This is a genomic window from Paralteromonas sediminis (genome assembly GCF_003820355.1).
In the GTDB taxonomy this organism is placed as follows: domain Bacteria; phylum Pseudomonadota; class Gammaproteobacteria; order Enterobacterales; family Alteromonadaceae; genus Alteromonas_F; species Alteromonas_F sediminis.
Genome location: NZ_RPOK01000004.1, coordinates 402,038 through 517,380, shown reverse-complemented (window position 1 = coordinate 517,380; position 115,343 = coordinate 402,038). Strand labels below are relative to the sequence as shown.

Here is a 115,343-nt window from a genome sequence, read left to right as displayed (position 1 = left end):
TGGCACCAGAGACGGTCGTAATGCTGATCACGCCGCTAACCGCGCCGCTGCCCCAGAGTGCGCTTTGAGGGCCGCGCAAAAATTCAATTCGCGCAACATTGCTGCTGGTCAAATGCGCCAAATCTATCAGACCGCCTTGTGCTTCATCGTTGGCTACTACGCCATCAATAAGCACCAGCACATGGTTGGTTTCACTACCGCGAACACGAATTTCAGTTAACGCTCCTACGCCACCAGATTGTGCAACAGTAATACCCGGTAATCCACGCAGCAGGTCAGTAACAAGTACTGCCCCAGATTGTGTTATTTGAGCTTGATCAATTACAGTAACCTGCGCCGCTATTTTGTCAGCTGACACATTAAGGCGAGAGCCCGTGACCTTGATAGATTCGATTTCACTTAAGGATTGCGCGCTGGCAGAGCCAAACACTGACGTTATTGCCGCGCAGGCAAGTATAGTTTTATAGTTTTCCATTGTATTGTAATCCACGTAGCACTCCACCCGAGTGCTGATTGTAAGACTGTCTCACGCTCATCAATAAAGCGAGGTGAAACTCCTTACCAGGCCGGTATCCGGGCTCACCAACATGCTTATGGGCATGCATTCGGCCTTCCCGTTGTTAATAAACAACAGTGGCATACCGAGTCTTGCGTGGTTAACCGTTGCGGGGGCAGCGTTTGATTTTCACAAACTTCCCGTTTAACCCCGGTAAATGAGAGCCGGGGCACCTGATGCGGGGCGCACTATACGCGAGTGAGCGGGGGTTCGTCCAGTGCAGCTAATTGCTCTTTTAATGCAAGTATTTGACCTTCCCAGTATTTATCCTGAGCAAACCAAGGGAATGCTCGCGGAAAAGCAGGGTCCTGCCAACGCAGGGCTATCCAGGCCATGTGGTGAACCATGCGCATGGCGCGCAAAGGTTCAATCAACCTAATTTCCTTACTGTCAAAATGTTGAAATTCTTCATAGGCTTCTAACAAAACGTCTAACTGAAGGAGCCTGTTTGCGCGGTCCCCGCTGAGCATCATCCACAAATCCTGAATGGCCGGGCCGTTTCTGGCATCGTCTAGATCAACAAACGTAGGCCCATCTCGCCACAGTATATTTCCAGGATGACAGTCACCATGAAGTCGTAAAGATTGCCATTTTTGATCATTAAAACGCGCTTCTGTGGTTTGAATGACGGGATCCATTATGGCCCAGAATGCGGTTTGCAAATGGTGGGGAAGTAATTCACAGTTTTCTAAGACGGATTTGGAATGACTTAGATAATTCGCGGTACTGATAGTGGGGCGATGCTCGAATACTTTGACTTTCCCCACAGAGTGAATGCGACCGATAAACCGGCCCATCCATTCCAGTTGATCAAGATCATCATTCTCAAATTGCCTGCCGCCAACAGAAGGGAAAAGGGTAAACCTATATTGATTCCAATGATGCAAGGTGTTGTTGTGTATGGTTAAGGGCGCTGCAAGAGGAATGTCCTGCTCAATGAGTTCGGCAGAAAATGTATGCTCCTCTTCTATCGCTTGATTGCTCCATCTGCCTGGCCGATAAAACTTTACAACATAGCGTTTTCCGTCGTCAGCAATAAACTGATATACACGGTTTTCGTAACTGTTAAGCGCCAGCAAACCTGATGATGCGTAAACACCAATACTTTCCAGCGCATCCAAAATAACGTCGGGTGTTAACCCGGAAAAAGAAAAATCATCGTTCATCCGTTAACGATACAGGAAACGCGTCGGTTCTTTAACTGTGATTATTGTTTCGCTGTCTTTTGTTGTCACGGTAAAGTGTATCTCTGTTACCCGTTCTTCGAGGTTGTAAGGATCTGTTGCCAAAGAGAGGGGGACGGTGAGCACCTCTCCTGCTTTGACAAATACCTCTTGATCACCACTGAGTTCATACTCAGGCAGCCCTTGCACATCGATAGTGTAATGATAGTCCTGCTGTGATTTGTTCAGAACCTTCAACGTATAAACATTTTCGATCAGGCCGTCGTTAGTTTCCCGGTAGAGGGTTGTACGGTCGCGAATGATATCCAGTTCCAGTGGCACTCGAAGTACGATGTCGGCAACCAGCGCGCCTGTCATTATCATTAATACCACAAAATACCCAATCAGCTTGGGCCTGAATATCTTGGTTTCGCCACCTGCCAGTTCATGTTCAGAGGTAAAACTGATGAGCCCCTTGGGATACCCCATTTTTTCCATCACGCCATTGCACGCATCGACACAAGCGCCACAATTAATACACTCGTACTGTAGGCCATTGCGAATATCGATACCGGTAGGGCATACCTGTACGCATAGATTGCAGTCTATGCAGTCACCGAGACCTTTTGATTCGAGATCGGAATGGGCAAGTTTTCGCGAGCGTGGACCTCGCGTTTCACCCCGTTTAGTATCATAAGCGACAGTGAAAGTATCTTTGTCGAACATGGCTGACTGGAAGCGGGCATAAGGACACATATGTGTGCACATTATTTCACGCATCCAGCCTGCATTTCCGTAGGTACAAACGGTAAAAAATATAACAAAAAAGCCGGCCCAAAAAGTGACATTGAAGGTGAAGAAGTCGACAAACAACATATGTATGGGGGTGAAATAGCCCACAAAGGTTAATGCCGTGAGCAAAGATACGCCGACCCATGCCAAATGTTTAAGAGACTTTCTGATGAACTTGTCGGCATCCATTTGCCTGGCATCTAACTTCTTCCGTTTATTGCTACTCCCTTCTATCTTTTCTTCAAACCAGATAAAAATAAATGTCCAGGTAGTTTGCGGACACATAAAACCACACCAGACCCGCCCAGCAAACGTAGTAACAAAAAAGAGTGCAAAAGCACTGACAATCAAAATGTAGGCGAGTAAAGTTAAATCTTGTGGCCATAGGGTTAAGGCAAATATAGAAAAGCGTTGCTGGCCAATATCCAACAGAACGGCTTGAGTTCCGTTGTATTGTAGCCAAGGAATGATTGCAAAAATGCCAAGAAAAATAAGACCAAAAAAGCGTCTGAACGTTTCCAGCGTGCCTTCTACTTTGCGCACATAGATATGATTGCGGGACGACACCCCACTGTCTTGTTCGAGAGATTTGGGCTTGTGAACCTTGACGGGAGTCACATTCTTGACGGGGATTGGATCGTTCATAAATACCTTCAAACGGAACTGAATACCAAGTTTGCGTTCGGAAGTATAACAATGGTCGTCAAAAATTGTTTAATATAGATCAAATATAAAAGTGTAAACGCTGTGCAAACATTACACGGAGCAGAACAATAGCATGAAACGTTTTTTTTATTGGCTGGTAGTCGTTGCAGTATTGGTGGCTTTTTATCAGTCTGACCTAGCTGATGACCTGCTTAAGGGCAACGAAGTTGGTGTGGGTAACTGGTTCAACAAATTGTCTGATGCGGCGGAACAAAAAGTCCTGCGAGATTTTCGTGAGGAAGCTAAGCCGCTGCTGGCTGAATTAAGTGAGAACCAGCTGAAGTATACCGAGCACGTTATGAAAGATCGGGAAACGCTGGGCGTATTTTATCTGCGTTATTGTAAAGGCGACGATATTAACCCCTATATTTATGGCAATACCCGTGAAAAATTCTGTGAGCAGATTCAAGAAGCCGGTATTTTGCGTAATCACAGATAAGGACGAATTGTTCATGGCGTGTTCAGGTTCGGTTGTTACACTTTGATAAAGAGTAAAAAAGTACGTGTTAAGGGGAAGACCATGCGTAAATTACTGCTAGTCTCAGCATTGTCATTGAGTACGATGACAAGTGCCACTGCGATTGCCGACGAGAAAGATCAAACTGTCAAAAATGAGGAAGGCCGTGTGCTGATCACATGGCAGTCTCCTCAGGACTACTCAGATATCAGGCCTTCTCTACAAAGTCGCCGCTCATTTAGAAAGCAGGTCTTTCGAGAGTTGGACGAGGCTTTTGAAAAGCTTGCCGAAACCCTTCCAGAAGGGCAAACCTTGCATGTAACGGTTACTGATATCGATTTGGCGGGACAAGTTTGGCCAGCATCGTTTGTAGGCATAGGTTCGGGCGGTGAGGATGTACGCGTTGTTAAACGTATCCACATCCCAAGAATGACATTTAGCTATGTGCTAAAAGATGCATCTGGCAATGACATCAAGGCTGACGACGTTAAAATTAAAGACATGGGCTTTCTGGATGGATTGTCTGTTCGCTTCAGCGAACGTCCGTTTGCTTATGAGAAAAGAATGCTCAAGGACTGGTTTGGTGACACCTTCAGTGAACAGGTTGCAAAACTATAAAAAGAGAGCCAAGAGGCTCTCTTTTTTGATTGCAGACTGAAATAACTTCAATCGTTAAATGTAGTCAAATTCACTTCCTGAAACAGCCAGTACTGTGTCAGCACCGGTTTCTAGAGCCGCCAGGTGCATATCTTTGCGCGGCAACAGGCGTGCAATATAAAAATCACGGGTTTTTCCTTTTGCGCTGGCCAATGTCGTGTTTTCACTGCGAGTCGCCGTGTCTGCCATGCTGTACCAAAGCACACCAATCAGTGAGTACGCACAATAGGCTAAATAGTCACATGCTGCAGAGGCAACATCTTCAGCGCTTTTTCCAAGTTGTGATGTAGACACTGACTTCCATTCCTCTAGCAGGGCTGTCGCTTTTTCCTTAGCCCCTGTCTCTTCGATCATGCTCACTTTAGAAAGGAAAGCCTGATAGGTCGCATTCATCATTTCACCGCCATCTCTGGTTAGCTTTCTGCCAATTAGGTCAAGTGCTTGAATACCATTTGTGCCTTCATAAAGCTGGGCAATTCGTGTGTCGCGCACCAGTTGCTCCATTCCCCATTCACGAATATAGCCATGACCGCCAAATACCTGAACCCCGAGGTTACTGGCCTCAAGGCCCATATCTGTCATAAAGGCCTTACAGATTGGGGTAAGGTACTGAATAACCATGCCTGCCTGGTGTTTTTGTTCGCCGTCAGCATACTTCTCGATGTCCATCATTTGTGCATACATCATAGAAAGTGCTCTGCATCCTTCCACCAAGGCTTTTTGGGTAAGCAGCATGCGCGCGACATCAGGTTGAAAAACAATAGGATCAGCCTTTGAATCAGGTGATTGGACACCCTGTGGAGCACGGCTTTGCAGACGCTCCCTCGCGTAAGCTAGTGCGCCCTGGAAACTAGCCTCAGCGGTACCAAGCCCCTCAAGACCAACCTGAAAACGCGCATCATTCATCATAGTGAACATACAGGCGAGCCCTTGGTTCTCTTCACCAACCAACCAACCCGTCGCACCGTCGTAATTCATTACACAGGTAGGACTGGCTTTAATGCCCATTTTCTTCTCGATACTGCCCACAGACACTTTATTTTTCTGGCCAGGGTTGCCGTTTTCATCGAGCAAGAACTTGGGCACGAGGAACAAGCTGATCCCCTTAACGCCTGGGGGCGCATCAGGGAGACGAGCAAGGACAAGATGAATGATATTGTCGCTCCAGTCCTGGTCGCCTGCGGTAATAAAAATCTTATTGCCAGTGATTTCATAGCGGCCATCACCAACAGGTTCTGCTTTTGTTGAAAGCAAACTCAGGTCTGTACCCGCATGTGGCTCAGTGAGGTTCATGGTGCCTGTCCATTCACCACTAATCAGCTTGGCCAAGTACAAGGACTTGAGTTCCTCACTGGCGTGTTTGGTGATAGCAAGAATAGCACTCTCAGTGAGCATGGTGGTGAGGCGCCAGCTGAGGTTTGCTGAGTTAAGCATCTCATGCACAGGGACCGCCATGGAATAGGGAAGATCTTGACCATCATACTCAGCACTGCCAAGCATGGCATTCCAGCCATTGGCCACATAGTCTTTGTACGCTGCAGAAAATCCGTCAGGGGTAGATACTTGTCCATCTTCTAACTTGCAACCTTGCTCATCACCTTCTCGGTTTAGAGGGGCGATGACGTCTGCGGCAAATTTGCCGCCTTGCGCAATAATTTCGTTAGCGAGCTCTGCATCAAATTCTTCTACGCCAAGGCTTTTGTAGTGTTCATTAATGTCTAACCAGTCGTTGAGCAAAAACTGAAAGTCTGCAAGTGGGGCCTGATACTGTGGCATGTTCACTCCTGAATTCAAACGGTCGTTTTAATTTGTTTAGGAGTATACGTGTTTTTTCGGTTTACAGGTTAGTCTTCTTTGTGATTCTTATTGAAATGTGCCACGTAGGCTTCACGCAGAGGGATAAGCATCTCTGGATTTTTGAGATCGTTTCTTGTGAGCAAATACGGGTTCTTAGCAACCATATATTCATATTTATCCGAGGTTCGCCAAGCTGGCAGAGCTAACCCTCGTTCTGAAATGTGGATATCGTTGCTCAGTAAACAAGAAACAATGGTTAACTGAGGGGTCTGGAACAAAAGTTGGTTAACTTCAATGTTTATGCCAGTTTTTTCCCACGCATAGCGGTGTAGTTTGCACAACCCATCGGAGCCTTCTGCGGAAACACCTAAAGTAGTAGGCAAACCGTGTTTTTGTTGCACTAAAATAATGGCTTGCTGTTGAGGGATCATGCAAACCAGTTGACCTGAGTCGGGGACTTCGCTGGTTATATTGTTCCTGCAAATTGGGGAATCGAGTGGATCAGTACAACCAAAAAGCGCTGAAACCCCCAAAATTATTGATAAAAGAACCCTATAAATCATTACAGCCTGTAAACTATTTCGCCATTAATCTGCTATTAATCCTAATAGTTTGTTTGGCGTAATGGTACTGCAAAATTCCGCTGCCCCAACGTACAAATAAAAGTCTAGAAAAGGTAAAAAAATATGGGCTCAAGTGGCAAAGTTTCACCACTGTTAATTGGTATTGTTCTACTCGCTGCGTTCCTAGTGTTCATAAACTGGCCACAGCAACAGGAAGAGACTGTAAATGGGCCACGTAAAACGCCTGTTAAAGTGGCACAAGTGAAGCAACAGGCCTTTCCAATCGTCATCGAAGCGCTTGGCACAGCCCGGGCCAATGAGTCTGTAACGCTTACAGCACAAGAAACAGAATTGGTTGTTGATATAAAGTTTGATGATGGTCAATATGTCGAAGCAGGGCAGTTATTGGTGCAATTCGACGATAAGGAAGAGCGCGCTAGAGTCAATGAGCTAGAGGTGAACCTCAATGAAGCGAAACGACAATTAGCGCGCATCAGCAACCTCAAGAAAGAAAGTGCGGCATCAGAACAGCTGTTTGACGAACAACAGGCCAGAGTGAATGCCATGCAAGCGCAGTTGGAAGTCCTGAACGCTCAGTTAAATGAATTGCAAATACGAGCGCCCTTCAGTGGGCAGCTGGGCATAAGAGAAATCAGTGTGGGTTCTTTGGTTCGTCCGGCTGATGTGATCACGACCCTTGATGATGTGTCTGTGGTAAAAGTGAACTTCAGTGTCTCGGAAAGTCATCTTGCTAGTTTACGCACTGGTCTTAGTGTAGAGGCAAGTTCTGTGGCGTACCCTGGTGAGCGCTTTAACGGCACTATCAGTAGTATTGATTCACGCATCGACCCCGTCACCCGCTCTATTCTGGTGCGTGCAGCTATCGATAACAGCGAGAAAAAGCTTCGCCCAGGTATGCTATTGCAAATCACCTTGGAGAAGCGTGTCCTCGACGCTTTGGTCGTGCCAGAAAAAGCACTTGTCCCCAATGAAGATAAGCAACTGGTTTATGTACTCAATGGCGACTCAGTGACAGAAACTGAAGTAAAGATTGGCGAACGCAGACCTGGTTTTGTGCAAATCGTGAGTGGGCTTGAGGCTGGGCAGCGGGTGGTTGTCGATGGCACCCTGCGAGTGAGAGACCAGTCAAGCGTCAACGTGCTAAATGACGATGAGGAATAACCATGTTGCTGTCTGATATTTCAGTTAAACGTCCGGTTTTTGCGAGTGTTGTTAACCTCTTACTCATCATCTTCGGTGTCGTAGCCATCAGCTTGCTCTCGTTACGAGAGTACCCGGATATCGACCCACCGATTGTATCGATCGACACTGATTACCCCGGTGCATCGGCAAGTATTGTAGAGACCCGTATCACTCAGGTGATAGAAGATCGCATAAGTGGTATTGAGGGCATTAAAAACATTACTTCACGCAGCCGTAATGGTCGCTCCAACATATCAATCGAATTCAAGTTATCCCGCGACATAGACGCAGCATCTAACGATGTGCGTGAGCGAGTCAGTCGAGTATTGGACAATTTGCCTGATCAAGCCAATCCTCCTGAGGTGTCAAAGGCCAATTCCGATGAAAACGTGGTGGTATGGTACAACTTGCGCAGTACTAACCTAAATACGATGGAACTTACTGATTACGCTGAACGTTTTGTGGTAGACAGGCTGTCGATTGCAGAAGGCGTCGCTCGCGTGCAAATAGGGGGAGGACGACGGTATGCGATGAAGGTCTGGCTTGACAGAAATGCCATGGCTGCCAGAGGTGTGACCGTTGCAGATATTGAGCGTGTAATACGCTCAGAAAACGTTGAACTGCCTGCTGGGCAGGTTGAGTCAAACGACCGTGACTTTGAGGTTCGTGTTGCTCGTACCTTCCTAGATCCTGATGACTTCGCCAAGATCGCTGTCGCCACCGGTGCTGATGGTTACCTGGTCAGGCTAGGCGAGGTAGCAAATGTTGAACTTACGGCCGCTGACAATAAGACAGAGTTCCGCGGCGATGGCGTCAACATGATAGGTCTGGGAATTGTCAAACAATCTAAAGCCAATACGCTAGAGGTAGCTCGTTCTGCCAGAGAACAAATAGCGCGTATAGAGGCAACATTACCGGATAATATTTTTATCGTTCCCAGTTATGATTCTTCAGTCTTTATTGAAGAATCCATCAGCGAAGTATACAACACACTGGGTATTGCCATGTTCATGGTGATAGTTGTGATTTACCTGTTTCTAGGCAATATCAGGGCTACCTTAATCCCAGCGGTAACTGTGCCGGTGTCACTTATTGCTGCCTTTATTGTGATGTTCGCGCTGGGATTTTCTATCAACCTGCTAACCCTTTTAGCACTGGTGTTGGCTATCGGACTTGTTGTAGATGACTCTATTGTTGTGTTGGAAAATATTTACCGACGCATAGAGATGGGTGAGCCCCCCATTTTAGCCGCTTACAGAGGTGCCAGGGAAGTTGGCTTTGCCGTGATTGCCACAACACTGGTATTGATATCCGTGTTTGTTCCCTTAGTGTTCTTAGAAGGAAACATAGGCAGGTTATTTACTGAATTTGCATTGGCGATTGCCGCAGCGGTTGCCTTTTCTAGCTTTACTGCACTCACCTTATCTCCCATGATGGCCTCTAAAATTCTCAAGAAACGCAGCCGATCGGGCGGCTTTGGTCGTTGGGTCGATAAGGTCTTTAAATCTGTAGAAGCCCGCTATCACAGAACACTTGGCAAGACTTTACACCAACCTGTCATGATGACAGTGCTGCTGGTATTGTCTGTGGTCTCCGTTTACCAACTTTTTAAGCTGATTCCCGAAGAGTTTGTTCCGCGGGAAGACAGAGGAAACTTTTTTATCCTGATGCAGGCCCAAGAAGGGGCGAGCTTTGAAAGTAATGCGGAGAATTTAAAACAACTAGAAGCCATATTGTTGCCTTACCGCGAACGCGGAGAGCTTAGCAGGGTATTGGTGAGAACGCCTGGCTTTGGTGGCAGTGCGGGTATTGCTATTGTTGGTGGACCAGATTGGGATGAACGGGAACGGGATACCTTTGCGCTGATGAATGAAATCAATGCAAAAATCAGTCAAATTCCCGATGTAAGAGCATTTAGTATTATGCGCAGTGGCATTGCTGGAAGAGGGTTTGGTCGACCGGTGCAATTTGTCCTGCAAGGTGACACTTACGAAAACCTGGTTTCATGGCGTGATACTGTGATGGAAAAAGCGGCAGAAAACCCGAACTTGTTAAGGCTCGATACTGATTATAAAGAAACTTACCCTCAACTTCTGGTTAAAATCGATCGTGACAGGGCCGCAGATCTTGGTGTGTCTATCAGCGACATAGGTAGAACGCTTGAAACCATGTTGGGTCAACGCCGAGTATCAACCTTTCTGGATCGCGGTGAAGAGTACGATGTGATTTTGGAAGGTGTTGAGGCTGATTATCGAAGCCCTAACAGCATTGAAAACCTCTATGTACGTTCGCAACGAACCGGCGAACTTATTCCTATGGACAACTTGCTTTCCTTTACTGAACAGGCCACATCTGCTGAGCTAAATCGGTACAACCGCATGAGAGCCATTACCATCTCGGCTAACCTGGCCGACGGCTATACGGTGGGTCAGGCATTGGCGTTTCTGGAAGATATAGTGGCAACAGAGTTGCCTGATGCGGTTTCCATTGACTACAAAGGTGAGTCTCAGCTGTATCAGGAGTCGGGCAATTCGTTTATTTTCATTTTTGCTCTTGCTTTGGCAGTAACCTATCTGGTGTTGGCCGCGCAATTTGAGAGTTGGGTTCATCCTTGGGTGATCATGCTAACGGTGCCGTTGGCACTCCTTGGAGCCTTTGTTGGGCTCTATTTGGCCGGTATGAGCATCAATATTTACAGCCAAATCGGACTGGTTATGCTAATCGGTCTGGCGGCTAAAAACGGTATTTTGATTGTGGAATTTGCCAACCAGCTCAGAGATGCTGGTGAAGAGTTTGAGCAGGCCCTGAAACACGCGGCAGTGTTACGACTCAGGCCGATTGTGATGACCGGATTTACCACAGTGTTTAGCGCGCTGCCACTGGTACTTGCATCTGGTCCAGGTGCAGAAAGTCGCGCTGTAATTGGTATGGTGATTTTCTCGGGTGTGCTGATTTCGGCATTTATGACGCTGTTTGTCGTGCCGACCGCCTATGCCTGGTTGGCGCGAAATACAGGTTCTCCACAACGCAGAGCGAATACCATCAGTGAGTTGCAGGAGTCAGTTCCGTATAACAAAGGCGAGCTCAACTGAGAGACTCTTCGTTGAGCTTCGGCTGCTATACCTAAGTTGTCAGGGACCAGCCTGCCGATTTTTATGGTAAAGCTGTTATTTTCCAATACAGCGGCACGGCTGCTAAGCACGTAGTTCTCTACTTGATTGTCAGACATGCCGCTCTGCTGAAGTTGGTTGGCATATTGATGACTGGCACTGAGTTCCCGCAACTGTGTCAGGCCTTGTAAACGGGAAAGACGCTCTGATAAACGACTGTCCCGTTCAAAGTAGTCGAGCAACCGCTGCTGCCCTTTCGTAATGTTATCGGGCGTAGTGGCCTGCATTTGACCACTATCAAAACCAAAAGGTGGTAACTCGCTCACCCCAAACCGCTTGGCTAAACCCTCGACTTCAGACGATACCTGCTCATAGTAAAAAGCAAACATGTCATCAATAGCCTCTTGACTAAGGTTTGCCTTACCCGAGGTGATTTTGTCCACCATTTGCTCAATACTGTCAAAACTACGGGTGCTTTGTTCTATGTCGTTTACCTGTTGCCGGGTGTCGTTTCGGCTTTTGCTAACAATGGCATCGAGCCGGGAGGAATCTCCTGGCTGGTTGTTTTCCAGGTATTGAAACAAAGACGCCGATGCGAATTTACTTTGAATATCCATAGATGCTACTTATTTTGATACAATTCCCATTCATCGACTTCAATAAAATTGCCGTCGCCGTTGTTGGACTCAATCTCAAGTCTGAAGAAGCGCCCAGTCACCACACCACTAAAGGGGGTAACTGTAATTTCCTCTGCGCCGAGGACAAAAGATTCAAGATGAACAAAGTCCTCTCCATCATTGGAATACAAAATATTAACATTGCGAGGGCTCCTGCCCAGTTCGACGGATTTTGCATTTACAAATAGTCGTGTACCAATCAAAGAAACTTCTTTGCCGAAGTCGACTTGCAACCAAGGTTTGGTAAATTGCCTGTTTTCATATTCTCGTTTAACCAACCAGATCCCACGACCTATTTTTTCATCAGTATCTACGTTGGTTTTGACGTTATATACATAACCATCAAAGGCAGCTGCCGCTGCGTCTTGGCCATAGAAAGCACTGGCGGTATAACTGGCCTCACTCAGGCCATTAGTGCCAACAAGGGCAACGTTGCCATAGCTCCCTGTTTCTTTTAGTAATCCAGCACTAGGATCGCCACCCGGTGCTTGTCCATCTTCAAAGAGCTTGGGCAATGTTATTGCCGTGAGTGAGCAATGGTTGTTTTCATAACGCTTGTAATGAAAATCGACTAGGCTGTTGCCCGTTCGTGCGAGTATTAAAGTGTCATACCATTTTTCAGCAGTGTTACTGTCAAGAGAGAAGCTAAAATGAAAACCATTTTTATCACAAAGCAGCTCATCGTCTTCTTCCATCATCAAAACTGACAAATTTACGTCACCTGAAGCGTTTAGTTGAAGTTCATTGATGACTGACTTGTAAGAGGCGGTATCTGCGTTCAATAGCGGGCTGGCGAGAAGTGACGATATTAGTATCGCGTTTTTCATGTTGATTCCTTTCTTTCGTTGGAAATTTAAAGATTGAGGAAGCAACTAGAGTGCCATGATTCAGGAGACTGCTATTTTTACGGCCTACATGTAGACTAATTACACGTCGGTCACTCTGCATTGTTCAATGAAACACAAGCCGCTGAAAAATTGTACAGAAAAGACCAACAGACTCCAAAAATATGCTGGCCAGCCCAAAGGGCTGACCGAGTTATCTATTCGCCAGCAGACATTATCTCTACCTGCTTATTTTTGAATCGTCTTACGAAGTTAGACAAAGTCTTGTAGTTGCAGCTCACTGGTCCGTTAAAGTTGTGCTTAGCTCTAGCGGCTTCTTCACCCAAAGCAACAGCATCCAGGCACAGCTGAGAAGCGCTATCAGTTTTGGTTGCCACTAAACGTATGCGTTTATTTTGACTTGCATCCTCAAGAGTACTCTTCGCAGTCATTGCATATTGTCTGGAAAAAGCAGTCAGAGACTGGTTGTTACAGCTTACCGATGCCTTAAATGTATTGAAGTGAAGGCCTTGGTTTTGAACTAGCGCTTTAGCCGCTTCCAGACCTTCTGTGGCAGAAACAATACACGCTTGTGTTGCCAATCCATCGTTAAGTGCTTCAAACTTAACCTTGCTGGCAAAGGCCGTACTAGAGAATGCTAAGGCGCACATTGTCACCGTATAAGTTAATCGTTTCATCGTTACCCCATTTATGTAATTAAAGTACATCAATCATTTGTCTTTCTTCATTTTCGTTACAAAAGTACAAAGATCAAGCCTTTTAAGTAATAAAATTACATAAAAATCATTATTTAACAGTGCCTTAACTTAATATGTGTAATAAAGTTACAGGGTGGGGTTTGTTTTCTTTTTTGTAACATCGGGCAATTCTGCTATCTAACGTGGTGCTGTGCAGTCAATAATGAAATAAAGACAAAAAAAAGAGCCGCTATTTAGCGGCTCTTTATCATACTTATTGATGAGTACTATTCGTCTAAGAAGCTTCTAAGTTGCTCTGAGCGGCTTGGGTGACGCAGTTTGCGAAGCGCTTTTGCTTCAATCTGACGAATACGCTCACGGGTAACGTCAAATTGCTTGCCTACTTCTTCAAGGGTGTGGTCGGTATTCATATCGATACCAAAGCGCATGCGAAGTACCTTGGCTTCACGAGCCGTCAGTCCTGCAAGGACTTCCTGCGTGGCGTCTTTCAAGCTACCACCGGTCGCCGAGTCAAGAGGCTGTACAATAGTGGTGTCCTCAATAAAATCGCCAAGATGCGAATCTTCATCATCACCAATAGGCGTTTCCATTGAGATTGGCTCTTTAGCAATTTTGAGTACTTTCCGGATCTTGTCTTCAGGCATCAACATGCGCTCTGACAACTCTTCAGGTGTAGGCTCACGGCCCATTTCCTGAAGCATTTGACGAGAGATACGATTGAGCTTGTTGATCGTTTCAATCATGTGCACTGGAATACGGATAGTTCTCGCCTGGTCAGCAATTGAACGCGTGATGGCCTGACGAATCCACCAAGTGGCGTATGTTGAAAACTTATAACCGCGACGATATTCAAACTTGTCTACCGCTTTCATCAGACCGATGTTTCCTTCCTGAATCAGGTCCAGGAATTGTAAGCCTCGGTTGGTGTATTTCTTCGCAATTGAGATAACGAGTCGCAAGTTTGCCTCAACCATTTCTTTCTTGGCGCGGCGAGCCTTGGCTTCACCTATGGACATGCGACGGTTGATGTCTTTGATATCAGCAATGTCCAAACCGGTCTCTTGTTCGACCTGGTTCATTTTGCTGATACTGCGTTCAATTTCTTCTTTATGTACCAAAAGTTCAGGCACATAGTCTGCACCTGACGCAAGCGCTGCATTCAACCAATCTGTAGTGGTTTCATTACCTGCAAAGGCCTTGATGAAGTCTTTTTTGGGCATCTTAGCCTGAATGACACAGTGCTTCATGACCAAACGCTCCTGAATGCGGACGCGGTTCATCATGTCTCGCATGCTTTTAACCATGCGGTCAAATTGCTTCGGTACTAACCTGAACTCTTTGAAGACTTCACTTAATTCGTTTATCTGGGCACGTGCATCAGGGTGGGCTCTTCCTTTGGCTTCAATAGCACTACGGGCTTTTTCGTATTGGGTTCTCAGTGCTTCGAAGCGCTCGCGAGCGAGTTCAGGATCGATACCCGTATCTTCTTCTTCATCGTCATCGCCATCATCATCTTCGTCGTCGAGCTCCTCCTCAGACAGCTCTGAACCGACGTGTGTAGCGGTTGGTGCTAAATCCTGTTCGTCGTTAGGATCGACAAAACCTGAAATAATGTCGCTGAGACGAATTTCTTCCGCCTCGAATAAATCCCATTGGTCCAGCAATTCCGTGATTGCTTCTGGGTATTCTGCCACTGAGCACTGTACTTGATTGATACCGTCTTCAATTCGCTTGGCTATTTCAATTTCGCCTTCGCGGGTTAACAATTCGACCGTGCCCATTTCTCGCATATACATGCGAACTGGGTCGGTGGTACGACCGATTTCACTCTCTACGGTAGCGAGAGCCTGTGCAGCGGCTTCGGCCGCGTCTTCGTCGGCGGTTGCCTCTTGCATGAGAAGTTCATCGGCTTCAGGTGCAGATTCTGATACCTGAATACCCATGTCATTTATCATGCGGATGATGTCTTCGATTTGGTCGGAGTCAACAATATCCTGAGGAAGGTGGTCATTAACTTCTGCAAAAGTTAAATACCCTTGCTCTTTCCCTTTTGCTATTAGAAGCTTAATTTGTGACTGCTTGCTTTGTGCCATAAACCCTACACTATTTGAAATTCACACATTACTGCTCAGAGGTTGCCTGCTAACACAACAAAAGCACATGGATAATGTGCCTTTTCGTTCGATTTTCACCAATTTTCGGATTAGCGCAGCGAATTAGCCAGTATAGCAGGAAAACCCATTTTTTGACCAGTATTTGTCGAAAAAATATCACTACTGCTGTGATTTTATCAACAGCGCCAGTTCCTGCTTTTCCTCGTTGCTCAGGCCGCCCACACGCGAACGAGAAATCAAGGTCTCCATGCGACTTTTAACCATCCAATCAACTAACATGGCAAAGCTGTCTCTGTAAGCTTTTAACGGATCGTATTTCTCACTTACTGTTAAACTTTCCATTTGCAACAGCTTACCGATTTGCTTGATCTGGGGATGATCGCGAAAGTATTCAAGGAGGAGCGCACTACTGGCCTGTGGATGTTCGCGGCAATAAGTGTGTACATCCAGTAGTAGAGGTAGACCAGAAATGCCGCTATCCACGAGCACTTCAGGCTGTACAGACGTTTCCTGACTGGCCAAATAAGGGTATTCCACTAGCAGTTTAATCAAGGTACGAAGTGGCGTAGTTTTTGTTTTCTGTTGTTGCTCGAATTTAGCCTGTTGGTTGGGTTTCGCATGTTGATTGCGCGCCGATGCCATATCCCGAGCCAGCTGATATCGGTCGTATTCACCAGTATGTTTACTGAGGGCTTCCATCAACAACTGTTGTTGATTTTCACCGGGTACTGTCTCGATCATGGGTATAGCTTGCGCTTTCAATGCAGCTTTGCCTTCTGCTGAGCCGACATCATGTGTTTTAAGTAGATGATCAAAGAAAAATTGGGAAAGCGGCATTGCTTTGTGTAGGCGAGCCTGAAAGGCTTCAGTGCCTTCTTTACGCACCATGGTGTCGGGGTCTTCACCATCAGGCAAAAATAGAAATCGTAAAGTAATGCCGTCTTTCATAATGCTAAGTGCATTTTCAAGAGCACGCCAGGCAGCTTCTCTACCTGCCCGGTCGCCATCATAGCAGCATACAATGGTATCTGTGTTACGCATCAAAAGGTGGAGGTGCTCTGGCGTTGTCGCAGTGCCCAACGCGGCAACGGCATTATTTAAGCCATATTGGCTGAGTGCGACTACGTCCATGTAACCCTCAACGACGACAACATTGTCTAACTTACGATTATTTTGACGCGCCTGATAAAATCCGTATAACTCATGACCCTTGTGAAATAAACGCGTTTCTGGCGAGTTGAGATATTTGGGCCCCCCGTCACCCATAACACGGCCACCAAACCCCACAACTCGACCCCGTTTGTCGCGAATGGGAAACATGATGCGATCACGGAAAAAATCATAGCGTTTCCCTGCATCGTTTTGCGTGATCAACTTTAAGTCGAGAAGTTGTCTGACGGTAGCGTCATTTCTACCAAAAGTAGACAGGATTGCATCCCACGCATCGGGCGCATAGCCAATTTCCCATTGCTTAACAATTTCGCCGGAAAGTCCCCGTTGTTTCAGGTATTCAATTGCCTGAGACCCTTTCTCATGACGCTTAAGTTGATGTTGAAAAAACTTAGCGACCTGATCCATCAGTTGATAATCGGTATCACGCTGCGCTCTTTGCTGATCAGTCATAACCGGGCGGTTGGACGCTTCACGGGGCACCTCAAGGCCATGTGAGCGTGCTAATTCTTCCACCGCTTCAACAAATTCCAAACGGTCGTATTCCATTAAGAAAGACAACACATTGCCATGGGCGCCACAACCAAAGCAGTGATAGAACTGCTTGTCCTGACTCACGGTGAACGAAGGCGTTTTCTCATTGTGAAAAGGACAACAAGCTTGATAGTTCTTACCCGCTTTTTTAAGCTTCACGCGACTATCGATCACGTCCACCACATCACTGCGGGCGATTAAGTCATCAATAAATTCGCGGGGTATTCGGCCAGCCATGGTTACCTGAAAAAACGTAAAAAAGGGATGCTACTTTACTTGGTTTGGTTTGATTTGGGCAAGGTCAATCAAGCTATTTCTTTCTGAAGTCGTTAGTTACTAGGGAGAGGTGTTTGCTTTTCAGACACGCTGTAAACCCATCCATGGGCGCTCCGCCTCGGCATCCTTGCCTCGGAGGGTCTAAAAAGCAAACACCTCTCCCTAATAACCAACTCGATCCAGCGTGGTGACTAACATTATTGTTTTGAAAAGTTTGCTCAAAAAAAGCTCTTGCTTCGTGACTAATCAAAACATTTGAAGTTTGATTAAGACAGTTTCAGGAGGAGCAGGTTTATTTTTCAGACCTTTGAGGGCATGGATGCCCGAACAGAGCCCCCAGGGATGGGTTCACGGCGAGTCTGAAAAATAAACCTGCTCCTCCTGAAGATGGCTTACAACGGTCAATTCATAACTAGGACAAGCGAGCCTTAATCAGGCCGCTAACTTTGCCTATATCGGCGCGGCCTGATAGTTTGGGTTTTAGCATACCCATCACTTTGCCCATGTCCTGCATGCCAGATGCACCTGTTGCTGACATCGCTTCTTCGATAAGTGCGTTTATTTCGTCTTCGCTCAATGGTTGTGGCAAAAAGGATTCTATGACGGTGATCTCGGCCCGTTCATTGTCTGCAAGGTCGGCACGGTTAGCTGCGTCAAACTGATATGCCGCATCCTGACGTTGCTTAACCATTTTGGTTAGAATTGCCAAAATAGCCGCGTCATCCAGGGTGATTTTTTCATCGATTTCTTTTTGCTTAATCGCAGCTAGTGCCATGCGAATGGTGCCAAGACGCAACTTGTCTTTAGCGCGCATTGCATCTTTTTGTGCGTTTTTTAACTCATCAATCAAAGCCATTTGTTTTTCCTTTTAAGTTGGCGCCACAAACAAAAAAGCGCCGATAACAATCAGCGCCTTTGGATGCCCGAGTAGGTATTGCAGCTTAGTACAATTTTACGCGACGTGCGTTTTCACGAGCCAATTTCTTAAGATGGCGCTTCTTAGCAGCAGCTTTCTTACGCTTGCGTTCCCAAGTTGGTTTTTCGAAGAACTCACGACGACGCACTTCTGAAAGGATTCCAGCTTTTTCACATGAACGCTTGAAACGACGCAATGCAACGTCAAACGGCTCGTTATCTTTAACTTTAACGATGGGCATTAAATTCTCACCTCAAATACAATTTGTCTGTCGGGCTAACTGAGCGTATTCCAGCGCGCAAAGGATTCGGAGAACGCTGCCCGGGCTAAAAAATGGTGCGGAATACTAAACATTTCTGAGGCGCTTGTAAAGCCCTAAATAACACAAAAAATAATCAACCTTGCTTTTTCTATCACACATTTGATCGCGACATTACATATTCATGGGACGAGATTCATTACTGCAATTTGTGACACCTTAAACAATAGCAGCTAAATACTTCACTTTATCAACAGGGAACAATCCGCCTAGAGTGAGTTAACGGTGTGAACTATACTTTGTCAAAGAATGGTATTCTTTGTTGTAATAGCTAAGCACACATGCGTAACTACTCTGATGATAAAGAGCAGTAATGCCGCTTTGAGTTAATGGACAAATCCCAATGAGCAACAGTGTTTTTCAAACAGAGCTCTTGTTACCCTCAATGCCCCGCGGTTTTCACTTAATAACGGATAAGGTGCAATCGGCCGTCGCATCCTGTGAATTAACCGGCCTGATGAATGTATTTATTCAACACACCTCTGCGTCGCTTACCATTAACGAAAATGCCGATCCGACAGTGAGACAAGACTTTGAATCGCACTTTAATCAGATGGTGCCTGAGAATGCCGCTTATTATAAACACACCTATGAAGGTAGTGATGACATGCCTGCACATTTGAAAAGTAGCATTCTCGGTACTCAGGTTACCGTGCCCATAACGAATGGACATATCAATTTGGGCACATGGCAAGGTATTTATTTGTGTGAGCATAGAAACCAAGGGGGGAGGCGACGGTTGGTTCTAACAGTGATGGGCTGTCAACTCTAGCCTTTCAGCTTGGAACAAGCATTAAGCTCTTTCTAGTGCGAGTATCTTACCAAGATCGATTAAAAGCTTATGCTGTCTCATGATACAAATAACTGTTCCAACAGGTTTCCACAAGTCATCTAAGACGGTAAACTTCTTGCCCAAGATATAGGAGGCCATGTGCGCGTTTTAGGTATAGAAACATCGTGTGATGAAACAGGGGTAGCCGTTTACGACAGTGAAGAAGGCTTGTTGTCCCATGAACTGTATAGCCAGGTAAAACTGCATGCTGATTACGGCGGAGTGGTGCCGGAACTGGCCTCCCGTGATCACGTTAGAAAAATTATCCCATTAATAGAAAAAGCGCTTGATGATGCCAATAGCAGTAAAACAGACATTGATGGCATTGCATATACGCAAGGTCCAGGTCTGGTTGGCGCTTTATTAGTGGGCTCTTCTGTCGCTCGTGCATTGGCTTTTGCCTGGGACAAACCCACTATAGGCGTGCATCATATGGAAGGGCACCTGTTGGCCCCAATGCTGGAAGATCCTTGCCCTGAATTTCCCTTCGTTGCTTTGTTGGTTTCAGGAGGGCACTCAATGCTGGTCGATGTCAAAGGCATTGGTGAATATGAAGTCCTAGGTGAATCCATTGATGATGCTGCTGGTGAAGCGTTTGATAAAACGGCGAAATTGCTGGGTTTAGATTACCCTGGTGGTCCTCATTTAGCCAAGCTTGCTGACGAAGGGGAGGGTGGTCATTATGCGTTTCCTCGCCCTATGACAGACAGACCGGGTTTGGATTTCAGTTTTAGTGGTTTAAAGACGTTTGCAGCCAATACCATTCGAGCCAGTGATGGTCAGCGTCAGACCTATGCCAATATCGCTTATGCCTTTCAAGAGGCAGTGGTTGATACGCTGATGATAAAGTGCCGCAGAGCGCTCAAGCAAACGGGAAGAAAACGATTGGTGATTTCAGGAGGCGTAAGTGCAAATAAGCACTTGCGAGCAGCTATGAAGAAGATGCTCAATGACATGGGCGGTCAAGCGTTTTATCCAGCGTTAAACTTGTGCACCGACAATGGCGCTATGATTGCCTACGCCGGTTGTCAGCGCATGGCTGCCGGCCAAACATCCTCACTGTCTGAGGTGGCGAAACCGCGCTGGTCATTGGATTCGCTTACCCCGCTTTGACCATATGGGGGTTTCTTCGCCTTTTATCAGACGCGCAATGTTTTGATGATGCCGAAAGATGATAAAACCGCTTAACATGATGACAGGTATGGTATACAGCGGTTTGATAAACCAAGTAAAGACCGGCGCCAACGACACTGCTATTAACGCACCCAATGAGGAATAGCCGGTTACAAAAATGACACCGGCCCAAGTTAATATGAGCGCGCCGGCCAGCGCTGGACCTATGGGCAGCAAAGCACCAAAAGCGGTCGCTACTGACTTACCGCCTTTAAAACCAAAATATAAGGGGTAACTGTGGCCGAGGCATGCCGCCATGGCGATTAACCCTAAAGAGACAGGTGGCAAGCCAATCAAGTAACTGCCATAAACAGGCAGGCCGCCCTTGAGGATGTCAAATACCAGAACTAAAACGGCCGGAAACCGCCCGCCAATGCGATATACATTGGTTGCCCCTGGATTTTTTGAACCGACCAACCGCGGGTCCGGTAACCCAAACAAACGACATACGATAACTGCGCTGGACAACGAGCCCACAAGGTAAGCAACAGAAATCATTAGTATGGCGATTGCAATCATGGATTGTTGAGTTGATTAAGGTAAACTAGGGGAAATCTACTAGAAAAATCAAGCAGGTTCCAGTAAAGACCGGCATGACAGGCGACAATGCAAAAAATAGAGATTCAAAAGTTAACAGTGCCAACCTTGATAGGTGTGTATGATTGGGAAAGAGAGTCTCTGACAAACTTAGTGATGAGCTTTCAAATTTGGGCAAATCTGTCAAATGCGATGGCAAGCGACAATGTCCAAGATACCATAGATTATGCCGCAGTAGCCAACGAAGCAAAGGCATTCGCAGCGCAAACCTCATTTGAATTACTTGAAGCTTTGGGCAATGCCCTAGCCATGCATCTTATGCAGACATTCGAGATACACAAACTTATCCTATGTATCGAAAAGCCTGAAATTTTACCCGATGCACAGACAGTGAGTGTCTCAATGGGTTTCGATAAAAATGGGCCTGTGTGTTTGTGAACCATCAGATTTTCATTAGCATTGGCTCAAATATCGATAGAGCGGTCAATACACAAGCAGCAAAGACAGCGTTGGAGAAACACTTTTCTGACCTAGTGTGTTCTCAGGTATACGAAAGTGAAGCCATTGGTTTTAAAGGCGCGCCTTTCTATAATTGGGTTGCCAGCGCAACCACAAGCTATGCTGTGACAGAGGTGGTTAGTACGTTAAAGCGCATCGAAAGTGAAAATGGCCGTACGCGAGGATTAAAAAAGTTTGCCTCTCGTACGCTTGACTTGGATTTACTGTTGTACGACAACAAAGTGGCTAATGAACCCGTTGAATTACCACGAGGAGAGATCCTGTATAACGCCTTTGTGCTTCAACCTTTGGCAGAAATAGCACCAGATGCAATACACCCTGTTTGCCATAAATCATTTTCTCGATTGTGGCGCGACTTCGACAAGACTAAACAACGGCTTTGGCCGATTTCTTTTGCATGGAGCAACACAAAATGACGCTGTTAGAAATTATCATTTTGGCTATTATTCAGGGCATTACTGAGTTTCTGCCCATATCCAGTTCAGCGCATTTACTCCTGCCGGCAGAGCTGCTTGGTTGGGTAAGTCAGGGCTTGGCATTTGATGTTGCTGTGCACGTTGGCAGCTTGCTGGCAGTGATGATTTACCTCAGAAAAGACATCATAGAGATGACTCACGGTTTTTTTGTCCACGGTTTTAGTCGTAACCAAACAGAACAAAGCCGTTTGGCTTGGTCCGTGGTTATCGCTACTGTGCCAATTATTATAATCGGCTTTTTGCTCAAAGACTGGATCGAAGTCAACGCCAGAACAGCACTGGTAATGGCGGTAACCACCATAGGTTTTGGGCTACTATTATGGTACGCAGACGCGACAGCTAAACTCCAAACAAAATTACAGGGTATGCGGTTTAGCCATGCACTTATTATCGGGTGTGCGCAAATTCTGGCGTTAATACCCGGAACATCAAGAAGTGGTATCACTATGACTGCTAGCTTAATGCTAGGGTTTGACCGCGAGAGTGCTGCGCGTTTTTCATTTTTGCTTTCCATTCCTGCGATTCTAGGGGCCGGGTTACTGTCAACGGTTGATTTATTGCAGCAAGCGGAGCCTGTGGATTGGACGGCACTCTTTTATGGTGCGACGTTTTCTTTTGTGAGTGCTTATTTGTGTATTTACCTATTTTTAAGCTGGATATCTCGCATCGGCATGTTGCCATTTGTGATCTACCGTCTGTGCCTTGGCGCAATTTTGTTGTGGTTTGTGTTTGTTTAACACTGTGTGAATAAAGAGGGATAACTATGTCAGAAACCATTTTTACTAAAATAATCAATAAAGAAATTCCGGCTGATATTCTTTACGAAGACGAGCAATCTCTAGCCTTTAAGGATATTAATCCTCAGGCGCCAGTGCACTTTTTGGTTATCCCAAAAAAAGCGATAGCCACGATCAATGACATTACACCGGATGACAGAGAGGTGGTCGGGCATTTGAGTGTTGTTGCGGCTAAGGTGGCACAAAAATTGGGAATAGCTGATGAGGGCTACAGAACAGTAATGAATTGCAATGAATTTGGAGGCCAGACGGTGTATCACATTCACTTGCATGTTCTGGGCGGAAAACCTTTAGGCTGGCCGCCATATACGGCCAAAATGAAAGAACCTGAATAGATGCCATTAGCCCTCTTAGGTTCTGGCTTTGATAGTCACTAGGTAATACGTTATTCCCAAAGCCAGCACCACAATACCAATGCCATAAACATATTCCGGTGTTACCGTGGTAAAGTCCAACACGATGACTTTTCGCGCAATAGCCATTAATGCAGTGGCTACAACGAGTCGGATGTGGATCACATCATCGCGAAGGTACAGGGTGATATTGGCGAATATTTCTATAGCAATAAGTACTGCCAGAAACGAGGCAAATACTGCAAAAATGTCATTCAGTGAGAGCAGGTATTGCGGAGGCGCAGTGAGTTTTTCATAGATGACAAAGCCAACGTCAGCCACACACAGAACGATAACAACAACCATCATTACTGCCAATACACGGATAATTTGGCTAATTCCTTTGTTTAACATATTCATTAACCAGTCTCCATTCTGAGACAGGTGGTGGTCATCGTTGTGCATGATAAACTCCTGTTAAGGTTACTGCATAAAGGTTAGCTAGAATCACTGGTAAATCTTTGATTTAGAACAATAAAAAGAATCTTAATGGCTCGCTAAATGTTGATCTAATGCACGGCTTTTTTGATGTTTATCACAGTATCATTTACTGCTATAACGTCATTAACACGCCACTTGATATCCATACTATGCCAATTTCAGAATTTAACGAGCTGTTAAGAGCTAACCCGTTTTACGAATTTACTGTTTTGCTATCTATTGCGGCAGTGGCTGCGTTTATTGGGCAGTGGTTAAAGCAGCCTATTATCGTTGCATTTATTGCTGTCGGAATCCTAGTTGGGCCGTCAGGTCTGGATACAGTGCACTCCGATGACAGCATTGCGCTGTTGGCACAACTGGGTATTGCCATACTATTATTTCTGGTTGGGCTGAAACTGGATGTGAAGCTGATTCGAAAGCTCGGGTTTGTCGCGTTAGCAACGGGGCTGGGGCAGGTAATTTTTACCTCTGTTGTGGGCTTCTTTTTATGTCTCGCGCTCGGCTTTGATGCCATAACCTCACTCTATGTGAGTATTGCGCTTACCTTCTCAAGCACGATTATTATTGTCAAAATGCTGTCTGATAAAAGGGAAGTCGATTCGCTTCATGGCCGTATTGCGCTTGGGTTTCTGATCGTTCAGGATGTAGTGGTTGTGATTGCCTTGGTAGTGCTGTCTGCCATTGGTGTGGGGCAAGCGTCTGATAGTTCGCTCACACAACTATTTAGTCAGATCATACTGGGCGCTATTGTTATGTTAATGATAGTGTTTTTGTTTATTCGCTATATTGCTAACGTTATCACTAAAGCCGCAGCCCGTTCGTCGGAGCTCATGCTTGTCTTTGCGGTAGGACTGGCTTGTTTGTTTGCAACCCTCGGACACTTATTGGGGTTTAGTAAGGAGCTGGGTGGTCTCTTAGCCGGTGTGGCGTTGGCTTCAACACCCTATCGAGAATCGATAGTGACGAAGTTATCGTCACTACGAGACTTTTTATTGCTGTTTTTTTTCATTGCACTTGGAAGTCAGATTGATTTATCCGCACTCGGAGAACATCTATTTGCAGCTATAGTGCTTTCTGTTTTTGTGCTCATTGGAAACCCTATCATCGTCATGATTATCATGGGCATACTGGGCTACCGACGGCGAACAGGTTTTTTGGCCGGACTGACAGTGGCACAGATCAGTGAGTTTTCACTTATTTTTGTTGCAATGGGGATCGCGATAGGCCATTTACACAACAGTGCAATAGGTCTGGTAACCTTGGTGGGTTTGATCACAATTGCGCTTTCGGTTTACATGATTGCTAATTCCCACAGGTTGTATGACTTGCTTTCACCCTGGTTGCGAGTCTTCGAAAGAGAAAATACTTTTAGGGAATCAAATACCGGTGAAGAAACAGAAACGAACACAGATTTTGAGGTACTCGTATGTGGTGCAGGCCGATATGGTTCGAAAATCATTGATCAATTGAGCAATACCGGTTATGCACTCGGGGTCGTAGACTTCAATCCAGAAAAATACGAGTATTGGAGACAGCGTGAGATTCCCTGTTTCTATGGTGACCTGAGCGATGATGAATTCATATCAACGTTGCCATTAAAGCAACTGAAGTGGCTAGTGGTCACGTTGCCGAGAGACGGGCTAGGTTCGCGGTTTGAGGATCCGAGAAAAAGGTTACTATTGGCCCTTCAACTACATGGTTTTAAAGGAAAGTTGGCGATGGCGAGTGAACAAGAACAGGATGCAAATAGTCTTAGCCAGATGGGCGTGGATTTGGTCCTTTCTCCTTTTAGTCACGCTGCAAATGAGGCTGTACGATTGCTATTGCATGATGAGACCAATAAAGATAACCGGACGCAAGTAAAAGAAGCTAAACCATGAGTAATTTCGATTCAAAACAGGTGCTTTTAGTACTAAATAAAGCTGGCAAGCTGGATGAGAGTACCCTACTTAAAGCCGCAGATACTGCGCAAAGTCGCGATGAAAGGCTCACAATATTGTGCGTGTTGGCGGAGCCTGATTTCGCTATGCATCAGCATTTTTTACAGATGGATAGTGGTTACATTAAGCAAAAAATCAGTGAAGCGACCAAACAGACGATTCAGGCGACGGTAACAAAACATTGTCCCCAACTCTCTATTAATGTTGAAATCAGCTTCGGCAAGCTTTACCTGCAGGCCATACGGTACACGCTGAAGAATCCTGTTAGCATTGTTATCAAGTCTGCGGAAGATCCAACCTGGATGGACAGCATCTTCGACAGTGATGATATGCATCTCATGCGCAAGTGCCCAGTGCCTACATGGTTAATCAATACCGGTCGGCATCAAACTCCTGGACAAGTGGTTGTTGCTTTAGATTTTAAGGCACCTGAAGAGGAGGGAGCTATATCTGAATTCAACAGGCAGTTACTGGACCTGACGCTTACTTTTGTTGCTAAAACTGCCAGTAGCATCACTCTCATTCACGCCTGCGCAGACTCATTAGCTGATTTTGCGAGTATATGGGCGGATGACCCTGAAACAATGCAGCAGCAGATAACGCAACAGGAGAAAGTGACTAAACGAGCGGCCATGAAACAAGCGCATCAATATTTGCTCGATAAACAAATTTTGCCAACACCTGTGATTAAAACACGCTTAATCGACGGTCACCCAGAAGAGAGTGTGGCGGCATTCGTAAAAGCCAACAATACCGATATGTTAGTGCTGGGATCTTTGGGACGAACCGGCATTAAAGGCTTGTTTATGGGGAATACGGCTGAAAGTATTTTGCAACAAATACACTGTTCAGTGATCACTGCAAAACCTCAAGGGTTTGAGTCACCTATCGCATAAACTGCGCGCTTTTTTTTTCGGGAAATTGATTTAGATCGTCTAAACTCTAAAAGAGCACCTTGGATGCGTTTTCTGGTTACATTTTTTTACATAACGGTGATATATTGAAACTAGGAAGAAACAAAGCATCACTAGAGTAAAGTTGCTGTATTACTTAGCCGATAAATAGAAGGGCGAAACATGTCAACACAGAACGCATTATTGACGATACTGGTGGAGAAAATAAACAACGACACACTGGTATTACCCACCCTGCCAGCGATAGCGTTAAAAGTTAGAAAAGCTGCTGACGACCCCGATATTAATCTCCACAAAATGGGGGATGTTATCGCCCAAGATCCCTCACTGAGTGCGCGGATGATTAAGATCGCAAACAGTGCCTTTATGGGGAGAAGTGTAAAGGTAGAGTCTGTTACACAAGCTGTTACGCGAATTGGTTTGCGACAAATTAAAAATATTGCCACAGCATTGGCAATGGAGCAGCTCTTTGTATCGAAAAATGCGGTAGTCAGTCAGTATATGAAACGCGAGTGGGAGCATACCGTAGATGTAGTCGCTAATAGTATGGCGACACTTGAAAGTTACACTAAACGCACTAAAAAACGCGACATTAGTATTGATTCCATGACCCTAGCAGCATTGGTTCACAATATCGGCATATTGCCAATATTGACTGAGGCTGAGCGCCATGAAGATGTATTTGCAAATCCAACTTTCCTAGAAGATGCGATTGAGAAACTGTCTGGAAGAATTGGCGGTAGTATCATGAAGGAATGGGGGTTCGGTGATGTGTTTGTTAATATTGCTAAGAATTGGAGGGATCTCGCAGTCCTCCCAGACAATGTGTCCTACCTCGACTTTGTTAGAGTGGGAGCGGCGTTAAGTGGCCGTATAAACAGTCAAAAGGACGCCGTAATCAACTTAGCTATGCAAAGAAATGTAGTTGATAGTGTAGCCGATTTACATTCAGATGATTTTGCTGAGATGCGTGATAACGCCAAACTCATTTTCGCATAAAGGTATAGCACATAAAAAAGGGAGCACTGGCTCCCTTTTTTATTCTTCTAATTGCAACGTTTTGTCGATAAAAGTAACGAATTGGCTTAACTCTGCAGACATCAACGTAAACTCCGCGTCTAACCTTTGCAGGACATCGTCCTTGGGCACATCGTCAACTTCTTCAGTGATGCGGTCGAGAAACTTAATGCGTTTGATACTGCCGTCTTCGCAAAACATACCGGTTAAGGTTTCTTGGTACTCGAAGGCCACTTTTTGCGCTAGTTTACCTGCATCAATGTGATTTATTACTTCGTCGCTGTCTAGGGGCTGGTTCTTACAGCGAATAATACTGGCAACTTCATCATTTGATTTTAATTCGGCTTCCTCAAGCAGGGTGATGCCTTCAGGAGCGTTCCCGCTTATCCAGTGAGTCAGCTCACTTTGTAGGCTTCGTTTAGCTAGTGGTACAACAGGCAGAGAGCCCAGTGCTTTGCGCAGCATGGCGAGATACGCTTCTGCTTTACCATCAGAAGAGGAGTCAACTATAACCAGATCATCGTCAAGCGACAGGAAGCCATGTGTATAGGTGTTCTTAGTAAATGCTCGGGGCATAAGAGCGTGAATGATTTCTTGCTTCAGATCTTGCTGTTGCTTTTTTCCTACGGGACTACCTGTTTCTGTCTCTATAGCAACCACTTTTTCTGCCAGTTCTGCATTAACAACACTACTCGGTAACAAGCGCTCCTGTTTTTTTAGCGTTACCCATATACGGTTACCGCTTCGGTGAAATAGCATCGCTGAGGCCGGACTCTTAGGAGCAATTGAAAACGGTGAGCAAAAGCCCATGGTTGCCAGGTCCTGGTTACCGCAAGGGCGGAATGGAAATTCGAGTAACGCGCTTTGCAGGGCGTCATCATCAAGAGAAAGAGGCTGATTTAGCCTGTACGCCTTAATATTTTTGAACCACATAGTTAACCTGCGCTAATAAAAGGGCTGCGCAGATTAACAAGTTAAACGCGTTTAGGAAAGCGTATCTCGTAACGTAATCCTTTACCCGGTTCGCTAAAGGCTTCAATACGTCCCTTAAGAGCCTGAGTCACTAAGTTGTACATAATATGCGTCCCCAAACCAGTTCCACCCTCCTCGCGTCGAGTGGTAAAAAAAGCGTCAAAGAGTCGTTCAAGGTGTTTTTCGTCGAGTCCTTTACCGTCATCCTGATAGGTCATGAGAATATCCTGATCGTCTTCAACCACATTTAACGCAATATGACCTACTTGTCCCTCATCGAACGCATGTATCATCGAGTTCATCAATAAATTAGTGACAATCTGCGCAATGACCCCAGGTGCGCAATATACCTCCAGTGGAGAGGGGCACTGAATAGAAATTTCGTGAGGGCGTTGTTTAAAACTGGGTTTTAGAGACTGTAAAACTTCATTTAAATAACTGTTTAGTTCAAATCGCCGCTCTGCTTCACTGGTTTGGTCTGCTGCGACCTGTTTAAAACTAGCGATTAACTCTGACGCGCGATGCAAGTTATTAAGCAAAAGTTGGGTTGTTTGCTCAGCCTCCTGAATGAACAGGTTCATACTCTTGTTGGTTAGGGTTTTATCTTTGTAATCTTGTTGCAACGTTGACAATCTTTGCTCAAGAAAACTAGCGGCTGTCACACTGACACCTATCGGGGTATTAACGTCATGAGCGATACCAGCAACCAAGCCACCCAGCGAGGCCATACGCTCTGATTCCACGAGCTGGTCTCTCGCTTGGTTGAGGGTATCCATGGAATTGGCCAGTTCGGTATTCTTCTTCCTGAGTTCGGCTTCTATGTACTGCCTGTTCTCATTTTCCTGTCTCAGTTCTCGTTGGTTAATCAACAACTCGTCTTTTTGGCGTTCCAAATCCAACATTATTTGGCTCAGAGAGGCGGTTTTTTTCGCGACTTCTTGCTCCAGCAGTAGATTTTGGTCATCCAGTTTTTTATTGGCTAACTTCAAATCGTCCTGAGCACCTCTCAGTTTTCGTTGTGAATTGATCAGGTCTGAAATAACTTTGTTATATGATTCAGTCAGCTGACGAAGTTCATTATCGTCATCTATCTGCATGTCAATTTTTGAATCTTCCGGATGCTCTGGATCAAAATCAGACATTTGTCCGGTAATCGCGTGTAACGGCTCGGACAACATTCGCCTGAATGCAGTCATAAAAAGAAACACAAGGAAGGTGGTTTTAACGATGGCGTTGCCAATTAGAAAGAACACACCAATTTTAATGCGGCCAAAAATAATATCAAAACTTGAATATAGGGTGACATCACCCACTTCAGATGTTCGCCCAGAGAACTCAAAAATTAATGGAAAACTGTATCCAAACACACTACCCGAGTAGTCAACTAACTGGCCGGTAAGCGCTATTGACGTGGTTGGCATGAGTTCTTCGCCGATACCGAGGCGGGCAATCTCTTCGCCGTTTTCATCGCGAATATGCACGCCCTCGACGATGGGCAGTTCCATCAAGCCCTCTGCAATGGATGCCGCCTGGTCAAGGTTTAACTCCCAGATAGCACGGGTAAGGCTGGTGGAAAAGGTGTTTTTAAGTGTGCGAAGCTCACTTTCAATATGGCTTTTTGTGGCGAGGTATTCAGTAAATATCTGACCGACAGTAACAATCAGTGTCAACACGAAGTACACCGATAACACCCGGATGAGTAGCTTTCTCGAAAGTCCAGTTTTCACACGCGCCATGTTACAACCTATACATAAACTTATGAATCAAGAATATGCGTTAATGTGTGGATTCTCAAGGCAGTAATAGAGGATTTATTCAATAACCTTGACACTGGTCGGTGCAAGGTTTAATAAAAGTGTCACATAGTCAATAAATAATAGCGGCGTTTTTATTATGAACGGGAAAGTTACTATGTCACGGACTGTACTGGTGGTTGAAGATGAAGCCCCTATTCGTGAAATGCTTAAGTTTGTGCTTGAGCAATCTGGTTTCAATACCATTGAAGCTGAAGACTATGATATCGCACAAGAAAAAATTGCCGAGCCTTATCCGGACTTGATTCTGCTTGACTGGATGTTGCCAGGTGGAAGTGGCGTTCAGCTTGCGAAAAGCCTAAAGCAGCATGAGTTCACCCGTGATATTCCTGTGATTATGTTAACTGCCCGCGGTGAAGAGGAAGATAAAATACGTGGGTTAGATGCGGGTGCAGATGATTACATTACTAAGCCTTTTTCACCCAAGGAGCTGATAGCGAGGATCCGTGCAGTAATGCGCAGGGTAACGCCTATGGCGAGTGAGCAGCCCATTGAATTTAATGGTCTTAAGCTTGAGCCTATCTCTCATCGGGTGGTGGCCAACACAGATCCATTGGATATGGGACCAACAGAATTTAAACTGTTACACTTCTTTATGACGCACCCAGAACGTGTGTACAGCAGGGAGCTGTTGCTGGATAATGTATGGGGAACGAATGTTTACGTAGAAGACAGAACTGTTGACGTACACATTCGTCGTTTGCGCAAAGCCATTTCCTTGCATGGCCATGACGCAATGATTCAAACTGTTCGAGGTGCAGGTTACCGTTTTTCAACAAAACTTTAATCCAACCTCGCTCCCAGGACTAGGAGCTTATGTACTATCCATTTTCTTGGGTAAAGAGCTTATTTCGTATTGCCGTCTTTTTGGCGGCCTTCACTTTGATCGGTTTATTAATCGACCGAATGCTCCTAGCCTATGCGCTCGGGCTGACCGCATTGTTGATTATTAACTATTTTCAGCTTTATAAGCTCAACCGCTGGCTATGGCACAGTAGAAAGATGTCGCCGCCCACTGTGAATGGTTTGTGGGAACATATTTACGAAGGCATATACTACCTGCAACGCAGAAACCGAAATAAGCGCAAAGAACTTGGCGCTCTGGTCAAGCGGTTTCGCGAGGGGTCAGAGGCCCTCCCTGATGCCGCTGTGGTTGTGGATGAAGATGCACGCATCGTGTGGTGTAACCGTCTGGCGCGCATCGAAATGGGCTTGCGATGGCCACAAGACGCGGGGCGCAGGCTAGACAACTTGATCCGCCATCCCGAATTTATAGATTATTTCCACAAAGGGCGGTTTGACCATCCTATTGAAGTGCCCTCGCCATCAAATCCACAAAAAACCTTTGAATATCGCGTAATGCCGTATGGTGAAGAGCATTTGTTGTTAATTGCCAGAGACGTGACACGCGTGTCTCAACTTGAAGAAATGCGAAAAGATTTCGTAGCTAATGTTTCTCATGAACTGCGTACCCCGCTGACCGTGATCACCGGCTATTTAGAATTATTACCGCGGGATGAACAGGACAGTTTTGCAACCAAAGCAATGGATGAAATGTTTTCCCAGACTGCACGCATGCAAAACCTTATTGAAGACTTGCTGATACTTTCTCGGATTGAAGCAAGTGCAGAGCGCATTTTCGAAAAACAGGTAGATATGTATGCCATGCTTCAACAAATAGAAGCAGAAGCAAAAACGTTGAATAAAGATAAAAACCACAAAATCCGATTTGAGATGGACCCCGAGTTGAAGGTATTTGGGGTGGAAACTGAATTGCGAAGTGCTTGCTCGAATCTAATTTTTAATGCCATACACTATACACCAGCACCGGGTAAAATTGTCGTTAAATGGGAAGAAGATGAGCGAGGTGCACGCTTCTCGGTAAAAGACAATGGTGATGGAATAGAAGAGCGTCATCTCGCTAGGTTAACTGAACGCTTTTACCGTGTAGACAAAGCGCGTTCTCGAAAAACTGGCGGATCGGGATTAGGACTGTCTATCGTTAAACATGTGTTAAACCATCACAATTCGCATTTAGAAATCGAAAGTAAGCTGAACAAAGGAAGTGTCTTTTCCTTTCATCTTAACCAGCAGTTAATTGCAGAGCGGAGCTCAGCATAGTGCGTTTTTTACCACTGCTTATTGGCTTTTATCTGACTTCGTCTACATGTGCATCAATGCCTGATTACGAACGCCAACCCGGTGTGGCGGGCAAAATAGTGTCTGTGGGTTCTGACACTATGGCAAACATGATGGAGTTTTGGGCTAGCGAGTTTGAAACACTTTATCCGCAAACCAGTATTCAGGTGGATGCGACTGGCTCCTCAACTGCTCCTCCAGCTTTGACTGAGGGGGTAGCCAGTATCGGGGCGATGAGTCGGCCGATGAAAGACAGCGAGATCCGCGCATTTGAGAGAGAATTTGGTTACCGTCCAACCGTACTCCAGGTTGCATTGGATGCCATCGCTTTGTTTGTTGAGAGACAAAACCCCATTCCCGGTCTCACACTGGCACAGGTCGATGCGATTTTTTCGGCAACACGTTATTGCGGTCACGGCCAAGGCATCATGCGTTGGTCACAGCTCGGCTATAATGTTGACATGGATGACAACACCATAAAGGTTTTTGGGCGTAATTCCGTTTCAGGTACTTACGGCTCATTTAAAGTACTTGCGTTGTGTGACGGTGATTTTAGAAATACCGTACGCGAACAACCTAGCTCTGCTTCTGTGGTTATGTCAGTTTCTGCTAATAAGTCTGCTATAGGCTATGCCGCATTTGGTTATAAAACGGCAGGGGTAAAGGCCTTGCCTATAGGTCACACGGAACAAGAACTTGTGCCGCTAACGATTGAAAATGTGCGCGCTGAGCGCTATCCCTTTTCTCGATTCTTATACTTGATTGTTAACAAGCCACCCGGCCAAGAGCTACCTACTCTGGAACGAGAGTTCTTACTGTTTGTACTATCAAAACAGGGGCAAGCACTCGTCGAACGGGACGGGTATTTCGCCATTGGCGAAGATTTGCTGATTCGTCAGAGACGATTATTATCCAGCGCTCCTAAGTAACATTCCCCCTGAATAATTCAGCTTACGGTCTTAAGTAAGATTACTTATATCTCCTTTTATGAAAGTTTTGTGACACGTTGTGTGTGTAACAAATGTGTCATTTTGCTTAGGTAATCTCTCCCGAGTTTTAAATCAGAACACTCAATAGACCAATTTTGGAGATAACAATGGAACTCAAGACGTTATTCAAAGCTAGCGCAGTTTCTGTCGCTTTGATTCTTGCCGGCTGTGGCGGTGACATCAGCATTACGCCTACTGTGAATGACAACAGCAGCGTTGTTGATAACAGCACCAACAACTCAAACAACACCAGCGGTCAAACCCCAAGCGAAGACGTAAACTGTGCAAGTTATGAAGGCGCATCAGGCACAGTAGAAGGTGTGTTTGACGGTCTTGACTGTATCTATAACGACTCTTTTGCAAGCCGTAGTTTCTCAATCACGTCTAATATTACTTTTGAAGAGCTGCCTAACGGTGGTGTTCACTTTTTCGAAGATGCACTTCAAATTGGTGAAGATGGCGATACAACAGCTGGGTTCTCTATCCCTACAAATGGTCCAACAATGACAGTGCGCCCTGGTGCTACGCTTGCGTTCCAGTCAGGTGAAGCCATCATTCGCATCGCACGCGGTGCAAAAATTCAGGCTGTAGGCACTGCTTCTAAGCCGATTACTTTTACCTCTGCTAACGCGTTTGATCGTTTTGACAATGCAGGTGGCGGTGCGCTTTATGCTGACTGGGGCGGTATTATCATCAACGGTAACGCAATCACTGACCAGTGTTCTGATGCAGAGCGTGACGCTGGAACTTGTAACGTACCTTCAGAGGGTATTGTGAGCTACTACGGTGGAAACGACAATACAGACTCAAGCGGTAGCATCAAGTGGGCTCGCATCTGGTATGCCGGTTCAGGTCCTCGTGCTGGCGGTGAAGGTGACGATTTGAACTCGCTGACCCTTAACGGTGTGGGTTCTGGTTCTGAATTTGAATATCTGCATATCCATCAGGGCTTTGATGACGGTGTTGAAATCTTCGGTGGTGCAACAACACTTAAATACATTGTTGTTACAGACACGCAAGATGACTCTTTTGACTTCGATGCAAGCTGGCAGGGTGCAGCACAATTTTTGTACGTGAAACACGGTACAGTAACAAACCGCGAAGGCGCCGTAGTCAATATGGGTAACGGTGGTTTTGAGTCTGACGGCCGTAAAGGCGATGGTCCTTCTTCAAACCCAACTATTGCTAACGTGACGGTTGTGACAACTGACGAATTGTCCGTACGTGATGAAGACCCTTCACTAGCCTTCAAATTTGATGATCAGTTCAACGCGTCACTTTACAACGTGCTTATGGTGAAAACCGACGCTACACAAACGTGGTGTGTGAACTTCTCTGGTGATGGCGAGTTAGGTGCAGACCAAATCTCTTTCACTGGTTCAGTCATGGCGTGTGGTGAAGAATTCAATAACGATACGTTTGGTGGTGGTCCATTGGAAGGCACAGCACTGGCTACCTGGTTTGATAACGACGGTGCGAATGAGCGTATTGGGCCGGCAGCATCTGTATTTGCAGAAGACGGTTTCTCTACACTTACCAGCTCTTCTGATATTTCCGTTGCTGCAAGTGACTTGTCAGACCTTGACTCAAGCTTCTTCACACCTGCTGCTTACGTAGGTGCGGTATCTGACCAAGATACAAGTTCTGCCTGGTACCAGTGGGTTCAAGCTGCGCTTACCGCTGCGGATGCAGACTAATTAAGGTTGAAGTATCCAAAATAGGCGCCCGAGTTGCGCCTATTTTTTGGTCAAATGGCAGGAGTTGAAAATGAAATATCAACAAAGACTGAATAAAGTCAGCTACGCCGTCAGCCTGTGTTTATTAGTAAGTGCTACGCACGCACTAGCGCAAGAAGATGATGTAATCGATGAAGTTGTATCAACCGCGTCGCGTCTACAGGGAACGGCCGCAGCGGTCGTCGAAGAGCGTAAGAATCAAGCATTTGTTGCTGATATCTTGGGCGCAGAACAGCTTTCGCGAACAGGCGACAGTGACGCAGCATCTGCGTTAAGGCGTGTAACCGGGCTAACTTTAGTTGACGGTAAGTTTATTTATGTACGTGGTTTGGGTGAGCGTTACTCAAGTGCAAGACTCAACGGAGCCGCAATTCCCAGTCCTGATTTAACACGTAACGTTATTCCGCTGGATATTATCCCAGCGAGTATCATTGAGAGCCTGTCGGTTCAAAAAGCGTTTTCGCCATCAATGCCTGCGGCTTTTGGTGGCGGTAGCATTGATATTCGCACAACCTCGGTGCCCAGTGATTTTGTTGCCGGTGTTGAGATTGGCGCGGGGTATGACACGTCTGCAAGTGATGGTAATACGTTTAATGTTGATAAGGGTGGCATTCCATCAATACTTCAGGAAGCTATTCCAAGATATCGCGGTGACTTTAGCATCAACGGTATTGTTGACAGATTAAAATTGCAGAGCAATGAAAACGAAACGGCGGGTGAGCAAGCGCGCACTTTGAATCGCCAATTATTACTTCGTTTGCCGCGTGATTTTGGTGTTAAGAATGAATCGTTAGACCCGAATTATGGTGGTCAGGCTTACATCGGTAACAGTTTCGAAGAGGACCTGTTTGGTGGCACCATTGGGTTTTTGGCTTCTGTGTCCTACGACCAAGACAGTGACTTTGCTGAGCGCAGAACAGCTGTTTTATCTCAGGATGCCGCAGAAGACTGCTCAACCCAGCTTGTTACTGCAGAAGATGCGGCGTCGTCGTGTTACAACACAGTGACGGATTCAGAAATTACTACGATTAATGAACGTCTAAATGGCGTGTTTAATCTTGGCTATCGCTGGAATGCTCACGAACTGACGCTGAACAATCTTTATCTTGAAGATAACGAGGAAGAAAGTGATATTGGCTCGTTGCAAAGCCCAGCGGGCAGCACGGTCTTCAGTATTCCTGGCAGCGGAAGAGCTAATGCTACACAGCAATTTGTGTATGAAGAGCGTTCATTGCAGGTCACACAGTTTTTGGGCAAACATACCTTCCTTGAACTGGGCGGCATTGGGGTAGACTGGCAGTACACACGTTCTAAAGCGAAAACGGATATTCCCACTGACGCAACTTTCCGTTTTATCGACAGTTATGATCAACAAGGGAATTACATTGGTTCCTCTGTGTCGGGAGATAACAACCGAGCGATCTATTCCTACACTAACATGGATGATCGCTTGAATTCGTATGGCGGAAATATGTCGTTCCCATTCATGCTGAAAGGCATGGATATTGAGTTGAAAGCTGGGTTTGACGTATACGACCGAGCGCGTTATTACACCACATCGAGCTTTCAGGTGAGTAACCTCGGAAGTACACCGATTAATGCCAACGATGGCTCAAGCGATCCGCTGTTGAACAATACGTTCCTAACCGATGACCTCATTCTAAACAGCAATCTGACACTTTTGTTCAACGAGCCAGAAATCCCGGATGCCGACGACTACACTGCTGCGCAGAAAGTAGAAGCAGGCTACGGCGCATTTGATGTGTTCTTAAACAACAACTGGCGTCTGAGCGGTGGTTTGAGATGGGAGCAATTTAGTCAGGTCTCTATCGGTACATCAAGCCTAATCTTCACGCCAGAGGATCTCAATCTCATATACTCTGAACAGAGAATTGAGGAAGGCAGCGTTCAAGAAGACGATTTGTTTCCTTCATTGGCGTTAACCTTCTTGAGTGATGACAATTATCAAGTTCGTGCCAGTTACGGTGAGACCATAGTCCGTCCTGACCTGCGTGAAGTGGTACCTGTTACCTATTTTGACCCGTTAACGGATGTTCGTACCTTTGGTCGTGTGGGCTTGTTAAGCAGCCCGATAAAGAACTATGACCTGCGTTATGAATATTACGGCGCCAATGGTGACAACTATTCGATTGCGGCATTTTATAAAGACATAGACGCCCCTATTGAAACGGTATTACGTATTGGTGACGAGGACTATTCGGCGACTTTCATTAATGGAGAAACCGCAGAGGTTTATGGTGTTGAGGTGGAGTGGTTACACGACTTGACTTACCTTGCACAAGGTTTCTTTACCTCCGGAAACATTACGCTGAGTGATTCTGAAGCCGTGATTGACCCTGCACTTGCTGGTAACTTGACTAACCCCACTAAGCGCATGACGGGTCACTCACAGTACGTGGTTAACCTTCAATTGAGCTATGATTCCTCTAACGGGGAACATTCAGCTTCGTTGGTTTACAACGTATTCGGTGAGCGGATCTTGGCGGCGGGTCTAGGCGGTCGAGAGGATGCATTTGAACAACCTTTCCATTCGTTGGATGTGGTTTACAAATATTATCCTGACTTTAACTCAACCGTTTCGTTTAAAGTTCAAAACTTGTTAGACGAAAGTCAAGAAGTCACGCAGTCAGACATTGCAGTAAGAGACAGAGAAGAAGGGATGTCTTTCAGTGTCAGCTATCAATATGAATTCTAAAAAGAATTCGTAAACGCAAAATAAAAAGCCGGCAGTTTTGACTCCCGGCTTTTTTATTTTTCACAGGTAAACCAAGATCTTGGCGCAAAAAATATGACAGTTATGTAATAAAACTGTCACAGAAAATTACTACCCTGTGCGCAGATTTTAATGGGTCTAGTTGCCCCTTTTTTACAAATATTTCTAAGGTTAGGGTGTATGAAGCTGAGCAATAAGTTGCTGTTTGCAACCGCACTAATGGCGTCTTCGGCCTACGCACAGGAAAACGAAATTGTTGAGCCTGTTGTGGAAGCTGCGTCACAAATTAATGATTCTGCTGCGGCTTCGCAGCAAAAAATCAATGCTATTACGAATGAAATTGACAGCAAGCTCCAAACGTTCCGGGCCCTGACAAAAGAGATTGAAGGCCTAGGGGTCTACAACAATCAGCTGTCAAAGCAGATTGCCAATCAAGATGAAGAAATGGCTGCCTTAAATGCAGCGATTGACGAGGTATCTGTGATTGAACGTCAGATTACGCCACTTATGCTCAAAATGATTGATGGCTTAGAGCAATTTATTGCGCTGGATGTGCCCTTTTTGCCTGAGGAGCGTTCAGAGCGTATTGCCAGCCTAAAAAGCATGATGGATCGTGCAGATGTTGCGCCTTCAGAGAAATTTCGCCGCGTGATGGAAGCATTCCAGGTAGAAATGGACTACGGCAGAACATTAGAAGCTTACAGTGGCATTCACACCATAGACGGTCAGGAGCGCGACGTAGAGTTCTTGAGACTGGGTAGAACGGCGTTGGTTTATCAAACCCGCGATGCAAGTCGACAAGGCGTTTGGAATAAACAAACACGTCAGTGGGAAGAGCTGGATTCTAGTTATCGCACGCAAATTACCAAAGGCCTTCGTATTGCCAAGAAGCAATTGGCGCCTGACTTGTTAATGTTGCCTGTAGCAATCACCGATTAATAGGAAAGAAGCATGTTTAAACTAATCAAACTGATTGCAGCAAGTGCCGTAGTGGCTTCTGTGAGTTTCGGTGCTGTGGCCCAAACGGACCGTGCATTAGACCTAGATGCTCTATTAAAGCAGCTTGAAGAAGGCAAATTTGCGCAAGACAAGCAGAATACGCAGCGCGAGAAAGAGTTTATAAACAAGCGCGCAGAGCAGGATCAGATTTTGCGCGAGACAACACGTCAGCGCGATGCAGCGCTAGCAGAGTCTGAGCGTTTGGAAACCCAATTTGAAGAAAATGAATTTAAATTGGCCGATTTGCAGGGCGCGTTAGACAACCGTCTTGGCTCATTGAAAGAACTCTTTGGTGTACTCCAGCAAGTGGCCGGCGATACCAAGAATAAGTTTTACAACTCAATGATTTCAACGCAGTTCCCTGAAAGAGCGGCCTTTTTAGATGAGATGGCTCAGTCTATGGGGCAAAGTTCAAAACTGGCGTCAATTGAAGAGATCGAACGCGTATGGTTCGAAATTCAACGCGAAATGACAGAGTCAGGTAAAGTCACGCGTTTTACTACAGATGTTGTTGAAGCCGGTGGCGCGAAAGTCAGCAAAGAAGTGGTTCGGGTCGGTCCGTTTGCATTAATTTCAGATGGACAGTTTTTAGAGTTCAACGGTGTAACGGGCAGTGTTTCTGAACTTTTGCGTCAGCCTCCTGCGCGTTTTGGCGATTCAGCGGCAGCGCTACAAAATTCTAATGGTGAGCTGGTTAAATTGGGGGTAGACCCTACAGGCGGCTCTATTATGGGACTGTTGGTTCAGGCTCCGAACTTGCAAGAGCGCGTTGAGCAGGGTGGACCTGTTGGTTATATCATTCTTGTTGTTGGTGCAATTGGCTTGCTTCTGGCACTGGAGCGTCTAATTTCATTAACGCTTATTAAGCTTAAAGTGAATAATCAGCTTAAGTCGAAAACCGTGTCTGATAACAATCCGTTAGGCCGAGTGCTGAAAGTACGTGAACAATATCCAGACGCAGACACAGAAGCACTTGAGCTGCACTTAACAGAAGCCATTTTGGGTGAAGTACCGAAATTGGGACGTAATCTAACGATCATTAAGATCATTTCAGTAGTTGCACCGCTGATGGGTTTATTGGGAACCGTAACCGGTATGATCAATACCTTCCAGGCGATTACCCTGTTTGGTACTGGCGACCCTAAACTGATGGCGGGAGGGATTTCAACAGCCTTGGTGACTACGGTATTAGGCCTGGTGGTGGCCATTCCTATGACATTGCTATACGCGATGCTCAATACGCGCAGTAAAAACATCGTTTATATTCTGCAAGAGCAGGCATCAGGTGTCATCGCTGAGCGTGCTGAGCGAGGCTAAGTCATGATCGAGTTTCTCGAAGCAATACGCGATTTTACAGAAACAGGTGGCCAGGTTCTCCTGGTCATCGGGTTACTTATTTTCGTCATGTGGCTTTTGATCCTCGAGCGTGCCTTGTACTTGTTTGTGTGGCATAAAAAGGCGGCAAAAGACGCAGTGGAAGTCTGGAATGCAAGAACAGACCGCTCATCGTGGAATGCCGAGCAAGTACGCCAAAAAACCATATCAACACTAACTATACAACTCAATGGCAGTATCCCCATTATTCAGGCATTGGTTGCACTCTGTCCCCTGTTGGGATTGATGGGCACGGTTACCGGGATGATTGAGGTGTTTGATGTTATGGCAATTTCTGGCTCAGGCAATGCGCGTTCAATGGCATCAGGGGTATCAAAAGCGACCATTCCAACTATGGCCGGGATGGTGGGTGCGCTATCTGGGGTGTTTGCCTCTACCTGGCTAACCCGAACGGTAAAGACAGAACGAGCGCACTTGGAAGACTCAATTTTAATTGACCGTAATTAATCGTGCGGTCAACAAGGTAAAATTATGAAGCAGCATTTTCAAAATTTAGTGGAAGAAGAAGAAGCCAATATCGATATGACGCCCATGTTGGACGTGGTATTCATTATGTTGATCTTCTTTATCGTTACCGCCTCTTTTGTTAAAGAGGCTGGTATCGATGTAAACCGTCCTGAGGCCTCTACGGCAGTGCAAAAAGATCGCGCTAATATCTTGATTGCCATTTCTGAAAACAATGAAATCTGGATCAACAAGCGTCAGGTTGATGCACGTGCCGTTCAGGCAAACATTGAAAGGCTTCACGCGGAAAATCCACAAGGTACTGTGGTCATTCAGGCTGATAAAGAAGCGAAGACAGATACATTAATTAAAGTGATGGATGCATCACGCGCAGCCGGCGTGTTTGATGTATCAATTGCCGCACAAGACGAATAATACCAATGGTACGTTTTCTTATAGCAATTTTGGTCTCTGCAGCGATTACTTTGGGGTTGTTTTTCCTGATGCAATCGCTGATCAAAATGGGGGGCAGCGCGCTCACAGAGCCGCCCAGAGGGAGTGTGCTCGATTTTGTTCGGGTTAAGCCCGAAGAGCAGGTTGAAAAGAAAGACCGAAAGCCGCGAAAACCCCCTAAGCCGAAAGAGCCGCCGCCGCAAATGGCACAGCCTCAAATGGATTCTCCTTCGCCCGATGGCGACAGTGGAGGTATGGCATTTCAGGCTGATGTAAGCGCTGAAGGTGGACTTGAAGGCGGGCTCTCTTTGGATTCAAGCGATGGCGAATACTTGCCTCAGCTACGTGTCGCGGCTGTCTATCCACGTCGTGCTCAGCAACGCGGTATTGAGGGCTTTGTGGATGTTGAGTTTACCGTTACGGCTATTGGCGCCGTACGCGACCCCGTTGTTGTACAAGCCGAACCAGAGGGTATTTTCGAACAAGCGGCCTTGGACGCTGTGAGAAAATGGAAGTACAAGCCTCGCGTTGTGAATGGTGAACCTACAGAAGTGTCGGGCGTGCAAACCCGCGTTACCTTTGAAATAGATGGTTAAGAAGACAATGAGATTGACTACATTATCCGCTTTGTTCTTTTCTGTGTTGTTAACAACTTCGGCAAAGGTGTCTGTGTTAACCCTCGCTGTTGTGTTGCCGGTAGATGCAACCGCGCAAGAAGCTGAGCGTAAAACTCGCCGGGTGCCCACGCTGAGATCTCGTGTATACGAACAGTTTTCGCGCGCTCAGGCTGCCGCTGACGAGGACAACGTTGCTGGTGCATTACAGATACTGGACGAAGTGAAAGACAAGTCCAGTTCAATGAACAGTTATGAACTGGCAATGATGTATAACTTTTACGGCTTCATCTATTACGGCAACGAGCAGTTCGATAAAGCCATTGAGTCGTTTAAACTGGTGGTTGAACAAGCGCCTATACCAGAAACCTTTGAGCAAACCACCTTATTCAGTCTTGCACAGCTTTATATGATGCGCGGCGAGTTTAATCTGGCCGTTGAGGCGCTCGATCGCTGGGAAGCCTTGTCAACCGGCACGATCCCCCCGCGAAATCGCATTATTAAGGCACAAGCTTATTATCAGAATAAGCAGTACGAAGAAGCGATCAATTTGATAGAGGGGGCCATTGCCGATCATGAAGCGGAAGGTTATCAGGTTGATGAAAGCTGGCTTATTCTGCAGCGTGCTGTGTATTACGAACTCAAGCAGCCAGAAAAGGTAAAAGACGTTCTGGTTAAAATGGTTAAGATGTTCAACGAGCCTAAGTACTGGATCCAGCTTGCTGGAATGTATGGTGAGTTGGAAGAAGAACGCAAGCAACTTGCCATCATGGAAGCTGCTTATCAACAAGGCTTCATTGAAACCTCGTCTGATACCTTCAATTTGGCTCAGCTCTACTATTTTAACGAAGCGCCGTATAAAAGTGCTCGCCTTATGGAGCAGGCTATGGAAACGGGTTTGCTGGAGAGGAATCTTCGCAACCTTAAGTTTACCGCGCAAAGTTGGAATCTGGCGAAAGAAACCAAAAAAGCCATTCCCGTCATGCAGGAAGCGGCAGCATTGTCAGCCGATGGAGAGCTTGACGCACAGCTATCACAACTCTATATGAATAATGAGCAATGGGCACAAGCTATTGCTGCAGCAGACAAGGCCATCGAAAAAGGCGACCTGCGTAATCCAGGGATACCACACTTGGTTAAAGGCATGTCGTTATTTAATCAAAAACAGTACGCTTTAGCATTGAACGAGTTGGCTGAAGCCGAAAAATACGCGCAGAGTAAACGCATGGCACAACAGTGGGGCCAGTATTTCCAAAGTGAAATTCAACGTTTAGAAGCGAGTGGAAGTTAACACTAGATCGGGCATTCAAAAGACGGCGCATAGACGCCGTTTTTTGTTTGCGCTATTGTGTAGCCAATCGGCTACTAAAGGGTTGTTTTGCGTTGCTGAAAGCTGTTTTCATTTTCTTTTTCATGATGCCAATCTTGAGCCTGTATTCACAGTACAGTAAAGCTCAGGATGCGCCTGCCAATATTGTAAAGCCTGAAATTACGATAGGTGTGGTGGTGTTTCCGCCCTTTACGTTAGCGCATACCGATAAGCCAGGATGCTATGGCCCGTTTATAAACCAAGCGGTTGATGTTTTTTTGTCCAGTGGCATGGCGCTTAGTGTGGTGTGTGCGCCTGCTGCACGTATCTACCGTCTACTGCAGTCAGGTGAGATTGATATGACGATCAATGTGCACTCCACCGCCGGCATTGTGGGACATGTTAAATTCTTCAACCGCCCCTTTTCTTTTCTTGAGCTGAGTTTGGTCAGTTATGCTGATGCTACCGAAAAATCTGTCGCGGCTATTCGTGCATTTGACTACGGAGGGTATAGGGGTAAGCTCAGTGCACAGGGTTATAAATTTATAAATGTGCCCACAGCATTAGATGCAATAAACGTTTTTCTTCGCCGGCGCAGTGAAAGTTTAATTACCTACAAAGGGCCTTTTGACTACATGATGGCAACAAAGGCTGAGCCGGAAGGTGAGCCTATTGTGATGGAGCGTATTGCCAAAGTCCCCGTGTATTTTGCTGTGGCAAATAATTCTCCTAATGCTGATGCAGTGAATGCATGGCTGGCAAGTTACTCCCTCAAACTCCCTGTTAATAAGACCTTTATGGCCGAGCCGTACATGCCGGCCAAAATAGAATAATGTGTTCTTAATCCAATTAATGTTACAGCCCCAGAAGAAGCGTGAAAGATGAAACGTCGTTATTTTTTCTTGTTAGTGATGAGTGTGAGTTTTGGCTTGTATGCGGAAAGCATTCAAAACGTGCCCTTTAAACAAGTCTTAAGTGCGGAACATACCCCCCCTACGCAAACCTTGCTATATGGTGATAGTGACCAAAACATAATCGAAATGTGGCTCCCCCCGACACCCTCTAGTGCCACTGTGGTCTTCATCCATGGTGGATGCTGGATGAGTGAATATGACTTTGGGCACGCTAGGGCAGCAGCAAGTGCCTTGTCTGTGCAAGGGTATAGGGTTTTCTCCGTGGAATACCGGCGAACAGGGGCAACTGGAGGCGGCTGGCCGACGACCATGCAGGACATAGACGCGGCCATGACATTTTTGCAGGACCAAGGGCATATTAACGCTAAGCACAGCATTATTGCGGGACACTCTGCAGGAGGGCATCTTGCCCTACTGTATGCTCAGCGCAACCCTGAACGTATCGCCGGGGTTGTCGGCTTGGCACCCATTACCGACCTGGAACGCTATGCTGAGGGTGAAAGCGGGTGTCAGCGTGCTGCAGTAGCATTTATGCAAGGCACGCCGGCTGAACAAAAAAAAGCGTATCTGCAAGCCGACCCCAAAAACTATCCGCTTCATCCTAATACTTGGTTGTTGTTTGGAAAGAGCGATAAGATTGTAGGCGCTCAGCAGCAACAAACATTCAGTTCGTCAGCAAAGGCCCAGGTAGTCAGTGTTGATGGTGCCGGTCACTTTGATTTCATCTTCCCAGGTAGCCAGGCATGGTTTCATCTCTCTGAAGTGCTCGATAAGGTTAACAATCCGTGATTAAAACATCCGTTGCTTCGCTGGATAATAACGACCCGCTCAGGGAAGTAGCCAGCCAATTTCATAAACCTGAAGGTGTAATATATCTTGACGGCAATTCGCTGGGTTTGATGCCGCACTGTGTAGCTAAGAGAATCGAGACAGTCACCCGAGAGCAGTGGGGTAATGACCTTATTGCTAGCTGGAACAAACATCATTGGATCGACCTCTCCAGAAATGTGGGTGACAAGATAGCCAGTTTGTTGGGTGCGGATTACGGGCAGGTGGCATGCTGTGATTCTATTTCGATTAACCTTTTTAAGGTGTTGTGCGCGGCGCTTTCAATTAATTCGGAGCGAAAAAAAATACTCTCTACGGAAGATAACTTTCCCACTGACTTATATATGGTGCAAGGGCTGGAAGCCTTACTTGGTCACCATCGCTGTGAACTTGTCATGGTGGAAGAAGGGCAGCTTGCAGAAGCCGTTGACGAGGACACTGCTGCCGTTTTAGTTACAGAAGTTAATTTTAGAACAGGCAACATTGTTGATATTGCGGGCCTAACTCAGGTTGTACACAAACACGGCGCGTTAGTGATTGTTGATTTAGCCCACAGCGCTGGGGTATTGCCCATTGCATTGGATAAGCATCAAATAGATTTTGCCGTGGGATGTACGTACAAGTACCTCAATGCTGGGCCAGGCGCTCCGGGGTTTGTTTATGCGTCAAAGCGCCATCATGAAAAACTTGTGCAGCCGCTTTTTGGTTGGATGGGACATGCCAATGGGTTTGCGTTTTCACCCCTATATTCCCCTGCACAAGATATTAATCAAATGCTGGTGGGCACACCGCCGGTCATATCATTGAGTGCTGTAGATGCGGCATTAGATATCTATGACGGACTGTCGTTAGATACAATAAGAAATAAATCAAAACAGCTGACGAATGTGTTCTTGGAGCTTTTGAAAGCATCTAATGCTAGCAAAGAATTAACGTGTATATCACCGCTTGATGCTGAACGCAGAGGTAGCCAGCTTAGTTTTGAATTTGAACATGCTTATGCCCTGTGCCAGGCACTTATTGAGGTAGGTGTGATAGCCGATTTTAGGGCGCCCAATTTTATAAGGTTTGGCGTTTCGCCGCTGTATACCCACTTCCACGAACTGGCTGAAGCGGTAGAAAAAATCAATGATATTCTGGTTTACAAAACCTATTTGGCATCACGTTTTCAAACGCGAAATAAAGTGACTTAAAGAGAAAGTGGTGTGTTTGCGAAAATAAAAAAAGGGGTTGGCTAATCACCAACCCCTTTCTATTTTAGCTTTGTGTTACGCCTGCCTTCTGTTAACTCTCAGCCAGTATGTGGCATACATGAATCCGCAGCCTATAAGTAATGCAATCAAGTCAACTTTGGTGAATAAGGCTTTTACCATCAAAAGCTGTTCACTAAAGCTAAGCGACGAGTGCATACTGGTTACATGCAAGCTTAACTCCTCTCCCAATACTTCTAATGAAAAGTAGTGGTACAGTGCTTCCATGATGAACAAATGATTACTGCCTGTTGCTTCAGCAATACTGGCCTCAACAATGGCTATGACCACTACAGGTAAGACGGCCCATAAAAACGGTGCACGACCTGCAAATGCAGACGCTAACATTAAATAAGCGTATACAGGGAATAACCACAATGATAGAGGAATAAGTGCCAACCATACCACAATCAGACTGCTCACAATTTTTGCCTCAGACCAAGCAGCCCATAGGGATATGTCAAACCCCAAAGACAACACCACAGTACCGACAAAGATAAGGAATACAGCCAATACGATTAACGCTGTAGCCGCAAGCATGAAGCTTGCGGGGATCACCAGTGCACCAGTAAACAACTTTACTGCAACGCTTTGCAGATCAGAAACCGGTAGCGAGCGCCAAAAGTAAATCGACAGATCTCTTTTCTCGTCGAACATACAAGAAATTAGATAGTTAAGTTGAACAAATAAAGAAGTTATCAGAAAGGGGACAAAGATAGTCGCGATAGCAGCCATACTAGCATTGCCCACAAAGGCCACGCCCTCTGCTTCGCTAAGCGCCTGAAGCCCCTTCATTAAACGATCAATTTGATAGCTATCAATAGTGAACAATGCGTAAATGTTGCTAAGAATAAAAAAGCCGAGCATAACCACTGGCACCCAAAATATATGGCCTTTGAACTCCCAACACTCTTTTTTAATGTTAGTTAATACCTGAGTAGTACTCATGCCGTAGCCTCCTGTGTCATGACGCCGACAAAAATGTCAGCCATGCTTGGTGTTGCAATGTCACCAAAGTCTTCTGGTGCCAGCTGGGTGTCACTAGGGATTTGTTCGCTGTCTGTTAACAGCGTTGTGATACCCATCATGCTGTGTGTATACAGCGGGTTCATTGCTTTTGCAGCGTCTACTTTATCCCTTGCAACATTAACCAGTTTGAATCGGCTCTTTAGGTTGTCCACACTGTCATGTAGCGCAATACAACCGTCTTTAATAAAGGCCACATGAGTCAGAATGTTTTCGATTTCTTCTATTTGATGAGTGGTCACAATGATGCACTTATCATCGTTGTAGAAATCTTCCAGTAAATGGGTATAAAACTGGCGACGGGTTAAGATGTCCAGACCCAACGTAGGCTCATCCAAAATCAACACTTTGGCGTCAATCGCCAGAATGAGCGCAAGGTGGAGCTGTGTCACCATACCTTTGGATAACGCTTTGACCTTAGCGTTGGCAGGGATGTTGGTTTTTTGCAGAAAATTAAGGGCTTTTTCCCGGTCAAATTTAGGATGCACGCCTTGCATATAATCCAGCGCCTGAGACACCTTTAGCCACTTAGGCAACACTGCGACATCCGCTATGTAGGCGACTTCGGTAAGCATTTTTTCTCGTTTTTGTTTAGGGTCAAAACCCAACACATCAATGCTGCCTTCACAATTTACCAAACCCAAGATCGCTTGTAGGCAGGTGGTTTTGCCTGCGCCGTTTGGCCCGACTAAGCCTAGTATCTGACCCTGCTGTACGTCGAAGGTAATATTGTCTAAAACCGGCTTACCACTGTATTGTTTATTAAGGCCTTTAATTGAAATAAGCGTGTCCATTTAGTTGTCCTCCCTTTGCTCAGCAAGCAAATCACTTGCGGAAAGTTTCAGGCGAATAATCTGCTGCAAGATAACCGGCCATTCTTTTTGCAAAAATTGTTGCCGCTCTCTGGCGAGAATGACATCTGCGACACCATCCTTGACAAACAACCCTTTTCCACGCTGTTTTTCAACAATTTCTTCGTCTTGTAACATCTGATACGCCTTTGAAATAGTAACCGGGTTGAGTTGATACTCTGCGGCTACGTTTCTTACTGAAGGTAACGCATCACCTTCTCCGATATGACCGTCCAGTATTCGCTGAATAACCTGTTGGTAAAGCTGCAAATAAATGGGCGTGTCTGCATCCCAGTTTCTTAACATTGGTAAGACCTCGCTTGGGTGTTATATTTCACCAGTACACTATGTTTAGTGTTATAGTCCACCAACACACCCGAGGTCAAGTAATTAATGTAAATTGTTGTAAATAAAAAATGTGGAGGGTTAGGAAGCGCTGGCGTGATGGATGTAAAAGCTGACTTGATTCCTGCCGCTGTTTTTCGCTTCGTATAGGGCTTTGTCGGCTTTGGAAATAATCTTTTCAAGCGGTTGTTGTGACAAGGGAAGCCCTTCAAATAATCCTTTGTTACTGCCTGCAACGCCAACACTGACGGTAATAGGTACCTTACTTTGCATTATCTCAAACTGGGCAGTTTCAATAGACTTTCGCAGACGTTCTGCCTGGAAGCGTGCTTGCTCTATGTCTGTGTTGATCAACAAAACAATAAACTCTTCACCTCCCCAGCGGGCAAAAATGTCTCCGTCGCGTGCGACCGAGCGCAGCCGCGATGCTACTTCGTGAATAACCCTATCGCCTTCCCCGTGGCCATAGGTATCATTTATGGCTTTAAACTTGTCGATGTCTAATAAGACAACAGCGGCATTGTCCCGTACGCTTAGCTCGCGCCACACTGCATCGGCCAACAAACGGAACCCCCGTCTGTTGAGGACTTGGGTGAGTTCATCTGTGCGCGCAAAACGCTCAGCTCTTTCATGTTTGCGCTGAGTAGATCTGAACCTGTCACCCAGCAACACCGCTAGCACTATGGCTTCGAACGCCATGCCCACTTCAATCAGTTTAAACGTGATGTCGTTGAGAGGTAGTAAGCCTGCAACGGCTGCAGTTGAGATGCAAATGCAGGCTGCGGCCGTGACCGAGGAGATAAAAAAGAACAGTGCCAGATTGACTTTTTCCTGATAAGCCCTGTATCCAAGTACCATAAATAAAAACACAAAGCTGGTGTTAAGAATAAACGCCAGTATCATCGAAATATACAAATTACTGAGCAAAGCGCCCAATGCCATGCCGCACGGAATGAGTGTGGCAACCCAAAAGGTAAACTTGTCGAGCCCAGGGGCATAGTGTCTTGTGCGCAGTAAGGTTCGGGCGAAATGTAACCCTAATACGCTATAGGTGACCATCAGGGAAATGTCCATCCAGTCCTGAAAATAGGGGCCAAAATCCGGCGTAAAAACAGCGTGTATTTGGCCTGTATATGACAGACTGTTTGCAACAAACCCAAATAGATAACCCGAATACAAACCGAACTCAGGTTGCCTGATCAGGAAGAATAAAATGAGGTTATACAAGCCCAATGCCAGCATAATGCCGTAGAGAACACCGTACTCATAGCCTTGTCTGATATCTCTGGAAATCGCGGCTTGCGATGAGGATAAATACAAAGGAATAGCCATTGGCCCAGCTGTTTCCACACGGATATAAATATCCATCTCACCCTTGGGAAATGTCGTCTCATAGGCAAAATAACGGTAGGGCATGGGGCGATACTCAAACGCCATGCCATCGCCGCCGGTGACCTGTCTGACAAGCTCGTCGCTATAGACGTGATAGCTGTCAATGTAATCCAGCCATGGGGTCTCTATGGCGAGGCGATAAAGTGTATTGATGTTGGTTTTATTATCAACAGAAAGTTTAATCCATACCGGCCTAACTCCAATACCCAAGGACAGTGAAGACGACCTACTTTTTATATATTGGCCCTCGTTAAAGCGTGCGATAGCTTGTTCAAGATTGAGAGGTGTCTCAGCGTCTTCCTGAAAAAAGCTGACGTACTTTCCTATTAAGCCTGCATCATGAGACGTTAAATCTAGGCTGTGCGCACTTGTTTGATAGGCACATAAGCTAATAAACAACCAGAACGCACAATAAAGCAAGTTGCTAGGGCGCACTCTCATAAGATTAAACATCGACACAGGTTAGGGTATTCGTTAACTAGTGGTTAATGATAGTACAGAATTATGACACTAATGACCGAGTAAACATAGCCACTGTCACATCACACATTTCTTCGATATGACTGTTGTCTGCATAAATCCCATCTATTAACAGCCTGGCAATGCCATGCAAGGTGCCCCAAGTCACCTGAGCTAAACGCAGCGAATCAAGATTTTTAGGCATAACCCCTTCCTGCTGCCATCGTCTGGTCAATTGCACCTGATATTGAAAACTGGGGTATGCAACCTCCTTAAGCGACTCTGTCGCAGCATTTTGTTTCCAAATTGTGCGCCCAAACATCAGGTCATACAACTCGGGATTGGTGGTGGCAAATCCAATATAGCCCCTAACAAAGTCGCGATATTGCTCAGGTAAGGTTTTGTGTTGTTGTGAGAAGGTCTCTTTGGTCATTGACGTCCACTGCTCAAAGCCATTTTGGGCAATGGCACACAGCAGCGCATTTTTGTCTTTAAAGTGATGATAAGGCGCAGTTCTAGAGACTCCTACCCGTACTGCCAGTTTGCGTAAAGATAAGCACTCAATGCCGTCTTCTTTAAGCATGGCTTGGGCAGTTTCTACCAAGCTTTTACGCAAATCACCATGATGGTAGCCTGTTTTTTGTGTGGACGTCTTCATACATCAAAAATCGTATCATGTAACTTGACACTGTCAACATTGTTTTTTATCTTGACGATGTCTAGTTTGGTTTTGTAAAGCCAATACTGAAATTAAGCTGATCAGCCTGAAACCGGAGAATCACCAATGGAAGCCGCAGGAATAAACAAGTATCCCCACCTTTTTCAGCCTCTTGATTTGGGGTTCACCACGTTAAAAAATAGGGTCCTTATGGGGTCTATGCACACTGGGTTAGAAGAAGCGAAAGATGGCCATCACAGAATGGCGGCTTTTTTTGCAGAACGTGCCCGCGGCGGCGTGGGGTTAATTGTAACAGGTGGTATAGGACCCAATGATGAAGGCGCGACACATCCTGTGACAAAGCGTCTGGACACGCAAGCCCAAGTGGCCGATCACAAAGTAGTAACCGATGCAGTGCATGAGGCCGGTGGAAAAATATGCCTGCAAATATTACATACCGGTCGCTACGCGTATAACCCCAACTTGGTTGCACCATCAGCAATACGAGCACCCATCAATAAATTTAAGCCTAAAGCGCTGGACCAAGAGGGGATTGAGCGGCAAATCAATGACTTTGTTTTTACAGCCAGGCAAGCGAAAGAGGCGGGCTATGACGGCGTTGAAATTATGGGCTCGGAGGGCTATTTCCTCAATCAGTTTATTGCGTCAAGAACCAATCACCGGGAAGATCAATGGGGAGGCGATTACGCTAACCGCATTAAACTGCCTATCGAAGTTGTGCGGCGTGTACGCGAAGCCGTGGGTAGGGCGTTTATCATTATTTACAGACTTTCTATGCTGGACCTAGTGGAGGGCGGATCGACAGCAGATGAAGTTATCCAGCTGGGTCTTGAGATAGAAAAAGCGGGGGCGACGCTCATCAACACAGGTATTGGTTGGCACGAAGCGCGTATTCCGACGATTGCCACTAAGGTGCCAAGAGCTGCCTTTACTTGGGTGACGGCTCGATTCAGACAAGCTCTCAATGTACCCGTTATCACCTCAAACAGGATTAACACACCAGAAGTCGCTGAAGCGGTATTGGCTAGGGGTGATGCAGATATGGTGTCTATGGCACGCCCATTTCTAGCGGATGCGTTTTTTGTTGAAAAAGCCATGCAGGACAAAAGCGATGAAATTAATACCTGTATTGGCTGCAATCAGGCGTGCCTGGACCATGTATTTGAAATGAAAGAAGCCAGTTGTCTGGTCAATCCAAGAGCGTGCAACGAGACTACGTTACTGATTGAACCGACATCAACACCGAAACAATTTGCTGTTGTGGGGGCCGGGCCTGCCGGACTTGCTGCTGCGAAAACGCTGGCAGAACGGGGACATAAGGTTACTCTGTATGACGCGGCCTCTGAAATAGGAGGGCAGTTTAATATTGCTAAACAGATTCCCGGGAAAGAAGAGTTTTACGAGACGTTGCGTTATTTCAACACGCAATTGGATAAGCTAGGCGTTGATGTGCAACTTAACACTCGGGTTGATGCAGCAACATTAAACGAAAGTGATGTGGATGCGGTTATTGTTGCGACGGGTATCTCGCCGCGCAAGCCAAATATTGAAGGCATTGATCACAATAAGGTATTGGGGTATCTGGATGTGATCCGTGACAAAAAGCCGGTTGGCAAAAAGGTTGCGGTTATAGGTGCAGGGGGCATAGGTTACGATGTGTCCGAGTATCTTACCCATGGTACTTCGCAACCTAGTCAGGACATACCAGCCTTTATGCAGGAATGGGGTGTGGACATGACGTTTTCAGCCAGAGGGGGCGTGGAAGGCGTTAAAGCACAACCCGCACCCTCACCCAGAGAGGTTTTTTTACTGCAGCGAAAAAGCACAAAAATGGGCGCAGGACTGGGTAAAACGACTGGGTGGGCGCATACACTCGGACTGGTGAAGAAGGGGGTGAATATGCTAACAGGTGTTGAATACCATAAAATAGATGACGCTGGGCTGCATATCACCGTTGATGGTGAACGGCGAGTCTTAGACGTTGATAATATTATTATTTGTGCTGGGCAGGAACCGCTTCGCACATTGACAGAAAACCTAAACAAGCCTCACTACCTTATAGGCGGTGCAGATGTGGCAGCAGAGCTAGATGCTAAACGCGCGATCGATCAGGGTACTCGTTTGGCGGCGACCTTGTAATTCAGCGTATCACTTACGCCATATAAGCAATTGGTTGTTAGCTGGCATACAGATGTTCTGTGCCAGCTTCAGCCCCTGGGACCATTCAATTAGTTCATTAATATCTCTATAGCCACCATAGCCTTGCTCCAATAGGTGTAAGTGGAATTGTTGATTACTCTCACTGGTAAATACACCCCTGTCAGTAAAAGGGCCGTACTGACAAAAAACGCCACCTTTAGGAAGATGATTGGCTATCAATCCCATCATGATTTCAACGTCTTCTTTTTGCATGATATGAGCGGTATTTGCGGTGAATATGGCGTCAAAATCGTCAAAAAGTGTTACATTTTCGGCCACTTTAAATAGCAACGGACGGCGTAAGTTGTCGCTGGGAAAGTCATCTATCCATTGATTTATACCAGCGTGATAAGGCGCTTGATCTGAGGTTTGCCAAATGAGATGCGGCAGTGCTGGGGCAAAATAGACCGCGTGTTGACCTGTACCTGAACCGATCTCTAACACGTGTGTTGCTGATGAAAATGCCTCTTTTAAATGCGCCAAAATAAACGACTTATTGTTTTCACAGGCTTGACTGTAGGGTTTGTTGTCTATCACTTTGCAAAAGTCCAAAAAACACTGGCATACTGGTTGCGCATTTAACCAACAAAACAATCAATATGCGAATATCTCTGGCTTTTTTACTTCTTACCCTACCTTTATTTTCGCTTGCAAAGAACTTTGAGCAAGGGCGTGAAATCAAGCAGCTTCCGGATGTACTGTCTTTTCAGGAACGCGTGAATCCCCTCAATGAGATGGTGGTAGACCGATTGGACAATCTCTTACCGCGCCTCATGAACGAGGCTGATTTGGATATGTGGCTGGTCATAAATCGCGAATACGGTGAAGACAGGCTGTTCTATACGCTAGTGCCTCAGCCGACGTTTGCTGCGCGAAGAACGACCCTATTAGTGTTTAACAAACGCGAGGATGGTTCGGTAGAGCGTTTCAGCGTAAGTCGCTATCCCATAGGCGACGTCTATCCTACGGTGTGGGAAGGTGGCACGAAGCAAGAGCAATGGCAAAAGCTGGCAGAGGTTATTGCGCAAAAAGATCCGCAGCGCATCGGCATAAATATCAGTGAAGACTGGGCACTGGCCGACGGTTTGAGTGTAGGCTTGCATCAGCAACTCTTGAAATACCTGCCGGAAATGTATCAAAAGCGCCTTGTCAGTGCGGAACAACTTGTCGTGCGATGGTTGGAAACGCGCAGTGAAAAAGAGCTGCAAGTTTACCCGCAGGTAGTAGCTTTAGCCCGGGGAGTAATTGCCGAAGCCTTTTCCAACAAAGTGATCACGCCCGGTGCTACGACCACAAAAGACATTGAATGGTATTTGCGTGAACGATTCGAAGCACTGCAGTTGAGACCCTGGTTTCAACCTTATGTGAACATACAGCGCCAGGGAGACAAGACAACAAAAGAGGATGTCTTCATGGGCGAGTATAATCGCGTTGTCCAGCCCGGCGATATCCTTCATACCGACGTAGGTATATGCTATCTGAATCAGTGTACTGATACGCAAGAAATGGCCTATGTTCTCAAACTGGGTGAATCAGAGGTGCCTCAGGGGTTAAAAGATGCTTTGGCGGTTGGCAACCGGTGGCAGGATATATTGACCAATAATTTTGTGACGGGTCTCACAGGCAACCAAATTTTGGCGAATACCATTGCGCAGAGTGAAACTGAAGGCATTATTAGTAGCACTTATACTCATCCCCTTGGTTTTGTTGGACATGCAAGTGGTCCAACAATTGGTATGTGGGATAATCAGGGGCCGACACCGGTGCAGGGCGACTGGAAATTGTATCCCAATACCGCCTATGCCATTGAAGGCAACATTGTGACCACATTACCTGAATGGGATAACCAGTGGATACAGATTAAACTGGAACAAAGTGCAGTCTTTGATGGCAAGACAGTGTGGTATTTAGCTGGCCGTCAAACCCAATGGCATATTATTCGTTAACAGTCTCTGTATCATGCGATGATTAATGAAAGAGCAAGCACACTGGGTGTTAGCAGAGTGACCATGACGTTCAGTCCCATTAAAGGAAGGAAGGTTTGCAGTGCAGCTTGCTCAAATTTCATCGCTTTAAACCCAATAGCTAGTGCGACAGGGAAAAAGAGTAGAGCGGACAAACTCCAAAAGGGCAGTGTGCGATAGTGGACTAGTAGCGCAATGGCCAAAAATGCGAGGCAGGCAGAAACAATATAGATAATAGCGCTCTTGGAGTAGCCATAGCGAATGACAAAATGATTGCGACCGTTGTCGCGGTCTGCTGTGACATCAGGGAACTGGTTTAGCAACAATAAATTATTTACAAGGAAGAATACCGGTAGGGCTATAGCCACGTCGGTCGGTGTAATTGATTCAGCAAAAACAGCATAGGTACCAATAACAAACAACAGTCCAAACCCTGTGCCGGGTGATATTAGACAAAGCCAGCTTGTTTTGTTCAGCCAGGGTGTATAACTCACAATAACGACAAGACCAATAAGACCAAAAAGCACCAGTTGCCAGTTCAGCATTGATGCCAGCCACACGCCTAAAACAGAAAATGCGACACAGCAAACAATACCGGACCAAAATACGGCATTCAACGCGCTTGGGTTTTTCTGTAGAGCGCCGCTGCCACCACTAAAAGGTGTCTTAGTGGTGGTGTTATCAAGCCCAGATTTAGCATCTTGATATTCATTTAGGAGGTTGACGCTGGCATGTGAAAGCAGGCTGATAATCACGCACAAAGCCAATATCGTGTTATCAACTTCGAAGCCTTTTGCACCTGCATAGGCCGCACCTAATCCCACGCATATTGGTGCTAATAATAAAAACTTGGGACGAGTAGCCTGGAACACCGTGTTATATGTCAGCATTATTTTTTGTGGAGTTTTTATCATTTATTTATTGAATAGTATGTCACTTGCTATTGACCGTGAAAACAATAATTTACTCTGGACGCAATGGGGAAATACTGCCAGCATGTGAGCATGCAAGTTGCAAGCAAGTTGTCCAATAAAGACCTCACTGTTGGCATCACCTTAGTGGTGGTTGGCACCATTTTATTTTCCTCAAAGGCGATTGTTGTTAAATATGCCTACACTTATGGTGTTGAGCCTCTCATGCTCCAGGCGCTCAGAATGCTGTTTGTATTGCCCTTGTACAGTGCAATCCTCTCGTGGCTACTGATTAAAGGCGGTAGCAGTGCTATCACTACAGCTTCTTTATTCGGCGCTATTTGCGCAGGAATAGCTTGCTATCATATAGCCAGTTATCTCGATCTGATTGGGCTGATGACTATCAGTGCAGGGTTAGAAAGAGTGATCCTGTTTTGTTATCCAGCCATTGCGGTGATAATGGGATGGGTATTTTTGGGCGAAAAACCCACTAAACAAATAGGACTTGCGGTTACGGTATCTTACGCGGGCATCCTGCTGTTCTTTCTGGCCGATGTAAATATTTCAGGCACAGGTATTTGGTTTGGTAGTGTTATGGTCTTTATTGCCAGTATTCTGACCGCTTGGTACATGGTTGCAAATCAACATTATTCAAGGCAAATGGGCAGTCAGCGATTTACGTGCATTGCTATGATTGCAGCTTGTACGTCTATGTTATCGCATGCCGTTGTGCAAGGGGTTGAGGGCATTGCCGCGCAACCTCAACCCGTATACATCTCCGCATTAGGAATTGCTATTTTTTGTACCCTCATTCCTTCTTTTATGGTCAGCGCCGGTGTGAAAACCATCGGCGCCAGCAGGGCTGGGGTGGTGGGGGCAATTGGCCCATTGATCACAATCGTCTTGTCTAATTGGCTGCTGAACGAGCCCGTCACGTCTGTTCATATCATAGCAATAGGATTGGTTATTGTCGGTATGCGCCTTTTACGGTAGTGCCGCTTTTTGTAGATGCAAGATGTGATAGCTTTTGCTCTTCTTGCAATAAAACCGGCGAGAGCATTTCCTCGCTACAGCCTCGTTGTACGGCGGCTGAGTACACTTCTTTAAGCTGTTTGAGATTACTGCTTAATGCGTCGATAAGGTAAGCATTTTTAGCGTCAACGTAGTGATATAAAGGCACTCCACTGTTGGCTATGGGTCTGAGTTTCATACCTAACTCATCGAGACAGGGCTCGAGCACATGGGGAGAACGCTGAATAAGGTGCGCATCAGCCAATCGATCAGCAATCGCCTTATGCGCCAGTTTTATACTGTCTACAAATAAACAATCCAATTGATAGGTACGGCACAACTGGTTGACGAATAGCGCATCTTCCACAACAACAAAACGCGTTTGGGCGTCGACCTCGCAATGGGTGTCTTTGAGACAACCAGCAAAGGAACTGATGGTAGTGATTGCCTCGGGCAATTTTACCAAGTTTTCTTCATCGGGATTTTCCATTGGCAGCATAAAAGCCACGGCATCTAACTGATTACGCGTTAGCATTTTGTACTTGTTATTCAATGGAAGATACTGAAAATGAATACTGACGCCTGTCCCTTGATAGAGCCGCGCAAAATACCCCTCAATTTGCGGTTGATAAAACGTTGACTCGAGATAAGCAGGCATACCAATTCTGTAACGGGTGTCTTCTGTTATAGTGTCACCCCAAGATGCACCAGAAACCCACCCCAAAAAACATATCAGTATTGCTTTTGTTTGCCCAATAAAACGCACTTTGCCCTCCTCGAAAATTGAGCGCATAGTGTAGTTTTATCTAGTCCGATGACAAGTGTAAAAAAGTAGGGGTTGGTGTTTTATTGGTCAGATGTATATGTTTTGATAACTAATTATCTAAATGTGAATATTTGCTCTAAGTTTCTGAAAAATAAAATTTAATTTAAATATTTTTAAGTTTGGCTATATTAATTTCACGTGAAAAAAAGGGTCCTGTTACTCAAAAAAACAGATACCCGAACTGGTCTAATGAGTTGGCGGTAAAGTGCTCAATTTGCGGTTGAGTCATAGCGTTTGCCATACTCAAGCGAAATAATTTGCGTAAAGCATTGAGGCAAAAAGTGTCGTTATGGTGAAACTAATCGGATGTTTTCTTCTTTGTGTTGTAGCGACCCGTGGTGTCGCAATAGAAATCAGCTACGCACAATTAGCCATGTTGCAAAATGAGGGCGAGGCGAGCTTACAAATGAGTGCTTTGAACCATGAGGTAACCGACATTTGGCATCAACACTTAAGGCTGCATCGATTGGCGAAAAGCGAAGTGGTCTCTGTAAACGAGCAGACCTGGGTAAGTTCTCTGCTCTCCACCGAGGCGATACTTTCAGTGCCTAATCCTGATCATCCAAACCAGCAACTTGTCGTAGTCGACATCGCTAAACAGGCAAGTGCGGTGAAAATACTTTGGGAAATGAAGTCTATGGCTGAAGACATTGAACGACAGTGGCAGTATGGCTCGCTCGATTGGAAAAATGTGGTGTTGCATCAGGATAAGTCCCGCGCCATGCGCTGGTGGTTGACAACAATATCGACGGCGCGGGCAGAACAGGTAGCGGAACATGCGATTCAACAGGGCATTGAATACGTTAGCGTTAACAATGCGATGCTCAGTGCACTAATACAACAATCGCGTTCGCCAGTATTGATGCAATATTTATGGGCGAATACTCCTGACGCATTTACCTATCAGGTTCTTCAGCAAGTCCCTAATCAGCTGAACGAGGCCGATGCGATTGAGCAGCTCATTGTAGCAAGTCGTAATCAGCCATTGGCATCACAGGCCATCATGCTGCTGGCCAAGCATTACTCGCACAACCAAAAGGCACAGATGTTTCTTCAGAGTGCGTTAAACGACCCCCAGTTACAGTGGCTCACCGCGGCTGCTGTCGGCATGCTCAAGGATAGCCAGCCATGAATACAGTACTTTGTCTATTGCTAGTATTGGCTGCGAGTTTCGGCATGCAGGCTTATGCACAGCAATTTGAATATACTAATACGCAAGTGGGTGAGGGGCTTATCCCTTTGGGCTATCCGGTGCCGATCCCCGTTGATTCACTCACCCCTATTGATGGTTTTAGAACCTACCAGGCACTGCATTTACGGCACCTCCAAATGAGTGAGCAAAGCGCCACGATAACGCGAGCGCAAATCGGCAACACTGAATATGCAAGGTCTATATGGGCGTATACACTCAGTGACAGCAACAATCACACCGAATCCGGAGCCTTAGAAGGCGCCGCGTTGATCAATGGTGGTATACATGCCAGAGAATGGCAAAGTCCGGAAGCAGTGACAGGATACATGGAGTATTTGTTTGACCACGCCAACGACAATTACATAGCGCAATATCTTCTCGAAAACCTAAACCTTGTGATTGTGCCTGTTCTTAATATTGATGGATTTATACAAACTCAACGCTTTCCTAAGCAGGTTACTGAGTCGGCTACCACGCCGAGAGATGGTCGAATGCGCAGGAAAAATATGCGTGATACTGACGAGAGCCTAGTCACAGCGTTCGACAATTTGAATGGTGTTGACCTTAATAGAAACAATGCACCTTACTGGGCGACTAATAGCCAGCGAAGTTCAGGTAATGTTTCTTCCCTTGTTCATCACGGAAGTGGCCCTGCATCTGAATCAGAGATACAGGCTTTGCACCAGGCTGCAAAATTGGCAAAGGAAGACAGGTTGCGTTTTTATACTGATACGCATAGTTTCACACAGATTTATTTTACCCCGTTTACAGAAAATCCAAGGCGAAACGATATTGCCGGTCGGGTGGCAACGGTAATGCGCGCCGCAAATAACTTTAAATATGACTATGGTCCATCCGCGGCTGGTGGAGGCATTGGGGCAACTGACGAGTATTTTGCTAATACTTACCAGATACCTGCTTACACGCTTGAGATAGAGCCAAAAACGTCTGGTGCTGAATACGGTGGTTTTGGTGTGTCTCACGATGGTTTTATTTTGCCAGGTAGTGAAGTGGCACGAATGCGAAAAGAAACCACAATGGCTTCTTTATCTGGCCTCTATGCCATGACAGAGGTGCCCGTGCTCATGTCTGCTCAGGTATGGGATGCCTCTGGCGAAAATCTCGTATTGTCATTGCGCTGGCAGGCCGAGAGCCAGTCTCGGGTGCTACAAACCCTTCAGTCTGGTGAGCTAAGTAGTGAAACCGACTATCAGTTGCACCTTACTTTCAATAAGCCTATGAGATGGCTTGAAAATGGTGTGCTAGCGCCGTTTCCTGCCGTTTCTGAGCCCCTGGATATTGCCATTAAGTTAGCCGGTATTGCGAATAGTTCACCGGTTGAATGGGTGCTTGATGCTGAAGATGGAGAGTGGAGGGTGAGCGATAACTATCATCGTTATAAAACGGACACTTTTGTGTTACCCATGCGCCTACCTTCAGCCTTTAACTGGCAATCTCACTCATTATTGTTCCTAGAGATAGACACCCATGATTTTGCGGGGCAAAAGCTGGACACCAACCCCGCCACTATCCCGGATTGGGTTGATGGTGGATGGCAGAATTACGAAGATGCTACAGGTAACGCGTCATCGGATCAGGGAGGAGTAGCCAAAGCCATGCGTTTCATTGACGATGGGAGTGACATGTATGCAACTTCTCCGCCACCCAGCCCACCCGTGACGCCACCGCTACCTCCATCTGCCGATACCACAGGAGGTGGTGGCAGTGCTGGTGTTATCTTCGTGTTAATTGGTCTGATAGGGATATGGCGAACCGCTATTTCGAAATCATATGGCGAAGATAAACAGAACTGACTGCTGAGTACTTGCAAATTATTGTCGATTCCATGATGCTGGAAGTAAGATCGCAGAGGGTAATTAATCAGATGAATATCAGGGTTGTTTTTAATCAAAAAGGCGGAGTGGGTAAGTCTACAATAAGCACCAATCTGGCCGCTGCAAGCGCTAAGAAAGGGTTAAAAACGCTATTGGTTGATTTAGATGCGCAGTGCAACAGCACCCACTATGCGGGCATCGATCACCACGATGAAATAAAAACCGTCGCTGACATGTTTAAACAAACCGTTGGGTGGTTCAGTACTCAGTCGACGGCGATGGACTTTGTGCAACCCACTGCGTTTGATAACTTATTTGTTATGCCAGCTGATCCAGCCCTAGGCAAAATAGAAAGAGAGCTTGAATCTCGTTATAAGATGTACAAGTTAAGGGAGACGTTGCAGGAAGTTGCATCAGACTTTGACCGCATATATATAGACACCCCACCCAATTTTAATTTTTATTCTAAAGCGGCATTGATTAGCGCAACGTCATTCCTTATTCCTTTTGACTGCGATGATTTTTCCGCACAGGCGATTGAAAAATTGCTGGACAATGTGGCTGAGCTCCGTAACGACCACAATCCAGAGCTGGCTTTCGAAGGAATAATCATTAATCAGTTTAATGCTCAGGCTAACTTACCCAAGCAATTGGTTCAGGGGCTCAAAGACAAAGGTTTCCCTGTCATGCCTACACATTTAAGTGCGTCTGTAAAAATCCGCGAGTCCCATTCGAAACGAACGCCTATCGTTTATCTCTCTCCCAAACATAAACTGAGTGAACAGTTTGAACACTTGTTGAGTGATTTGGAAAAATAGTCGTATCCGCTTTCTCGTCTGAACCAAAGTGGGCGAAATGCGTACTCAGTAGCATAGATTTATGTATAAAAGTGTATGAGGAAAAGTATGAAAGGGGTTAGAACCGTCTTATTGGTGGGTCTGTTGGCTTTGTCTGGGTGCATGTCACTTGTATTCGCAAAGAGTGATTTTGAACAATTGCCCGCAGGCACATACAAGTTGGATTTAACCCATGCCAGCATTGTGTGGAAGGTGTCACATCTGGGACTATCAGACTATGTAGCTCGGTTTGCCGATTTTGATGCCAGTATCGACTATAAACCAGACGATATCAGTGCATCAAAAGTAGTCGCAAGTATTAACCCTATGTCTATCCAGACTGCTTACCCTAATGCCCAAGAGAAAGACTTTGACAAAACATTGGCAACAGAGAAAGGCTGGTTCAACGCAACGACATTTGCCAGTATCGATTTTGTATCAACTCGCATTGAGATGACCAGCGAATCCACAGCTTCTATGACGGGCGACCTAACTTTCTTGGGCGTCACTAAGCCTGTAACACTGGAAGTTGTGTTTAACGGCGCTATGTTGAAGCAACCCTTTAGCGGAAAACCCACGATGGGCTTTTCTGCCACAACCACTGTTGATCGCACTGAATGGGGAATGAGCAAATACGCACCCAATATAGGTGCAGAGGTAGAAGTCTTGATTGAAGGTGAGTTTGCCAAGCTCGACGAGTAACGGCCTCGTCATGAATCGTTATCCTTCAGTTGTAATTCTGCTGCATTGGACAATGGCTGCGGGCTTTATATTTATGCTTGCTAGTGGTCTTTACATGGTAAACGCTGATATTTCAAAAGCAGAGCAGTTTCAGCTTTATCAAACACACAAGTCAGCTGGTGTGGTCATGTTGGTAGCAATCTTGATAAGAATCGCTGTAAAAGTGTTTGCATCTTCACCAGAATTGCCGTCAGCCATTCCTGCTGAGGAGCGAAAGTTAGCGAAACTCGGGCATCTAGCATTATATCTGCTGTTGCTTGCTATTCCATTTGCTGGTTGGATTATGGTGTCAGCAAGTCCTTTCGGCCTGCCTACGTTTGTGTTTGTTGACTGGCTAAAATGGCCACATTTCCCTGGTGTATCTAAAAATAAAAGCGTAGAAGAGGTGGCTAAGCTTGCACATTTGTACTTGGTTATAATCATGATCGCAGTTTTGCTCACTCATATAGGCGCATTATTCTGGCATAAAAAGAAACAAGGGATTCTCTTGTTAAATAGGATGTGGTGGTAAAGATGAAGTCTTTTTCTTATGTCGTAATAATTTTTGTTTCAATGATGAGTACGCATGTTCACGCGCTCCAACTAGATGCTGACAGCAGTAACGCTACGTTATCTTTTTCTGGTCAGCACGCAGGTATGACATTCACCGGCGTTTTTGAACGGTGGCAATCACAGTTAATTCTTCCTCCAAATCAAGAGCCGTCTATCAAGGCTGAATTTATTCTGGCGTCAGCAAAAACCGGAGACAGTACTTATGATGAAACGCTGCCTGAAGAAGACTGGTTTCATGTTGAAAAGTTTCCAGTTGCGCGTTTTATTTCGACGCAGATTAATCTGCTTGTTGATGGCTATCGCGTTGAAGGCACGCTAGAGCTCAAAGGGAAGGGATTGCCTATCATTTTTAACCTTCACAACCGCGAAGATAAGCTTATCGGCAATTTTGATGTTGACCGTTTAGCTTATGGAATAGGGCTTGAATCTGACCCTGGCGCTGAATGGGTCAGTCAGAACATCCGATTATCCCTGACAATAAATCTATAAAAGTGTGGACAGGGGGTATGTAATCCGTTTTATCTTCTGATTAATCCCGCTAGGCGCATTTTTTTCTGATTGTTAACATTGTTGTTACATCATGCCTGATTAGAATAAGGAAGCAACGAGCACAACATTATCAAAACGTCTCCTACACTCTATTACACCTTAATCGTTTCCTTAGGTGGATTCATATTTGGCTTCGACGCATCGGTTATTTCCGGAGCGATCGGCTTTATTGGTAATGATTTTCAACTTTCTGCATGGCAGCAGGGTTTTGTCGTAAGCTCACCTACTTTGGGCGGGATCATAGCAACGCTCACGGCAGGTGCTATCTGTGATGCCTATGGTCGTAGAAAAACACTCAAAATTATCGCCTTTCTGTACTTATTGTCTGCCTGTGCATCTGCCTTTGCCACAGACTATTGGATGTTAGTGACAGCGCGATTCATTGGCGGCATGGCATTCTGCTCGTTGATGATAGCGCCCATTTATATTGCTGAGATAAGTTTGCCTGAAAGTCGCGGCAAAATGGTATCAGTGAATCAGCTCAATATTGTATTGGGTTTTTCGGTTTCTTATTTCAGTAACTATTATTTCTTACAGCTTAGCCAAAGTGACTTGATGTGGGTAAGTGAGTGGGGAATAGATAGCAATGTGTGGCGTTGGATGCTGGGTATGGAAATGGTGCCGGCCCTGCTTTGGTTTGTTTTGTTATTTACCATTCCACGAAGCCCCAGATGGCTGTTGCTGAAAGGTCGAGACGATGAAGCCAAAACCGTGTTAAGTAAATTATTTAGCGAAGACAGAGTAAAGTCAGAATTGTCTACACTAAATGCCAACGTTGATACGCATACAGAACCTTTGTGGACACGTTTGCGCTTCTTGTTTAGCAAGCGTATGCGCTTTCCTATTTTGATTGGTCTGTTAGTGGGCATCTCTCAACAAGTGACAGGAATAAATGTTATCTTTTTTTATGCACCAACTATTTTCGAACAAAGCGGTGTTGGTACTAACGCGGCGTTTATGCAAGCGGTGTGGATAGGAATAGTGAACGTTGTTTTCACGCTTGTCGCGATGGCAACGATTGACAAGTTTGGCAGAAAGCCGCTGTTGCTGATCGGGTTAACAGGCGTTGTGATCAGCATGGCCATTTGTTCCTGGGGCTTCAAGCAAGCCACTTATACATTAAATGAGACGTCGATCGTGTCGCTGTCTGAAACACTCGAACAGCAAGAGGTAACCAGCCTTAAATCGATTCAGGATCAGACGTTTAGTTCTGATGTGGAGTTCAAAAACACACTGATTTCGCTGTTGGGTGAAAAAACCTTTAATGCGCATCAAGGTGAGTTACTCAAGCTTGCAACCAAAATGAACGCGACCTTGATCCTAGCCGGTATCATCGGATTTGTTGCTTCTTTCGCGATGTCGCTTGGGCCGGTTATGTGGGTTTTGTTCTCAGAAATATTCCCCAATCATGTACGAGGAATTGCCATATCGCTCGTTGGGGTGGCCAATAGTGCAGTGAGTTTCCTTGTACAGTTAGTGTTTCCCTGGGAGCTGGCTACACTGGGGGCGGCCTTTACCTTCTTGGTATATGGTGCAATGGCATTTTTAGGCCTAATTCTGGTTTACCTCTTCTTACCTGAAACCAAAGGTAAGTCATTGGAAGCTCTTGAAGCGTCCCTTACAAGGTAGGTTGCACAGCAAACAAATAAGTAACAAGCTTTGCGAGTGTTTTGCTATAGTGGTCAATAGAGTAGCGAAAAGCTGTATAACTAGGCAAGGTATGTTTCGTACGGTAACAATGTGTATTTGTTTGCTGACTGTAATCACTTGGCCAACTATAAACCGGGCTCAGGAGACTGCGCCTGTTTATCAGGCTAGCGAGGTGAAGGGCGCACTGCTGGTTCAGATTATGCGCCAACTGAGGTGGCCGGCAGAAGGTGAATATCAGGCCTTTCGTATCGCAATATGGAAAGACACTACACTACATCAAGACTGGCAGTCACTGAATCAGTTATCTGTCCGGGGGCTTCCCCTTCAAGTATCCCTGGTAAACTCAGTTGAAGAGCTCGATGTCGTGCATCTGGTTTATTTGCCCCAGCAATTTAATAATGACCTTGCGCAAATAGCCTTGTCAACACGCGGGAAAGGGGTATTGACCGTAGGTGAGAACAGCGAAGCCTTGCACAACATTATGATCAATCTGGTGTTGGAGCCCTCTACTGCCGAAGGTGCCAGACTGACGTTTCAGATAAACCGTCCAAACATTGCTTACGAAGGTATTGAAGTAATGCCAGAGCTGGTTTTATTTGGCGGTAGTGAAATTGACATTGCAGAACTCTATTTCAGAACTGAGCAGGCCATTAGTCAATTGCGAGAGGATAATCAGGCGTCTTTCCGTCAGTTGCAACAACAGAAGCAAGCATCTCTTGAACTACAAGGGCAAATCAATCAGCTCAACAATGCACTATCGGCGCGTCAAGGCGATTTGGCTGCGAAGGAAAAATCGTTACAACAGTTAGCAGAACGAGAAGAATCAGCGAGGCAACAATTTGAGCAGGCGCGTCAGCAAGCCGTGCTCAAAGAGCAACAAATTGCACAGGTTGAACAGGAGCTTCAAGCTTATCAGAACAATGTGACGTCGCAGAGGCAGATACTGGATTCACTGGAAACCGAAATAGCGACGACACGTCAGGCCCTTATGGCACAACAAGAAGCCCTGTCTAGGTCGCAAAAAGAAGTGCAGTCACAATCTCAGTTAATTGATCAGCAACGAGATATTATCCTGTGGGTGTTAGCCGTTGCTGTGGTGTTTGTGTTGGCGGCTTTCCTGATCGGCTACCTGTTTGTGAAAAACAAACGCGTGAACAGAAAACTCCATATTGCCGTTGAAAATCTTACTGAGGCCAGAGAGCAATTAGTCGAGTCAGAAAAACTGGCGTCGTTGGGCCAGCTTGTGGCAGGGGTTGCTCATGAAATCAATACCCCCATAGGTATTGCACTAACGGCGGTAAGTACCATGGGATACGATGTAAAGGAATTCAAAGAAAAATTATCAGAAGGGCGTCTGAAGAAGTCAGAAGCAGACACCTTTGCGCAAAAAATGGAACAAATAGATGGTCTGGTACAAGGAAACCTAGAACGATGCGCCAGGTTGATTGAAAATTTCAAACTCATTTCGGCTGATCAGGTTGTTGCACAAAATCGCAGAATAGCCCTGAGAGATTATTGTGAGAAAGTAATGACAACCTTGTCCATCATACTGAAACAGAACAATGTCTCTTGGTTGGTCGAAGGTGATAATCCAGAAATTGATCTCGATCCCGGTTTATTGTCACAAATCATCACTAATCTGACCACTAATGCGGTTAATCACGCTTTCAATGATGAAGCAGAAAAGCAAGTGACATTGACAATCACCCAGTTAACCGACAAAACAGAGTTTGCTTTTCGAGATAACGGAAGTGGTATGGGTGAAGAAGTTAAACAGAAATTATTTGAACCATTCTTCACCACCAAACGCGGTGCTGGTGGTCTAGGGCTGGGGCTAAATATTGTTTATAACCTTGTCGCGTCTAAACTAAACGGTAGTATTGTGGTGGAAAGTGAAGTCGGTAAAGGTACAGTATTTACCATACAACTCCCCTGTTAATTGGCCTTTTGATGACTTGAAGAGGACAGTGTGCACAACGGAATAAAGCATTTAATCTTGTTACTGACACTGATGTTTTTTGTGCATTCAGTGAAGGGTGAAGAGACAGTCACCATCAGTGTGTTTGAAGATCACGAACGTTATGTTATTGCATCAGATGCATATGGCTTGTCTTGGCGCTTGTTGGAGGTTGCAGCAGAACACGCTGAGATCAAACTTCTTCCAGAAGAATCGTCGTGGAAAGCGTCGATGAACAGGGTGAAAGCACATAAAGTCGATTTAGTTTTTGCTGCATTTAAAACAGCAGAGCGCAGTAAGTGGGCAACATTTACGTTGCCATTACTGTCAGAAGGCTCTGGATTGTTTACCCGACATAATCACTCTGCATCAACCCTCAACGATATAGACTTTGAAAGCAGTATTGTGGGGGTTTCCGCAAAATCATTGCAAGAGACCATGGCGCTGGAAATGGGGTTTAAGAATATCTACGCATCGGTTAAACGGCAGCAGTTGTATAGAATGCTGCAGCAGCAACGAATAGATTACTTATTCTTTGGCGAGAGTATTATTAATTATTACTGTCTGTTTATTGATAGCAGCCGGCAAAGAGGCTGTATGAAACGCGTGGGAAACCTTTATCAATTCAATACTATTCACGCATTGACTGACACCACTAACAGCGCATCGGTTGCCTTGCTAGCACGTATTAATCAAGCGCTAATGGCACTTGCACAAGAACAAGACGTAAAACAGCTGTTTCTAGATTATGAATTTGATGAAACGCAATACCATCACTGGCTAGCTCGTCTCAAAGCAAGCAAGTCTTGATTACGCTCAGTTTTAACACATTTACACTGCTTATTTCGATTACTGTAATTATTGCATTATCGTTTGGCTTGCTTTTGTTGTTGAGTTCACACACGCAAAAAAGCGCTGATCGGTTTTTAGCCGCGCTTGTGTTTATGGTCGCATTTTGGAACGTATCAATTCTGTTGCTAGAGGTTAACTTATACCGCTATGCGGCTGGGATAATTTGGATCCCTTTCAAGTACACGCTTGCTATTGGACCTTGTCTCTATTTTTATGTTCACGCAATTACTCATTCCGACATCACCGACAAAAGACGGGTGTGGCCTCATTTTATTCCCGTTACAGTTGAAGTGCTTATGTTTTTGAGCCAAGTCTTCATTGGATTGCCTCAACACAAGGCCTATTTTCAAACACAATTATTCCAAATGGTCGATCCTGTTATTAGTATTCTGGCGGTGATGTCAGTGGTCATTTATAGCTTTTATTCTTGGAAACTCATTCAACATTACGATTGCTGGGTTGAGAATAACTACAGTCATCATCATCGCTATCAGTTGAATTGGTTAAAAAGATTACTGCCCACATTCTTTACCCTTTTCCTGATTTATTTTGTTTTCCTTGTGGGCGACTATTTTTTTTACGACTATCAACTCACCTTCAAAGATTATTATCCCTTTCATTTAACGTTGGCAGGCATTTCAATCTGGTTGTGTTTCGAAGCTTACTCAAAACCAGATATTATTTTTCCCGACGCAAATGTGCCAGTCTCAGAGTCAGCAGAGGTCAACATTGATAGTGAGATAGCAAATCAAGCCGATTGGCTGAAAGAGACTCTGGAGAAAAATCGCTTATATCTTGACCCCGAGCTATCGCTCAAATCGTTGGCTGTGACCTTAGATTTACATCCAAATCTCGTTTCAAGGATTATTAATGAAGGGTTGGGAAAGTCCTTTTCCGAATGCATTAATCATTATCGTGTTGAGGCAGTGAAACGCCTACTTTCAGATCCTCAACACCGTGATGATACCTTTCTAGCTATTGCCCATGAATGTGGATTTAACTCAAAAACCACCTTTAATAGAATTTTCAAAAAGTTTGAGGGACAAACGCCACTAGATTATCGAAAAAAGCAGAGAGTTTAGCTTTTTAGGGTGTCATTTTATAACTTGGGACGATACAGCGCATAAACATGCTCAAAATGGTGGCTGAATAAACCATAGAGACTACAAACATGAACAATGACTTGAAGCCACTTATATCCGCCGTATCTTTGTTAATTTTGGGAATCGGCTTGTTTGCCGTTATGCGGCACCTTCCCATACCGACGGTGCCATTTCCTGCTTTAACGTCTGGCGTAGTGATGTGTTTGTTGTTACTTGGCTTATCAAGATACTTTGTTCAGCGCGACGGTAACACACTGTCATCAGTCAATTTGTACCCAAATCGGGGTACCTTTAAGCGATTTGTTGTTGGTTTCACCATTGGCACATGCATCGCGGGCAGTATGCTTGTCGCGCTTTTTACAACGACAGACTTAGTATTGACCTTCGTAAATGAGCAATCTTTTGCAATGTTTATCCTCGCCTCCTTCATTATTGTTCCGCTTGCGCTGATGGAAGAAATTCTTTTTAGGGGGTATGCATTCTTTCAAATGACAAAAAAGCTCAATATTCGTATTGTCATTTTACTGACGGCTATCGCTTTTGCGCTTTATCATTACAACGAAAACACCAGCCTGTATAGCGTTCTGCTTGGACCTGGTATTTGGGGGGTGGTTTTTGGCGTTGCCGCATTTTTGTCGAACAGTGTGGCAGTCCCGCTGGGTATACATGTAGCAGCGAATTTTTCTCAAGCCATCGTAGGTATGAATAGGTATGTAGACCCAATGTGGCGTTTTGATGCAGAGGTGCTCGTACAGCAAGAAGTGCAGCAAATAGAAAGCGTAGGACTAACCATGCAGTTCGTTTTATTAGTGGGTGCTATTTTGATACTGGAATATAGGCTTTATAAAGCAAAAAAATACAAGCTGGAGAGATAAATGTTATCGCGTTTCTTAAACATCCAACGATGTCTGCTCATCAAACAACCCACCCCTTTTAATCAAATGGAAATGTTGAGTGGGCGCTTTAGCAGACAGCTGTGGGTCAAGCGAGACGATTTAAACGGTGTGGCTGCAGGGGGAAATAAGGTCAGAAAGTTGGAGTATTTGTTGCAGGACGCGATAGCCTCTAATGCCAAAGCTGTGATTACCGGTGGCGCGCTGCAATCTAATCATGCCTCTGCTACCGCACTGTGTGCACAACGGTTCGGCTTGAAAACCTATCTGGCGCTATCACAAAGTGTACCCATACAGGGAGAGCACTATGAAAATGGTGCAAACTTGGTGCTTGATAATCTGGCGCAAGCCGCCGTTCAGCGATTTCCAGCTGGCTCTTCAACTAATGAGAATATTGCCCTGTATGCGGCTCAAATAGAAAATGAAATGGGGTTCAAGCCTTATGAAATAGTGATGGGCGGATCGAGCGCTTTAGGTGCGCTGGGTTATGTGAGAGCCGCCTTAGAGTTGGCTGACCAAGCCAGTAGCATCTCAATTCAACCCACTTCACTGGTGCACGCTTCGGGTAGTGCCGGTACTCAGGCAGGGTTGATTGTGGGCATGGTATTGGCTGGGCTAGACACTAAAGTCGTGGGAATAAGTGTACTTAATTTAAAAGAAACCTTGTTTCATGCTGTTCTTCAGTTGTGCGAGCAAACTGCCGATATGCTGCAGCTACCCGCAATTAATTGGCACGAGAAGATATGGATTAGTGACGCATTTATTGGCGATGGCTATGGTTTGCCTAATGAAGGCACATTGGCCGCGATAAGAACAGGCATGCGCGAAGAAGGGATACTATTTGATCCATGCTATACAGGAAAAGCGTTCCAGGCATTTTTAGCATTAAACGAAAATGACGACCAGGGGTTATTGGGCGATACAAGTGTGTTTCTGCATACCGGTGGCATAAGCGGCATGTTTGGGTACCAGCAATACTTTTAAATCTAGCCCTATTATAGAGACCTCTCCCGTGATAGGGATAGGCAGCCCAGACTGTCAGTGGTATGGTAAGCGACAGTTTTCGCTTTTATCGTTTCACTATCATGTCTATATCCTATCACGAGCTTGCTCCCGAGCACTTTTCCGAAATCCTTGCGTTAGGTAATCTGGTTCATGGTGATAATTACCTCGATATCAACAGTATAAACAATCTGTATGAGCGCAGTTGGCAAGACAATATCAATGCTAGCTGGGTTGCGTTGAATAAGGACGGGAAACTGGTTGGTTTCCGTCTGACCAACGCAGCATCTCAATGGCACCCTGACAAGTGGTGCTCGCCAGATAAATGGCCGGTTGACGCTAGTCGTGTGTGCTATTTTAAATGCAATACTGTTGACGAGTCAGTCAGGGGGCAGGGCGTAGGTTCAACACTGTTGAGAAAGTCGATAGCGTCTGCCCAAATGCAAGGTGCGTTGGCAGGACTTGCCCATATATGGATGGCTAGCCCTAACAATTCTGCGTATGGGTATTTCAGTGCCTGCGGTGGTGTTGTCATAAAAATGCACCCAAATAAGTGGCAACACCTGTGTTTCGAAGACAATTATGCTTGCCCGGTGTGTGATGACTTATGTACCTGTACGGGTGCAGAAATGTTGTTGGCGTTCTAACCATGTACGACCCGCTCGTTGACAGTAGCGCGCCTTCCACGTTTTCATCACCAGAAAGCCATTGGGCAAAGGGGTATGCACCACCTAATTATCCAGAGAACAATAGGCGTATCGAGGTTGATGTTGCAGTGGTTGGTGGCGGTTATACCGGCCTGTCAACGGCGTATCACATAGAGCAGTCCAGTGAGCTGTCATGCTGTGTCCTAGAGGCAAATCAGCCAGGCTGGGGATGTAGCGGACGCAATGGCGGTTTTGTGTTACCGGGTACCGGCCGTTTAAGTACCGCGCAGATGGCGAAGAATTGGGGAAAGCCGGTTAGCCAGGCAGTGTACGCGGAATACCTAGCCTCTATTGAGACAGTAAGCGATTTTATCGATAGCGGTATCGAGTGTGACAAAATTGAGGGCGGCTATTTAAAGCTAGCACATAAGCCTGAGCTGACCGCAACGCTTCATCAGCAAGCGACAATGTTGTCACAGGATTATGGAGATTCCATTGTTCCACTAACTCAACAACAAGTGCAGCAGGACTATTTGGCAGGCGTTAAACACCATGGTGGTATCTATTACCCTCAAGCGTTTGCCATAAATCCATGGCTATTCGCTCGGGGATTAGCAGAAAAAACGGCACAAGCAGGGGTAACCATTTTTGGCAATAGCCCGGTTCGCGAGAGTCACTTTGATGGTAGCTTCCACCATCTGCATACCGAAAAAGGTTTTGTTAAGGCCAAGCATCTGGTCATTGCTACCAATGCGTATACGCCAAAAACCTTATTCACTGTGTTGCAAGACCGAACGTTTCCCGTGATTTCCAGTATTCTGGTTACTGAACCGCTTGATGCTGCACAATTGAGTGCACTGGGGATTAAGCCCGGATTAATGGTGATGGATACACGTTCCCTGAAATATTACTATCGCTTGCTACCCGATAATCGGCTGCTTTTTGGTGGGCGCGGTGCTATCTATGGCAAAGATGCCGATACAGGAGAGTCCCGGAAAGCGTTGATGAAAGGCCTATTCAGAACATTTCCCACACTCAAAGACGTAGATATCACACAATTTTGGAGTGGTTGGGTGGCTGTTTCCCTAGACGACTACCCAAGGCTTTACCATGACACATCAACCCATACCCTTTATTCAGCTGGCTATTGTGGTGCTGGCCTTGCGTTTTCTGTTCATGCGGGTAAACGATTGTCACAGTTGTTGCTTGAACCTAACATGCTCCCTCAATTGCCTTATTGGCAGTCACCGCTGAAGAAGTTTCCAATGGCCAGTTTGAGACGGCCGGCATTAAAGGCGTTCTACGCCATGGAAGCGTTTAAGCAGATATGGGAGCGATAAGCAAAAAAGCCCCGTAAGGGGCCTAAAATTGACGGTTGTTTAGCCTGCTTTACCTTGGTTGGCAACGGCGTCCATCATGGCTTTTATCGCGTCTGCGTCGCCAAGATACTGTTTAGAGATGGGGTGCATATTCTCATCGAGTTCATACACAAGCGGTACGCCAGTAGGAATATTGAGCTCAAGGACTTCTTCATTGCTCATGCCGTCCAAATACTTAACCAGTGCGCGTAAGCTGTTTCCGTGCGCAGCAATGATCACCCGTTGGCCACTTTGGATAGCAGGGCGAATAACATCATGCCAATAAGGAAGCACTCGGTCGATAGTCAGTTTAAGGCTTTCAGCACGGGGCAAAATAGCCTCGTCGATATGTGCGTATCGGCGATCATGCCCTGGGAAGTATTCACTGTTCTCGTCTACAGCAGGAGGAGGCGTATCAAAACTGCGACGCCAAATTTTTACTTGCTCATCGCCGTGTTTTGCAGCGGTCTCTGCTTTGTCCAAGCCTGTTAATGCGCCATAGTGTCTTTCGTTCAAACGCCAGTGACGTTGCACCTGAACATAAGACTGGCCCATTTCTTCTAAGGCGATATTCAGGGTCTTGATGGCTCTTGTTAATACTGAAGTAAAAGCAAGGTCAAACTCAAAGCCTGCTTCTTTCATTAATTGTCCGCCGGTCTTCGCTTGCGCAATACCGGTTTCGGTCAAGTTTACGTCATGCCAGCCAGTGAAACGGTTCTCTTTGTTCCACTGACTTTCCCCGTGTCGAATTAACACTAGTTTATACATTTGATTTCCTAGTTGAGCGTACGTGAAAAGCTGGTTCAGCATTTTGCTTTATCCGTACGCAAAAATCTATGCCAATACCAGGAAAATACTACTCATGTCGCAGTGCACCAATAGGATTAGCCGCGGCCACTCTGGCGGCATTTCCACCAACGGTTAGCCAAGCAATAAGAACTGAAACTACCGCGGCAAAAATGCAAATAGGCAGCAATATAACTAAGTCTATACGTTGTGGGAATTGTTCAAGCCATGACAGCATTAGCCATACAGCCACAGGCCAAGCCAACACGTTGGCAAGCAGTACAGGCCGTGAAAATTGCCAAATGAGTAACATAATAATGTCTTTGACACTGGCGCCCATCACCTTGCGAATACCGATTTCTTTTGTTCTACGTTCAGCACTAAACGCCGCTAACCCATAAAGACCGAGGCAGGCAACGATAACAGCAAGTACCGCAAACGCACTGAATAAACGCATTTGTGCCACTTCCTGACGATACTGGCTCTCTATCATTTCGTTGAGGAACTGAAGGTCGATAGGTTGCATAGGGGCTAACTTAGTCCATATGTCCTCAATGGCTTTACGCACTTCAACGGGCCCTGCATTGGAATAGGTAATGGTGGCGACTCTCAAGCGCGCTTTGTTGAGCAAATAAATACTGGGCCTGACATCAAATTTAATCGAACGGAAGTAAATATCCGGTATTACACCCACGATGGTTATTTCGCTAGTGCCCTCACGCAATTGTTGACGAAGGGTAACGCCTATTGCTTGTTCGGGGGTGTCAAAGCCTAGTTTTCGCACGGCCGACATATTCAATATTGCGCCGCCTTTACCGGCTTGTTCTTCCGTTGCTGGCACAAATATGTCGGTGCCATACGACTCATCGAACAATCTGCCAGCTACAGGCTCAACGTCATAGGTCTCAAAGAACCCAAAATCCATATTGTGATAATTTAGCAGCTCACTAATCGGCTCATTGCCGTCTACACCAGGCCGGGTAAAGTTAGTGTTATTCTCAAAGTCCTGTGACGGAACTTCAGATGAAAACACGACCTGGTCGATGACGGGTAGGGCTTCTAGTTCCTGTTTGAGGCTGTCCCGATTATCCTGCAACGGTCCGATATTAAGAACCAGCTTTTGGTCTTTGTTATAGCCAAGGTCTATTTCATTGGCGTGTTTTGTTTGAAGATAAACAACCGATGTGCAAATTAACAAGCCAATCGACACGGCAAACTGAATGACAACCAATGCACTTCTGAGCTTTGCAGAACCTTCTGAATCATTACTTTTACTGGCTTTGAGAATTTGCCCTGGCAAATAGCGACTTAGTACCAAAGCCGGATAACTACCCGCGCCCAGCCCTACAAGAATCACAATGGTAAATATTGCCCCGAGTAATTGAGGATCTTTAAGTAAGTCAAAGGCAATACTCTTGTTGAGTATTTCGTTGTAGTAAGGCAAGGCAATTTCTACCGCTACCAATGCTATCAACATAGATATGAACACCAGTGCAGTTGCTTCGAACAAAAACTGGGTGGCCACTTTTTGTCTGCTGGCGCCTAGCACTTTTCTCATGGCTACTTCTTTGGCCCGTTGTCCGGCTCTAGCGGTAGAAAGGTTCATGAAGTTGATACAGGCAATCAATAATATTAGAAAGGCGACCAAGGTAAACGTGAATACCATCTTCTCGTCGCCCAGGGTTTTGAAGTCACCCATACTGCCCGCATCCTTTCTTGCCTTGAGATAGATATCTTCAATGCCCATCAGTTTTAGTTTCACGCCATCCGTCACTTTCATATCGGTTTCCGTGCCCATGAACTCCTTAAATTGCTCTGCGTAAGGACTTTCATTATTAAGCCAGTAATTAATTCTGGTCTGAGTCTGCGCTAAACTAATGCCTTCCCTTAACTTAAAATAACTGAATACATTCACGCTATTCCAAGTTTCAAGAACGCCTGGGAAGGTACTGAAAAGGGCCACATCCATGTATACCAGCAAACTCAAATTCAAATGGGTATTCTCGGGTAAATCCTTAAGCACGCCCGAAATGGCTAGTTCTACCGGTTGGTCGCCCATACAACATAGGGTTAATGTTTCACCTACTACATCCGTGCGTCCAAAATAACGGATGGCTGTCTCTTCAGTGACCAGGAGATCGTTGGGCTTATTGAAACTCGATGCAGATGTGCCATGGACTAAGGGTAGATCAATCACATTAAAAAGGTCTTGGTCAGCAAAAATAACACCATCAGAAAACCCTTGTCCGTCTTTGAGGATTGTGGTCCCCCATGACACTAATCGCACGCCGGCTTCTATTTCATTGGTTAGATAGTCTCGCAGTGCAGGCATCACGCGGCCGGCACTTCTCACCGTTAGAAAGGGTGGTCTGCCTGGCATGGTGTAGGCGGTATGTAAACGCGCGATGCGCTCACTATCAGGCAGCCAGGTGTCATAACCGCTTTCTGAGCGGACGAATAGCATAATTAATAGGCAACTCATCAAACCGATTGCCAAGCCGATAATATTGATGGCAGAAAAAAGCGGCCTTTTGATGATATTGCGCCATGCAATTGTGAAATAATTCGCGAACATGATAAGACCTCTAGGCTGCTTTAACGTTTTCTGTTACAACATGACCGTCAAACAGGTTAATGGTGCGACGGGCATAATCTGCGTGTGAAGGACTGTGTGTCACCATAACAATGGTTGTACCTTCCTGATTCAATCCCTGCAGCATCTCCATAACTTCCTGACCATGCGCACTGTCAAGATTTCCCGTTGGTTCGTCTGCAAGGATCATAGACTGGCCACCCACTACAGCTCGGGCGACGGCAACACGTTGTTGCTGACCGCCTGATAGTTGACCGGGCATGTGTTTCGCGCGGTGAGCAATGCCAACTTTGTCCATGACCTGTTCCACTCGATGCTTACGTTCGCTGCTACTGACATCGTGATAAAGCAGGGCCAGCTCAATGTTTTCCTGAACGGTCAGTTCATCAATCAAGTTAAAATTCTGGAAAATGAAACCGATATTGCGCTTGCGAATGTCTGCCAACTGATGCTCTTTATAGTTGGCAATATTTTGCTCGTTAAACCAATATTCACCCGAAGTGGGGTTGTCGAGCATGCCAATAATGTTGAGCAAAGTAGACTTCCCACAACCCGAAGGGCCCATAATGGCGACAAACTCGCCTTTGTCTATTTGAATATTCACACCATTGAGCGCAAGGGTTTCTACTTCGTCGGTTTGATAGCTTCGGGTTAAATTATTTAGTTTTAACATCTTGTTGTTCCTGCTGTACTGTTACTGTAAACGCAAAACTTGCATATCTAGATAATTGCTGTAGGCACTGGTAACCACACGTTCTCCGGGCTCCAGCCCTTCAATAACTTCAATCACGGTATTGTTTCTTCTGCCTAGCCTTACTGTTCGCTTATTTGCCTGTGAGCCGTCATCACTCACCACAAATACCCAATTTCCGCCTGTGTCCTGATAGAAAGAACCATTGGGTATAAGTGTGGCGGATGAGGCATCGCCTAGCGTTAATTTCATCTGTAAAGACTGCCCGCGACGAATGGTTTGAGGCTGTTCACCAATAAAGGTCAGGTCAACTTCGAACTGGCCGTTTTGTACTTGTGGGTAGATTTTGCTGATAACCAGTTCAAAGTCGTCATATTGAGCAACCTGGCCAATATCCACGCGGTTTAGATAAAACTCGTCAACCAGAACCGTCACTTTAAAATCATCGGGAATATCTATTTGACCTATGCGCTCGCCACGTCCAATACTCTGTCCTACTTCAATATCAAAACCAGACAATTTGCCACTGATAGGGGCGCGTAAATTCATGTTATCGAGAGTTTGTTGAGAGATAGATAGGTTGTGTTCAAGCCGGCTACCTGTTTCTCGCAAAAACGCCAGTTGAGCTTCCTGCATGCGACTGTCAGAAGCCTGACTTTCTTTGGTTAGCTGAAGACGCTGTTTATACCAAGTTAGTGTGTCTTGTGTGTCATCGTACTGTGTTTTACTGATCGAATTCTGCGCCAGTAAGGTTTGTTCCTGTGCAAGCTTTCGGGTGAGTAATTTGATTTGGTATTCAATATCGACAAGATTGCGTTTGTGCTGCAATCTGTTTTGCTCAAGGTTCAATTCGATGGTTCTTATGGTATTGAGTTGCTCAGCAACCCTCGCTTCATTTTCAAGCACAGACAGCTGTAAACTTGTATTTGAGAGCTCTACGATGAGATCCCCCTCGCTTAGCATGGCACCGTCTTCCACCAGAATACGCTCAACACGGCCGCCTTCAACAGCATCTAAGAAAAGTGTTCTTGATGGCATGACACGTCCGCGGATGGGAATGAAGTCTTCAAAAGTCCCCTCAAACACCTCTGATACTGTTAAGCGGTTACCTTCAACAGAAAGGGTCCGCTCTGCGGTGCGGTCAAATAAGAAGAGTGCGCTGATGATTAGAGCCGCGCCGATGAGAAAAAGTATTGGCTTCTTCCACAATGGCTTTTTAACAGAAATCTTTCTGTCCATCCCTGCACCCGATACAGAGGGAGGCGTTGATGTTGGCTCCGCACTTATGCTGGTTAACTTATGCATTGCTTTCCTAATTGAACATTGGCTGAGATTGATAGATACCCTAAGTATTACAAGAAGCATTCCATGTTTTAAGGTATTGTTTTTAAATGTTTATTTTCTTTGGTGTTCATTTTTGTACAGTTTTAACTGTACGTTTTTGAACACCGGGTGTACGCTGGTGAACACTAAAAAGAAGAGAGCGCAGATATGAAACAACCAGGTCGTATACTGTTAGTCGATGATGAAGAGGATATCCTTGTAGCAGGTAAACTTCTGCTCAAGCGACACTTTGAAGACGTCGAGATATGCAACAGGCCTGAAAATATCCCTAAATTACTCGGCGATTTTGATTTCGATGCCATTTTGTTGGACATGAATTTTGGGCCAGGCGAAAGCAGTGGTCAGCAAGGTTACCTTTGGCTCGAAAAAATACTGTCGATTGAGCCTCAGGCAGTGGTGATTATGATTACGGCTCACGGCGGTGTGGACGTTGCAGTAGACGCCATGAAGCGCGGGGCGACAGACTTTATCTCCAAACCTTGGCAAAACGATAAAGTGGTCTCAACGGTCTCGACTGCGGTAAAACTTGGAAGGTCACGCACAGAAGCATCTGCATTGAGGCATACCAACAAATGTCTCGCTCAACTGTCAAATCAGCATGCGCAGCCCATTATTAGTCAGTCTGCTAAGATGAAAGACGTATTAAGTGTTGTTCAAAGAAGCGCACCAACAGATGCAAATGTGTTAATACTTGGCGAAAATGGAACAGGAAAAGAGGTGATTGCGCGCGCCATTCACAGTCAGAGTCAGCGTGGCGAACAGGTGTTTATAACCGTTGATTTAGGCGCAGTATCTGAATCCTTGTTTGAAAGTGAATTGTTTGGGCACAAAAAAGGGGCATTTACGGGCGCAAATGAAGACCGAATCGGGCGCATTCAGGCGGCTGAAGGAGGCACCTTATTCCTCGATGAAGTGGGAAACCTGCCATTGCATTTGCAGGCTAAACTATTGGCAGTACTCGCGCAGCGCGAAATTACCCCTTTAGGGGCAAATAAACCGGTTCCTTTCAACGTAAGAATTGTGGCGGCAACTAATACACCTAAACAGACATTATTGGATGACAATCTGTTTAGACGAGATTTGCTCTACCGGTTAAATACCGTCGAGGTTACTTTGCCGCCCTTAAGGGAGAGAGAAGAGGATATTGCCATCATTGCTGAGCACTATCTTGCCTATTACAGCCGTAAATATCACAAGTCTGAATTGAGCCTTGATGCTGGCGCGATAGAGGTGATGCGCCGTTATCAGTGGCCTGGCAACATAAGGGAATTGCAACACGTAGTTGAGAGGGCGGTTATATTATGTCAGTCCAGTGTGCTCACATCGGCGGATTTGCAATTGGCAGCTCATGATCAGACTGTTTCACCTCCCGCTGAAAAGGCGCCTTCTGCATCCGTTGGTAAAGAACCGACCGATGATGTTGGATTTAATTTGGAAGATATTGAAAAGCAAACCATTGCTCGTGCACTGAAAACATACAGATACAATATTAGTCATGCCGCAAAAGCACTTGGGTTAACCCGGGCCGCTTTGTATAGAAGGATGGAAAAATATGGGTTTTAAACGTTTTTCTGTGCTCCTGACAGTGCGTGTATGTTTGATATTGGGTTCTGTCCTGCTTGTCGGATGGCTGTTTTCCCAACCTGGATATCAGGCGAGCGTGCTACTTTCTGTTTTGGTACTCATAGGGTTAGTTTATGAAGCACTGCGCTTTGTGAATCTCACCAATGCAGAACTTGCCCGATTTTTGGAAACTGTCAGGCATGGTGAGTTGAATCAACGTTTTGACTATCAGGGATACGGTGCCGGTTTTGAACAACTTGGTGAAGCGTTTACAGATATTGCCAATCGTTTTCAATCTGACAGGGAGAGTCAGGAACAAACATTGCGACACCTAAAGGCACTTATTGAGCAAGTGCCAGTGCCTTTACTTAGTTTGCACGGTGATGGTCGCATCACGCTCTGGAATCACAGTGCGAGGCGACTATTTGGGAGCCAGCTGGCACAGAAGCTGGATGAACTAAGTGAGTTTGATGCAGCATTACCCGAGGCCTTAATGCATCTTGTTCCGGGTGAGCGCAAACTTTTGAGTATTGAAAGCGAGGGCATGACACATCAACTGTCTTTGTCAGCAACACACGTGATAACAGCGGGCGTGCAGGATAAGTTGGTAAGTTTACAGGACATCCGCAGTGAGCTCGGCGCAGCTCAACTTCAGGCATGGCAGGATCTGGTACGGGTATTGACCCATGAGATTATGAATAGTATCACTCCTGTTGCGTCGTTAGCCGAAACTGCCTCTGATTTAGTTAACGATATCATGCGAGAAGACGATTTATCAGAAAACGTTCGGACACAGCTTCAAGACGTTCAGGACGCCACGTTGAGGCTATCAAAACGCAGTAACAGCCTGATGCATTTCGTGAGTAGCTATCGAAGACTAACCCGTTTGCCCCCGCCGAATAAGCAAGCCGTTTCAGTGGCAGAGCTGCTCGACAATGTTACGCAACTTGCTGCACAGGACTGGCCAGAATCTGGCATTTCATTACGCATTCACATTGAACCTAAATCCCTATCATTTAACGTAGATATTGGCATGATCGAGCAAGTTCTCATCAATCTCCTAAAAAATGCACAACAGGCATTAACGGGATCAGGTCAACCTCAGGTCGACATCCATGCCTATATAAATCGTCGGAATCACTGTGTAATCACGGTGAGTGATAACGGTCCAGGGATCGCCCCGGACATTGTCGATCGAATTTTTGTGCCTTTCTTCACAACCAAGAGAGACGGATCGGGCGTCGGTCTCGCACTTACTCGCCAGGTTATGATTGCCCATGGCGGTGATGTTAAAGTGACGAATCAGGCACAAGGTGGTGCGTGTTTTACCCTCACCTTTTAATGGAGCATTGCAGTTATTGAAAAATACTGATTAGATGAGCAAAGCCATCAGCATGGGAGGCTCGATGAAATACCGCATTAATCAAAAGTTTTTTAGTCTCACCGACAGTTTCACGATTGAGGATGAGCGAGGTGCCGTTGCGTTTACGGCGAAGGGAAAACTGCTTAGCGTGTCGAGCAGCCAAACGTTATTCGATCAGAATGAACGCCCAATATTGCAAATTAAACGCAAATATCTGTCTTTATTACCCGCATGCAGGCTAGTGAATATTGACGGCAGTGAATGGTTAATCAAAAAGCGATTCTGGCCGTTCTGGACAAGTCGATTCACCATAGACACGCCAGAGGGGCAACTGGAGATGACGGGAAACCTCTGGCAGCACGAGTATGAAATAACACGGCAGGGGCAACGCCTGGCGAGTGTGTCAAAAAAGCTTTTTAGCTTTACCGATAGCTATGGGGTGGATATTGTCGACACGTCTCTTACACCACAATTATTGGCCACTGTTATCGTAGTAGACAGAATTCAACACAAAGACAGCGGTGCTGTAGGCGGTGACTAATGAAGAAAATCAAAAACGAAAATGCCCTGCTCAAAAAAGCGCTGGTGGTTGCAGAACACTATGCCGTAAAACGTGGATACAAATCGTTTTCTTCCTCTGATGCATCAAAAGATAAAGTAGAAAGCCTCTATCGCCTGTTGGTGCATGATAAATTAATAGCGCCGTTACCTGAAGATAAAGAAGACCTGGCAAGTTTAAAACGACGTCTGGTGTTGTGGATCATGAAGCAGCTTCCACCCGACCATGAGCTGTTGAAATAACACAGCGTGCTTGCTTACGGTTTCATCTGAATGTATTTGATATCTGACTGATTAAACAGCGTTTTAGTGAATAAAATACGTTGTTGGGCAGGGTCAATACGCAATGCGCCATCTTTGACGATGGTTGAGAGTGGTGCTTTTAACATTAATGTGATGGCGTTACTGGTAAAGTCTAAGAAATGCAGTTCCTGATGCTGTTTTTCTTCCACTAAATAGTACACGCCCGTTGGGGTAGCGGCCCAAGCATAAGCTTCCCGAAATGTATCTGAATTAAGCAATTGACTGGATTGCCCTGTGACTAAGTTTAGTGACCACAAGCCGTTTCCCCACGTGCTGTATACGAGATTTCCCTCGTTTAGAACAATGCCGTATCGGCCCTTATTGAACGTGATTCGTTTGGGTTCTGTGTTAGCGCCGACTGAAAACTCATAAATGTCAGCATGCGTTGATGTGTAGGCCGTCGACATAATATTGTTGTCGTCAGGCGACCAGAAAGGACGATTGTGACGGGAAAAAGGACTGTCTATTTTTTGTACCCTTCGTGTGCTCGCCTCGACAATAAAAATATGATCACCTTTGTTTTCTTCATCGGGTGCGAGAAAGGCAATAAAGCGACCATCATGAGACCAGCGCGGATAGCTGGCTGAGCGTTGCAAAAAGGTAAGCTGTCTGCGATCGTTGCCTTGACTGTCAGCTGTCCAAATTTCATAGGCGCCTGTTTCATTAGACACGTAAGCAATACGACGTGAAACCGAAGAGAAGTCAGGGTACTTGTGATTGTAGCCCGATTGCAAAACGGGGAACGGACTACTCGATACACTATTGTCTATCGGCAATGCGGCTATTTGGTATTGCTCACGTCTGTGCTGAAAAAACAACGCTGGGGTATTTCTGGCGAAGTTAGGGTAACTGAGACCTTCTATGCCTAAGGCTTCGATATCGCCGTTTTCGATATTGAGCACAAATCCTCGCCGGTTATCCGCACTCTGTACACCGTAAACGAGCTTCTTTCCGCTAGGGTGCCAACTCAGACCAACGATATCCTGTTCGTGATAGGTAAGCTGACGCTCATTATTATTTTGCAGATCAAGCAGATAGATATTCTCATTAAACTGATTGTATCGCCGCGTCAGCGCAAGGTACTGGCCATTTGGCGAAAATGCCATGTCACGCTCTTTGTATTCACAGTCTTTGTCACAGGATAAACGCTGAGGGCGGGCATCAGGGTCGGTTAAATCAAGCGTGTAGATACCTGAGCGGGACGCCTCTTCATCGTCACCGTAAAAAGCGAGCATACTGTTATCAGCTGCAATGTCTATGTAGTGATATCCACCCACGATCGGGCAGGCAGTCACAAAGGATTCCTGGTAATTTTGCATATCCATGCGAACAACATCACATTGACCAATTTTTCTGTCTTTGCGGCTGAAGTAGAGAAACTTTCCGTCTGCACTCCAGACCGAGTGCCCCTCAAGGGCCTGGTCATGGGTGATCCTAATTGCCGGACGCTCTGGCTGTTGCATGTCACGTTTAAATAAATCAACCTGGCCGTCTGGCGAAATCCACTTGTAAACCACAAAGCGCCCATCGGGGGAGGGAGCAGGGAAAAGCTCTAAGCCGGGCTCTGTGGTAACGGTAACCGGCACATGATGATCATGCGGTGGTTCCCGAAGTGCCAGTGTCGTTATTAAAAGTATGAGGACCATCACCACAGAGGCAGCATATTTTGTGGCTGGTAAGGCAAACCAGCGATCGCGCGATGATGGGTTTAACTCAGTTGACTCTGTTTCTATTTGTTGTGGTTCTATCAATAGTCGATAGCCGGTTTTTCGAATGGTTTCAATGGTCTCCTTATCAGAGGCATTTAGCGCTTTACGCAGATGCCATATAGCGTTGGTCAGCGCTTTTTTACCAACGTGCTCATTACCTAGCCATACGCTGTCGATCAACTCTTGTCGAGAAACCACTCTTGGATATTGAGAGGCGAGATAGTTCAGAACGTCAATAAATTTAGGTTGCAGTGTTTGCTTACCAATGTGCTCGTGATAAAGCGCGCATTCCGACGGCTCTACACGAAAGTCTCCTAGTTTGTAAGCGTGTTCAGGTTGCATGGATATGGCTTAAATGGCGTTTAGTGATCGACGGTTCTGGTAGGCTCAAAACCTTACCGGATACCGCCAAGAGTATCAATCACCCTCGTGCCCCCTTCATACCTAAGAATTGTAATAAATCGTATCTTATTGTTTTTAATAAATAATATTGAAATAGATGTTAAATAGATAAAAAAGCGTTGAATAAACGACTTGGCCTACATTGCATTCATAGCCCCCCTTCAATAGAACTGAACCTAGCTCAATACCTCTTGTACTTGAGCAAATCCAACCACAAATGGGAACACACAATGAATAAACAAAAACTTGTTCTTGCCATCCAGCTAGCGCTATTGTCCAGCGTAAGTGGTATGGCCGTGGCGCAAGAAGTGGAAGTGCAGCAAACGCAAAGCTCAACACAGCAAGCGACACAGCAGAACGCCGAAGAAAAAGTCGAAAAAATTGCGATTACCGGAACGCGTATCAAACGAGATAGCTTCTCTATGGCTACGCCCATGATGTCGATGGACAAAGACGCGTTAGAGGATGCCGGAATCGGTGAGCTTGCAGATATCTTGGTCGATGAAATTCCCTCAATTAGCGCAGGCTTCAGCAACACCAACTCTCAATCAAGCGTTCAAAACACGGGGTTGTCTACCATAGACCTACGTGATTTGGGAACCGATAGAACGTTAACCCTGATAGATGGTCGCCGCGCAGTATCAAATAGCTACAGTGGAAACTATATCAGTTTAAGCACGATCCCTTCATCCATGGTAGACCGCGTTGAAATCATCAGCGGTGGAGCTTCTGCTATATACGGTTCAGACGCCATAGCAGGTGTTGTCAATATCATTACAGAGTCGGGTAAAACCGGCTTCGAAATAGATGTGCGTGGTGGTGAAAGTACCTTAGGTGGAGCACGTGAATTTACAGTTGACGCCGGATACGGACAGACGTTCGACAATGAACGTGGCTATGTATATTTAGCAGCATCGTGGGACCGTGAATTCGGCCTTGATCAGTCTGAGCGTGATCGTTCACAGTATGAATCCAGCTACGACTACAACACTAGGTTGCTGTGCAATGAGATGAATACCATCGAAGGCGATCAGTGTATGCGCGACATTACTCCAGATGACTGGCGTGAGCGAAGTGATAATACCCCTGGTGGAACTTTTGAAGGCAACGACTGGTTTTACAATACAGATAATGTACTCACAGCGGGTTTTGTCGAAGAGCGTGATGGATTTAATTATGAACCGTTCGATAAGTTAAAAATACCTAATACAAAAACCGCGTTAGCGCTGAAAATGGACTATGAATTAACCGATGATGTGAAAGCAAAGTTCCAGGTGCACTACAGCGATAACCACTCAGTGAATGCTAAAGCACCAGAAGGCCAGGACTACAACGATGATGAATTGCTCGTCGATCCAGTAACGGGTGAGCCGTCTTTGGTTATCCCAGGTACAATTTCACCCGACAACCCTTTTGTGCCTACAGAAATCGCAGAATCTGCGGGCAGCAGTGTTAGCTGGGACAGAGCGTTTGTCGAAGTGGGCAATATCGTTAATGACAACCAGCGTAAAACGCTGCGTACCTTTTTTGGTTTGCAAGGTACCGCATTTGACGGCCAGTGGGACTGGGATTTATCGGTAGGGTACGGCAAATTCAAACAGGAACAGCGCCGTAGCAATGAGATTAGTATTGTTAAGTTGCGAAATGCCCTTGACGCAGAATATGCCGCGGATGGCGTCACTATTCAATGTGCCGATGCGAGTGCCCGTGCTGAAGGCTGTGTGCCCGTTAACATTTTTGGCTACGGTAGCATTTCCCCCGAGGCGGCTGATTACATTCGCGCTAATCCAATCATAGACACTGACATCGAGCAAATCACCCTTGGTGGATACATGACCGGTGACTTATTTGAATTACCTGCGGGTACCGTGTCTTCTGCATTTGGTTTTGAATACCGCAAAGATGAGCAGGAAGTCTATGTAGATTCTGCGCTTCGCGCGTTGGCGATTACGTTCAACGACGTGCCACCCTTTAAAGGCGATGTGAGTGTCACGGAAGCTTTCGCAGAAGCAGCTGTTCCTTTACTGAGAAATGATGAAGGACGTCAGAATCTGACGCTGGATCTTTCCCTGCGATTGGCAGACTACAGCCAGAAAAACATTGATTTGATGGCCAGTTACCGTGCCGGTGTCTTATGGGAGCCGCTTGAAGGATATGCCATTAGAGCGAATTATGCACGAGCACAACGGGCACCGAATATCACCGAGCTAATTTCGCCTCCTCGCGGTGATTATGATGGTTTTTCTGATATCTGTGATGGTGTGACCATGACGTCAAATGAGCCAGGGCACGATGCCTGCCGCCAAGATGAACGTGTTCTCGCTGGTATCGCACTGTCAGAAGATGGCGTATTTGAAGATCAAAATACTGGGTATTCACCCAATGCGGGTAATGAAAATTTAAAAGAAGAGACGGCAGACACCTATACGTTGGGTATTACTGTAGCCCCTTCTCAAATCGACGGTCTGCAAATCGCGTTAGATTATTATGACATCACAATTGAAGATGCCATTACACAAATTCCCAACGGCGATATTCTGCGGGAGTGTTATGACTCATCGGTGGCATTTGGCGACGGTAACAGTTTTTGTGGTGATATCACGCGGGATAGCGAAGGCCAGATCACGCAAATCATTCAGCGTCAGTTTAATTTGAGTGAAGAAACCGCTAGAGGGTACGACCTGTCAGTAGCCTATAAGTTAGATTTAGATGACTTAGGCTCATTGTCTTTTAAAGCCGATATGAACCACGTAATAGAGCGTTCAGCGTCGTTTGAAGGCAATGATGGTCTTGAAGTTAATTACTATCAGGGTGAGTTGAACAGTGGCATTTTCACTGACAGAGCGACGGCATCGGTGGCATGGCGTTATGACGATTTGCGCATTCGTTGGAGAACCAAGTACAAAGGTCCTGTCGTTGATGACTATGATCGCGTTGAGCAGTGGGAAGAGCTGAAAGCGGAAAACCAGGCAGCATTGGATGCCGGTGATCCTGATGCAATTGTAAACCCAGAAACGCCCTATTATTTGTTTTATGGTTCTTATATTACCCACGACATTTCATTTTCCTATCGCATGGAAACGCAGCAGGATTATGACGTTAAGTTATATGGTGGTGTGAGAAACGTGTTCAATAACCTTGGACCTTGGGTACCGAATACCGGCGACAACTATGAAACTGGTCGCGGTAACTTCGAAAGTGCGTATGGCGGTGGCATAGGTCGTTTTGCTTATGCTGGTGTAGAACTGCGCTTCTAAACCTTTAAAGGCGGCCAACTGGCCGCCTCCTTCCCATTAAACCCGTAATACTTCTTCATCTGAGTTTGGACTCATTTATGAAAAAATGGCTTTTGTTTTGTCTGTCTGTTTTGTTGTTTTCTTGTTCTGAATCAGAACTAGAAACACTGAATGACGGTCCTTATGTGCTTTATGGCGACCGTGCCTGGCAAGCGCTGTGGGTTTGCAATGGGCAGCCTAAACGATTTGAGTTTCCTCCCCCGCTGGCGCGCAAGCGCATAGAAAAGTGTAATCTCAGTGCGCAGCTGAATAACCAGACTGCATCACGTCCGGAGTTGGCATTTGACAATGTTGAGACGGTTGCCGCCCTCAGCGATATCCATGGTCAGTTTGATGTTTTCAGATCATTGCTAATGGCGCACAAAATTGCAGATGAGCAGGGTAACTGGACCTTTGGTAAAGGCCACCTTGTTGTGTCTGGTGACGTGTTTAGTCGTGGACCAAAAGTCACAGAAAGTTTATGGTATTTGGCTAACCTTGAGCGCCAAGCCAAATCGAACGGTGGTGTTGTGCATTACCTGTTAGGCAATCACGAAATCATGGCCTTAAACAATGACACACGTTACATGCATGACAAATATGCCACGACGGAAAAAGTATTGGGCAAACCTTTGTCAGAATTGATCGGGCCAAAAACGGTATTAGGAGATTGGCTACTCACTCGTAACGTACTGGTAAAAATCAACCGTATGTTGTTTGTTCATGGCGGCATTCATCCGTCGTTAGCAACGCAGAACCTAAGCTTGCAAGATATTAATCAGACCTTTGTCAGCCATATGATTAAAGACGACACCTTCCCCGAAAGTGGCCTTGGCCATTTTTTACATAAAACCTATGGACCCATTTGGTACAGAGGCTACTTTAAAGCGCCCCGAGCAACAATGGGGGACGTAGACAGGCTATTACAACACTACGACCTTTCGCACCTTATTGTTGGCCATACCACACAAACGCAAATTACACCTTTTTATAATGGCAAAGTGATTGCTGTAGACAGCGGTATAAAACGTGGAGAAACAGGCGAGATCCTACTTATTAAAAACGGCAACTTTTTTCGCGGTTTGCGAAATGGCGCTGTGATCCCCTTCGAATAGTCTAGGGGTTGCGCGCTGAAATGTGCACTTGACCCATGAGCTGAAGAACATCTGACACCACTTGCCCTCGTGTTTCTGGATCTTGGGTTCTGAACCCCTCCAATGTCTCTTTCAAGCAAGCCCGTGTCACCGGCGGAGAGCAACTTTTCAGGGCTTCGCTCACATAAACAGCATTGAGGTAGCCTTCAAAATGCACGTGATTCGGGTTCTCAAGTTTATTGTGGGTCGCATGCTCCCGAAATTGCGAACATATTTTTTGTTGGCAGGTTAAAGGTGAGGGCACTACTTCGGTAACAATAACCCGCACGTCTCTACTGTCGGTGACCGAAAGCCGGTTAAAAAGTGTCTGGCTGGATACAAAAGAGACGCTGCTGTATATAGGCATGAATTGCACACTTTTGCCCCTATCAATCAGCGCAATAAGGGGTTCATACGTGCCGACAAATAATACCGCCTTAACATTCGCTTCTCTTAGCTGCTTTGCCGCTTTATCTATATCAATTGTATTGCGACGGTAGCGTATCGATACCAAAGGTTTATGGCCTTTATTTTTAAGCGCAGCCCGATAGTATTTTTCCAAGGCAAGTCCAAATGCATCTGCTTGAATGACCATACCAAACGTATCGAGATCAAGTATCTCAACCAGATAGTCTATTTGCGCAAAGGCTTCTTGCTCATAACTTGCCCGCAGGTTAAATACGTCGGCAATGGGGGCATTTCTTAGGATATCAGCACCAGTAAAAGGGGTAATTAATAACTGTCCCACACGCTTGATAAGCGGTAATACGGCTTTAGAATTAGGTGTACCCACATAGTTGAACAAGCCGACGATGTTGTGTTCTAGCAACAGCTTAGTATTGTGCACAGTATTAAGAGGCTCATAGCCGTCATCCAACTTTAGCAGGTATATGTTGTGACCATGTATGCCACCCTGTTGATTAACAACATCAAAATACATTTCTGCGCCGAGGTTGAGATCTTGTCCGAGTTTGGCAGAGGGGCCTTTTTGCGCGTTAGAGGTACCCAACAAGATGTCGGCGTGGCCCGAGAATGATAGCAGTACAATACTGATCGCAATCAGATATTGAGTGAGAATAGAGGACAAGGGCGCAATACAGCTCATGATCGTGTTACTGCGAAGTTCATTATTTGCACGAGAAGTGTATCGGTTAATAGTCAACGGGTAAATACACCTCGTATAAGGCATTCTGTCTACTTAGGTATAGCAGACATTTTCAAAGGTGGTTTGTCTTTTTCAAACATGGAGCGCCGTCGCCACGATAGCGCTCCGCTTATGGCTCCTATTTCAGCCTGTTCAATAAATATACGTAATTGAGACTGCTCACCATGGCACGTTGCTCATTATTTGCCGCACCAGCATGACCACCCTCTGTATTTTCAAAGTACAAGACATCAAATCCCATGTCTTCCATCTTCGCCACCATTTTTCTGGCATGACCTGGGTGAACCCTGTCATCACGCGTTGAAGTGGTAAAGAACACTTTGGGATAGACTCCATCTTTACTCAGGTTGTGGTATGGCGAATAGGTTTTGATATAGGCCCACTCTTCTGGAATATCTGGGTTACCGTATTCGCCCATCCAGCTAGCCCCAGCGAGTAGCTGATTAAACCGTTTCATATCGAGTAAAGGTACCTGACAAATCACTGCATTGTAGAGCTCTGGTCTGCGTGTAAAGGCTGCGCCGACTAACAAGCCTCCATTGCTGCCACCCTGTATACCCAAATGTTTAGGCGACGTGACCTTATCCGCGATCAACTGTTCGGCCACGGCTTCAAAATCTTCAAATGCCTTATGCCTGTTCTCCTTGAGTGCTGCCTGGTGCCATCGAGGTCCGTACTCACCACCGCCCCGAATATTCGCCAACACATATACACCGCCTTTTTCCAACCAGTTTTTACCTACTGATGCAGAATAAAAAGGCTGCATTGACACTTCAAAGCCTCCATAGGCATATAGCAGAGTAGGGTTTTTACCGTTCAGTGCTATGTCTTTCCTGTGAACAATGAAATATGGCACCTGAGTGCCATCCTTGGAGGTTGCAAATTTCTGTGTGGTAACGAAATTATCTGCGTCAAAATGGGCTTTCGCTGATTTGAGTTTATTGATACTGAGGGTTTTTCCGTCCACCAGATACAAGGTGGAAGGCGATAAAAAGTCAGCATAATTCACAAAAAAGCTATCGCGTTCAGGGTCTGTGTTAAAAACACTGATTGTGCCGGTAGTTGGAAAATCAACCTGCTCGATTTTCCACTCGCCGTTTTCGGCAAGCTGATAACGAAAGAGTTTATCTTTCACATGTTCCATAACGGTAACAAGGATGGCTGACTTGGTAAAATTTAACCCTTCAATTGAGCGTGTATCAGAAGGTTTAATAAAACTGGTAAACGTAATGTCTTCCTTGGCGACATCATCGATATCGGCATAAATTACTTCGGCCTGTGCAAAATCTTTCCACTCAGATTTAAGCTGAACAAAAAACTTGTTGTTGTATAAACCAATTAAGGATGCATCTTCAGGAATGGGCACCCTAATTTTGTTATCGCCTTTTAAGAGATACATATCGCGGGTGTAAAAGCTGGTGCCATCGTAAAGCATGTGATGGGTTTTACCGTTGTCATACATACTAAATGCACCGGCTGAGACAGAGGTTTTTTCTGCCTCATAAAGCGTAGTTGCGCGCGCTAAAGGTTCACCCCGTTGCCATATTTTAACCACGCGCGGGTAACCAGAGTCTGTGAGTGAGTTTTCGCCAAAGTTGGTACCCACAAAGACGGAGTTGTCGTCGCGCCATGACACTGACGACTTGGCCTCAGGCAGGTAAAATCCATTTTTGACAAAGGACTTGCTATTCATATCAAATTCACGGACCACGGTGGCATCTGCGCCGCCACGAGATAATGACACTAAACAGCGTTCGTATTTAGGGTAATGGCAGTTCATGCCTTTGTAGACCCAGTTTTCGCCTTCTTTTTCCGCCAGCGCATCTATATCCAGAACAGTTTCCCACTGGCTGTTGTCTTTTTTGTACTCATCAAGTGTCGTTCTGCGGTAGATCCCCCTGACATGGTTTTCATCCCGCCAAAAGTTGTAGTAATAGCCGGCGCGTTCACCCGCGTAAGGAATGCGGTCTTTGTCGTTTAGAATACTTAAAGTATCTTCATAAATTCCTTGATACGTAGTTTGTCCTTTAAGATAGGAAAGCGAGTTGTCGTTTTTTTTAGTTACCCAGGCGAGTGCTTTTTCCCCTTCGACGTCTTCTAACCATAGGTAAGGGTCGTCACTGCTGGCAATCGCAGAAAAGGCGAGTGTACAGAGTAAAAAAATCAGGGAGCGAGCGGCAGTTGTTTTTCTGTCTTTATTCAAAATCTTATCCTTAGTTTGAATTACCGACATGCATTTAAACACGGAGTGTGTTACCAGGAAATACCCAGCCTTATTTTAAGAGACGACGACACGGTTCCTTCCTTGATGCTTTGCCTGGTACAGGGCAGAATCAGCGCGTTTTATTAACATTTCAACCGTTTCGCCATAGGCCATCTCTGCGACACCAAAACTGCTAGTGACCACCATTGACTCGGGCCACACCTGCTCGGCTAGCAACGCCTTGAATTTGTTGGCGATGAGTTCGCCTTCAATAGCAGAAGCACCGGGACACACGCAAAGAAATTCTTCACCGCCCCAGCGTATAAAGTAATCCTGGCTTCGAATGGAGTTATTGATGGCTCTAGCGAACAACAGCAGCACTTTATCGCCCACGTCATGGCCGTGTTTATCATTGATCATTTTAAAGTGGTCTATATCCATTAAGATAATGGCATCACCACTTTGTAAATGTTCCAGAATACCTTCACTGGCATGACGATTTAGCACGCCGGTCAATGCATCAATATTGACTTTATTTTTAAGAGAGCTGTTCTTAGACGCTAGATATTTGTTTCTTTCTGATAGCTCGAGCACTCTTTCACGCTGTTCAATAACAGTGCTTCTGTATTCCATGACACTGTTTATCAGATAGGCCAATACGGCAAGCGATAACAATGAAATTAAGCCAAAGTAGAGCTCTTCATCACTAAAGTGGTTGCCCAACAATTCTAATCGCTCAATATGAATTTCATAGCGCCCAGGGGGGATCGCATTGCCCGTTGCGATTTCAAAATACATCACGTTATCGAGTTCTGGTACAGCATATTTGACCGGCGTTTTATTGTGCGCTAGCCACCAGTTTGGCACTTTTAGTGCATTAAATGGAATAATGTAGCTATCACTGGCTGACTCCGCAGCAACCTCATAAGTGAGAAACTTCCAGCTTTCAAGATCGTCAAATTTCGAATAAGCGGGGTTAAATGTTCTAAGCTGGATACGAAAACCCTTGTAGTCAGTATTGACGTATTTAGCATTTAGCTTGATTGCGGAAAAGCGACTTAAATCCACACCTTTTATTTCATCGCCCTGTGCGGTAGAGAGCTCCACAGTGATATTACAAAATGGCCAGCTATAGTCAGATGCCTTAATCTCGCAGATTAATATCAGGGTGCCGTCATCATTAATGCGCATTTCAGAGGTAGACGTTCCACCAAGCGAATAAGCGTCACTTTGGGTGAACATTGGGAAGGTGCTAGTGGGGTAAAGAGGGAGTATTTTATTGTTGTACGACTGCCAAAACAGGGCGACGGCTACGATAATGAGCAATAAAAAGCCCACTACAATGCCATTTCTTAACCGGTTCAATGCGACCCTCGTACCTCAAACAACAATGCTTCTTATTATAGCGCTTTTTATGAAAAAAGAACCCGTTAAACGGCGCTTTTATACACATTGGTTAAGTGTCATTGTAAATCATTAAAAAATGAGGGCTTACCACAAACGCCTTATTCTTGTTCGAGTTTCATTTGCCCAATGCGGTCTAGTGTATTGCTGATATCAGATTCAGGTACAGGTTTAGAAAAATAATAACCTTGAAGGTATTCACAGCCATGTTTCTGAAAGAATGCAATTTGTTCTCTCGTTTCAATCCCTTCAGCCACACAGACTAAATTTAAGCTTTCAGCCATGCGCAATGTAGCCAGAATAATGGCTTCATTGCCCGTGTTCAGGCCGATATCTTTCACAAAACTGCGGTCAATCTTAAGGATGTCGAGCGGGAAATCTTTTAAGTATTTAAGCGATGAATAACCGGTCCCAAAGTCGTCAAGTGCAATCAAAAATCCCATTTCCTTGAGACTAGACATAGAGCGCATGGCACTTTCATAATCAGACATAAGGGCGCTTTCTGTAATCTCAAAACGAATACATTGTGTAGAAATGTTGTGCGTGTCTAGAAGTGCAATTAGGGCGTTAAAGTTAGTATCTTTGTTAAAGTGCCTGGCACTGAGATTTATCGACAGGTATGGTTGCTTGTCCAGTGATTTAAAGTGGGTCAGTAAAGGTAAAGCCTGCTCGATAGCCGTCAGTGTCATGCTCTCTATTAAGCCAATATCTTCAGCCACAGGAATAAATACGTCTGGCGGGATCATCCCGTTATCTGCGGGCCAGCGCATCAGCATTTCAAAGCCCTCAACCTCAAAAGTAGCGCAGTTTACAATGGGTTGATAGTAACTAATAAATTCCCGCTTGGTATGGGCCTGCTTCACCTTATTCTCAAGCTGCATTTTTTCCTGAACCTGCTTGTTCATGTGGGTAGTAAAATATTGAGAATTACTACTACCCATCGCTTTGGCGTGATACATGGCAATATCCGCATTTTTCAGCAGCTCTGTCGGGGTAAGTGCATCTTCCGGGTAAAGTGCAATGCCGATACTGGCCGATACACTGACCACTTGATTTACCAGTACAATATTTTGTTCTAATGCGGCGATAATGTCTGTTGCCAAATGACTTAGCGCATTGACATCATCTACGTGTTCAATCATGACTACAAACTCATCACCCCCTAATCGAGCGACAGTGTCAGATTGGCGCACTTTGCCTTTTAAGCGTTTTGCGACGATTTTTAAGAGTTCATCTCCGGCGTCATGGCCGAGACTGTCATTTACTTGTTTGAAACGGTCAAGGTCAATGAAAAACAGCCCGATATTCATCTTGTCCCGTCTCGCCTGATCGACAGCGTGTTGGATTCGGTCGAGTAAAAGTGAACGGTTAGGCAATCCGGTGAGGTTGTCATAATTGGCCAGTTGAATTAAGGCGGATTGTGCTTCTTTTTGCTGGCTAATATCAGAAAGAATAAGCAGATAACGGTCAATTTCATTTATATTCTGAGGCGTACCTACCGCAGTTATACTAACGGCAACCGTATAAGCCTTATTGTTCAAGCCTTCTACTGTTGCTTCGCCGTCCCAGTATTCATTGGCTTTGAGCATTCGCATTTTGTGCCAGACATTGGCAAGTTCTGCACGTTGGCTGCTGAGGATTTTAGAAAGTTGCTGCGTCATATCCCGAGAAGTATTAATACCCAGTGCATCGATAAACGCCTGGTTGGCTACTATGGGATGAAACTTACTGTCATAAATCACCACCCAGTCTTTGGTGTGCTGGAAGGCTTCACCAAACAGCAAAGCTTTTGACTGAGTATTAATTGATTCCGTGATATTAGAGTAGGTACCTACCAGTTTTTTCACACCGGGCGAGGAGACGCTGCGTACTAATGCGCCTACATCCCGATACCATTCATAATGCCCTTCTTTTGCTTTTAAGCGGTAGGTGATGTCTAACCCTTTCCCGTCATCCTTGATGGCTTCGTTCCATTGGCGTTGGTAGGCCGCTTTGTCCTGTTCGTGAATAAGGTCGACGTGTACAGAGTGCACTGGTGCGTGCTCACCCTCGTCATAACCGAGATCTGTCACAATACGCGCCTGTAGTATTTCATCAGTATCATCTCGCCACTCCCATACCCGTGTGTTACTGGCTTTGAGTGCCATAGACAAACGGTTTTCACTTTTCACTGTTTCCAGGTGGGCAGCTTTTAATTTGTCATTGTGTAGTTGACGACGTCGCAGTGCAAAGCCGGTAAGTACTATCACGATAATAGCGTATATGGCGTAAGCAGTGGGCGAACCAAATGGTGGGTGGTCAACACGAATATATAGTACTGACTCAGGGCCTGTGGTATCAGAACCAATATCATAGGCGCTCACGGCAAACTCGTAGTTACCAGGTTCAAGTTGGGGGAACACCACCTCTGTCGTTCTGGTAGGTGGGTAATCCAAACTCACTTTCCCTCTTAATGCATATTTAAAATAGGTGGCCTGACTGTGTGCAAGTTGCATATCTGAATAATGCAAGGTGAGGCCGATATCATTGTGTTCAAGTTCTACAGACAAACCGTTTTTAATCCCAATCCCCAGAGGCAGAGATTGAGAAATTAACTTTGCATCGGTAATGTTCACGGGAGGGGGCGCGATATTTTTTTGTCCGAGTTCATTGGGATCGAACAGGGTAAATCCTTTGGTTGAACCCAGTACAAAATTACCATCACTTAACGTATTTTCCGCATTCCAATTGAACTCATTAGAAGCCAGACCATCTCGAACTGTATATTGAATAAGGCGGAGAGACTGAGGATACAGCTTGAGTAATCCGTTGTGACTGCCCATCCAAATGTTGCCGTCTTCATCGCTTTTTAGACTAAATACAATATTGGTTGGGAGTAAATTGGTGGTATCAAAAAAGTGCTTTTCTTCTAGCGTCTCAGCGTCCAAGCCATACAACCCATGACCAGGGTAGCTAATCCACAAGGTACCATAACGATCTAGCAGTGCATCTGTGGGTTGAATCGTGTACTCAGCTTGAGATTTTCGCGCCTGATGCAGCTTGGTTAACTTATTCTCGGCGAGGTGATAGCGCCATAACTCACCATTCATGGAAATGAGAACCGATTCTTGACTGCCATTATAGTCTGGCAAGAAGGTATAAAACTTCGACACATCAAGCGAGGCATTTAATACCTCGTCTGAGCTTAATGTCGCTGTATTTTCATCGAGTTTCCAAAAGGCCTGTTTCGAATACAACAGCGACTTTTTATCGCCTAGCGGCAATATGTCAAACGCTTCCTTATGACTGACAATGTCGTTAACGGATACTGGCAGATTAAGTGGCACTACACGTTTGTTTATTGGATCAAACTTGACTATTCCCTCACCCGTTACAAGCCAAACAAGCCCCTTTTCAGCAGGACGTATAATGGCAATTGTGCCGGAGGTGTAAAAGGCTTTTCTGTCTGGATTAACAAGAAACTGCTCAACATCTCCCGTTTCTCGGTTGTAGAGGTTTAAACCGTTATTGGTGCCCACCCATAGATGGGTATCATCTTGTTCATAGAATGAATAAACTAGGTTGTCGCTTAACTTGGATGTATCCGAGCCATCGCCATACACATTAGTGAATTTTGTAGACTGGGGCGACCAACGGAGCAACCCTGATGTGCGGGTTGACAGCCACAAATAATTATTGGGCGTGAGGACAATTTCACTCAAATCATCATCGCTAATTAAAAGCCGTGAATCAGAAGGCCGAAACAGATGTTCCAGTTGACCCGATGAAGCATCTACAATAAACAGTCCTTGGTCCGTGGCCATGTAGTATCGTGAGTTTTCTATGAATTTAAGATCCCAAATATTGAGCAAACCAACAAGTGTGTGGGCCATTGGTGTAGGGCCTTCGTCTCTAGAAAAGGCCATAATTTCGGCTAAGTTAAAGCGATATAAACCTTCAACAGTACCCAATAAAAAGTGATCATTTTGGTCAATAACGATGAGTTTAGTGTTTACCTTGTCAGGACCATAATTTTGCTCTTGCAAATGCGCTACCCGCTTCACGTTACTAGAAGCAAGATGCTTGGTAAATAACCCTTCAGTGGTAGCAATAAAGAGTACATCTTCATGCACCTTGATAAAGCGAATAACGTTTTGATCGGTCACGGCGTATTCGGGAGAGAGTAAATCAAACACAGTCGTCCACTTAAGTGTGTCGAGATTAAGCTCAATGAGTACCTGATCCAGCGCAATATAAATCGTATTGTCAGAGGCTACAGTATAATGGGAAGCAAATTGATACCAGTTGGGATCAGACTGATAGGGTATAGCAAGCACTCGCTGTGTGTCTCCGGTATCCCGAGAGACTCTATAAATACCACTGCTTAACGTACTAACCCATAAGTCACCCCGTTGGTCTTCAAAAAGGGAGTAAATGCCGTCATCTGCAAATTCGTTATTGGGACCAAGGAAGTGCTTACTGTGAAATCCGTCGTATCGGTTGAGTCCGGCGTCAGTGGCTACCCATAGAAAACCCTCGGAATCGAGTAATACATCATTGACTGTATCCTGAGTCAGTCCATTCTCTGTAGACAGCTGGAAAAAGCGAGGCTCATTTAACAAAGGCGAAGCGTTGGCAAGAGTACCAAAAACAAAGAGCAGCAAACCAACGATGGCAGCCATGCGTGTGCCGCTACTGCGCCAGCAACAAGGTATCAATAACAAAGGCTTAGTAAAGCGTAACATCAATAATTCGCATACTATGAGTCAATAGTCTTTCTCTAATGTAGTACAGTGTAAGAACAGAAGTTATTCAAATTTAGTTTTTTATGATTACCAATGTTTGCAGTGTATGCAATATCCGCGATGGTATTACTTTAAAAGTCGGACTTTCCGGGGGCACGACTGACATCTGCAACGGGCAGGCCTAAGGCATTGGCTTTGACCGTATCGATGGAGTCAAACTGAATTTTGCACTCTGCTTCTATCATAGCTAACCAGGCACGGCGCAATTTTTCGGGTTGTTTACCCTGCCAAAACTGTTGCGTTTTTTTGATGTAGGTAACCACAGGTGTTACGTGCCCGTCTTTGTATAGTTGCCGGATTAGACTGAGATCGGGGCCAAATGCGCTGAGTAAGGGGGACGCTTTGATATCGATAGCGGCCAGTAGTGCCTCAAATGCCTTCGTCAGGTCGCCTTGACGATATGCAATCCAAGCACGAGCAATACCTACATTGTGTGTTTCACTGCTGAAACCGTCGTATACGTCTCCGGCTATTTGCTGCGAAGTACTTAACGTATCTGCATATTCAAACACGCGCGCTATTTTTAATTTTACCGTAGCAATAGGTTCAAATTGCGCACTGTATTTTATATGCCTGCTAAGATCTGCGATGATTTTGTAGGGATTGTCATTTGCTGAAGCACTTAAGGTGTAATCACGTAATGTGCTGCCGAGCCGTCGTTGGTCTCGCGCTTCAATGTCAGCCAGCCGCTTTTCAATATATTGATGATAGGCAGGATCTTCGCATCCCTGGGCGTAGTAAGCATAAACATTATTGCCAGTGACATTGCCAAGCAATACTAAAATGCCGATGACATGCTTCATCCTCATGGCATTACCTCATATCCAATTACTCATGAGGTTCTATATGCACAAGGACATCAACAAGATCGAAGCATGCAATAAGTGTTGCTTCGAGTTCATTGGCAATGTCATGTGACGCTTTAGTGCTTAATTGTGCATCTACTTCAACGCTGATATCCACTGCCGTTCCTTTACCGGTTGAGCGTGAACGAACCTGTCCCACTGCCTTCACACCAGGTACCCCAAGAGCGACTTTACTCAATGAGGCTTCATTGACCATGGCTTGATCAACCAGCACCGGGATTGCCTGTTTGAAGAGCCCATAGGCCATATACAATACAATGGCAACGATCACCAGAGCAACGGCTTTATCTAACCAGGCTACATGCAACAATGCGGCTTGCCAACCGACTATTGCAGCGACGGTTGTGAGTGTATCTGCGAAGGTGTGTTTGGCGTCTGCCAGCAATAACATTGCGTTGAGTTTCTTTCCCCAATACCGTTCAAAAAGACTGACTGCAAAGCTGGCCACCATGCTACCGATAATTACGATGAGGCCGAGTGTGCTCTGGGTCGGTGGTTCCTGCACCCTGAATATCACATTAATGATTAATTCTACCGCAACCACGCAAAGTAACAGGGCCAATACAAAAATCCCCAGATACTCAAATTTTCTGTGCCCATAGGGATGTGAGGAATCAGCAGGTTTTCTTGCAACGCGATGCAAGAGATAAGTGATCAGATTATTAACAAGATCGGTTATTGAATGAAATGCATCTGCCAGCAGGGCCATTGATCCTGTGGAAACACCCACAGTGGCCTTGGCAACAGTGACCATTAAGTTAACTGCCCCCTCTATCAGGAGCACCTTGCCTACATTCATGAGAGCCAAACCGTTGGAATTTGACTCTCATGGTGCTACAGCTTATTGAAAAAGTGAAGCCAGCTTAGTCGGTTGATTTATACTTCTCAAACCAAGCCAGTATATTCTCAATTTTGCCAATCATCCGCGATGGTCTTGCGGCAATACCATGTGAAGAACCCGGCACTTTCACCAAAACCGTATCTACTTTGCGCAATTTTAATGCCTGATAATATTGTTCCGTTTCTGACATGGGCGTGCGTTTATCTTCAATACCGGTTAACAGCATGGTCGGTGTGGTAACATTACCTACCAAAGAGAGTGGCGAGCGCTCCCAATAGTGAGCCATCTCTTCCCAAGGCATACCGGGAAACTGATATGGAATCTGATAGAGACCGCTGTCAGCTGTGAGCACCTTAGATACCCAGTTAATCACGGGCTTTGCGACGACTGCGGCTTTAAACCTGTCGGTCAGTCCAATGGCGTAAGCGGTAGCAATACCACCCGCTGACCCTCCGGTAATAAACAACTGATCTGGGTCTACCAAGCCTTTTTCGATAAGCGCATCTACACCTGACATGTGGTCAGCAAAATCATATTTTGACGAATACTTGTTTTGCAACAATAGCGCAAATCGTTCGCCATATCCTGTGCTACCCCTGTGATTGTTGTAAAACACAATGTAACCTTCGGCTGCCATTCGTTGTAATTCGGCAGTAAATACAGGGCCATAGGCTAAGTGCGGGCCACCGTGAATTTCCAGAATAAGCGGGTACTTTTTACTGGCATCATAGTCGGGTGGAAGAATATACCAGCCTTGAATTTCTTCACCATCAATGGAAGACGAATAGACAATCTCTCTAACTTCGCCCAAAGATTTGTGACCAAACACATCTTCGTTGAGCGCCGTTACCTGCATTTCACTGCTATTGCCGCGTTTTATAAATAAATCTGCCGGCCTATCCGTGCGGCCTTTGGTGTAAGCAAGAATGCCTTTGCCATAGTCATAGGTGCCGCTGGTGTAAGGACGCCCTAGCGAAACACCACTTAGACCGTCAACTTGTTTTTCATGCTTGCCACGCAACGAAACATAGTCAATTTGGGTCACGCCACGTACCATTTGCTGATAATACAGGCCGCTATTTTCTTTCCATTGAACATTAGACACAGAGTTATCTATATCGGCAGTGAGGTTTCTGTCGTTGCTGCCATCTATGTTCATTACATGAAGATAGCGGTTTCGATACGCCAGTTTTTTATCGTCCCGTTTTGTGTAAGCAATATATTGCCCATTGGGCGAGACTACAGGCGCACTCTCGCTGCCTGGCGCACGGGTAATTTGGGTGATGTTACCCGCCATATCCACCGAAAAAATATCAGATTCACCGGGTTCATATTCCCAGTTATCTGTGCGATTGGCTGAAAAATAAATATGTGTACTGTCCGCTGAAAAGCTTAAACTGCCGCGGTGATGGTAGTTTCCACTCGTTACTTGCCTAGCTGTTCCGCCTTCTGCAGGTACAATGAAAATATGCGTATAGGCAGGTTCCAATACGCCTCTGCCATCAGCCATATAACGCGCTTTGGTAATGTATTGAAAGTCTTCCGACCAATTTGCACCTTTTGGCTTTTTGGGTTTATGTACCTTTAGCGGGGACTCTTTGGCATCCACGCTCATTGTAAAGGCAATGACTTTTCCGTCAGGCGACCAGGTAATGGAAGAGGGCGAAGACTGAACATTGGTTACTAGCGCTGTTTGCCCAGTATCCATCCAACGCACATAAAGTTGGGTTTTGCCCTCTTGGTTGGAAAGATATGCAAGTTTCTTACCGTCGGGCGACCAGCGTGGAGAGTAAAAGTTTTTACTGGACGATAGTAAAGGGCGGTGATCACCGGATTCCGTCTCAACAATCCACAAACTCGAACGAGAGCTGTCCGACATAATGTCATTGGAACGACGAACGTAGACAACATGGTTGCCATCGGGCGACACCTGAGGGCTAGTGGCCACTTCCAATTGAAAGATATCTTCAGGTTGAAACAAGTGCGAGGCGCTTGTGGGCTCTGCACTTACAGTGCTGGCCTGAAAGAGTAACAAACCTGATAGGACGAGTTTTATTGTCTTGTATTTACCTACCTTGCTCAGTCGTGATTGTTGCATGATTTTCCTGCTTTTGTCGTTGTCATTGTTAACACTTGTACTGGCTGAATATCAGATTAGATTTGAATGCCTAAACATGATGAATTCTAGGAAGGGTGACGCGAACGTTAAGGCCTCCCTGTGGACGATTTTGTAGCGCAATATTTCCATGATGAGCATCTGCAATTTCCCTGCATAATGCGAGTCCGAGCCCACTACCAGAAGTCTTCGTCGAATAAAAAGGGATTAACGCGTTACTCATGACCGTTTCCGACATACCCTTACCCCTATCTGATACGTCAATGTGCACGGCTGTCTTGTCCGCGCTAACGTCGAGCTGGATATCCTTGGTGTTTGAGTCTGATTCGTGTGCGTTTTTCAATAGATTAATTAAAAGTTGCTCAAGTTGAACTGGGTCTGCCTGAAGCTCACAACCTGCCTGTAAAGTATGATGAAACTCCCATTGTTGATGTAAACCCTCAAGCAAGGTTTCCCAGTTGATAGGCGAAGGCTGCGGTGAGGGGAGTTTGGCAAACTTTCCGTACCCTTGAACAAATTGATTGAGATGGTCGATACGCTCTTCAATCGTTTTAAACACTCTGACCATTCGTGTATCGTCGAGTTGATTGCTAATTAGCTTGCCACTGTGCAACATCGAAGAGATTGGGCCAAGCGAGTTGTTCAGTTCATGACTGATTAAGCGGATGACTTTTTTCCACACCGCTACTTCCTGACGGCTGAGCTCACGTGTCATTTGTTTGAGTATAAACAGAGTATGATTTTGATTGTTTAACAAAAACGAGCCTGAGGTGATGTGCCAGGTTTCACTCTCGCAATCTGTCTTGGATATACTAAACAAGCCGGTTCGCTTGTCATTGATAACGTCTCTGGCCGCAGGTGGTACTTTACCTAACAATGCGTCTAGCCGTTCACCTTCAAGTCGTGTGGTAGCGTTGAAAAATGTGCGCGCAGCTAGGTTACTAAACACCACATGGCCTTGGTCATTGGCTAGTAGCAATACATCTGGCGAACTTTGCAATACCTTGTCTAACATAAGCTCGCGCTGATTTAATGAGTGTTTTTCCTGACGAAGCTGTGCGGCTGTAACATTATATAGGGAGCACAGTTCACCGATTTCGTCTTCTTCAGAATAAGCCAGCGACGATGAAAATTCGCCATCCTTAAAATTTTGCAAACCTACGTGCAAAGACTGCATACCTTGTTTTAAAGTTTTCGTGGCCAAAGCGGTGAGCAGGCTGGCGAACAATAAAACGCTAATTAGCAGGAGCGATTTGTGTAGCCACGGCCAGTCAGTGTAAAAAAACACGGGCAATAAGCTAAGAAGCGTACAGCTTAGGACAATGGCATAAATGCGTGTAATGACAGATGTCAGTTTCAATACTCAATTCCGTATTTATTTAGGCGTCGATATAGCGCTTGACGAGACAGGCCAAACTGTTTGGCGACACGAGCTATCACGCCTTGATGGGCATTGAGCGCTTCAAGCAGCTGCGCTTTTGAAGGTTCTTGCGTATGAGACGGCAAACTTACTGCATCCGTCTTTGCTGTCAGACCGAAATCCTCAGCCTCCAGTTCTCCTTCTGGCTTAAGTACTGCCACGCGTTTACAAGAATTTTCCAGCTCGCGAACATTGCCAGGCCAGAGGTGATTGGTTAATGCGCGCTCTGCAGACAAACTCAGGCTGCGATTAGGTAAAAAGTATTCAATGAGTGGTAAAATATCGTCGGTTCGTGCTGCCAGTGGAGGAATATTCAGCTCAATTACATTGATACGGTAGTACAAATCTTCTCTGAAACGCCCTGCTTGGATATCCTGCTGTAAGTTTGCATTGGTGGCTGATAACACACGAACTTGTGTTTTTTGTGTTTTTACTGAACCTAATCGCTCAAATTCCCCTGTCTGCAAGACTCTGAGCAGTTTAATCTGACCAGACAAAGGAAGATTGCCAATTTCATCTAAAAATAACGTGCCACCATTTGCGGCTTCAAAACGACCCATTCTGGCTTTGTTTGCCCCAGTGTAAGCGCCTGCCTCGGCACCAAACAATTCAGCCTCAATTAAGTCCTGAGGTAATGCTCCTGCGTTCACTTTTACAAATGGTGCATGGTTTAAAGCAGACTGAGACTGAATGAGCTCGGCAATTTTTTCTTTACCGGAACCATTGGGGCCAGTAATTAAAACGGAAACGTCAGATTTAGCGACCTGAGCAGCCATATCAACAAGTCGCTGCATGGCAGTGCTTGCGTAGACTAGGCCAATTTTTCCTGCCGCATCGGCAACCGATTTGTATTCTTCCTGCTTTTTCAAAAGGTTAGCATTTTGCTGCTGGGCCTTACCTAGCGCAATGAGGTTTGTCACGCTATTGATAAGTTTATTGTCGTCCCAGGGTTTGGCGATATAATCAGCCGCCCCGGCTTTCACCAGTGTAATAGCCTGTTCTAGCTCGGTCCACGCAGTGATGAGAATAATAGGCAAGTGCGGATTAATATCGCGTAGCGCGTAAAACAGTGTCTGACCCTCTTCGCCAGACGTCGTGTCTGCACTGAAGTTCATGTCCTGAATGACCAACGAAATCCGCTGATAATTCACTGACTGAAGTGCCGCTTTCGGATCAGTTGCTGTGACTACGTCGAAACCGTGAATTTCAAGGAGCAACGATAAGGCTTCCAATACAGCCGGATTGTCATCTACCAGTAAAACCTTATCCATTATGCGTTTACGTGCTTACCTTAGGGATTAAAAAGATAGAGGGCGGGTATGCCCTCTATGCAATTTAACAGTTAAACAGTACGAGTGGCAATGCTGGGAGATATATTTGCCGCGCGTTTAGCAGGTACCACAACAGCTAACATGGTCATGGCAAATACTGCCAAAGCCGTGACGGCCACATAGCTGTTATCCAGTGCCGGGATGGAATACCACTGCATAAGCTGAGTGCCTAACAAGACGGCACTGATACTTCCAATGAACAAGCCGCCTAAACAAACCATGGCGTTTTCAACCAGGAAGTAGCGAATGATATCGGATTTTCTTGCACCCAGAGCCCGCCGAGTACCAATTTGTTTAGTGCGTTTGCTGATATTAAATTGGGTAAGGCCAAATATGCCTAATGCAGTTACTGACACTAACACGAGGATGATCACAATAAGCATGCGCATCATTAGAACATCAGAGGCGTCGTAATCCTGCTTAACCTGGTCGAGTGCTTCGATATTAATGATGACCCGTTTGTTATACGCGTCCAGCATGACATCTTCCATTTGTCTCATGATAGCCGCCCGCTCGCCCGCTTGTGTTCTCACCATGATATGTTGATACATACCAGGATTGATCATGGGCACTAAAATGGTGTTTTCAGGCGGTCTGGAGCTTCTCGGCCACGGACTTAGCATAGTGTCGACAATACCGATGATCTTAAGAGGCTTGTCACCGAAGTAGTAAAAGTTTTTGCCTAAGGCAGGCTCGTCAGGAAACATAGCCTCTGCAAAAGCCTTAGACACAATAGCCACATTAGGCGCATTTTCTATGGTGTTGGTTATCCTCACGTCTTCTGGAAGGAAATTGCGCCCCTCAATCAATTTAACGCCAAAAGTTTCAAGCGCGTGCTCATCGGCAAAGTAATAAGCCGCGTTGACCGATTCGCTCTCTTCTGGGCTGGGTTTCAATCTAAAGCTGCTCGATGAACCACTTCCTGATAGCGGCACGGCATTAGTGGTGACAGCATTGATCACGCCAGGAATATTCCTAAGCATCGCTTCGTCCAGTTCAAATTGTTGACTCAGTTCTCTGTCTTTACCAAAGGTTAGAACCGTAAAACGGAACAATTCGTCCTGAGGGAAACCCGTTTCCTTATTGAGATACTGCACGTGGTCATAAATAATAAACGATGCATTACTGACTACCGCTGTTGTGATGGCGATCTGGAGTAGCAGTAAAATGGCGCCCACTTTAGAGCGACACAGGGCGTTAAAAATTGGCTTAATTTCAAACATGGTGTAGCTCCTATTGACTCTTTAAATAAATAGCAGGGGTTGTACGACAGACTAACCATGCGGGATACAAGCCCGCGATAAAGCTTGCTAGCAAAGCAATGGTCGGTGCTGCCAAATACATGGTTATGTCCATTGTGGCCAAGTCACTGTAGTAGCCATAGGTCGTGCGGATCCCCCACAAACCCAGTTGAGCAATACCAATACCTATTAAACCACCTAGTAGGCCTAACATAGATACTTCTACAATGTGTTGATAAAACACTTGCCTCTTACTCGCTCCAAGGGCTCTGCGAACACCTACTTCAGGGGCTCGACGCAAAAACTTGGCCAGCAGCAAACCCAAAATATTGGCAACGCACACGATGAGAAACATGAAGCTAATCCCGACGAGGACTCTGTTATCTTCCGATACCACCTCGTTGTACTCCATCCACTCCACGACATTTCTAAGTCCAAATTCTAAATTTTCGCGGTTAAATCGGCCTTTAGCTTTTTGGTCCTGCATATAAGCCATAAGAAATTCACCGTACTCTTGCTTTTCTTCAGCAGTGTTGAGTTGCACCCAAAATTGGAGCCATAATTCCTCTGAATTCAATTTGTCTTGAAACGTATCAATGTTTTCCCGCTTCCAGCCGTTATTGTTACCCCATGAAGCTAACTCTTTAACGGCAGTGAGTGAAAAGGGGATAAAAAGGTTTTCCGGGTCGTTAAATGCGCCATTGTTCAAGTCATAATATTTAGTATGAATATCCCAATTGGCGATCACGCCTGAAACTCTGTAGCTGGTATCATCAAGGTAGATCTGCTTTCCAACAGAGTTTTGACCTGCAAAAAGCCTTTCATTAACTTCTGAGCTAATAATGACCACAGGCGAGGCGTCTCGTTGTTCAGTTTGGCTCCACGGCCCCCCATAAATGAATTGCAATTCGAACATGTCGAAGAAATCACGGTTAACAACACGTGCTGACTCTACAAAGGGTTTTACATCTGGAGAATTCATATGTACCGAGAAACCCGTCCGAAAAGAGGGTGTTTTCAACGCGGGTACGGGTGCATTTGCTAAGTTTTGTACATCTTGATAGGTCAATTGATAAGGTAAGTCATCTGGCGTGTTCCAGTTGCGTCCATCATCCAGCGTGTTGAGCTGTGGATGATGCAACTTATCACTTTTATGCGGGATCGGATCCATCGCCATCATGTGATAAACCGACAGGCTTGTCATGGTGATGCCAATGCCGACGGCAATTGCCAGTACCATTAAGATACTTATTAAGGGTGTACGCTTAAAACTGCGCCATCCCAAATCAATGTAATGAGCAAACATGCCTATGCCTCCATTGCCACAGCGTGTTCAGCTGCACCTTGATATAAGGTAAAGTCAGCCATCTGTCCGTCAACAATTTGGATGTTTCGAGGAGCGCGACGGGCCAATTCCGGGTCGTGTGTTACCATCACAATAGTGGCGCCGTCACGATTGATTTGTTCCAGCAGCTCCATGACCTGGCGAGCCATCAAACTGTCTAAGTTACCTGTAGGTTCATCAGCCAGAAGAAATCTGGGTTCTCCGGCAAGAGCTCGGGCAATGGCAACCCGCTGTTGTTGTCCACCTGATAATTGTTGCGGAAGGTGCTTAGCCCGACTGCCTAAGCCGACTTGCTCAAGGCAGCGTTCAATTCTGCGTTTGCGCTCGGCAGTTTTGATACCTCTGTAGCGCAAAGGCACTTCCACATTTTCATACAGGTTAAGGTCTGGGATAAGGTTAAATCCTTGGAAAATGAAACCAATTTTTTGGTTTCTCAAGTCTGCACGTTGATTGTCATTCAGGCCGCCAACGCGCACACCGTCTAGTTCGTATTCTCCATCGGTAAAGGTTTCCAGCATGCCAGCAATGTTTAGGAACGTCGTTTTGCCCGAGCCAGACGGCCCTGTAACCGCAATGAATTCCCCCTCATTGACCTCTAGACTAAAGTCGCGCAATGCGTGGGTTTGCACCATTTCAGTTTGATAGACTTTGTTTATTTTTTGCATTTTTAACATCTTTACGTTCCCTTTATTAGCGCAGCAATAGCGATGGCGCTTGGTTAAATTCTTCATAACTTGAAATCACGATTTGGTCGCCGGCTTCGAGGCCACTTAACACCTCTACTTCCCGCATGCTGGTGGCGCCTAGTTGAATATTGACGCGTTCAGCAACGTCACCATTGAGTTTGTAAGCGACGTGTCCACCGGCCTGTAAAAAACTACCGCGTCTTACCTTGAGCACGTTGGCTTTGTTTTCCAGTAAAATGCGCGCTGACAGCTGCTGGTTTTGTCTGAGGCCACTAATATTGTTGTCGTCAAAGCGAACACGGGTAATAACTTCACGATTTATGACCTCTGGAGATATGGCCGATACTGTACCCCTGCGCGTGGTTGCGCCCATGGTGATTTCCACTTGCATACCGATACCAATGTCATTGGCATAACTTTCCGCGACGTTTAATTCAGCTTCATAGGCGGTCAAATCAACCAGTGTCATCAGGGTATCGTTCTTCGCCACACGGGCTCTGGGCTGCACGTTAAGGCTGCCTACTACACCAGACACACTGGCCAGAATATGCAGATTTTTTACCTGGCGCTGTAACTCTTCAACGGTAAGCCGCTGCTGTTCGACAGTCTCCTTGGCGGACTGCAATTCAAAAGCCAGGGTGTCTTTCGCCAACGCCACTTCTTCAAAGGCATGCTTGTGCGTTAATTGTGCTCTGGCTAAGTCATCCACCGCTTTTTCGAAGTCAATTTGACTGATCAGGTGGTCTTTAATTGAAGCCTGAGCCCGTCGGTTTTCCCTCTCGGCGGCTTCTAAATCTACCCCTGCCAAATCAACTTGCTTGTTGAGTAACAGAGTTTGACGTCTGGCATCAAGCTCTTGTCGCGCCATTTCACCCTCCAGTCTGGCAAGCTCAGAACGCGCCTGCTTTAAGGTGTTGTTTAATTCTGGACTATCAACAATTGCGACAACTTGTCCCTGCTCAACCTGATCACCGGCTTTTACTTTAAGATCGACAAACCCCTCTTCCGGGCTATAAAGCTGGGGCGCATTGGCGGCGACTATCCGACCATTTGAAACGATGTCACGCACTAACTCACCTCTTTCAAGGGTGCCAATCTGAACACTCACGCGGTCGATGGAAATGTCTGCACTGGGGGCCGATAACATGGCATTAGCGGCAAATCCAATGGCTACCAGCGCTGTCACGGCCACGATCCATTTTTTGACGCGCTTTTTTGGTGAGGCGATAACCGTATCTTGTGCTTGTGTATCACGGATCATAAGACTTTCTCCTGTGCAGCATTCTCTGCCAGCACCACCATCACAGAGATGGCCAATATGGTGATAGGCGAAATCAAAAAGTAAGTCAGTGTCATAGTCGAACGTCCATTGTGTATTCTGTTGGTAGTGACTATGAGAATAGTGTGCCAATTTTTAACTTATTGATTTTTATATGGAATATTTTTTTTAGGTTTATAAATTGTGTCCGCGGACAGAAAAAGTGTCCGCTGCGGACACACGGTAAGCACAAACGGACGGCGACTGGCGCTAAAACTGAGGAGGTTGTTTGATGATGTTCAACATAACAATTCAACGCTTCAAAGGACGATGGTTGGATTTAAAATAGAGTCCTGATGTTTGCCTTGTGATATGGTTTGATGCCTCTTAGTAGACTTTTTACGAATGACTAAAAGATGTTGCAACATATTCAAAAGCTGGCAGTTATTGCTGAAAAGCCCGTTCGTCGTATTGTAGGCCTGATGAGTGGCACATCGCTGGATGGGCTGGACATAGCGCTCTGTGAAATCAGTGGTTCAGGTGCACAGACTACACTCAAGGTGACTGCCTTTTTAACCACGCCTTACAATGACCAGCAGAAGCAGTCTATCAAGCAGGTGTTTGCTAAAAAGCAGGTTGATTTACAAACATTATGTCTACTCAACGCCAGTATTGGTACTCTGCATGGCCATATGGTGCGAGATGCTCTTGAGCACTGGCAGATAAGTGCTGACTCTATCGATTTAGTCGCAAGTCACGGGCAAACGGTATTTCACGCGCCACGGTCATTTCATGGCATATGCGAACAGCCCAATGCGACACTGCAGCTAGGTGATGGCGACCATGTGGCTCGCGCCTGTGGGATCACCACCGTCTGTGATTTCAGGCAACGCCAAATAGCCGCAGGCGGCGAGGGTGCGCCTTTAGTGGTTTATGGTGACAACCTGTTATTTTCGTCGGAAACCGAAAACCGAATATTGCTCAACATTGGCGGTATTGCTAATTTTACCTATTTGCCGGCACACAGCGTTAAGGCTGCTCCTTATTGCACAGATGTTGGTCCTGGAAACACGTTATTAGATGCTTATTGCCAGCGTGCATTTAATCTGGACTACGACAAAGACGCCAAGTTGGCGAGTCGGGGCAAAGTTAATCGTCGACTGTTGGACGACTTAATGTCACATAGCTTTTTCCAGCAGGCATTTCCTAAAACAACTGGGCCAGAACTCTTTAACCTGGCGTTACTCGACGCCAAACAGGCAGCGTTGGGCTTACAAGGGGTTTCGCACGAGGATATATTGGCAACGTTAACACAATTCTCTGCTCACACTATATGCGATGCTATAAAGACCACAAAGGCTAATGCGGTGTATGTGAGCGGCGGTGGTGCGCTTAACCCGTTAATGATGGCAAAGATATCAGAGCAGCTACCCGGCATGAAAGTGGCAACAACTGACGCGTTAGGCATGGATGGCAATGCAAAAGAAGCGGCATTGTTTGCTCTATTAGCAAATGAATGTATTGCAGGTAATGCCAGTGCATCCCCAACCATCGCAGGTATGCCATTGACGAGTATGGGGAAAATTTGCTTTCCTGAGTAAAACCTTGGAGATACATGATGGATTTGGACAGTTGGAAACAGGGCAGTGAGTCTTTCACTTGGCACAATCACACACTGTTTGTTAAAGACAGTGGTGAGACCAATAAGCCGGTTCTGTTATGCATACATGGTTTCCCCACTGCCAGTATTGATTGGCAACCCCTCTGGCCTGCGCTGACCGCGCACTTTCGCTGTTTAACTTTAGACCTATTAGGGTTTGGCTTATCAGATAAACCCAAGCGACAAGCAATAACGCTGATGCAACAGGCTGACATCTGTGTTGGCCTGCTCCGTCAAAAGGCGATCAGCGAAGTACATTTGTTGTGTCACGACTATGGCGATACGGTTGGCCAGGAGCTGCTTGCCAGAGCCAGTGAGCAAACTGAGATCACCCTGCGTAGTTGCATTTTTTTAAACGGTGGGCTGTATCCGGGTGTGCATCGTCCTCGCTTTATCCAAAAACTCCTAATGAGTCCTATTGGGCCTCTGGTTGCTAAACTGACCTCTTATAAAAAATTTGCCGGTACACTGCAAAGTATCTGTACCCAACCCATCGATAACGCTGATCTGATGTTGTATTGGGACTTGATGACACGCGATGGGGGAAGAGCGGTGTTACCAGAATTGATTAAGTATATGCAGGAGCGAAAAGTGCATCGTTTGCGGTGGGGAAATGCGACGAATTGGCCCCCTTGCCCGGTTAAGCTGATCAATGGCGTTGATGATCCTATTTCTGGCAATCACCTTTGTGACGCGTACGAAACACGTGTAGCCAATGCTGAAGTAACGCGACTCGATAAGGTCGGTCATTACCCTCAAGTCGAAGCACCAGAGCGCGTACTGCATGCGGCAATGTCATTCTGGCAAGATAAAAACGTGTTGTAATGTGTGAATATAATTCAAAGTATATTTTGAAAGGTTTTTGTTTTATTCATAGTGTTATCTTGCATTAGAGTTACGTTAGGCCATGAAAGAGAGCAAATTTCTAGTGACAGACAATACACTTGATAAAGCCAGTCGCGTGAGAGACGGCGAAGCCCTGAATATTGACGCTGTGAACGCCTGGCTTCAGCAGCAGGGGATAACTCATACTGGCTTACCTGAAGTGACCCAGTACACAGGGGGAGCCTCTAACTGGACTTATTGTCTTACTTATCCTGACAGTGAGTACATACTTCGGCGCGCACCTGCCGGCACAAAAGCCAAAGGTGCACATAATATGGAGCGAGAATACCAGCTCCAAAAAGCCCTTAAGCCAGTTTATCCTTATGTACCTGATATGTTTGCTTTTTGTGATGACCCAGACGTTATCGGTACTGACTTCTACGTCATGGAAAAGCTGACGGGCATTATTCCTCGTAAGAATTTACCTCGCGGTTTAACCATTACCCCAGCACAAACACACACACTTTGCCACAATGTGCTGGACTGCATGATTGAGTTACATGAGGTGGATGTAGAAGCTGCCGGACTAACACATTTAGGCAAAGGAGCGGGTTACATTGAACGGCAAATTGAAGGTTGGAATAAACGGTATGTGAATGCGAGAACCTGGAATGTGCCTAAAGCCAAGAAAATCCGAACCTGGTTAGAAAACAATATGCCCGACAAAGAACACATATGTTTGACGCATAATGATTTTCGTTTTGACAATGTGGTGTTAGCACAGGATGACCCCACTACCGTTATTGGCGTATTAGATTGGGAACTAGCCACATTAGGCGATCCTCTGATGGACCTGGGCAATACGCTGGCATACTGGATCGAAGCTGATGACGACTTTTTTGCACAAAAGATCCGTCGTCAGCCCACTCATCTGCCGGGTATTTTGACCCGTGAGCAGGTTATAGATTATTACTGTGAGAAACGCCAAATAGCGCGTGTAGACTTTACCTTTTATGAGGTGTACGGATTGTTTCGTTTAGCCGGTATTGTGCAGCAGATCTATTACCGCTATCACCACAAACAAACTAACAACCCTGCGTTCAAAGATTTTTGGTTGTTCGTTCACTATTTGTTGTGGCGATGCAATAAAGCCATCAAACGCAAGCGTTAGTGCAAGCTATTCAAAGGTTCCTTTCACCAGCGCTTTGCCTTGGTGACACAATAATTGTCCTTTGGCATACACATGGCTGAGTGCGAGTGAGCCTGGCTCACATAATAAGATATCAGCATCATTATGAGGGGCTAATTGGCCCTTCTGTTTTAGCTTTAGAATGGACGCTGGCGTGGATGTTACTGTGGCAATAGCATCTTGCAGTGTTACGTCTGGGAGATTAATCAGGCCTGCCAAAGATGTATGAAGACTGCCTACTTTCCCTACTTCTAAACCAACTAATTCTCCCTGCTCATTAAAGACAGGTAGGCTGGCGTTGCCGTCGCTGCTCATAGTAACCTGAGAAGCACAGACACCGCGCGAAAAGCAGTATGCCACAGCGTCAGCTGCGGGTATTTCACCCTCAGCAATAAACTGTGCATTGGTGCTGGTTGTCATATCGATAAAGCCACCTGCATCAGCCCATTTTATGCCTTCATCTAATAGGTGCTGACTGCGGTTAATGTGAGTAGGATAAAATTGTGTGGGAGGAATGGCAGATTCAGACACTGCTTGGTGTAGCATAGACAGGCATGTTTCATGATCACCGGTGTGAATACTTACTATTCCTGCCTTGCCAGAAAGCATGCCGCCTACACGAGCATCAGAGGCTACTCGCACCAATTCTGAAACCGTGGCATGGGAGGCTCGGTGATCGGCAATGGCGACCTCACCCACACCTATGATCTTGTCCAACATCACTATGTCATCTGTCAGGTTACCTGTGTAGGTGCGAATGGGCAGCTGATAAGAGCCTGAATAGCAATAGGCGCTGATACCCTCGCTATCGAGCGCTCTGCATTTTGCAATTAAGTCAGGTAATGAACGCGTTGTCGCATCAGTACCAAGTGCGCCAATCACCGTTGTCACGCCGGATAAACTGGCATCGGTCAGTGACATTTGCGGAGTACGGGTGTGAAAACCCCCTTCGCCACCGCCACCGGTTATATGGACTAACGCATCAACGAGTCCGGGCAGGGCAAGCAAGCCATTAGCGTTTACGGTGGTGACATGTTTTCCACTAAGAGTAATGTCAGGCTCGATAGCGGCTATTCTGCCATCGCAGATAAGTATGTCATTAATTCCCATAGGGAGTGGAGCGTACACATTGGCGTTTTTTATTAGAGTAATCATTACGCGAATCCCGTTTGGACAGCAAAAACAATAGTTAAACAAGCCAGTGCAAAAAGTCCAAGCACAAACTTCCACACGAATCTCACCCACACGGTCCAGTCTATGCGGGCCACGCCCAGGCAACCTATGAGTGAGGCCGATGTGGGAATAATGAGATTGGTTAATCCGTCGCCCAACTGAAAGGCCAGTACTGCTACTTGACGTGTTACTCCGACTAAATCAGCCAGAGGGGACATCAGTGGCATTGTGATAGCAGCCTGACCAGAGCCAGACGCTACAAAAAAGTTAAACGTACTTTGGAATAACAACATTAACAACGCACTTGTTGTTGAGGTAAATTCGCTCATACCCTGGCTGGTATAGTGAAGCAGGCTATTTAGCACAGAAGGGGTAGTGACATCGTCGCCGCCTAGCACCAGTACAATACCTTTTGCCATACCCACAATAAGTGCAGCCGGAAGCAGTTCCTTGGCACCATGAACAAAAGACTGGCTAACATCGTTTGCCCCCATCCTGCGTCCAATAACTGCAATAATGCCAACCACTACGCCGATAGTGAAAAACTGACTGGCGATTTGCGGAATGTAATATTCGTGAACGATTACGCCATAAATGACCCATACAATTCCGGCTAAAAAAGTCAGCAGGATAACGCTATCAAGTACACTATATGTGTGTGCGATCTTACTGTCTTTTGGGGCTACATGGTGCAATTGGTCACTTTTATGGCTGAGGGATAACGCCGGATTGGCCTTGATTTTTCTTGCATACAACAGCGTGAACACCAATCCCACCAGGGTAAATACCCCCCAAGTAGCCATGCGAAAACCCTGTCCACTCAGTAAGGGTACGCCCGCAATACCTTGCGCAATGGCCACTGAAAATGGGTTCATCCAGCTGGTGGCAAAACCAATTTGTGTGGCCACATAGGTGATAAGCACAGCGGTAATACTGTCATAACCCAATGCAACGACCAAAGGCACAAGCACAATACAAAAGGCGATAGCTTCCTCGCCCATACCAAAAACAGCACCACCTACTGAGAACAACAGAAACATGAGCGGTAAAACCACGATATCCGCTTGTTTGGTGTTTGCGATCAGACTGAGGATACCATTGTGTAT

Annotated in this window: 97 protein-coding genes and 1 riboswitch (2 of these 98 running past the window's edge); of the genes, 53 read left to right on the top strand and 44 right to left on the bottom strand. The window is 45.8% G+C overall.

Annotated features, from left to right (window positions below):
• The 3 genes from DRW07_RS14370 to ccoG all read right to left on the bottom strand — a co-directional run.
• Nucleotides 1-475, bottom strand: the 5' end (the start) of a protein-coding gene (locus DRW07_RS14370; RefSeq protein ID WP_124028622.1) for a TonB-dependent receptor plug domain-containing protein. Its footprint begins 1,415 nt before the window's first position; the window shows 475 of its 1,890 coding nt (coding positions 1-475); it begins with the start codon at nucleotides 473-475; its stop codon lies off the left edge, out of view.
• Nucleotides 476-547: 72 nt separating this feature from the next.
• A riboswitch (cobalamin riboswitch) is annotated at nucleotides 548-748 on the bottom strand.
• Nucleotides 745-1,722, bottom strand: a complete 978-nt coding sequence (locus DRW07_RS14365; RefSeq protein WP_124028621.1) for a serine/threonine protein kinase — start codon at nucleotides 1,720-1,722, stop codon at nucleotides 745-747. It overlaps the preceding riboswitch by 4 nt.
• 3 nt (nucleotides 1,723-1,725) lie before the next feature.
• Nucleotides 1,726-3,156 (bottom strand): cytochrome c oxidase accessory protein CcoG, encoded by a 1,431-nt coding sequence (gene ccoG / locus DRW07_RS14360; protein ID WP_124028620.1) that lies wholly within the window; start codon nucleotides 3,154-3,156, stop codon nucleotides 1,726-1,728.
• A 133-nt stretch (nucleotides 3,157-3,289) separates the two neighbouring features.
• Here ccoG and DRW07_RS14355 point away from each other — a divergent pair, with 133 nt between their 5' ends.
• Together DRW07_RS14355 and DRW07_RS14350 are read left to right on the top strand one after the other, a co-directional pair.
• Nucleotides 3,290-3,655: a hypothetical protein gene (locus DRW07_RS14355; protein WP_124028619.1), complete on the top strand. Its 366-nt coding sequence runs from the start codon at nucleotides 3,290-3,292 to the stop codon at nucleotides 3,653-3,655.
• Nucleotides 3,656-3,736: 81 nt separating this feature from the next.
• Nucleotides 3,737-4,291 (top strand): DUF3016 domain-containing protein, encoded by a 555-nt coding sequence (locus tag DRW07_RS14350; RefSeq protein ID WP_124028618.1) that lies wholly within the window; start codon nucleotides 3,737-3,739, stop codon nucleotides 4,289-4,291.
• A gap of 54 nt (nucleotides 4,292-4,345) precedes the next feature.
• Here the strand turns inward: DRW07_RS14350 and DRW07_RS14345 are convergent, their stop codons facing one another.
• A complete protein-coding gene (locus DRW07_RS14345) occupies nucleotides 4,346-6,106 on the bottom strand; it encodes an acyl-CoA dehydrogenase family protein (RefSeq protein ID WP_124028617.1) in 1,761 nt (586 codons plus the stop codon).
• A gap of 68 nt (nucleotides 6,107-6,174) precedes the next feature.
• Complete coding sequence (locus DRW07_RS14340; RefSeq protein WP_124028616.1) at nucleotides 6,175-6,558, bottom strand: hypothetical protein; 384 nt, start codon at nucleotides 6,556-6,558, stop codon at nucleotides 6,175-6,177.
• A gap of 255 nt (nucleotides 6,559-6,813) precedes the next feature.
• Between DRW07_RS14340 and DRW07_RS14335 the strand changes: the two genes are divergently transcribed.
• The gene (locus DRW07_RS14335) at nucleotides 6,814-7,872 is read left to right on the top strand and encodes an efflux RND transporter periplasmic adaptor subunit (protein ID WP_124028615.1); all 1,059 of its coding nucleotides are present in this window, start codon (nucleotides 6,814-6,816) and stop codon (nucleotides 7,870-7,872) included.
• Between the two features lie 2 nt (nucleotides 7,873-7,874).
• On the top strand, nucleotides 7,875-10,985 hold the full coding sequence (locus DRW07_RS14330; protein WP_124028614.1) for an efflux RND transporter permease subunit: 3,111 nt from the start codon (nucleotides 7,875-7,877) through the stop codon (nucleotides 10,983-10,985).
• On the opposite strand, the gene DRW07_RS14325 is transcribed toward DRW07_RS14330, so the two are convergent.
• From DRW07_RS14325 to rpsU, 7 genes are all read right to left on the bottom strand, one after another.
• Entirely contained in the window at nucleotides 10,883-11,620 is a 738-nt protein-coding gene (locus DRW07_RS14325) for a hypothetical protein (protein WP_124028613.1), read from the bottom strand. The two genes, DRW07_RS14330 and DRW07_RS14325, sit on opposite strands and share 103 nt — an antisense overlap.
• A gap of 5 nt (nucleotides 11,621-11,625) precedes the next feature.
• Nucleotides 11,626-12,507, bottom strand: coding sequence for a discoidin domain-containing protein (locus tag DRW07_RS14320; RefSeq protein ID WP_124028612.1), 882 nt, complete (start codon nucleotides 12,505-12,507; stop codon nucleotides 11,626-11,628).
• A gap of 215 nt (nucleotides 12,508-12,722) precedes the next feature.
• On the bottom strand, nucleotides 12,723-13,202 hold the full coding sequence (locus DRW07_RS14315) for a DUF3718 domain-containing protein (protein WP_124028611.1): 480 nt from the start codon (nucleotides 13,200-13,202) through the stop codon (nucleotides 12,723-12,725).
• A 287-nt stretch (nucleotides 13,203-13,489) separates the two neighbouring features.
• On the bottom strand, nucleotides 13,490-15,316 hold the full coding sequence (gene rpoD, locus DRW07_RS14310) for an RNA polymerase sigma factor RpoD (protein WP_124028610.1): 1,827 nt from the start codon (nucleotides 15,314-15,316) through the stop codon (nucleotides 13,490-13,492).
• Nucleotides 15,317-15,496: 180 nt separating this feature from the next.
• Complete coding sequence (dnaG, locus tag DRW07_RS14305) at nucleotides 15,497-17,278, bottom strand: DNA primase (protein ID WP_124028609.1); 1,782 nt, start codon at nucleotides 17,276-17,278, stop codon at nucleotides 15,497-15,499.
• Between the two features lie 451 nt (nucleotides 17,279-17,729).
• Nucleotides 17,730-18,173: a GatB/YqeY domain-containing protein gene (locus tag DRW07_RS14300; RefSeq protein ID WP_124028608.1), complete on the bottom strand. Its 444-nt coding sequence runs from the start codon at nucleotides 18,171-18,173 to the stop codon at nucleotides 17,730-17,732.
• Between the two features lie 85 nt (nucleotides 18,174-18,258).
• On the bottom strand, nucleotides 18,259-18,474 hold the full coding sequence (gene rpsU / locus DRW07_RS14295) for a 30S ribosomal protein S21 (RefSeq protein ID WP_124028607.1): 216 nt from the start codon (nucleotides 18,472-18,474) through the stop codon (nucleotides 18,259-18,261).
• A 421-nt stretch (nucleotides 18,475-18,895) separates the two neighbouring features.
• Between rpsU and DRW07_RS14290 the strand changes: the two genes are divergently transcribed.
• Together DRW07_RS14290 and tsaD are read left to right on the top strand one after the other, a co-directional pair.
• Nucleotides 18,896-19,324 (top strand): secondary thiamine-phosphate synthase enzyme YjbQ, encoded by a 429-nt coding sequence (locus DRW07_RS14290; protein ID WP_124028606.1) that lies wholly within the window; start codon nucleotides 18,896-18,898, stop codon nucleotides 19,322-19,324.
• A gap of 159 nt (nucleotides 19,325-19,483) precedes the next feature.
• Nucleotides 19,484-20,497: a tRNA (adenosine(37)-N6)-threonylcarbamoyltransferase complex transferase subunit TsaD gene (tsaD, locus tag DRW07_RS14285; RefSeq protein WP_124028605.1), complete on the top strand. Its 1,014-nt coding sequence runs from the start codon at nucleotides 19,484-19,486 to the stop codon at nucleotides 20,495-20,497.
• Here the strand turns inward: tsaD and plsY are convergent.
• Entirely contained in the window at nucleotides 20,471-21,076 is a 606-nt protein-coding gene (gene plsY, locus DRW07_RS14280; protein ID WP_124028604.1) for a glycerol-3-phosphate 1-O-acyltransferase PlsY, read from the bottom strand. The genes tsaD and plsY overlap by 27 nt on opposite strands.
• Nucleotides 21,077-21,163: 87 nt before the next feature.
• On the opposite strand from plsY, the gene folB reads away from it, so the two are divergent.
• The 4 genes from folB to DRW07_RS14260 are packed head-to-tail and all read left to right on the top strand — an operon-like array spanning nucleotide 21,164 to nucleotide 23,221.
• Nucleotides 21,164-21,532, top strand: coding sequence for a dihydroneopterin aldolase (gene folB, locus DRW07_RS14275; protein ID WP_124028603.1), 369 nt, complete (start codon nucleotides 21,164-21,166; stop codon nucleotides 21,530-21,532).
• Nucleotides 21,529-22,029: a 2-amino-4-hydroxy-6-hydroxymethyldihydropteridine diphosphokinase gene (gene folK / locus DRW07_RS14270; RefSeq protein ID WP_124028602.1), complete on the top strand. Its 501-nt coding sequence runs from the start codon at nucleotides 21,529-21,531 to the stop codon at nucleotides 22,027-22,029. The genes folB and folK overlap by 4 nt, the downstream gene beginning before the upstream one ends.
• On the top strand, nucleotides 22,026-22,826 hold the full coding sequence (locus DRW07_RS14265; protein ID WP_124028601.1) for an undecaprenyl-diphosphate phosphatase: 801 nt from the start codon (nucleotides 22,026-22,028) through the stop codon (nucleotides 22,824-22,826). The genes folK and DRW07_RS14265 overlap by 4 nt, the downstream gene beginning before the upstream one ends.
• Nucleotides 22,827-22,852: 26 nt before the next feature.
• Nucleotides 22,853-23,221 carry a histidine triad nucleotide-binding protein gene (locus DRW07_RS14260; RefSeq protein ID WP_124028600.1) on the top strand — a complete coding sequence of 123 codons (369 nt, stop codon included), beginning with the start codon at nucleotides 22,853-22,855 and terminating at the stop codon, nucleotides 23,219-23,221.
• Nucleotides 23,222-23,236: 15 nt separating this feature from the next.
• Here the strand turns inward: DRW07_RS14260 and DRW07_RS14255 are convergent, their stop codons facing one another.
• Nucleotides 23,237-23,683: a phosphate-starvation-inducible PsiE family protein gene (locus DRW07_RS14255; RefSeq protein ID WP_124028599.1), complete on the bottom strand. Its 447-nt coding sequence runs from the start codon at nucleotides 23,681-23,683 to the stop codon at nucleotides 23,237-23,239.
• Between the two features lie 107 nt (nucleotides 23,684-23,790).
• On the opposite strand from DRW07_RS14255, the gene DRW07_RS14250 reads away from it, so the two are divergent.
• The 3 genes from DRW07_RS14250 (at nucleotide 23,791) to DRW07_RS14240 (ending at nucleotide 27,572) form a co-directional block, all read left to right on the top strand.
• The gene (locus DRW07_RS14250) at nucleotides 23,791-25,599 is read left to right on the top strand and encodes a cation:proton antiporter (RefSeq protein ID WP_240630642.1); all 1,809 of its coding nucleotides are present in this window, start codon (nucleotides 23,791-23,793) and stop codon (nucleotides 25,597-25,599) included.
• Nucleotides 25,596-26,555, top strand: a complete 960-nt coding sequence (locus DRW07_RS14245) for a universal stress protein (protein ID WP_124028598.1) — start codon at nucleotides 25,596-25,598, stop codon at nucleotides 26,553-26,555. Before DRW07_RS14250 ends, DRW07_RS14245 begins: the two co-directional genes overlap by 4 nt.
• Nucleotides 26,556-26,735: 180 nt before the next feature.
• A complete protein-coding gene (locus DRW07_RS14240; protein ID WP_124028597.1) occupies nucleotides 26,736-27,572 on the top strand; it encodes an HDOD domain-containing protein in 837 nt (278 codons plus the stop codon).
• 39 nt (nucleotides 27,573-27,611) lie between these two features.
• On the opposite strand, the gene rdgC is transcribed toward DRW07_RS14240, so the two are convergent.
• Complete coding sequence (rdgC, locus tag DRW07_RS14235) at nucleotides 27,612-28,523, bottom strand: recombination-associated protein RdgC (protein ID WP_124028596.1); 912 nt, start codon at nucleotides 28,521-28,523, stop codon at nucleotides 27,612-27,614.
• Between the two features lie 41 nt (nucleotides 28,524-28,564).
• Nucleotides 28,565-30,298 carry a sensor histidine kinase gene (locus DRW07_RS14230; RefSeq protein ID WP_124028595.1) on the bottom strand — a complete coding sequence of 578 codons (1,734 nt, stop codon included), beginning with the start codon at nucleotides 30,296-30,298 and terminating at the stop codon, nucleotides 28,565-28,567.
• Between the two features lie 175 nt (nucleotides 30,299-30,473).
• On the opposite strand from DRW07_RS14230, the gene phoB reads away from it, so the two are divergent.
• The 14 genes from phoB (at nucleotide 30,474) to kynU (ending at nucleotide 46,123) form a co-directional block, all read left to right on the top strand.
• On the top strand, nucleotides 30,474-31,163 hold the full coding sequence (gene phoB, locus DRW07_RS14225; RefSeq protein WP_124028594.1) for a phosphate regulon transcriptional regulator PhoB: 690 nt from the start codon (nucleotides 30,474-30,476) through the stop codon (nucleotides 31,161-31,163).
• Nucleotides 31,164-31,192: 29 nt separating this feature from the next.
• Nucleotides 31,193-32,497: a phosphate regulon sensor histidine kinase PhoR gene (phoR, locus tag DRW07_RS14220; RefSeq protein ID WP_124028593.1), complete on the top strand. Its 1,305-nt coding sequence runs from the start codon at nucleotides 31,193-31,195 to the stop codon at nucleotides 32,495-32,497.
• Nucleotides 32,497-33,444, top strand: coding sequence for a PstS family phosphate ABC transporter substrate-binding protein (locus DRW07_RS14215; protein ID WP_276310720.1), 948 nt, complete (start codon nucleotides 32,497-32,499; stop codon nucleotides 33,442-33,444). Before phoR ends, DRW07_RS14215 begins: the two co-directional genes overlap by 1 nt.
• A gap of 167 nt (nucleotides 33,445-33,611) precedes the next feature.
• Entirely contained in the window at nucleotides 33,612-35,201 is a 1,590-nt protein-coding gene (locus tag DRW07_RS14210) for a hypothetical protein (protein WP_124028592.1), read from the top strand.
• Nucleotides 35,202-35,271: 70 nt separating this feature from the next.
• Nucleotides 35,272-37,956 carry a TonB-dependent receptor domain-containing protein gene (locus DRW07_RS14205; protein WP_124028591.1) on the top strand — a complete coding sequence of 895 codons (2,685 nt, stop codon included), beginning with the start codon at nucleotides 35,272-35,274 and terminating at the stop codon, nucleotides 37,954-37,956.
• 198 nt (nucleotides 37,957-38,154) lie between these two features.
• Nucleotides 38,155-38,913, top strand: coding sequence for a DUF3450 domain-containing protein (locus DRW07_RS14200; protein WP_124028590.1), 759 nt, complete (start codon nucleotides 38,155-38,157; stop codon nucleotides 38,911-38,913).
• Between the two features lie 12 nt (nucleotides 38,914-38,925).
• Complete coding sequence (locus tag DRW07_RS14195; protein WP_124028589.1) at nucleotides 38,926-40,290, top strand: MotA/TolQ/ExbB proton channel family protein; 1,365 nt, start codon at nucleotides 38,926-38,928, stop codon at nucleotides 40,288-40,290.
• A 3-nt stretch (nucleotides 40,291-40,293) separates the two neighbouring features.
• Nucleotides 40,294-40,815, top strand: a complete 522-nt coding sequence (locus tag DRW07_RS14190; protein ID WP_124028588.1) for a MotA/TolQ/ExbB proton channel family protein — start codon at nucleotides 40,294-40,296, stop codon at nucleotides 40,813-40,815.
• Between the two features lie 24 nt (nucleotides 40,816-40,839).
• Nucleotides 40,840-41,247, top strand: coding sequence for an ExbD/TolR family protein (locus tag DRW07_RS14185; protein WP_124028587.1), 408 nt, complete (start codon nucleotides 40,840-40,842; stop codon nucleotides 41,245-41,247).
• A 5-nt stretch (nucleotides 41,248-41,252) separates the two neighbouring features.
• Complete coding sequence (locus DRW07_RS14180; protein WP_124028586.1) at nucleotides 41,253-41,861, top strand: energy transducer TonB; 609 nt, start codon at nucleotides 41,253-41,255, stop codon at nucleotides 41,859-41,861.
• A 7-nt stretch (nucleotides 41,862-41,868) separates the two neighbouring features.
• On the top strand, nucleotides 41,869-43,170 hold the full coding sequence (locus DRW07_RS14175; protein ID WP_377923159.1) for a tetratricopeptide repeat protein: 1,302 nt from the start codon (nucleotides 41,869-41,871) through the stop codon (nucleotides 43,168-43,170).
• 134 nt (nucleotides 43,171-43,304) lie between these two features.
• Entirely contained in the window at nucleotides 43,305-44,021 is a 717-nt protein-coding gene (locus DRW07_RS14170) for a hypothetical protein (RefSeq protein WP_124028584.1), read from the top strand.
• A 48-nt stretch (nucleotides 44,022-44,069) separates the two neighbouring features.
• Entirely contained in the window at nucleotides 44,070-44,891 is an 822-nt protein-coding gene (locus DRW07_RS14165) for an alpha/beta hydrolase family protein (RefSeq protein ID WP_124028583.1), read from the top strand.
• The gene (kynU, locus tag DRW07_RS14160) at nucleotides 44,888-46,123 is read left to right on the top strand and encodes a kynureninase (RefSeq protein ID WP_124028582.1); all 1,236 of its coding nucleotides are present in this window, start codon (nucleotides 44,888-44,890) and stop codon (nucleotides 46,121-46,123) included. Before DRW07_RS14165 ends, kynU begins: the two co-directional genes overlap by 4 nt.
• Before the next feature lie 75 nt (nucleotides 46,124-46,198).
• Here kynU and DRW07_RS14155 read toward each other — a convergent pair whose 3' ends face one another.
• From DRW07_RS14155 to DRW07_RS14135, 5 genes are all read right to left on the bottom strand, one after another.
• Complete coding sequence (locus tag DRW07_RS14155; protein WP_124028581.1) at nucleotides 46,199-47,128, bottom strand: hypothetical protein; 930 nt, start codon at nucleotides 47,126-47,128, stop codon at nucleotides 46,199-46,201.
• Nucleotides 47,125-48,000, bottom strand: coding sequence for an ABC transporter ATP-binding protein (locus DRW07_RS14150; protein ID WP_124028580.1), 876 nt, complete (start codon nucleotides 47,998-48,000; stop codon nucleotides 47,125-47,127). The genes DRW07_RS14155 and DRW07_RS14150 overlap by 4 nt, the downstream gene beginning before the upstream one ends.
• Entirely contained in the window at nucleotides 48,001-48,363 is a 363-nt protein-coding gene (locus tag DRW07_RS14145) for a GntR family transcriptional regulator (protein ID WP_124028579.1), read from the bottom strand. It lies immediately after the preceding gene.
• Nucleotides 48,364-48,483: 120 nt separating this feature from the next.
• On the bottom strand, nucleotides 48,484-50,235 hold the full coding sequence (locus DRW07_RS14140) for a sensor domain-containing diguanylate cyclase (RefSeq protein ID WP_165870516.1): 1,752 nt from the start codon (nucleotides 50,233-50,235) through the stop codon (nucleotides 48,484-48,486).
• 61 nt (nucleotides 50,236-50,296) lie between these two features.
• A complete protein-coding gene (locus tag DRW07_RS14135; protein WP_124028577.1) occupies nucleotides 50,297-50,911 on the bottom strand; it encodes a TetR/AcrR family transcriptional regulator in 615 nt (204 codons plus the stop codon).
• A gap of 126 nt (nucleotides 50,912-51,037) precedes the next feature.
• Between DRW07_RS14135 and DRW07_RS14130 the strand changes: the two genes are divergently transcribed.
• Entirely contained in the window at nucleotides 51,038-53,071 is a 2,034-nt protein-coding gene (locus DRW07_RS14130; protein WP_124028576.1) for an NADPH-dependent 2,4-dienoyl-CoA reductase, read from the top strand.
• Between the two features lie 9 nt (nucleotides 53,072-53,080).
• Here DRW07_RS14130 and DRW07_RS14125 read toward each other — a convergent pair whose 3' ends face one another.
• Nucleotides 53,081-53,665 carry a DUF938 domain-containing protein gene (locus DRW07_RS14125; RefSeq protein WP_377923166.1) on the bottom strand — a complete coding sequence of 195 codons (585 nt, stop codon included), beginning with the start codon at nucleotides 53,663-53,665 and terminating at the stop codon, nucleotides 53,081-53,083.
• Between the two features lie 65 nt (nucleotides 53,666-53,730).
• Here DRW07_RS14125 and DRW07_RS14120 point away from each other — a divergent pair, with 65 nt between their 5' ends.
• A complete protein-coding gene (locus DRW07_RS14120; RefSeq protein WP_124028574.1) occupies nucleotides 53,731-55,077 on the top strand; it encodes a M24 family metallopeptidase in 1,347 nt (448 codons plus the stop codon).
• Nucleotides 55,078-55,088: 11 nt separating this feature from the next.
• On the opposite strand, the gene DRW07_RS14115 is transcribed toward DRW07_RS14120, so the two are convergent.
• Nucleotides 55,089-55,985 (bottom strand): prenyltransferase, encoded by an 897-nt coding sequence (locus DRW07_RS14115; protein WP_338067769.1) that lies wholly within the window; start codon nucleotides 55,983-55,985, stop codon nucleotides 55,089-55,091.
• Between the two features lie 114 nt (nucleotides 55,986-56,099).
• On the opposite strand from DRW07_RS14115, the gene DRW07_RS14110 reads away from it, so the two are divergent.
• Complete coding sequence (locus DRW07_RS14110; RefSeq protein ID WP_124028572.1) at nucleotides 56,100-56,999, top strand: DMT family transporter; 900 nt, start codon at nucleotides 56,100-56,102, stop codon at nucleotides 56,997-56,999.
• Here the strand turns inward: DRW07_RS14110 and DRW07_RS14105 are convergent.
• Complete coding sequence (locus DRW07_RS14105) at nucleotides 56,971-57,783, bottom strand: hypothetical protein (RefSeq protein WP_165870514.1); 813 nt, start codon at nucleotides 57,781-57,783, stop codon at nucleotides 56,971-56,973. The genes DRW07_RS14110 and DRW07_RS14105 overlap by 29 nt on opposite strands.
• Nucleotides 57,784-58,132: 349 nt before the next feature.
• Between DRW07_RS14105 and DRW07_RS14100 the strand changes: the two genes are divergently transcribed.
• The 14 genes from DRW07_RS14100 to DRW07_RS14035 all read left to right on the top strand — a co-directional run bounded on the left by DRW07_RS14100 (nucleotide 58,133) and on the right by DRW07_RS14035 (nucleotide 72,992).
• The gene (locus DRW07_RS14100; protein ID WP_124028570.1) at nucleotides 58,133-58,975 is read left to right on the top strand and encodes a hypothetical protein; all 843 of its coding nucleotides are present in this window, start codon (nucleotides 58,133-58,135) and stop codon (nucleotides 58,973-58,975) included.
• The gene (locus DRW07_RS14095; RefSeq protein ID WP_124028569.1) at nucleotides 58,972-60,849 is read left to right on the top strand and encodes a M14 family zinc carboxypeptidase; all 1,878 of its coding nucleotides are present in this window, start codon (nucleotides 58,972-58,974) and stop codon (nucleotides 60,847-60,849) included. The genes DRW07_RS14100 and DRW07_RS14095 overlap by 4 nt, the downstream gene beginning before the upstream one ends.
• A gap of 71 nt (nucleotides 60,850-60,920) precedes the next feature.
• Nucleotides 60,921-61,688 (top strand): ParA family protein, encoded by a 768-nt coding sequence (locus DRW07_RS14090; RefSeq protein WP_124028568.1) that lies wholly within the window; start codon nucleotides 60,921-60,923, stop codon nucleotides 61,686-61,688.
• A gap of 87 nt (nucleotides 61,689-61,775) precedes the next feature.
• Complete coding sequence (locus DRW07_RS14085) at nucleotides 61,776-62,408, top strand: YceI family protein (protein ID WP_124028567.1); 633 nt, start codon at nucleotides 61,776-61,778, stop codon at nucleotides 62,406-62,408.
• 10 nt (nucleotides 62,409-62,418) lie between these two features.
• Nucleotides 62,419-62,958: a cytochrome b gene (locus tag DRW07_RS14080; RefSeq protein ID WP_124028566.1), complete on the top strand. Its 540-nt coding sequence runs from the start codon at nucleotides 62,419-62,421 to the stop codon at nucleotides 62,956-62,958.
• 2 nt (nucleotides 62,959-62,960) lie between these two features.
• Nucleotides 62,961-63,488, top strand: a complete 528-nt coding sequence (locus DRW07_RS14075; RefSeq protein WP_124028565.1) for a YceI family protein — start codon at nucleotides 62,961-62,963, stop codon at nucleotides 63,486-63,488.
• Between the two features lie 126 nt (nucleotides 63,489-63,614).
• Nucleotides 63,615-65,177, top strand: coding sequence for a sugar porter family MFS transporter (locus tag DRW07_RS14070; RefSeq protein ID WP_124028564.1), 1,563 nt, complete (start codon nucleotides 63,615-63,617; stop codon nucleotides 65,175-65,177).
• Nucleotides 65,178-65,298: 121 nt separating this feature from the next.
• Complete coding sequence (locus DRW07_RS14065; RefSeq protein ID WP_165870513.1) at nucleotides 65,299-67,137, top strand: YfiR/HmsC family protein; 1,839 nt, start codon at nucleotides 65,299-65,301, stop codon at nucleotides 67,135-67,137.
• Nucleotides 67,138-67,167: 30 nt separating this feature from the next.
• On the top strand, nucleotides 67,168-67,965 hold the full coding sequence (locus DRW07_RS14060; RefSeq protein WP_124028562.1) for a substrate-binding periplasmic protein: 798 nt from the start codon (nucleotides 67,168-67,170) through the stop codon (nucleotides 67,963-67,965).
• The gene (locus DRW07_RS14055; protein WP_124028561.1) at nucleotides 67,962-69,089 is read left to right on the top strand and encodes a helix-turn-helix domain-containing protein; all 1,128 of its coding nucleotides are present in this window, start codon (nucleotides 67,962-67,964) and stop codon (nucleotides 69,087-69,089) included. Before DRW07_RS14060 ends, DRW07_RS14055 begins: the two co-directional genes overlap by 4 nt.
• Before the next feature lie 89 nt (nucleotides 69,090-69,178).
• Nucleotides 69,179-69,985, top strand: coding sequence for a CPBP family intramembrane glutamic endopeptidase (locus tag DRW07_RS14050; RefSeq protein ID WP_124028560.1), 807 nt, complete (start codon nucleotides 69,179-69,181; stop codon nucleotides 69,983-69,985).
• Complete coding sequence (locus tag DRW07_RS14045; protein ID WP_124028559.1) at nucleotides 69,986-70,987, top strand: D-cysteine desulfhydrase family protein; 1,002 nt, start codon at nucleotides 69,986-69,988, stop codon at nucleotides 70,985-70,987. It begins immediately after the preceding gene.
• 101 nt (nucleotides 70,988-71,088) lie between these two features.
• A complete protein-coding gene (locus DRW07_RS14040) occupies nucleotides 71,089-71,652 on the top strand; it encodes a GNAT family N-acetyltransferase (RefSeq protein WP_124028558.1) in 564 nt (187 codons plus the stop codon).
• 2 nt (nucleotides 71,653-71,654) lie between these two features.
• Entirely contained in the window at nucleotides 71,655-72,992 is a 1,338-nt protein-coding gene (locus DRW07_RS14035; protein ID WP_124028557.1) for an NAD(P)/FAD-dependent oxidoreductase, read from the top strand.
• Nucleotides 72,993-73,031: 39 nt separating this feature from the next.
• On the opposite strand, the gene gpmA is transcribed toward DRW07_RS14035, so the two are convergent.
• From gpmA to DRW07_RS14015, 4 genes are all read right to left on the bottom strand, one after another.
• The gene (gpmA, locus tag DRW07_RS14030; RefSeq protein WP_124028556.1) at nucleotides 73,032-73,778 is read right to left on the bottom strand and encodes a 2,3-diphosphoglycerate-dependent phosphoglycerate mutase; all 747 of its coding nucleotides are present in this window, start codon (nucleotides 73,776-73,778) and stop codon (nucleotides 73,032-73,034) included.
• Nucleotides 73,779-73,866: 88 nt separating this feature from the next.
• Entirely contained in the window at nucleotides 73,867-76,371 is a 2,505-nt protein-coding gene (locus DRW07_RS14025; RefSeq protein ID WP_124028555.1) for an ABC transporter permease, read from the bottom strand.
• A 10-nt stretch (nucleotides 76,372-76,381) separates the two neighbouring features.
• Nucleotides 76,382-77,062 (bottom strand): ABC transporter ATP-binding protein, encoded by a 681-nt coding sequence (locus DRW07_RS14020; RefSeq protein WP_124028554.1) that lies wholly within the window; start codon nucleotides 77,060-77,062, stop codon nucleotides 76,382-76,384.
• Between the two features lie 21 nt (nucleotides 77,063-77,083).
• The gene (locus tag DRW07_RS14015) at nucleotides 77,084-78,385 is read right to left on the bottom strand and encodes an efflux RND transporter periplasmic adaptor subunit (protein ID WP_124028553.1); all 1,302 of its coding nucleotides are present in this window, start codon (nucleotides 78,383-78,385) and stop codon (nucleotides 77,084-77,086) included.
• A 186-nt stretch (nucleotides 78,386-78,571) separates the two neighbouring features.
• Between DRW07_RS14015 and DRW07_RS14010 the strand changes: the two genes are divergently transcribed.
• The 4 genes from DRW07_RS14010 to DRW07_RS13995 all read left to right on the top strand — a co-directional run bounded on the left by DRW07_RS14010 (nucleotide 78,572) and on the right by DRW07_RS13995 (nucleotide 82,151).
• Complete coding sequence (locus tag DRW07_RS14010; RefSeq protein ID WP_124028552.1) at nucleotides 78,572-79,987, top strand: sigma-54-dependent transcriptional regulator; 1,416 nt, start codon at nucleotides 78,572-78,574, stop codon at nucleotides 79,985-79,987.
• Nucleotides 79,977-81,329 (top strand): sensor histidine kinase, encoded by a 1,353-nt coding sequence (locus tag DRW07_RS14005; protein WP_124028551.1) that lies wholly within the window; start codon nucleotides 79,977-79,979, stop codon nucleotides 81,327-81,329. The genes DRW07_RS14010 and DRW07_RS14005 overlap by 11 nt, the downstream gene beginning before the upstream one ends.
• A gap of 64 nt (nucleotides 81,330-81,393) precedes the next feature.
• Entirely contained in the window at nucleotides 81,394-81,891 is a 498-nt protein-coding gene (locus DRW07_RS14000; protein ID WP_124028550.1) for an LURP-one-related/scramblase family protein, read from the top strand.
• On the top strand, nucleotides 81,891-82,151 hold the full coding sequence (locus DRW07_RS13995; RefSeq protein ID WP_124028549.1) for a DUF5062 family protein: 261 nt from the start codon (nucleotides 81,891-81,893) through the stop codon (nucleotides 82,149-82,151). The genes DRW07_RS14000 and DRW07_RS13995 overlap by 1 nt, the downstream gene beginning before the upstream one ends.
• 14 nt (nucleotides 82,152-82,165) lie before the next feature.
• Here DRW07_RS13995 and DRW07_RS13990 read toward each other — a convergent pair whose 3' ends face one another.
• A complete protein-coding gene (locus DRW07_RS13990; protein ID WP_124028548.1) occupies nucleotides 82,166-84,262 on the bottom strand; it encodes a winged helix-turn-helix domain-containing protein in 2,097 nt (698 codons plus the stop codon).
• A 290-nt stretch (nucleotides 84,263-84,552) separates the two neighbouring features.
• Between DRW07_RS13990 and DRW07_RS13985 the strand changes: the two genes are divergently transcribed.
• Both DRW07_RS13985 and DRW07_RS13980 read left to right on the top strand, forming a co-directional pair.
• A complete protein-coding gene (locus DRW07_RS13985; RefSeq protein WP_124028547.1) occupies nucleotides 84,553-87,579 on the top strand; it encodes a TonB-dependent receptor plug domain-containing protein in 3,027 nt (1,008 codons plus the stop codon).
• Between the two features lie 77 nt (nucleotides 87,580-87,656).
• Nucleotides 87,657-88,712: a metallophosphoesterase gene (locus DRW07_RS13980; protein ID WP_124028546.1), complete on the top strand. Its 1,056-nt coding sequence runs from the start codon at nucleotides 87,657-87,659 to the stop codon at nucleotides 88,710-88,712.
• 1 nt (nucleotide 88,713) lies between these two features.
• On the opposite strand, the gene DRW07_RS13975 is transcribed toward DRW07_RS13980, so the two are convergent.
• The 13 genes from DRW07_RS13975 to DRW07_RS13915 all read right to left on the bottom strand — a co-directional run bounded on the left by DRW07_RS13975 (nucleotide 88,714) and on the right by DRW07_RS13915 (nucleotide 109,393).
• Complete coding sequence (locus DRW07_RS13975; RefSeq protein ID WP_165870512.1) at nucleotides 88,714-89,835, bottom strand: ABC transporter substrate-binding protein; 1,122 nt, start codon at nucleotides 89,833-89,835, stop codon at nucleotides 88,714-88,716.
• A 178-nt stretch (nucleotides 89,836-90,013) separates the two neighbouring features.
• Nucleotides 90,014-92,098, bottom strand: coding sequence for a prolyl oligopeptidase family serine peptidase (locus tag DRW07_RS13970; protein WP_420807397.1), 2,085 nt, complete (start codon nucleotides 92,096-92,098; stop codon nucleotides 90,014-90,016).
• A 75-nt stretch (nucleotides 92,099-92,173) separates the two neighbouring features.
• A complete protein-coding gene (locus DRW07_RS13965) occupies nucleotides 92,174-93,463 on the bottom strand; it encodes a GGDEF domain-containing protein (protein WP_124028543.1) in 1,290 nt (429 codons plus the stop codon).
• A gap of 140 nt (nucleotides 93,464-93,603) precedes the next feature.
• Nucleotides 93,604-98,163 carry an EAL domain-containing protein gene (locus tag DRW07_RS13960; RefSeq protein WP_165870511.1) on the bottom strand — a complete coding sequence of 1,520 codons (4,560 nt, stop codon included), beginning with the start codon at nucleotides 98,161-98,163 and terminating at the stop codon, nucleotides 93,604-93,606.
• 194 nt (nucleotides 98,164-98,357) lie between these two features.
• The gene (locus tag DRW07_RS13955) at nucleotides 98,358-99,095 is read right to left on the bottom strand and encodes a hypothetical protein (protein WP_240630640.1); all 738 of its coding nucleotides are present in this window, start codon (nucleotides 99,093-99,095) and stop codon (nucleotides 98,358-98,360) included.
• Nucleotides 99,096-99,114: 19 nt separating this feature from the next.
• Nucleotides 99,115-99,951 carry a cation diffusion facilitator family transporter gene (locus tag DRW07_RS13950; protein ID WP_124028541.1) on the bottom strand — a complete coding sequence of 279 codons (837 nt, stop codon included), beginning with the start codon at nucleotides 99,949-99,951 and terminating at the stop codon, nucleotides 99,115-99,117.
• 64 nt (nucleotides 99,952-100,015) lie between these two features.
• The gene (locus DRW07_RS13945; protein WP_124028540.1) at nucleotides 100,016-102,091 is read right to left on the bottom strand and encodes a S9 family peptidase; all 2,076 of its coding nucleotides are present in this window, start codon (nucleotides 102,089-102,091) and stop codon (nucleotides 100,016-100,018) included.
• A 70-nt stretch (nucleotides 102,092-102,161) separates the two neighbouring features.
• Entirely contained in the window at nucleotides 102,162-103,469 is a 1,308-nt protein-coding gene (locus tag DRW07_RS13940; protein WP_124028539.1) for a sensor histidine kinase, read from the bottom strand.
• The gene (locus tag DRW07_RS13935) at nucleotides 103,466-104,800 is read right to left on the bottom strand and encodes a sigma-54-dependent transcriptional regulator (protein WP_124028538.1); all 1,335 of its coding nucleotides are present in this window, start codon (nucleotides 104,798-104,800) and stop codon (nucleotides 103,466-103,468) included. The genes DRW07_RS13940 and DRW07_RS13935 overlap by 4 nt, the downstream gene beginning before the upstream one ends.
• A gap of 71 nt (nucleotides 104,801-104,871) precedes the next feature.
• Nucleotides 104,872-106,083, bottom strand: a complete 1,212-nt coding sequence (locus DRW07_RS13930; protein WP_124028537.1) for an ABC transporter permease — start codon at nucleotides 106,081-106,083, stop codon at nucleotides 104,872-104,874.
• A 10-nt stretch (nucleotides 106,084-106,093) separates the two neighbouring features.
• Nucleotides 106,094-107,407 (bottom strand): ABC transporter permease, encoded by a 1,314-nt coding sequence (locus DRW07_RS13925; protein WP_124028536.1) that lies wholly within the window; start codon nucleotides 107,405-107,407, stop codon nucleotides 106,094-106,096.
• Nucleotides 107,408-107,409: 2 nt separating this feature from the next.
• Entirely contained in the window at nucleotides 107,410-108,120 is a 711-nt protein-coding gene (locus DRW07_RS13920; RefSeq protein WP_124028535.1) for an ABC transporter ATP-binding protein, read from the bottom strand.
• 16 nt (nucleotides 108,121-108,136) lie between these two features.
• Complete coding sequence (locus DRW07_RS13915) at nucleotides 108,137-109,393, bottom strand: efflux RND transporter periplasmic adaptor subunit (RefSeq protein WP_124028751.1); 1,257 nt, start codon at nucleotides 109,391-109,393, stop codon at nucleotides 108,137-108,139.
• Nucleotides 109,394-109,806: 413 nt separating this feature from the next.
• Here DRW07_RS13915 and DRW07_RS13910 point away from each other — a divergent pair, with 413 nt between their 5' ends.
• From DRW07_RS13910 to DRW07_RS13900, 3 genes are all read left to right on the top strand, one after another.
• The gene (locus DRW07_RS13910; protein WP_124028534.1) at nucleotides 109,807-110,991 is read left to right on the top strand and encodes an anhydro-N-acetylmuramic acid kinase; all 1,185 of its coding nucleotides are present in this window, start codon (nucleotides 109,807-109,809) and stop codon (nucleotides 110,989-110,991) included.
• A gap of 14 nt (nucleotides 110,992-111,005) precedes the next feature.
• Nucleotides 111,006-111,875, top strand: a complete 870-nt coding sequence (locus tag DRW07_RS13905; RefSeq protein ID WP_124028533.1) for an alpha/beta fold hydrolase — start codon at nucleotides 111,006-111,008, stop codon at nucleotides 111,873-111,875.
• 103 nt (nucleotides 111,876-111,978) lie between these two features.
• Nucleotides 111,979-113,046, top strand: a complete 1,068-nt coding sequence (locus DRW07_RS13900; protein ID WP_240630638.1) for a phosphotransferase family protein — start codon at nucleotides 111,979-111,981, stop codon at nucleotides 113,044-113,046.
• 6 nt (nucleotides 113,047-113,052) lie between these two features.
• Here DRW07_RS13900 and iadA read toward each other — a convergent pair whose 3' ends face one another.
• On the bottom strand, nucleotides 113,053-114,219 hold the full coding sequence (gene iadA / locus DRW07_RS13895; RefSeq protein ID WP_124028531.1) for a beta-aspartyl-peptidase: 1,167 nt from the start codon (nucleotides 114,217-114,219) through the stop codon (nucleotides 113,053-113,055).
• Nucleotides 114,219-115,343: the 3' portion of a putative basic amino acid antiporter YfcC gene (gene yfcC, locus DRW07_RS13890; RefSeq protein WP_124028530.1), read on the bottom strand. Its footprint extends 357 nt past the window's final position; the window shows 1,125 of its 1,482 coding nt (coding positions 358-1,482); the start codon falls outside the window, past its right edge; its stop codon occupies nucleotides 114,219-114,221. The genes iadA and yfcC overlap by 1 nt, the downstream gene beginning before the upstream one ends.

What these genes read in the sequence shown, in the direction of transcription:
- DRW07_RS13985 (WP_124028547.1), top strand. Translation starts at nt 84,553, where the DNA reads ATGAATAAACAAAAACTTGTTCTTGCCATCCAGCTAGCGCTATTGTCC.
- DRW07_RS14300 (WP_124028608.1), bottom strand. Translation starts at nt 18,173, where the DNA reads ATGGCTTTGATTGATGAGTTAAAAAACGCACAAAAAGATGCAATGCGC.
- DRW07_RS14050 (WP_124028560.1), top strand. Translation starts at nt 69,179, where the DNA reads ATGAACAATGACTTGAAGCCACTTATATCCGCCGTATCTTTGTTAATT.
- DRW07_RS14150 (WP_124028580.1), bottom strand. Translation starts at nt 48,000, where the DNA reads ATGGACACGCTTATTTCAATTAAAGGCCTTAATAAACAATACAGTGGT.
- DRW07_RS14180 (WP_124028586.1), top strand. Translation starts at nt 41,253, where the DNA reads ATGGTACGTTTTCTTATAGCAATTTTGGTCTCTGCAGCGATTACTTTG.
- DRW07_RS13920 (WP_124028535.1), bottom strand. Translation starts at nt 108,120, where the DNA reads ATGTTAAAAATGCAAAAAATAAACAAAGTCTATCAAACTGAAATGGTG.
- DRW07_RS13910 (WP_124028534.1), top strand. Translation starts at nt 109,807, where the DNA reads ATGTTGCAACATATTCAAAAGCTGGCAGTTATTGCTGAAAAGCCCGTT.
- DRW07_RS14335 (WP_124028615.1), top strand. Translation starts at nt 6,814, where the DNA reads ATGGGCTCAAGTGGCAAAGTTTCACCACTGTTAATTGGTATTGTTCTA.
- DRW07_RS14165 (WP_124028583.1), top strand. Translation starts at nt 44,070, where the DNA reads ATGAAACGTCGTTATTTTTTCTTGTTAGTGATGAGTGTGAGTTTTGGC.
- DRW07_RS14200 (WP_124028590.1), top strand. Translation starts at nt 38,155, where the DNA reads ATGAAGCTGAGCAATAAGTTGCTGTTTGCAACCGCACTAATGGCGTCT.
- DRW07_RS13915 (WP_124028751.1), bottom strand. Translation starts at nt 109,393, where the DNA reads ATGATCCGTGATACACAAGCACAAGATACGGTTATCGCCTCACCAAAA.
- DRW07_RS14015 (WP_124028553.1), bottom strand. Translation starts at nt 78,385, where the DNA reads ATGCATAAGTTAACCAGCATAAGTGCGGAGCCAACATCAACGCCTCCC.
- DRW07_RS14140 (WP_165870516.1), bottom strand. Translation starts at nt 50,235, where the DNA reads ATGAGAGTGCGCCCTAGCAACTTGCTTTATTGTGCGTTCTGGTTGTTT.
- DRW07_RS14330 (WP_124028614.1), top strand. Translation starts at nt 7,875, where the DNA reads ATGTTGCTGTCTGATATTTCAGTTAAACGTCCGGTTTTTGCGAGTGTT.
- DRW07_RS13975 (WP_165870512.1), bottom strand. Translation starts at nt 89,835, where the DNA reads ATGAGCTGTATTGCGCCCTTGTCCTCTATTCTCACTCAATATCTGATT.
- DRW07_RS14005 (WP_124028551.1), top strand. Translation starts at nt 79,977, where the DNA reads ATGGGTTTTAAACGTTTTTCTGTGCTCCTGACAGTGCGTGTATGTTTG.
- DRW07_RS14080 (WP_124028566.1), top strand. Translation starts at nt 62,419, where the DNA reads ATGAATCGTTATCCTTCAGTTGTAATTCTGCTGCATTGGACAATGGCT.
- DRW07_RS14135 (WP_124028577.1), bottom strand. Translation starts at nt 50,911, where the DNA reads ATGAAGACGTCCACACAAAAAACAGGCTACCATCATGGTGATTTGCGT.
- DRW07_RS14290 (WP_124028606.1), top strand. Translation starts at nt 18,896, where the DNA reads ATGAGCAACAGTGTTTTTCAAACAGAGCTCTTGTTACCCTCAATGCCC.
- DRW07_RS13955 (WP_240630640.1), bottom strand. Translation starts at nt 99,095, where the DNA reads ATGAGGATGAAGCATGTCATCGGCATTTTAGTATTGCTTGGCAATGTC.
- DRW07_RS14040 (WP_124028558.1), top strand. Translation starts at nt 71,089, where the DNA reads ATGTCTATATCCTATCACGAGCTTGCTCCCGAGCACTTTTCCGAAATC.
- DRW07_RS14240 (WP_124028597.1), top strand. Translation starts at nt 26,736, where the DNA reads ATGTCAACACAGAACGCATTATTGACGATACTGGTGGAGAAAATAAAC.
- DRW07_RS14345 (WP_124028617.1), bottom strand. Translation starts at nt 6,106, where the DNA reads ATGCCACAGTATCAGGCCCCACTTGCAGACTTTCAGTTTTTGCTCAAC.
- DRW07_RS13995 (WP_124028549.1), top strand. Translation starts at nt 81,891, where the DNA reads ATGAAGAAAATCAAAAACGAAAATGCCCTGCTCAAAAAAGCGCTGGTG.
- DRW07_RS14195 (WP_124028589.1), top strand. Translation starts at nt 38,926, where the DNA reads ATGTTTAAACTAATCAAACTGATTGCAGCAAGTGCCGTAGTGGCTTCT.
- DRW07_RS14090 (WP_124028568.1), top strand. Translation starts at nt 60,921, where the DNA reads ATGAATATCAGGGTTGTTTTTAATCAAAAAGGCGGAGTGGGTAAGTCT.
- DRW07_RS13960 (WP_165870511.1), bottom strand. Translation starts at nt 98,163, where the DNA reads ATGGCTGCCATCGTTGGTTTGCTGCTCTTTGTTTTTGGTACTCTTGCC.
- DRW07_RS14315 (WP_124028611.1), bottom strand. Translation starts at nt 13,202, where the DNA reads ATGAAACGATTAACTTATACGGTGACAATGTGCGCCTTAGCATTCTCT.
- DRW07_RS14175 (WP_377923159.1), top strand. Translation starts at nt 41,869, where the DNA reads ATGAGATTGACTACATTATCCGCTTTGTTCTTTTCTGTGTTGTTAACA.
- ccoG (WP_124028620.1), bottom strand. Translation starts at nt 3,156, where the DNA reads ATGAACGATCCAATCCCCGTCAAGAATGTGACTCCCGTCAAGGTTCAC.
- DRW07_RS14110 (WP_124028572.1), top strand. Translation starts at nt 56,100, where the DNA reads ATGCAAGTTGCAAGCAAGTTGTCCAATAAAGACCTCACTGTTGGCATC.
- DRW07_RS14260 (WP_124028600.1), top strand. Translation starts at nt 22,853, where the DNA reads ATGTCAGAAACCATTTTTACTAAAATAATCAATAAAGAAATTCCGGCT.
- DRW07_RS14020 (WP_124028554.1), bottom strand. Translation starts at nt 77,062, where the DNA reads ATGTTAAAACTAAATAATTTAACCCGAAGCTATCAAACCGACGAAGTA.
- plsY (WP_124028604.1), bottom strand. Translation starts at nt 21,076, where the DNA reads ATGATTGCAATCGCCATACTAATGATTTCTGTTGCTTACCTTGTGGGC.
- DRW07_RS14000 (WP_124028550.1), top strand. Translation starts at nt 81,394, where the DNA reads ATGAAATACCGCATTAATCAAAAGTTTTTTAGTCTCACCGACAGTTTC.
- DRW07_RS14045 (WP_124028559.1), top strand. Translation starts at nt 69,986, where the DNA reads ATGTTATCGCGTTTCTTAAACATCCAACGATGTCTGCTCATCAAACAA.
- dnaG (WP_124028609.1), bottom strand. Translation starts at nt 17,278, where the DNA reads ATGGCTGGCCGAATACCCCGCGAATTTATTGATGACTTAATCGCCCGC.
- DRW07_RS14365 (WP_124028621.1), bottom strand. Translation starts at nt 1,722, where the DNA reads ATGAACGATGATTTTTCTTTTTCCGGGTTAACACCCGACGTTATTTTG.
- DRW07_RS14035 (WP_124028557.1), top strand. Translation starts at nt 71,655, where the DNA reads ATGTACGACCCGCTCGTTGACAGTAGCGCGCCTTCCACGTTTTCATCA.
- DRW07_RS13930 (WP_124028537.1), bottom strand. Translation starts at nt 106,083, where the DNA reads ATGTTTGAAATTAAGCCAATTTTTAACGCCCTGTGTCGCTCTAAAGTG.
- DRW07_RS14320 (WP_124028612.1), bottom strand. Translation starts at nt 12,507, where the DNA reads ATGAAAAACGCGATACTAATATCGTCACTTCTCGCCAGCCCGCTATTG.
- DRW07_RS14025 (WP_124028555.1), bottom strand. Translation starts at nt 76,371, where the DNA reads ATGTTCGCGAATTATTTCACAATTGCATGGCGCAATATCATCAAAAGG.
- iadA (WP_124028531.1), bottom strand. Translation starts at nt 114,219, where the DNA reads ATGATTACTCTAATAAAAAACGCCAATGTGTACGCTCCACTCCCTATG.
- DRW07_RS14255 (WP_124028599.1), bottom strand. Translation starts at nt 23,683, where the DNA reads ATGCACAACGATGACCACCACCTGTCTCAGAATGGAGACTGGTTAATG.
- DRW07_RS13945 (WP_124028540.1), bottom strand. Translation starts at nt 102,091, where the DNA reads ATGCAACAATCACGACTGAGCAAGGTAGGTAAATACAAGACAATAAAA.
- DRW07_RS14085 (WP_124028567.1), top strand. Translation starts at nt 61,776, where the DNA reads ATGAAAGGGGTTAGAACCGTCTTATTGGTGGGTCTGTTGGCTTTGTCT.
- DRW07_RS14340 (WP_124028616.1), bottom strand. Translation starts at nt 6,558, where the DNA reads ATGATCCCTCAACAGCAAGCCATTATTTTAGTGCAACAAAAACACGGT.
- DRW07_RS14355 (WP_124028619.1), top strand. Translation starts at nt 3,290, where the DNA reads ATGAAACGTTTTTTTTATTGGCTGGTAGTCGTTGCAGTATTGGTGGCT.
- DRW07_RS13925 (WP_124028536.1), bottom strand. Translation starts at nt 107,407, where the DNA reads ATGTTTGCTCATTACATTGATTTGGGATGGCGCAGTTTTAAGCGTACA.
- DRW07_RS14145 (WP_124028579.1), bottom strand. Translation starts at nt 48,363, where the DNA reads ATGTTAAGAAACTGGGATGCAGACACGCCCATTTATTTGCAGCTTTAC.
- phoB (WP_124028594.1), top strand. Translation starts at nt 30,474, where the DNA reads ATGTCACGGACTGTACTGGTGGTTGAAGATGAAGCCCCTATTCGTGAA.
- DRW07_RS13905 (WP_124028533.1), top strand. Translation starts at nt 111,006, where the DNA reads ATGATGGATTTGGACAGTTGGAAACAGGGCAGTGAGTCTTTCACTTGG.
- DRW07_RS13990 (WP_124028548.1), bottom strand. Translation starts at nt 84,262, where the DNA reads ATGCAACCTGAACACGCTTACAAACTAGGAGACTTTCGTGTAGAGCCG.
- phoR (WP_124028593.1), top strand. Translation starts at nt 31,193, where the DNA reads ATGTACTATCCATTTTCTTGGGTAAAGAGCTTATTTCGTATTGCCGTC.
- DRW07_RS14245 (WP_124028598.1), top strand. Translation starts at nt 25,596, where the DNA reads ATGAGTAATTTCGATTCAAAACAGGTGCTTTTAGTACTAAATAAAGCT.
- DRW07_RS13980 (WP_124028546.1), top strand. Translation starts at nt 87,657, where the DNA reads ATGAAAAAATGGCTTTTGTTTTGTCTGTCTGTTTTGTTGTTTTCTTGT.
- gpmA (WP_124028556.1), bottom strand. Translation starts at nt 73,778, where the DNA reads ATGTATAAACTAGTGTTAATTCGACACGGGGAAAGTCAGTGGAACAAA.
- DRW07_RS14185 (WP_124028587.1), top strand. Translation starts at nt 40,840, where the DNA reads ATGAAGCAGCATTTTCAAAATTTAGTGGAAGAAGAAGAAGCCAATATC.
- DRW07_RS14210 (WP_124028592.1), top strand. Translation starts at nt 33,612, where the DNA reads ATGGAACTCAAGACGTTATTCAAAGCTAGCGCAGTTTCTGTCGCTTTG.
- DRW07_RS14130 (WP_124028576.1), top strand. Translation starts at nt 51,038, where the DNA reads ATGGAAGCCGCAGGAATAAACAAGTATCCCCACCTTTTTCAGCCTCTT.
- DRW07_RS14120 (WP_124028574.1), top strand. Translation starts at nt 53,731, where the DNA reads ATGCGAATATCTCTGGCTTTTTTACTTCTTACCCTACCTTTATTTTCG.
- DRW07_RS14075 (WP_124028565.1), top strand. Translation starts at nt 62,961, where the DNA reads ATGAAGTCTTTTTCTTATGTCGTAATAATTTTTGTTTCAATGATGAGT.
- DRW07_RS14205 (WP_124028591.1), top strand. Translation starts at nt 35,272, where the DNA reads ATGAAATATCAACAAAGACTGAATAAAGTCAGCTACGCCGTCAGCCTG.
- DRW07_RS13950 (WP_124028541.1), bottom strand. Translation starts at nt 99,951, where the DNA reads ATGAATGTAGGCAAGGTGCTCCTGATAGAGGGGGCAGTTAACTTAATG.
- DRW07_RS14155 (WP_124028581.1), bottom strand. Translation starts at nt 47,128, where the DNA reads ATGAGTACTACTCAGGTATTAACTAACATTAAAAAAGAGTGTTGGGAG.
- rdgC (WP_124028596.1), bottom strand. Translation starts at nt 28,523, where the DNA reads ATGTGGTTCAAAAATATTAAGGCGTACAGGCTAAATCAGCCTCTTTCT.
- DRW07_RS14350 (WP_124028618.1), top strand. Translation starts at nt 3,737, where the DNA reads ATGCGTAAATTACTGCTAGTCTCAGCATTGTCATTGAGTACGATGACA.
- DRW07_RS13935 (WP_124028538.1), bottom strand. Translation starts at nt 104,800, where the DNA reads ATGGATAAGGTTTTACTGGTAGATGACAATCCGGCTGTATTGGAAGCC.
- folB (WP_124028603.1), top strand. Translation starts at nt 21,164, where the DNA reads ATGCAAAAAATAGAGATTCAAAAGTTAACAGTGCCAACCTTGATAGGT.
- DRW07_RS14190 (WP_124028588.1), top strand. Translation starts at nt 40,294, where the DNA reads ATGATCGAGTTTCTCGAAGCAATACGCGATTTTACAGAAACAGGTGGC.
- DRW07_RS14115 (WP_338067769.1), bottom strand. Translation starts at nt 55,985, where the DNA reads ATGCTGACATATAACACGGTGTTCCAGGCTACTCGTCCCAAGTTTTTA.
- DRW07_RS14100 (WP_124028570.1), top strand. Translation starts at nt 58,133, where the DNA reads ATGGTGAAACTAATCGGATGTTTTCTTCTTTGTGTTGTAGCGACCCGT.
- DRW07_RS14265 (WP_124028601.1), top strand. Translation starts at nt 22,026, where the DNA reads ATGACGCTGTTAGAAATTATCATTTTGGCTATTATTCAGGGCATTACT.
- DRW07_RS14095 (WP_124028569.1), top strand. Translation starts at nt 58,972, where the DNA reads ATGAATACAGTACTTTGTCTATTGCTAGTATTGGCTGCGAGTTTCGGC.
- DRW07_RS14250 (WP_240630642.1), top strand. Translation starts at nt 23,791, where the DNA reads ATGCACGGCTTTTTTGATGTTTATCACAGTATCATTTACTGCTATAAC.
- DRW07_RS14230 (WP_124028595.1), bottom strand. Translation starts at nt 30,298, where the DNA reads ATGGCGCGTGTGAAAACTGGACTTTCGAGAAAGCTACTCATCCGGGTG.
- DRW07_RS14325 (WP_124028613.1), bottom strand. Translation starts at nt 11,620, where the DNA reads ATGGATATTCAAAGTAAATTCGCATCGGCGTCTTTGTTTCAATACCTG.
- rpoD (WP_124028610.1), bottom strand. Translation starts at nt 15,316, where the DNA reads ATGGCACAAAGCAAGCAGTCACAAATTAAGCTTCTAATAGCAAAAGGG.
- DRW07_RS14010 (WP_124028552.1), top strand. Translation starts at nt 78,572, where the DNA reads ATGAAACAACCAGGTCGTATACTGTTAGTCGATGATGAAGAGGATATC.
- rpsU (WP_124028607.1), bottom strand. Translation starts at nt 18,474, where the DNA reads ATGCCCATCGTTAAAGTTAAAGATAACGAGCCGTTTGACGTTGCATTG.